This window comes from Mycolicibacterium lutetiense, assembly GCF_017876775.1.
Lineage (GTDB): Bacteria > Actinomycetota > Actinomycetes > Mycobacteriales > Mycobacteriaceae > Mycobacterium > Mycobacterium lutetiense.
The window spans coordinates 2452305-2567647 of sequence record NZ_JAGIOP010000002.1; the positions used below are offsets into that span (position 1 = coordinate 2452305).

Annotated in this window: 113 protein-coding genes, 1 pseudogene and 1 riboswitch (2 of these 115 cut by a window edge); of the genes and pseudogenes, 56 read left to right on the top strand and 58 right to left on the bottom strand. The window is 67.1% G+C overall.

What is annotated here, in order from left to right:
- On the bottom strand, positions 1-1128 hold the 5' portion of the coding sequence (locus JOF57_RS21100; protein WP_407666590.1) for an ROK family protein. Its footprint begins 195 nt before the window's first position; 1128 of the gene's 1323 nt are visible here — the first part of the coding sequence; it begins with the start codon at positions 1126-1128; its stop codon lies beyond the left edge, outside the window.
- 190 nt (positions 1129-1318) lie between these two features.
- Between JOF57_RS21100 and JOF57_RS21105 the strand changes: the two genes are divergently transcribed.
- Positions 1319-2065, top strand: a complete 747-nt coding sequence (locus JOF57_RS21105; protein WP_209919678.1) for an SDR family NAD(P)-dependent oxidoreductase — start codon at positions 1319-1321, stop codon at positions 2063-2065.
- Positions 2066-2137: 72 nt separating this feature from the next.
- On the opposite strand, the gene JOF57_RS21110 is transcribed toward JOF57_RS21105, so the two are convergent.
- On the bottom strand, positions 2138-3469 hold the full coding sequence (locus JOF57_RS21110) for a L,D-transpeptidase (RefSeq protein ID WP_209919680.1): 1332 nt from the start codon (positions 3467-3469) through the stop codon (positions 2138-2140).
- Between the two features lie 6 nt (positions 3470-3475).
- Positions 3476-4567: a UDP-N-acetylmuramate dehydrogenase gene (locus JOF57_RS21115; RefSeq protein WP_209919682.1), complete on the bottom strand. Its 1092-nt coding sequence runs from the start codon at positions 4565-4567 to the stop codon at positions 3476-3478.
- A gap of 26 nt (positions 4568-4593) precedes the next feature.
- On the opposite strand from JOF57_RS21115, the gene JOF57_RS21120 reads away from it, so the two are divergent.
- From JOF57_RS21120 to JOF57_RS21140, 5 genes are read left to right on the top strand one after another with little or no spacing between them, the layout of a single operon-like run.
- Positions 4594-5100 carry a DUF2505 domain-containing protein gene (locus JOF57_RS21120; protein ID WP_209919684.1) on the top strand — a complete coding sequence of 169 codons (507 nt, stop codon included), beginning with the start codon at positions 4594-4596 and terminating at the stop codon, positions 5098-5100.
- Positions 5101-5123: 23 nt separating this feature from the next.
- Positions 5124-5645, top strand: a complete 522-nt coding sequence (locus JOF57_RS21125) for a DUF2505 domain-containing protein (protein WP_209919686.1) — start codon at positions 5124-5126, stop codon at positions 5643-5645.
- A complete protein-coding gene (locus JOF57_RS21130; protein ID WP_209923566.1) occupies positions 5620-6429 on the top strand; it encodes a class I SAM-dependent methyltransferase in 810 nt (269 codons plus the stop codon). Before JOF57_RS21125 ends, JOF57_RS21130 begins: the two co-directional genes overlap by 26 nt.
- 28 nt (positions 6430-6457) lie before the next feature.
- Positions 6458-7273: a carbon-nitrogen hydrolase family protein gene (locus tag JOF57_RS21135; protein WP_209919688.1), complete on the top strand. Its 816-nt coding sequence runs from the start codon at positions 6458-6460 to the stop codon at positions 7271-7273.
- Positions 7270-8157, top strand: a complete 888-nt coding sequence (locus JOF57_RS21140; RefSeq protein ID WP_209919690.1) for an LmeA family phospholipid-binding protein — start codon at positions 7270-7272, stop codon at positions 8155-8157. Before JOF57_RS21135 ends, JOF57_RS21140 begins: the two co-directional genes overlap by 4 nt.
- Before the next feature lies 1 nt (position 8158).
- Here the strand turns inward: JOF57_RS21140 and deoC are convergent, their stop codons facing one another.
- The 6 genes from deoC to JOF57_RS21170 all read right to left on the bottom strand — a co-directional run bounded on the left by deoC (position 8159) and on the right by JOF57_RS21170 (position 12161).
- Positions 8159-8848, bottom strand: a complete 690-nt coding sequence (deoC, locus tag JOF57_RS21145) for a deoxyribose-phosphate aldolase (protein WP_209923567.1) — start codon at positions 8846-8848, stop codon at positions 8159-8161.
- Entirely contained in the window at positions 8845-9264 is a 420-nt protein-coding gene (locus tag JOF57_RS21150; RefSeq protein WP_209919691.1) for a DUF2599 domain-containing protein, read from the bottom strand. The genes deoC and JOF57_RS21150 overlap by 4 nt, the downstream gene beginning before the upstream one ends.
- A gap of 4 nt (positions 9265-9268) precedes the next feature.
- The gene (locus JOF57_RS21155; protein WP_209919694.1) at positions 9269-9553 is read right to left on the bottom strand and encodes a DUF2516 family protein; all 285 of its coding nucleotides are present in this window, start codon (positions 9551-9553) and stop codon (positions 9269-9271) included.
- 79 nt (positions 9554-9632) lie between these two features.
- Positions 9633-10271, bottom strand: a complete 639-nt coding sequence (locus tag JOF57_RS21160; protein WP_209919695.1) for a heparin-binding hemagglutinin — start codon at positions 10269-10271, stop codon at positions 9633-9635.
- A gap of 61 nt (positions 10272-10332) precedes the next feature.
- Positions 10333-10737: a helix-turn-helix domain-containing protein gene (locus JOF57_RS21165; RefSeq protein ID WP_209919697.1), complete on the bottom strand. Its 405-nt coding sequence runs from the start codon at positions 10735-10737 to the stop codon at positions 10333-10335.
- An 89-nt stretch (positions 10738-10826) separates the two neighbouring features.
- Positions 10827-12161 carry a DUF445 domain-containing protein gene (locus JOF57_RS21170; protein ID WP_209919699.1) on the bottom strand — a complete coding sequence of 445 codons (1335 nt, stop codon included), beginning with the start codon at positions 12159-12161 and terminating at the stop codon, positions 10827-10829.
- A 106-nt stretch (positions 12162-12267) separates the two neighbouring features.
- Between JOF57_RS21170 and JOF57_RS21175 the strand changes: the two genes are divergently transcribed.
- Positions 12268-12972, top strand: coding sequence for a TetR/AcrR family transcriptional regulator (locus JOF57_RS21175; protein ID WP_209919701.1), 705 nt, complete (start codon positions 12268-12270; stop codon positions 12970-12972).
- A 4-nt stretch (positions 12973-12976) separates the two neighbouring features.
- Positions 12977-13843 (top strand): polyphosphate kinase 2 family protein, encoded by an 867-nt coding sequence (locus JOF57_RS21180; protein ID WP_209919704.1) that lies wholly within the window; start codon positions 12977-12979, stop codon positions 13841-13843.
- 57 nt (positions 13844-13900) lie between these two features.
- Here the strand turns inward: JOF57_RS21180 and JOF57_RS21185 are convergent, their stop codons facing one another.
- The 4 genes from JOF57_RS21185 to JOF57_RS21200 all read right to left on the bottom strand — a co-directional run bounded on the left by JOF57_RS21185 (position 13901) and on the right by JOF57_RS21200 (position 18251).
- The gene (locus JOF57_RS21185) at positions 13901-14776 is read right to left on the bottom strand and encodes a cyclopropane mycolic acid synthase family methyltransferase (RefSeq protein WP_209919705.1); all 876 of its coding nucleotides are present in this window, start codon (positions 14774-14776) and stop codon (positions 13901-13903) included.
- 151 nt (positions 14777-14927) lie between these two features.
- A complete protein-coding gene (locus JOF57_RS21190) occupies positions 14928-15788 on the bottom strand; it encodes a 3-hydroxybutyryl-CoA dehydrogenase (protein ID WP_209919707.1) in 861 nt (286 codons plus the stop codon).
- A gap of 91 nt (positions 15789-15879) precedes the next feature.
- Positions 15880-17166, bottom strand: a complete 1287-nt coding sequence (gene aceA, locus JOF57_RS21195; RefSeq protein ID WP_209919709.1) for an isocitrate lyase — start codon at positions 17164-17166, stop codon at positions 15880-15882.
- Between the two features lie 263 nt (positions 17167-17429).
- Positions 17430-18251, bottom strand: coding sequence for an acyl-[acyl-carrier-protein] thioesterase (locus JOF57_RS21200; RefSeq protein ID WP_209923569.1), 822 nt, complete (start codon positions 18249-18251; stop codon positions 17430-17432).
- 118 nt (positions 18252-18369) lie between these two features.
- Here JOF57_RS21200 and ramB point away from each other — a divergent pair, with 118 nt between their 5' ends.
- Both ramB and JOF57_RS21210 read left to right on the top strand, forming a co-directional pair.
- On the top strand, positions 18370-19785 hold the full coding sequence (ramB, locus tag JOF57_RS21205; protein WP_209919711.1) for an acetate metabolism transcriptional regulator RamB: 1416 nt from the start codon (positions 18370-18372) through the stop codon (positions 19783-19785).
- 52 nt (positions 19786-19837) lie between these two features.
- Positions 19838-20389: a carboxymuconolactone decarboxylase family protein gene (locus tag JOF57_RS21210; protein ID WP_209919713.1), complete on the top strand. Its 552-nt coding sequence runs from the start codon at positions 19838-19840 to the stop codon at positions 20387-20389.
- A gap of 59 nt (positions 20390-20448) precedes the next feature.
- Here JOF57_RS21210 and JOF57_RS21215 read toward each other — a convergent pair whose 3' ends face one another.
- The 4 genes from JOF57_RS21215 to JOF57_RS21230 are packed head-to-tail and all read right to left on the bottom strand — an operon-like array spanning position 20449 to position 22914.
- Entirely contained in the window at positions 20449-20718 is a 270-nt protein-coding gene (locus tag JOF57_RS21215; RefSeq protein ID WP_209919714.1) for a hypothetical protein, read from the bottom strand.
- Entirely contained in the window at positions 20715-22109 is a 1395-nt protein-coding gene (gene lpdA / locus JOF57_RS21220; RefSeq protein WP_209919716.1) for a dihydrolipoyl dehydrogenase, read from the bottom strand. Before lpdA ends, JOF57_RS21215 begins: the two co-directional genes overlap by 4 nt.
- Before the next feature lie 30 nt (positions 22110-22139).
- Positions 22140-22643, bottom strand: coding sequence for a hypothetical protein (locus JOF57_RS21225; protein WP_234938204.1), 504 nt, complete (start codon positions 22641-22643; stop codon positions 22140-22142).
- On the bottom strand, positions 22636-22914 hold the full coding sequence (locus JOF57_RS21230; RefSeq protein WP_209919718.1) for a putative holin: 279 nt from the start codon (positions 22912-22914) through the stop codon (positions 22636-22638). The genes JOF57_RS21225 and JOF57_RS21230 overlap by 8 nt, the downstream gene beginning before the upstream one ends.
- Before the next feature lie 165 nt (positions 22915-23079).
- Between JOF57_RS21230 and JOF57_RS21235 the strand changes: the two genes are divergently transcribed.
- Positions 23080-23943 (top strand): cyclopropane mycolic acid synthase family methyltransferase, encoded by an 864-nt coding sequence (locus JOF57_RS21235; protein WP_209919720.1) that lies wholly within the window; start codon positions 23080-23082, stop codon positions 23941-23943.
- Here JOF57_RS21235 and JOF57_RS21240 read toward each other — a convergent pair.
- Entirely contained in the window at positions 23927-24427 is a 501-nt protein-coding gene (locus JOF57_RS21240; RefSeq protein WP_209919722.1) for a DUF779 domain-containing protein, read from the bottom strand. The genes JOF57_RS21235 and JOF57_RS21240 overlap by 17 nt on opposite strands.
- Positions 24428-24449: 22 nt before the next feature.
- On the opposite strand from JOF57_RS21240, the gene JOF57_RS21245 reads away from it, so the two are divergent.
- The gene (locus JOF57_RS21245; RefSeq protein WP_307870066.1) at positions 24450-26495 is read left to right on the top strand and encodes a prolyl oligopeptidase family serine peptidase; all 2046 of its coding nucleotides are present in this window, start codon (positions 24450-24452) and stop codon (positions 26493-26495) included.
- Here JOF57_RS21245 and JOF57_RS21250 read toward each other — a convergent pair.
- Positions 26492-27541 carry an NAD(P)H-dependent amine dehydrogenase family protein gene (locus JOF57_RS21250; protein WP_209919726.1) on the bottom strand — a complete coding sequence of 350 codons (1050 nt, stop codon included), beginning with the start codon at positions 27539-27541 and terminating at the stop codon, positions 26492-26494. The two genes, JOF57_RS21245 and JOF57_RS21250, sit on opposite strands and share 4 nt — an antisense overlap.
- A 313-nt stretch (positions 27542-27854) precedes the next feature.
- Here JOF57_RS21250 and JOF57_RS21255 point away from each other — a divergent pair, with 313 nt between their 5' ends.
- The gene (locus JOF57_RS21255; protein ID WP_209919729.1) at positions 27855-29738 is read left to right on the top strand and encodes an amidohydrolase family protein; all 1884 of its coding nucleotides are present in this window, start codon (positions 27855-27857) and stop codon (positions 29736-29738) included.
- A gap of 11 nt (positions 29739-29749) precedes the next feature.
- Here JOF57_RS21255 and JOF57_RS21260 read toward each other — a convergent pair whose 3' ends face one another.
- The 6 genes from JOF57_RS21260 to JOF57_RS21285 all read right to left on the bottom strand — a co-directional run bounded on the left by JOF57_RS21260 (position 29750) and on the right by JOF57_RS21285 (position 35848).
- Positions 29750-30598: a hypothetical protein gene (locus JOF57_RS21260; RefSeq protein ID WP_209919730.1), complete on the bottom strand. Its 849-nt coding sequence runs from the start codon at positions 30596-30598 to the stop codon at positions 29750-29752.
- A gap of 26 nt (positions 30599-30624) precedes the next feature.
- Positions 30625-31482, bottom strand: a complete 858-nt coding sequence (ppk2, locus tag JOF57_RS21265; RefSeq protein WP_209919733.1) for a polyphosphate kinase 2 — start codon at positions 31480-31482, stop codon at positions 30625-30627.
- Positions 31483-31545: 63 nt separating this feature from the next.
- Positions 31546-33075, bottom strand: a complete 1530-nt coding sequence (locus JOF57_RS21270) for an aldehyde dehydrogenase family protein (RefSeq protein WP_209919735.1) — start codon at positions 33073-33075, stop codon at positions 31546-31548.
- A 151-nt stretch (positions 33076-33226) separates the two neighbouring features.
- Positions 33227-34354 (bottom strand): hypothetical protein, encoded by a 1128-nt coding sequence (locus JOF57_RS21275; protein ID WP_209919736.1) that lies wholly within the window; start codon positions 34352-34354, stop codon positions 33227-33229.
- A 394-nt stretch (positions 34355-34748) separates the two neighbouring features.
- Positions 34749-35321: a phosphatase PAP2 family protein gene (locus tag JOF57_RS21280; protein ID WP_307870067.1), complete on the bottom strand. Its 573-nt coding sequence runs from the start codon at positions 35319-35321 to the stop codon at positions 34749-34751.
- On the bottom strand, positions 35318-35848 hold the full coding sequence (locus JOF57_RS21285) for a mycothiol transferase (protein ID WP_209919738.1): 531 nt from the start codon (positions 35846-35848) through the stop codon (positions 35318-35320). The genes JOF57_RS21280 and JOF57_RS21285 overlap by 4 nt, the downstream gene beginning before the upstream one ends.
- 54 nt (positions 35849-35902) lie before the next feature.
- Between JOF57_RS21285 and JOF57_RS21290 the strand changes: the two genes are divergently transcribed.
- Together JOF57_RS21290 and JOF57_RS21295 are read left to right on the top strand one after the other, a co-directional pair.
- On the top strand, positions 35903-37423 hold the full coding sequence (locus JOF57_RS21290) for a serine/threonine-protein kinase (RefSeq protein WP_209919740.1): 1521 nt from the start codon (positions 35903-35905) through the stop codon (positions 37421-37423).
- Positions 37423-37911: a nuclear transport factor 2 family protein gene (locus JOF57_RS21295; RefSeq protein WP_209919742.1), complete on the top strand. Its 489-nt coding sequence runs from the start codon at positions 37423-37425 to the stop codon at positions 37909-37911. Before JOF57_RS21290 ends, JOF57_RS21295 begins: the two co-directional genes overlap by 1 nt.
- 3 nt (positions 37912-37914) lie before the next feature.
- On the opposite strand, the gene JOF57_RS21300 is transcribed toward JOF57_RS21295, so the two are convergent.
- Positions 37915-38301 carry a VOC family protein gene (locus tag JOF57_RS21300; RefSeq protein ID WP_209919745.1) on the bottom strand — a complete coding sequence of 129 codons (387 nt, stop codon included), beginning with the start codon at positions 38299-38301 and terminating at the stop codon, positions 37915-37917.
- A 75-nt stretch (positions 38302-38376) separates the two neighbouring features.
- On the opposite strand from JOF57_RS21300, the gene JOF57_RS21305 reads away from it, so the two are divergent.
- Complete coding sequence (locus tag JOF57_RS21305) at positions 38377-40122, top strand: N-acyl-D-amino-acid deacylase family protein (RefSeq protein ID WP_209919747.1); 1746 nt, start codon at positions 38377-38379, stop codon at positions 40120-40122.
- A 3-nt stretch (positions 40123-40125) separates the two neighbouring features.
- On the opposite strand, the gene JOF57_RS21310 is transcribed toward JOF57_RS21305, so the two are convergent.
- From JOF57_RS21310 to JOF57_RS21325, 4 genes are read right to left on the bottom strand one after another with little or no spacing between them, the layout of a single operon-like run.
- Complete coding sequence (locus JOF57_RS21310; protein ID WP_209919749.1) at positions 40126-41487, bottom strand: bifunctional adenosylcobinamide kinase/adenosylcobinamide-phosphate guanylyltransferase; 1362 nt, start codon at positions 41485-41487, stop codon at positions 40126-40128.
- Complete coding sequence (locus tag JOF57_RS21315; protein WP_209919750.1) at positions 41487-42278, bottom strand: ABC transporter ATP-binding protein; 792 nt, start codon at positions 42276-42278, stop codon at positions 41487-41489. Before JOF57_RS21315 ends, JOF57_RS21310 begins: the two co-directional genes overlap by 1 nt.
- Complete coding sequence (locus tag JOF57_RS21320) at positions 42275-43303, bottom strand: FecCD family ABC transporter permease (protein ID WP_209919752.1); 1029 nt, start codon at positions 43301-43303, stop codon at positions 42275-42277. The genes JOF57_RS21315 and JOF57_RS21320 overlap by 4 nt, the downstream gene beginning before the upstream one ends.
- Positions 43290-44162 carry a helical backbone metal receptor gene (locus JOF57_RS21325; protein ID WP_209919754.1) on the bottom strand — a complete coding sequence of 291 codons (873 nt, stop codon included), beginning with the start codon at positions 44160-44162 and terminating at the stop codon, positions 43290-43292. The genes JOF57_RS21320 and JOF57_RS21325 overlap by 14 nt, the downstream gene beginning before the upstream one ends.
- A gap of 118 nt (positions 44163-44280) precedes the next feature.
- Here JOF57_RS21325 and JOF57_RS21330 point away from each other — a divergent pair, with 118 nt between their 5' ends.
- Positions 44281-44661 (top strand): pyridoxamine 5'-phosphate oxidase family protein, encoded by a 381-nt coding sequence (locus JOF57_RS21330; protein WP_209919756.1) that lies wholly within the window; start codon positions 44281-44283, stop codon positions 44659-44661.
- A 90-nt stretch (positions 44662-44751) separates the two neighbouring features.
- On the opposite strand, the gene JOF57_RS21335 is transcribed toward JOF57_RS21330, so the two are convergent.
- From JOF57_RS21335 to JOF57_RS21375, 9 genes are all read right to left on the bottom strand, one after another.
- The gene (locus JOF57_RS21335; protein ID WP_209923575.1) at positions 44752-45744 is read right to left on the bottom strand and encodes a hypothetical protein; all 993 of its coding nucleotides are present in this window, start codon (positions 45742-45744) and stop codon (positions 44752-44754) included.
- On the bottom strand, positions 45744-46799 hold the full coding sequence (locus JOF57_RS21340; protein WP_209919758.1) for a vWA domain-containing protein: 1056 nt from the start codon (positions 46797-46799) through the stop codon (positions 45744-45746). The genes JOF57_RS21335 and JOF57_RS21340 overlap by 1 nt, the downstream gene beginning before the upstream one ends.
- Positions 46796-47890: a BatA domain-containing protein gene (locus JOF57_RS21345; protein WP_209919760.1), complete on the bottom strand. Its 1095-nt coding sequence runs from the start codon at positions 47888-47890 to the stop codon at positions 46796-46798. The genes JOF57_RS21340 and JOF57_RS21345 overlap by 4 nt, the downstream gene beginning before the upstream one ends.
- Entirely contained in the window at positions 47881-48354 is a 474-nt protein-coding gene (locus JOF57_RS21350; RefSeq protein WP_209919762.1) for a hypothetical protein, read from the bottom strand. The genes JOF57_RS21345 and JOF57_RS21350 overlap by 10 nt, the downstream gene beginning before the upstream one ends.
- Entirely contained in the window at positions 48344-49243 is a 900-nt protein-coding gene (locus tag JOF57_RS21355) for a DUF58 domain-containing protein (protein WP_209919764.1), read from the bottom strand. The genes JOF57_RS21350 and JOF57_RS21355 overlap by 11 nt, the downstream gene beginning before the upstream one ends.
- Positions 49244-49248: 5 nt before the next feature.
- Entirely contained in the window at positions 49249-50250 is a 1002-nt protein-coding gene (locus JOF57_RS21360) for an AAA family ATPase (protein ID WP_209919766.1), read from the bottom strand.
- A complete protein-coding gene (locus JOF57_RS21365) occupies positions 50247-51527 on the bottom strand; it encodes an Rv0361 family membrane protein (RefSeq protein WP_209919768.1) in 1281 nt (426 codons plus the stop codon). Before JOF57_RS21365 ends, JOF57_RS21360 begins: the two co-directional genes overlap by 4 nt.
- Positions 51528-51767: 240 nt before the next feature.
- Complete coding sequence (gene groL, locus JOF57_RS21370; RefSeq protein WP_209919770.1) at positions 51768-53393, bottom strand: chaperonin GroEL; 1626 nt, start codon at positions 53391-53393, stop codon at positions 51768-51770.
- A 244-nt stretch (positions 53394-53637) separates the two neighbouring features.
- Positions 53638-54438, bottom strand: coding sequence for a polysaccharide deacetylase family protein (locus tag JOF57_RS21375; RefSeq protein ID WP_209919772.1), 801 nt, complete (start codon positions 54436-54438; stop codon positions 53638-53640).
- 729 nt (positions 54439-55167) lie between these two features.
- Here JOF57_RS21375 and JOF57_RS31260 point away from each other — a divergent pair.
- Entirely contained in the window at positions 55168-61554 is a 6387-nt protein-coding gene (locus JOF57_RS31260; protein ID WP_209919774.1) for a beta strand repeat-containing protein, read from the top strand.
- A gap of 62 nt (positions 61555-61616) precedes the next feature.
- On the opposite strand, the gene JOF57_RS21385 is transcribed toward JOF57_RS31260, so the two are convergent.
- Positions 61617-62426 (bottom strand): sulfotransferase family protein, encoded by an 810-nt coding sequence (locus JOF57_RS21385; protein WP_209919776.1) that lies wholly within the window; start codon positions 62424-62426, stop codon positions 61617-61619.
- 205 nt (positions 62427-62631) lie between these two features.
- Here JOF57_RS21385 and JOF57_RS21390 point away from each other — a divergent pair, with 205 nt between their 5' ends.
- The 4 genes from JOF57_RS21390 (at position 62632) to JOF57_RS21405 (ending at position 71502) form a co-directional block, all read left to right on the top strand.
- The gene (locus JOF57_RS21390) at positions 62632-63150 is read left to right on the top strand and encodes a cupin domain-containing protein (RefSeq protein ID WP_209919778.1); all 519 of its coding nucleotides are present in this window, start codon (positions 62632-62634) and stop codon (positions 63148-63150) included.
- An 84-nt stretch (positions 63151-63234) separates the two neighbouring features.
- A complete protein-coding gene (locus tag JOF57_RS21395; RefSeq protein WP_209919780.1) occupies positions 63235-64941 on the top strand; it encodes a DEAD/DEAH box helicase in 1707 nt (568 codons plus the stop codon).
- Between the two features lie 94 nt (positions 64942-65035).
- Complete coding sequence (locus JOF57_RS21400) at positions 65036-67231, top strand: DUF1214 domain-containing protein (RefSeq protein WP_209919782.1); 2196 nt, start codon at positions 65036-65038, stop codon at positions 67229-67231.
- 134 nt (positions 67232-67365) lie between these two features.
- Entirely contained in the window at positions 67366-71502 is a 4137-nt protein-coding gene (locus JOF57_RS21405) for a PGRS repeat-containing protein (protein ID WP_209919784.1), read from the top strand.
- A gap of 64 nt (positions 71503-71566) precedes the next feature.
- Here the strand turns inward: JOF57_RS21405 and JOF57_RS21410 are convergent, their stop codons facing one another.
- Genes JOF57_RS21410 through JOF57_RS21420 form a run of 3 tightly spaced genes read right to left on the bottom strand, consistent with a single transcriptional unit; the run spans position 71567 to position 74350 of the window.
- Positions 71567-72382, bottom strand: a complete 816-nt coding sequence (locus JOF57_RS21410; RefSeq protein WP_209919785.1) for an HAD-IIA family hydrolase — start codon at positions 72380-72382, stop codon at positions 71567-71569.
- A gap of 25 nt (positions 72383-72407) precedes the next feature.
- The gene (locus JOF57_RS21415; RefSeq protein ID WP_209919787.1) at positions 72408-73856 is read right to left on the bottom strand and encodes a PH domain-containing protein; all 1449 of its coding nucleotides are present in this window, start codon (positions 73854-73856) and stop codon (positions 72408-72410) included.
- A complete protein-coding gene (locus JOF57_RS21420) occupies positions 73853-74350 on the bottom strand; it encodes a PH domain-containing protein (RefSeq protein WP_209919790.1) in 498 nt (165 codons plus the stop codon). Before JOF57_RS21420 ends, JOF57_RS21415 begins: the two co-directional genes overlap by 4 nt.
- 62 nt (positions 74351-74412) lie before the next feature.
- Here JOF57_RS21420 and JOF57_RS21425 point away from each other — a divergent pair, with 62 nt between their 5' ends.
- Genes JOF57_RS21425 through JOF57_RS21445 form a run of 5 tightly spaced genes read left to right on the top strand, consistent with a single transcriptional unit; the run spans position 74413 to position 80365 of the window.
- Positions 74413-75336: an SDR family NAD(P)-dependent oxidoreductase gene (locus JOF57_RS21425; RefSeq protein ID WP_209919791.1), complete on the top strand. Its 924-nt coding sequence runs from the start codon at positions 74413-74415 to the stop codon at positions 75334-75336.
- Positions 75337-75338: 2 nt separating this feature from the next.
- Entirely contained in the window at positions 75339-76526 is a 1188-nt protein-coding gene (moeA, locus tag JOF57_RS21430) for a molybdopterin molybdotransferase MoeA (protein ID WP_209923576.1), read from the top strand.
- 35 nt (positions 76527-76561) lie between these two features.
- Positions 76562-77263, top strand: a complete 702-nt coding sequence (locus tag JOF57_RS21435; protein ID WP_209919793.1) for a phosphatidylserine decarboxylase — start codon at positions 76562-76564, stop codon at positions 77261-77263.
- A 29-nt stretch (positions 77264-77292) separates the two neighbouring features.
- Entirely contained in the window at positions 77293-78141 is an 849-nt protein-coding gene (gene pssA / locus JOF57_RS21440) for a CDP-diacylglycerol--serine O-phosphatidyltransferase (protein WP_209923578.1), read from the top strand.
- Position 78142: 1 nt separating this feature from the next.
- A complete protein-coding gene (locus tag JOF57_RS21445) occupies positions 78143-80365 on the top strand; it encodes an AAA family ATPase (RefSeq protein ID WP_307870068.1) in 2223 nt (740 codons plus the stop codon).
- Between the two features lie 16 nt (positions 80366-80381).
- On the opposite strand, the gene JOF57_RS31045 is transcribed toward JOF57_RS21445, so the two are convergent.
- Both JOF57_RS31045 and JOF57_RS31050 read right to left on the bottom strand, forming a co-directional pair.
- Positions 80382-80810, bottom strand: a complete 429-nt coding sequence (locus JOF57_RS31045) for an SRPBCC family protein (RefSeq protein WP_307870136.1) — start codon at positions 80808-80810, stop codon at positions 80382-80384.
- Between the two features lie 9 nt (positions 80811-80819).
- Positions 80820-81395: pseudogene (locus tag JOF57_RS31050) on the bottom strand (TetR/AcrR family transcriptional regulator); the annotation flags it as partial.
- A gap of 21 nt (positions 81396-81416) precedes the next feature.
- Here JOF57_RS31050 and JOF57_RS21455 point away from each other — a divergent pair.
- From JOF57_RS21455 to JOF57_RS21465, 3 genes are read left to right on the top strand one after another with little or no spacing between them, the layout of a single operon-like run.
- Entirely contained in the window at positions 81417-81806 is a 390-nt protein-coding gene (locus JOF57_RS21455; RefSeq protein ID WP_209919797.1) for a hypothetical protein, read from the top strand.
- Positions 81803-82297, top strand: coding sequence for a hypothetical protein (locus JOF57_RS21460; RefSeq protein WP_209919799.1), 495 nt, complete (start codon positions 81803-81805; stop codon positions 82295-82297). The genes JOF57_RS21455 and JOF57_RS21460 overlap by 4 nt, the downstream gene beginning before the upstream one ends.
- A gap of 60 nt (positions 82298-82357) precedes the next feature.
- Positions 82358-82807 (top strand): DUF1707 domain-containing protein, encoded by a 450-nt coding sequence (locus JOF57_RS21465; RefSeq protein ID WP_209919801.1) that lies wholly within the window; start codon positions 82358-82360, stop codon positions 82805-82807.
- Here the strand turns inward: JOF57_RS21465 and JOF57_RS21470 are convergent.
- Both JOF57_RS21470 and JOF57_RS21475 read right to left on the bottom strand, forming a co-directional pair.
- Positions 82774-83421, bottom strand: coding sequence for a response regulator (locus JOF57_RS21470; RefSeq protein WP_209919803.1), 648 nt, complete (start codon positions 83419-83421; stop codon positions 82774-82776). The genes JOF57_RS21465 and JOF57_RS21470 overlap by 34 nt on opposite strands.
- Positions 83422-84402 carry a sensor histidine kinase gene (locus JOF57_RS21475; RefSeq protein ID WP_209919805.1) on the bottom strand — a complete coding sequence of 327 codons (981 nt, stop codon included), beginning with the start codon at positions 84400-84402 and terminating at the stop codon, positions 83422-83424.
- A 195-nt stretch (positions 84403-84597) separates the two neighbouring features.
- Between JOF57_RS21475 and JOF57_RS21480 the strand changes: the two genes are divergently transcribed.
- The 10 genes from JOF57_RS21480 (at position 84598) to JOF57_RS21525 (ending at position 94398) form a co-directional block, all read left to right on the top strand.
- Positions 84598-85086, top strand: coding sequence for a CBS domain-containing protein (locus JOF57_RS21480; RefSeq protein WP_234938206.1), 489 nt, complete (start codon positions 84598-84600; stop codon positions 85084-85086).
- 11 nt (positions 85087-85097) lie between these two features.
- Positions 85098-86414, top strand: coding sequence for an ArsB/NhaD family transporter (locus JOF57_RS21485; protein ID WP_209919807.1), 1317 nt, complete (start codon positions 85098-85100; stop codon positions 86412-86414).
- A 156-nt stretch (positions 86415-86570) separates the two neighbouring features.
- Complete coding sequence (locus JOF57_RS21490) at positions 86571-89453, top strand: Na+/H+ antiporter subunit A (protein ID WP_209919809.1); 2883 nt, start codon at positions 86571-86573, stop codon at positions 89451-89453.
- Entirely contained in the window at positions 89450-89926 is a 477-nt protein-coding gene (locus JOF57_RS21495) for a Na(+)/H(+) antiporter subunit C (RefSeq protein ID WP_209919811.1), read from the top strand. The genes JOF57_RS21490 and JOF57_RS21495 overlap by 4 nt, the downstream gene beginning before the upstream one ends.
- On the top strand, positions 89923-91524 hold the full coding sequence (locus JOF57_RS21500) for a Na+/H+ antiporter subunit D (protein WP_209919813.1): 1602 nt from the start codon (positions 89923-89925) through the stop codon (positions 91522-91524). Before JOF57_RS21495 ends, JOF57_RS21500 begins: the two co-directional genes overlap by 4 nt.
- Before the next feature lie 26 nt (positions 91525-91550).
- Positions 91551-92093, top strand: coding sequence for a Na+/H+ antiporter subunit E (locus tag JOF57_RS21505; protein ID WP_209923585.1), 543 nt, complete (start codon positions 91551-91553; stop codon positions 92091-92093).
- A complete protein-coding gene (locus JOF57_RS21510) occupies positions 92090-92383 on the top strand; it encodes a monovalent cation/H+ antiporter complex subunit F (RefSeq protein ID WP_209919824.1) in 294 nt (97 codons plus the stop codon). The genes JOF57_RS21505 and JOF57_RS21510 overlap by 4 nt, the downstream gene beginning before the upstream one ends.
- Entirely contained in the window at positions 92380-92733 is a 354-nt protein-coding gene (gene mnhG / locus JOF57_RS21515) for a monovalent cation/H(+) antiporter subunit G (protein WP_209919826.1), read from the top strand. Before JOF57_RS21510 ends, mnhG begins: the two co-directional genes overlap by 4 nt.
- Positions 92720-93634 carry an SAM-dependent methyltransferase gene (locus JOF57_RS21520; protein WP_209919828.1) on the top strand — a complete coding sequence of 305 codons (915 nt, stop codon included), beginning with the start codon at positions 92720-92722 and terminating at the stop codon, positions 93632-93634. The genes mnhG and JOF57_RS21520 overlap by 14 nt, the downstream gene beginning before the upstream one ends.
- Complete coding sequence (locus JOF57_RS21525) at positions 93631-94398, top strand: hypothetical protein (protein WP_209919830.1); 768 nt, start codon at positions 93631-93633, stop codon at positions 94396-94398. The genes JOF57_RS21520 and JOF57_RS21525 overlap by 4 nt, the downstream gene beginning before the upstream one ends.
- Before the next feature lie 41 nt (positions 94399-94439).
- Here the strand turns inward: JOF57_RS21525 and JOF57_RS21530 are convergent, their stop codons facing one another.
- Positions 94440-95066, bottom strand: a complete 627-nt coding sequence (locus JOF57_RS21530; RefSeq protein ID WP_209919832.1) for an LON peptidase substrate-binding domain-containing protein — start codon at positions 95064-95066, stop codon at positions 94440-94442.
- Between the two features lie 61 nt (positions 95067-95127).
- Between JOF57_RS21530 and JOF57_RS21535 the strand changes: the two genes are divergently transcribed.
- Positions 95128-96129: an Lrp/AsnC family transcriptional regulator gene (locus tag JOF57_RS21535; RefSeq protein ID WP_209919834.1), complete on the top strand. Its 1002-nt coding sequence runs from the start codon at positions 95128-95130 to the stop codon at positions 96127-96129.
- On the opposite strand, the gene JOF57_RS21540 is transcribed toward JOF57_RS21535, so the two are convergent.
- The gene (locus JOF57_RS21540; protein WP_209919836.1) at positions 96107-96274 is read right to left on the bottom strand and encodes a hypothetical protein; all 168 of its coding nucleotides are present in this window, start codon (positions 96272-96274) and stop codon (positions 96107-96109) included. The two genes, JOF57_RS21535 and JOF57_RS21540, sit on opposite strands and share 23 nt — an antisense overlap.
- Between JOF57_RS21540 and JOF57_RS21545 the strand changes: the two genes are divergently transcribed.
- From JOF57_RS21545 to JOF57_RS21555, 3 genes are all read left to right on the top strand, one after another.
- Positions 96249-96431: a hypothetical protein gene (locus JOF57_RS21545; protein ID WP_209919838.1), complete on the top strand. Its 183-nt coding sequence runs from the start codon at positions 96249-96251 to the stop codon at positions 96429-96431. The genes JOF57_RS21540 and JOF57_RS21545 overlap by 26 nt on opposite strands.
- Before the next feature lie 64 nt (positions 96432-96495).
- Positions 96496-96819: a transposase gene (locus tag JOF57_RS21550; protein WP_209915717.1), complete on the top strand. Its 324-nt coding sequence runs from the start codon at positions 96496-96498 to the stop codon at positions 96817-96819.
- Positions 96816-97706 (top strand): IS3 family transposase, encoded by an 891-nt coding sequence (locus JOF57_RS21555; protein WP_209913100.1) that lies wholly within the window; start codon positions 96816-96818, stop codon positions 97704-97706. Before JOF57_RS21550 ends, JOF57_RS21555 begins: the two co-directional genes overlap by 4 nt.
- Positions 97707-97852: 146 nt before the next feature.
- Here JOF57_RS21555 and JOF57_RS21560 read toward each other — a convergent pair whose 3' ends face one another.
- The 4 genes from JOF57_RS21560 to JOF57_RS21575 are packed head-to-tail and all read right to left on the bottom strand — an operon-like array spanning position 97853 to position 100515.
- A complete protein-coding gene (locus tag JOF57_RS21560) occupies positions 97853-98983 on the bottom strand; it encodes a glutamate--cysteine ligase (RefSeq protein ID WP_209923587.1) in 1131 nt (376 codons plus the stop codon).
- A complete protein-coding gene (sodC, locus tag JOF57_RS21565; protein WP_209919840.1) occupies positions 98964-99674 on the bottom strand; it encodes a superoxide dismutase[Cu-Zn] in 711 nt (236 codons plus the stop codon). The genes JOF57_RS21560 and sodC overlap by 20 nt, the downstream gene beginning before the upstream one ends.
- Positions 99675-99684: 10 nt before the next feature.
- Positions 99685-100155: a LytR C-terminal domain-containing protein gene (locus JOF57_RS21570; protein WP_209919842.1), complete on the bottom strand. Its 471-nt coding sequence runs from the start codon at positions 100153-100155 to the stop codon at positions 99685-99687.
- Between the two features lie 48 nt (positions 100156-100203).
- Complete coding sequence (locus tag JOF57_RS21575; RefSeq protein ID WP_163664965.1) at positions 100204-100515, bottom strand: nucleoid-associated protein NapA; 312 nt, start codon at positions 100513-100515, stop codon at positions 100204-100206.
- A 138-nt stretch (positions 100516-100653) separates the two neighbouring features.
- Here JOF57_RS21575 and JOF57_RS21580 point away from each other — a divergent pair, with 138 nt between their 5' ends.
- Genes JOF57_RS21580 through JOF57_RS21590 form a run of 3 tightly spaced genes read left to right on the top strand, consistent with a single transcriptional unit; the run spans position 100654 to position 103054 of the window.
- The gene (locus tag JOF57_RS21580; protein WP_209919844.1) at positions 100654-101247 is read left to right on the top strand and encodes a peptide deformylase; all 594 of its coding nucleotides are present in this window, start codon (positions 100654-100656) and stop codon (positions 101245-101247) included.
- 12 nt (positions 101248-101259) lie between these two features.
- The gene (locus JOF57_RS21585; RefSeq protein WP_209919846.1) at positions 101260-102222 is read left to right on the top strand and encodes an N-acetylglutamate synthase, CG3035 family; all 963 of its coding nucleotides are present in this window, start codon (positions 101260-101262) and stop codon (positions 102220-102222) included.
- A 19-nt stretch (positions 102223-102241) separates the two neighbouring features.
- Positions 102242-103054, top strand: coding sequence for an exodeoxyribonuclease III (locus tag JOF57_RS21590; RefSeq protein WP_209919848.1), 813 nt, complete (start codon positions 102242-102244; stop codon positions 103052-103054).
- An 18-nt stretch (positions 103055-103072) separates the two neighbouring features.
- Here the strand turns inward: JOF57_RS21590 and JOF57_RS21595 are convergent, their stop codons facing one another.
- Genes JOF57_RS21595 through JOF57_RS21610 form a run of 4 tightly spaced genes read right to left on the bottom strand, consistent with a single transcriptional unit; the run spans position 103073 to position 107164 of the window.
- Positions 103073-103810, bottom strand: coding sequence for an LOG family protein (locus JOF57_RS21595; protein ID WP_209919850.1), 738 nt, complete (start codon positions 103808-103810; stop codon positions 103073-103075).
- Positions 103807-104445 carry a class I SAM-dependent methyltransferase gene (locus JOF57_RS21600; RefSeq protein ID WP_209919852.1) on the bottom strand — a complete coding sequence of 213 codons (639 nt, stop codon included), beginning with the start codon at positions 104443-104445 and terminating at the stop codon, positions 103807-103809. Before JOF57_RS21600 ends, JOF57_RS21595 begins: the two co-directional genes overlap by 4 nt.
- A 19-nt stretch (positions 104446-104464) precedes the next feature.
- Positions 104465-105352 (bottom strand): LppU/SCO3897 family protein, encoded by an 888-nt coding sequence (locus JOF57_RS21605; RefSeq protein WP_209919853.1) that lies wholly within the window; start codon positions 105350-105352, stop codon positions 104465-104467.
- A gap of 51 nt (positions 105353-105403) precedes the next feature.
- Positions 105404-107164: an MFS transporter gene (locus tag JOF57_RS21610; RefSeq protein ID WP_209919855.1), complete on the bottom strand. Its 1761-nt coding sequence runs from the start codon at positions 107162-107164 to the stop codon at positions 105404-105406.
- 172 nt (positions 107165-107336) lie between these two features.
- Positions 107337-107446, top strand: a riboswitch (TPP riboswitch).
- Between JOF57_RS21610 and thiC the strand changes: the two genes are divergently transcribed.
- The 9 genes from thiC to JOF57_RS21655 all read left to right on the top strand — a co-directional run bounded on the left by thiC (position 107435) and on the right by JOF57_RS21655 (position 115121).
- A complete protein-coding gene (gene thiC, locus JOF57_RS21615; protein ID WP_209919858.1) occupies positions 107435-109072 on the top strand; it encodes a phosphomethylpyrimidine synthase ThiC in 1638 nt (545 codons plus the stop codon). Its footprint overlaps the riboswitch before it by 12 nt.
- Positions 109073-109079: 7 nt before the next feature.
- Positions 109080-109913 carry a bifunctional hydroxymethylpyrimidine kinase/phosphomethylpyrimidine kinase gene (thiD, locus tag JOF57_RS21620; RefSeq protein WP_209919860.1) on the top strand — a complete coding sequence of 278 codons (834 nt, stop codon included), beginning with the start codon at positions 109080-109082 and terminating at the stop codon, positions 109911-109913.
- Positions 109910-110536: an alpha/beta hydrolase family protein gene (locus JOF57_RS21625; protein WP_209919862.1), complete on the top strand. Its 627-nt coding sequence runs from the start codon at positions 109910-109912 to the stop codon at positions 110534-110536. Before thiD ends, JOF57_RS21625 begins: the two co-directional genes overlap by 4 nt.
- The gene (locus JOF57_RS21630) at positions 110533-111087 is read left to right on the top strand and encodes a septum formation family protein (RefSeq protein ID WP_209919864.1); all 555 of its coding nucleotides are present in this window, start codon (positions 110533-110535) and stop codon (positions 111085-111087) included. The genes JOF57_RS21625 and JOF57_RS21630 overlap by 4 nt, the downstream gene beginning before the upstream one ends.
- A gap of 46 nt (positions 111088-111133) precedes the next feature.
- Entirely contained in the window at positions 111134-112513 is a 1380-nt protein-coding gene (locus tag JOF57_RS21635; protein WP_209919866.1) for a cytochrome P450, read from the top strand.
- Positions 112510-112779 carry a DUF3303 domain-containing protein gene (locus tag JOF57_RS21640; RefSeq protein WP_209919868.1) on the top strand — a complete coding sequence of 90 codons (270 nt, stop codon included), beginning with the start codon at positions 112510-112512 and terminating at the stop codon, positions 112777-112779. The genes JOF57_RS21635 and JOF57_RS21640 overlap by 4 nt, the downstream gene beginning before the upstream one ends.
- Before the next feature lie 215 nt (positions 112780-112994).
- Positions 112995-113291 (top strand): CDGP domain-containing protein, encoded by a 297-nt coding sequence (locus JOF57_RS21645; protein WP_209919870.1) that lies wholly within the window; start codon positions 112995-112997, stop codon positions 113289-113291.
- Between the two features lie 59 nt (positions 113292-113350).
- Positions 113351-114835, top strand: coding sequence for a flavin-containing monooxygenase (locus tag JOF57_RS21650; protein ID WP_209919872.1), 1485 nt, complete (start codon positions 113351-113353; stop codon positions 114833-114835).
- Positions 114836-114851: 16 nt separating this feature from the next.
- Positions 114852-115121, top strand: a complete 270-nt coding sequence (locus JOF57_RS21655; protein ID WP_209919874.1) for a DoxX-related protein — start codon at positions 114852-114854, stop codon at positions 115119-115121.
- On the opposite strand, the gene JOF57_RS21660 is transcribed toward JOF57_RS21655, so the two are convergent.
- Positions 115088-115343, bottom strand: the 3' portion of a protein-coding gene (locus JOF57_RS21660) for a TetR/AcrR family transcriptional regulator (protein WP_209919876.1). 992 nt of this gene lie beyond the right edge of the window; only the last 256 of its 1248 coding nucleotides appear in the window; its start codon lies off the right edge, out of view; its stop codon occupies positions 115088-115090. The two genes, JOF57_RS21655 and JOF57_RS21660, sit on opposite strands and share 34 nt — an antisense overlap.

A 115343-nucleotide genomic window follows, 5' to 3' on the forward strand; every position in this document is an offset into this window, starting at 1 on the left:
GGGCAGCCCTTCGGGATATTCGGTGAAGGCCTGGCCACCGAGCACCAGATCATCGGGGTTGAGCAGGTCACGCAGCAATGCGACGGCCTCGCCGAGCACCCGGGCCCGATCGGCCAGCAGCTCGCGGGCCTTCTCGTTCCCCTGCCTGGCCGCGCGCAGCACCGCCGGCAGCGTCGAGGACGGGCCTTCGGCGGGGATGATTCGCAGCGCGCGGGCCGCGTTGAGCACCGCCTCGTCGCTCACCGTGGACTCCAACTGCCCTGAGCCGCCCAATAATTCGGACTGAGCGGGCAGGCCGGCAATCGTGCCGGGACCGCTGGCCGGGGTATGGACACGGCCGTCGATCGACAGCGCGTAGCCGACGGTTTCGCGGGCGTAGACGTAGAGGCTGGTCCGCGCCGGAGCCCCGGCGGTATCGGGGACGGCACGGCGTCCCCCCAGCAGCAGTTCGGCACCGGCCATCGCGTCGACGTGCGAGGCAACCGACACCGGCAGCGCCAGCGCTTCGGCGAGCACCGGGCCCACCGGTGCATCGGACCAGCCCAGCCGCGGGTGATCGAGATACCCGGTGGCACTGTCGACGACGCCGCCGGCGGCCACCCCCACCCATAGCGGGCGACGACGGTGCCAGCGGCTCAGGTAGCGGCGCGCGCTGGAGGCCAACGTGGCCAACGCCGCGGATGCCGATCCCGACGGGGTGGGCGTCTCGACCACGTCGAGCGTGCGACCGAACAGGTCGGTGGCCACGATGCTGGTGGTGCGCGCACCGATGTGGATACCGAGCGTGAGGTAGGGCTCGTGGTTGACCTCGACGGGTACGCGGGGCCGGCCGATGGCCCCCGAAACTGTGAGATCGGCCCGCTCACGCAGGATTCCGGCGTCGAGCAGTGCGGTGACCTGACGGTTGACGGTCGCGATGCTCAACTGCGTGTGCTGTGCGACGGCATCCCTGGCGATCGGCCCGCGGGTGCGGACCGCACTGAAGACGGATGCCACGGCGGCGTCGGGCACCCTCAGCGACGGGGCGACGATGTGCAGCAGCCGCGACTGCGGGTAGCGCGAGGCGGCGGATATCGGCCGGACCGTACGGGCGGAGCTGCGGCGAGGTGCGGCAATGGCGGTAGTCACGAGAATGGTCCTTACTGGTTGTCGGCGAGGTGGGGTGGGACCACACCTGTCGACTCAGCAGGACGGGAAAACGGTGTCCGGGTCAGTCAGGCGCGGCGGGGTGCGCGACAACAACACGCACGCCGCACGGAGCGGGACTGGAGATTCCGGGACATACGGAGAACTTAGCACGCCATCTACTGTTGGTCAGATGACGACACCACAGTCAGAAAAACGCGTGGCAGTGGTTACCGGCGCCAGCGCCGGAATCGGTGCCGCGACAGCCAGATCCCTTGCCACCCTGGGCTTCCACGTCATCTGCGCGGCCCGCCGGGCCGATCGGGTCCAGTCGCTGGCCGAGGAGATCGGCGGCACCGCGATTGTGGCGGACGTCACCGACCAGGACTCGGTCGACGCCCTGGCGGCCCAGTTGGATCGGGCGGATGTGCTGGTGAACAACGCCGGCGGGGCCAGGGGGCTGGAATCCGTCCTGGACGCTGACCTGGAGCATTGGCAGTGGATGTGGGAAACCAACGTGCTCGGCACCCTGCGGGTCTCCCGGGCGCTACTGCCCAAGCTCATCGCCTCCGGCGACGGCCTGATCGTCACCGTCACCTCGATCGCGGCACTGGAAACCTATGACGGCGGCTCGGGATACACCGCGGCCAAACACGCCCAGGGCGCCCTGCACCGCACACTGCGCGGTGAACTACTCGGAAAACCGGTGCGGCTCACCGAGATTGCACCGGGCGCCGTCGAGACCGAGTTCTCGTTGGTGCGCTTCGACGGCGACCGGGAACGCGCCGACAACGTGTACCGGGGCATCACCCCGTTGGTGGCCGAGGACGTCGCCGAGGTGATCGGGTTCGTCGCGTCACGCCCGTCACACGTCAACCTCGATCAGATCGTGATCCGGCCGCGCGATCAGGCCCCACACGGAAGGTTCAACCGCACCTGATGACCCGAAAGTGACGCAGCTGTCGTTGGCGCGACGTCACAACGACCACCGCGTCGCTTTCGGCGCGAGGTTCTAACCGCCGGGGCCTGGGGCAGGCTTCGGCGGCGTCGTGGTCGTGGGAATGCCGGAAAGGGTCGGAGCGTCCGTCGGCGTCGCCGGGGCAGTCGCAGGCAGATTCGCCGGCGAATCCTGCGTCGACAGCGCGGACATGGACTTCCACTCGCTCCAGTCCACCGCCCAGTCCCAGAGATCGCCGTCGGCGTAGGACAGATCGATCCGGGTACCGGTCACCTCGACCGGGTCGCCGTACATCGCGCTGTTGAAGTACTGCTGAGAGTCCTCCAGGTTCAGGTTGATGCAGCCGTTGGTCACATTGGTGTTGCCCTGCGAACCGATGCTGTTGGGGTTGCAGTGGATGAACTCGCCGTTGTTGGAGATCCGCACCGCGAAACGTTCGTGCACATTGCTGTACCCGGCGGCGGGGTTGGTCATCCAGAAGTCCTCGTACTTCTCGGTGACCACGTGGATACCGCTGCGCGTGACGTTGCGGTCCAGGTCACCCTCGCCGTAGCTGCACGCGAAGTCCATGATCACCGCGCCTGCCCCGTCGAGCACCTGGATGCGGTGACTGGATGCCTCGGCCTTGACCACCTGGCGACGCCCGATCTCGATGTCGAGCGTCGAGTCGGCCGCACCGTAGGCGCCATCGCCGAAGCTGACGCCGTACAGCGGCGCCTTGACGCTGACCTTCGTTCCGGTCGGGTAGTACTCCCGGGTCCGCCAGTGCACGCGCGAGCCACCGGCCTCGTCGGGCAGCCAGGCCCAGCCGCCCTCGACGGACGGAGTGGTGGTGACCTGAAGGGCTTTTTCGACGGTCGCCCGGTACTTGTCGTCGATCGCGGCGTCGAACTGCAGGATGATCGGCGCGGCCACACCGACGACCTGTCCGTCGGCGAGCTGGAACTGACCGTTGACCTGTTTCTGCGGGGCAACGGTCGAGAACGTGCCCTGCAGCGATTCGGCCTTGCCGTCCGACCCCACCACCGAGCCCGCCCACGTGTAGGTGGATTCGTAGCCGAGTGGCTCGGTGACAGTGAACGCGGTGCGATCGCTGTTGAATTTGCCGGCAACCACCTTGCCGTTGGCGTTGGTCAGGCTGACGCGCTGAAACACGCCGTTCTCGACCTTCACTCCGGCCGGCGCCGTCGGCAGCACGTCCTCGGAATCGGCGGCAGGCTCGTACGTCACCGTCGGTGCGTTCTCCTTCACCTCAGGTGCGGAGACCGACGATTCACCCGAGCAGGCAGCCAACAGTCCGGCGCCCATTCCGACGGTCAACACCGTCAGGGCACGCCGCCGATTGAACAGCGGCGCGCCCGCCTCTATATCACCGGCAGGGCTCACGTGGATCTACGGTACTGATAGATCGCACCCAAACAGAATCGGTTCGGGCTGCAGCGTGATCCCGAAGCGGTCCCGAACACCCTTTTGCACCGCCCTGGCCAGGGCAATCACATCGGCGGTGTTCGCCTCGCCACGATTGGTCACAGCCAGCGCATGCTTGGTCGACAGCCGTGCCGGAGCACCGTCACCGGGGTACCCCTTACCGAACCCGGCGTGCTCGACGAGCCAGCCCGCCGCGAGCTTGACCCCGTCGGGTGCGGGGTAGTTCGGCACGGACGACTGCGCCGCCTCCGGGTCGTTCTGGAAACCGGCCTGCACCCGCTCGAAGTCGGCCTGCGACACCACCGGGTTGGTGAAGAACGACCCGACGCTCCAGGTGTCGTGGTCTTGCGCGTCGAGGACCATCCCTTTGCCAGCGCGCAACTGCAGCACGATCTGGCGAACCCGCATCGGGTCGGCACGCTCCCCCGGTTCGACACCCAGCGCGGTGGCCAGTTCGCGGTAACGCAGCGGTGCGCTCCGTCCAGCCTGATCAAGGGTGAACTCGACCTCGAGCACGATGACGGCATCGGAGTGTTTGAGGATGCTGGTGCGGTAGCCGAACTTGAGCTCTTCCGGTGCAGCCCAACGGACTTCACCTGTGCGCCGGTCGAGCAGCCGGACCCTGCTGATGGTGTCGGCGACCTCGGCCCCGTAGGCACCCACATTCTGCACCGGGGTGGCCCCGGCCGATCCCGGTATCCCGGAAAGGCATTCGAGCCCGCCCAACCCGTGCTGCAGCGCGGCGACGACGACGTCGTCGAACACGGCACCGGCCTCGGCGCGCAGCCGGTCACCCTCCACGGTGATCGCGGTGTTGGCCACGCGCACCACGGTGAGGTCCGGCATGGTGTCGGCCAGGTCATCGGCCAGCACCACGTTCGATCCGCCGGCGAGCACCAGGATCGGATCAGATACCGCGCGCAGCACATCGATGAGCTGATCGGTGCTCGTGCAGGTGAGCACCCTGCGCGCCACCGGTCCGACCCGCAGGGTGGTCAGCGGGGCCAGCGCAACCGACTCGGCGACTGCGACACCGGCAACATACGAACTGACCACGGGCCGTAACGGTAGCGTGACCAGCTATGCCGCGATCATTCGACATGGCCACCGACTACGAGGGCAGCGTCGAACAGGTCCACCGGGCATTCGGTGACGAACAGTATTGGCTGGCCCGGCTGGCCGATTCCGGGGCCGACGAGACCGCGCTGGATGCGTTGACCGTGACCGACGACGGCGAAATCACGGCGGTCACCACCCAGACCCTGCGCGCCAACCAGCTGCCCGGGCTGGTGTCGCAGTTTCACCGCGGCGATCTGAACATCCGGCGCGAGGAGCATTGGCAGCCGGTCCGTCACGGCACGTCACACGGCACGGTGCAGGGCTCCGTCGCCGGGGCACCGGTATCGCTGTCCGGAACCGCGACGCTTGCCCCGACCGACAGCGGGTCCCGGCTGTCGGTGCACATCACGGTCGAAGTCAAGGTGCCGCTGGTCGGCGGCAAGATCGAGAGTTTCATCGGCACGCAGTTGGTCGACCTTCTGACCGCCGAGCAACGCTTCACCTCGGGGTGGATCACCGATCACCGGTGAGCCCGGCGGTACCTTCGATAACCATGAGCCGATCCCGGCAGACGACGTTGCCGTTCGACGCACCCGTCGAAACCATTTACGCCGTATACGCGAACGCCACGTACTGGCAGGCACTGATGGACCGGTACGACGACCTCACACCCGGTAAATCCGACCTCACGGCCTTCAACGCCGACGAGAGCGGCATCGAGGTCGAGTTTCGGCAGGTTCTGCCGCGCGCGGAGATGCCCGCGCTCCTGCGGTCGGTGATCCCGGTCGACATGGCCATCACCCGCAAGCAGTATTTCGGCCCCATCGACCCGAACGGCGCGGACCGCACGAACGGCCACTACACCGCGTCGGTGTCACACGTCCCGGGCCGGCTCGACGGCCGCTATGTGCTCGCCGGGGTCTCGACAGGCAGCCAGCTGCAGGTCGACAGCACGTGCAAGGTGCCGATGCCCCTGGTCGGAGGCAAACTCGAAGACCTGGTCCTGCAGTCCGTCAACGACGTGTTCACCATCGAGGGGGCGTTCACCGCTGAGTGGATCGCCGAGCACGTCTAAACCCGTCGGCGCGGTCACCCGGGGCACCACCGGGTACAACCGGCTGCGCCGCAGTGACCGTTGGCTGGTGCATTCGCCGAGGGTGCGCAGCGTGCTGCGGGCCGCCGCCGATCCGCTGGTGGTCGACCTCGGGTACGGCGCGTTGCCGGTGACGACACTGGAATTGGCCGCCCGGCTGCGCATGATCCGCGCCGATACCCGAGTGGTGGGCCTGGAGATCCACCCCGAACGCGTGGCCACCGCACGCGCGTTGGCCGGCGGCAGCGACGTGCACTTCGCCCTCGGCGGGTTCGAGTTGGCCGGGCTGCGTCCGGTGCTGGTGCGGGCGTTCAACGTGTTACGTCAGTACCCGGTCGAGGCGGTGCCCGAGGCCTGGGCGGCGATGTCGCGCCGGCTCGCGCCCGGTGGGCTGATCATCGACGGAACCTGCGACGAGTTGGGCCGCAGATGCTGCTGGGTGTTGCTGGACGCGGACGGGCCGGTGAGCCTGACCCTGGCATGTGATCCGCTGCGCATCGAGCGTCCGTCGGATCTGGCCGAACGGCTGCCCAAGGTGTTGATCCACCACAACGTCGAAGGACAGCCCATCCACGCGTTGCTCGGTGCGGCCGACCGCGCCTGGGCCAGCGCAGCCGGGCACGGGGTGTTCGGACCGCGGGTGCGCTGGCGGGCCATGGTGGAGTTGTTGCGCGCCGAGGGGCTTCCCGTCGCCGCGCCGCGCCGCCGGTTGCGTGACGGGGTGCTCACAGTCCCGTGGGCAGCCGTGGCGCCGGCCACGCATTAGGCACCGTGGCGCCACTAAGCTGAACCGCATGCGAATCGCCCTGGCGCAGATCGCGGCCGGTACGGATCCGTCGTCGAATTTGGCGCTGGTCGATGAGTACACGCGGCGGGCCGCCGCTGACGGTGCCCGGTTGGTGTTGTTCCCCGAGGCCACGATGTGCCGGTTCGGGGTGCCGCTGGGCCCCGTCGCCGAGGACCTCGACGGGCCGTGGGCGACGGCGGTGCGCGATATCGCCGCGCAGGCCGGGGTCGTCGTGGTGGCCGGGATGTTCACCCCCTGCCAGGACGGGCGGGTCACCAACACTCTGATCGCCACCGGCCCCGGAGTGGACGCGCATTACCACAAGATCCATCTCTACGACGCCTTCGGTTTTACCGAATCGCGCACTGTGGCACCGGGTTTCGAGCCGGTGACGATCACCGTCGACGGCGTCACCGTCGGCCTGAGCACCTGCTACGACATCCGGTTCCCGGAGCTGTACGTGGAGCTGGCCCGCCGCGGCGCCCGGCTGATCACCGTGCACGCCTCCTGGGGATCGGGACCCGGCAAGCTGGAGCAGTGGACCCTGCTGGCCCGGGCCCGCGCGCTGGACACCACCGGATTCATCGCCGCGGTGGGCCAGGCCTATCCGGGCGATGACATCGCCAAGGTCGGACCGACGGGTGTCGGCGGCAGTCTGGTGACCTCCCCCACCGGCGAGGTTCTCGCCGCGGCCGACGCCGAGGAGCAGTTACTGGTCTACGACGTCGACCTCGATGCCGCCAACCAGGTCCGCGACACCATCGCAGTGCTGCAGAACCGCTCACAGTTCGCTCAGTCCGGTAGGGCACAATCGCTGGGGTGACCGATCCCTGGGCTCGCCCAACCGACCAGTCCTCGCCGGCCCCTTCGGGGGACCTGCCGCCGCAGCCACCATCGCCGGACCAGCCCGAGCAGCCGGCGCCCGACGCTCAGCGGCCGCAGGACACGTCGGCACTGGCGAAGGTCAGGAAGCTGCTGTCGGATCCGTTGTCGGTGGTACTGGTCTTCGTGATCGTGCTGGCACTGGTCGCTGCCGGTGTGCTCGGCGGTGAGCTGTATGCCCGCAACCGTGCCGACAAGATCGTCGCCTCGATCGTGGAATGCGTCGTCGGGGACGGCGCGAAGGCCACATTCGATCCGCTGCCGCCGTTCCTCATGCAGCACGTGACGGGTCACTACACCAACATCAACGTCGAGACCGCGGGCAACCAGATCCGTGAGGCCAAGGGCATGAAGGTCAAGCTGGACATCCGGGACGTGCGGGTGAAGGAGACCGCCGACGCCAGCGGCACCGTGGGCTCGCTGGTCGCCAACATCGACTGGAGCACCGACGGCCTCCGCCAGACCGTCGGCGACCTGGTCCAGCTGCCGTTCATCGGCTCGGCGATCTCGGATGTGCGGACCAACCCGGCCAAGGGCACCATCGAACTCAAAGGCCTGCTCGGCACGATCACGGCCAAGCCCACAGTGGTCAACAAGGGCATCTCGCTGCAGATCGTCGACCTGAGCGCGATCGGCCTGTCCTGGCCGCGGGAGACCCTGCAGCCGATCCTGGACAAGTTCACCGCCCAGCTGACCGAGGACTATCCGATGGGGATCCACGCCGACAGCGTGCAGGTCACCGACAGCGGCGTGCAGGCGAAGTTCTCCGCGACGAACGCGTCGATGCCCAAGCCCACCGACGACCCCTGCTTCGGCAAGCTCTAGCTCAGCCCTGACCGGCGAGGCCGTCGAGCACCGTGCGGGTGCCCGACAGGCCGAGCCGGGTGGCCCCGGCGTCGAGCATCGCCACCGCCACCGCGGCGGTGCGGATGCCGCCGCTGGCCTTGACCCCGATGCCGCCACCCACCGCGCGCGCCATCAGTTCGACGGCGCGGGTGGAGGCACCCCCGCTGGGGTGGAAGCCGGTGGAGGTCTTGACGAAGTCGGCCCCGGCCCCGACAGCGGCCCGGCACACGTCCTGCAACAACGCCTCGCCGGCGAACTCCAGCAACGCGGCGGACTCGACGATCACCTTGAGCGTGGCGCCGGGCACTGCCGCGCGCACCGCGGCAACCTCGGCGGCGGTCGCGTCCAGGTCGCCGCTCAGCGCGGCCCCCACGTCGATCACCATGTCGATCTCGACGGCGCCCGCGGCCACGGCCAGTTGCGATTCGCGGGCCTTGATCTCGGCCAGGTGTTTACCGGACGGAAAGCCGGACACTGCGGCCACCGCCAGGCCGGACGGGGCGACCGCGGCCGCGGCAGCCACCAGCGTCGGCGACACGCATACCGAGAACACCCCGAGGTCGGCGCCCTCGGCCACCAGTTTCTCGACGTCGACCACGGTGGCTTCCGGCTTGAGCAGGGTGTGGTCGACCAGTGCGGCCACCTGAGCCCGGGTATAGCTGCCCATCAGAACGGTTCCTCGCTGCCGCCGGGATTGCATCCGCTGGCCAGCATCACCTCGGGAGCGACCTCGGGCCGCCACGGCTCCAGATTCCAGCTGGTCTTACCCGGTTCGGCCAGCTCGGCGAACGTCCAGTGACACAGGAACTGCTCACGCATCCCGGGAAGGTCGGCATCCGGAGACAGGGCCAGCACCTGGGCCCAGGCCTGATCGGCCTCCACGGCGTGACCCGGCTGACGGGCCAGCGCCCGCGCGGCGTCGCTGGGATAGACGCGCAGGCTGGACAGGTCGCCCCATTTCGCCCATTCGACGTGGTCCACATAGCTGTGCTCGAGGCCGGGGTCGGCGGCTGCGGAGGGCACGAAGGTCAGTGTCGCGCCCAGCGCGAAGCACGCCGCGCCGAGTGCGGCCAGTGGCGAACGCATCGGGTCAGCGCGACTTTCCCTGGATTTCGAGCAGTTTGGGCCGCACATCGACGAGATAGACACCGGTGGCGCAGGCCGCGATGACAGGGATGAACACCCCACCCACCAGCAGCGTCAGCACCGCGCTCACACCCAGGATGGCCAGCCATACCGGCTTGGTGAGCTTGCCGATGGCGGTATAGGCGTCGGGCCGCTGCATGGCCGCATGCACGAAGGCGTACACGGCCACGAGAACGACCAGATAACCGAGCACCAAAATAATGAGGCCCGCAAGGTTGGCGAGTTGCACCTCACCAGCCTATGCGGGCCTCATCGTCAGCGTCGACCGCCCGGGGCTCAAGTCCCCGTAAATACGGTCGACACCGGCATTACTTCTGGGTGACCTTCTTGGCCGGAGCCGCGGTCTTCTTGGCGGCCGGGGTGGCAGCCTTCTTGGCGGCCGGGGTGGCGGCCTTCTTGGCCGGCGCGGCCTTCTTGGCCGGAGCGGCCGGAGTGGCCGGGGCAGCCTTCTCGGCCTTCTTCGGCAGCTCGACGCCGACCAGCTTGGCGGCACGCTCGCCCACCGCGCGGGTCTGGGTCGCCACGGTGCCCAGGGCCTCCTGGGTCAGCTCGACGGCCTGGTCGGTGTAGCCCTCGACCCGGTTGGCGGCTTCCTCGATGGCCGGCTGGCTGCGCAGGCGCTCCAGCGCCGCCTCGCCACGCTCGACCAGCTTGTTGTAGGTCGCGGTGGCCTGATCGGCGTAGCCCTCGGCGGCCTTGCGCAGCTCGTCGGAGTTCAGCTTCTCGCGCAGCTCGCCGAACTGGGCCGGCAGCTCTTCCTGCAGCTTGTTCAGGCGGGCACGGCTCTCCTCGACGCGAGTCTCGGCGTCGGTGCGGGCATCCTCGGCACGCTCACGCAGGCTGGCGACGATCTCGTTGACCGTGGCCAGGGCCAGATCGGCAGCGCCGACGGCGGCCAGCAGCGGGGCCTTGAGGTCTTCGATGGTGGGCTGAGTCTTCTCGGTCATGCGAATTTCCTTTCCCAGGATGGACTTTCGTGCGATTGGTTATCGGTTAGCTGATGAGGTGTCAGTCAGTCGGTTCAGATGTCTGCTCCTCATCTGCTTCGGCTTCGTTCTGCTGCCGGAACGATGTGTAGATATCGAGCAGTACCTGCTTCTGCCGCTCGGTGATCGCCACGTCGTTCACGATGGCGTCGCGGACCTCACTGGGCTCGCTGGGCTCCAAGATCCCGGCACGCACATAGAGGACCTCGGCGGACACCCGAAGCGCCTTCGCGATCTGGTTGAGCACGTCGGCGGAAGGTTTCCGCAACCCTCGTTCGATCTGGCTCAGGTAGGGGTTGCTGACGCCGGCCTTCTCGGCCAACTGCCGAACCGATACCTGTGCCGCCTCACGCTGGGCCCGGATGAAGCTTCCGATGTCCTGCGCAGCGCTGGAGACAACCGCCGCGAGATTTTCGTCTTGCGCCATGTCATTCCCCTCGTAGGCCGTGTATCCGTTAACGACGAAATTCACGCTACGACGGGGTGCTAACTTTTGCAAGCACTAGTTAGCGCAGGTCAGAAGAGTAGTTGGGCTACCGAATAGATGATCAGGCCCGCCAACGCCCCCACCACCGTGCCGTTGATCCGGATAAATTGCAGGTCACGGCCCACATGAAGCTCGATCCGGCGGCTCGCCTCGTCCGCATCCCAGCGTTCGATGGTCTCGGTGATGATTGCTGTGATCTCGGTCCCATACTCTGCGACCAGGTGTTTCGCCCCTCTGATGATCCAGCTGTCGACCTTGTCGCGTAGCTCGACGTCGTCCCGCAGCGACTCCCCGATGCGCATCACCGAGTCCGCGATCCGGGTGCGCAGCGCCGAGGACGGGTCGTCCACCGACTCCAGGATGATCCGCTTGGCCGCCGCCCACGCCGTCTCGGCTGCCCGCGCCACCTCGTCGCGGCCCATGATCTGTTCCTTGACGTTCTCGGCGCGCTGAATCGTCGCCTCGTCGTTCTGCAGGTCGTCGGCGAACTCGAACAGGAACCGGGTGGCCGAGCGGCGCAGCTCGTGGTCGGGGTTGCGGCGCACCTTGTCGGTGAAGTCCATCAGCTCCCGATGGATCCGCTCGCCCACCAGGTGGTCCACCCAGCGCGGCGACCATGTCGGCGAATCCCTCTCGATCACGCGCTCGATCACCTCACCGGAGTTCAGCGACCACTGGAACGCCCGATCACACAACAGCTGGATCAGTGCTTCCTGACGACCCTCCTGCAGCAGGGTGGACAGCACTCGGCCGATCGGCGGACCCCATTTCGGGTCGGCGATGCGCTTGACGATCATCCGGTCCAGCACGTGCTGGACATCCTCGTCGCGCAGCATCTCGACCCCGACCCGCAGCACGGTCGACGCCTCGGCGGCCACCCGCTCGGCATGCGGACGGTCGCACAGCCACTTGCCCAACCGGCCCGCCACCTCGGCGTCGTGCAGTTTGGTCGCGATCACCTCAGGAGACATGAAGTTCTCCCGGACGAACGCGCCCAACCCCTCGCCCAGCTGGTCCTTCTTGCGCTTGATGATGGCCGTATGCGGGATCGGTATACCGAGTGGATGCTTGAACAACGCCGTCACCGCGAACCAGTCGGCGAGCGCGCCGACCATGCCGGCTTCGGCGGCCGCGCGAACATACCCGATCCATGGCGCCGGACCCGCTCCCCGCGACTGCGCCCACGTGCACAAAAGGAAGATCACGGTAGCCCCGACCAGGAAGCTCAGCGCAACCAGCTTCATGGTCCGCAAACCCCGTAGACGTTCGGCGTCGGCAGCGCTGTCCGCACCGGCCAGCGTCTCGGCAAAACTCTGCCGTGGGCCCGTATTCACGCGGACTCCCGTGTCGTTTCGATGTGCCACGTTTCCATCTTGCGCTATCGCCGCGCCTGACGGCCTGACCCTCAGGCCGGTATCCGCAGATTCGCCGTAGTATCAAGTGGAACTAGGGAATGGGACTACTGCGACTGTGGCACAGCAGACTCCGCCGGCGACGGTGAAGACCGATGGACGCAAGCGTCGCTGGCACCAGCACAAGGTGGAGCGGCGCAACGAGTTGGTAGACGGCACCCTGGAAGCGATCCGGAGCCGAGGCAGCAACGTCAGCATGGACGAGATCGCCGCCGAGATCGGCGTGTCCAAGACCGTGCTGTACCGCTACTTCGTCGACAAGAACGACCTCACCACCGCCGTGATGATGAGGTTCGCCCAGACCACCCTGATCCCCAACATGGCTGCGGCCCTGTCCTCGAACCTCGACGGTTTCGACCTCACCCGCGAAATCATCAAGGTGTACGTGGAAACCGTTGCGGCCGAACCTGAGATCTATCCGTTCGTGATGGCCAACAACTCGGCCAGCAAGAGCAAAGCCGTCGCCGATTCCGAGCAGATCATCGCGCGCATGCTGGCCGTGATGCTGCGCCGCCGGATGGCCGGGGCCGGCATGGACACCCGCGGCGCCGAGGCGTGGGCGTTCCACACCGTCGGCGGGGTACAGCTGGCCACCCACTCGTGGATGTCGAACCCACGGATGCCAGCCGACGACCTGATCGACTACCTCACCATGCTGTCCTGGAACGCGCTGCGCGGCATCGTCGAAGTCGGCGGCTCGCTGGAGAAGTTCAACTCACTGCCACACCCGTCACCGGTTTTGCCGCCACAACTGCTTGACTGAACGGGTGACCGACAAGGACCTGCCTGCGCAGTGGACCCACGAACCACACGATCAACTGGTTTTCCGTCCGGGCGACCAAGTTGCGCGCATCGAAGCCAACGGCACTCCCGGATTCCGCGGCAACAAGAACGATGCGCCCACCCTGCAGACCGAGCGCAATCTCAGGCTGGCCTCGCTGCAGGAAATGCTCTACGCCCGCTCCAAGAGCGGTGACGACAACCGCTCGATTCTGCTGATCCTGCAGGGCATGGACACCGCAGGCAAAGGCGGCATCGTCAAACATGTTGTGGGAGCCGCAAATCCGCAGGGCATACGGTACACCAGCTTCGGCAAACCGACGGAGGAGGAGCGGGCCCACCACTATCTGTGGCGGATTCGCAACGCCCTTCCGCCGGCCGGACACATCGGAGTGTTCGACCGTTCGCACTACGAGGACGTGCTGATCGTCCGCGTACACAACCTGGTGCCACCGGATGTCTGGGGCGCCCGGTACGACGAGATCAACGCCTTCGAACGCGAATTGGTCGATGCCGGAACCACCCTGGTGAAGGTGGCCATGTTCGTCTCACTCGCCGAGCAGAAGCAGCGGCTGGCCGAGCGGCTCGAACGGCCCGAAAAGTACTGGAAATACAACCCGGCCGACATCGACGAGCGCCTGCTGTGGCCCAAGTACCAGGACGCCTACCAGGCCATGCTGGAGAAGACGTCGACCGACTACGCACCCTGGCACATCGTGCCGTGCGACAGGAAGTGGTACAGCCGGCTCGCCATCACCGAACTGCTCATCGAGGCGCTCAAGGGCCTCAACATGTCGTGGCCGCCGCCGGACTTCGACGTCGAGGCGGAGAAGAAGCGGCTGGCTGAGGCCTAGCTTCTCGCACAAACAAAAGCGCCCCCGACCGTGTCGGGGGGCGCTTTTGGAAAGAAACTACTTGACCAGCGTGAACTGGCCGATGTTGGTGATGCCGCGATGGAAGAAGTCGGCGCAACCGGTCAGGTACTTCATGTACCGGTCGTAGACCTCCTGGCCCTGCATGGCAATGGCCTCATCCTTGGCCGCCTCGAGGTTGGCCGCCCACATGTCCAGCGTCCGCGCGTAGTGCGGGCGCAGCAGGTGGGTGCGCTCCAGCTTGAACCCCGAGCCGTCGGCGAGCTTCTCGATGTCCTCGACCGCGGGCAGCTGCCCGCCGGGGAAGATCTCCTCGCCGATGAACTTCATGAACTTCAGATCGCTGATCGTCAGCTTGATGTTGTTCTCGCGGAAGAACTGCTGGGTGTGCGCCAGGATCGTGTGCAGCAGCATCCGGCCGCCGTCCTCCGGCAGGATGCTGTAGGCCCGCTCGAAGAACACCGGGTAACGCTCCTGCTTGAACGCCTCGAACGCGCCGATGGACACGATGCGGTCGACGGGCTCGTTGAACTCTTCCCAGCCCTGCATCCGGATCTCGACGCTGCGGTTGGTGTCGATCTTGGCCAGCCGCGCCCGGGCATTCTCCGACTGTTCCTTGCTCAACGTGATGCCGATGACATTGACGTCGAACTCGGTGAGCGCGCGCTCCAGCGCACCGCCCCAGCCGCAGCCGATGTCGAGCAGGGTCATGCCCGGCTTGAGGTCGAGCTTGCCCAGAGCCAGGTCAAACTTGGCGTTCTGCGACTCCTCGAGGTTCATGTCCTCGCGCTCGTAGTAACCACAGGTGTAACCCATGGTCGGTCCGAGCCAGAGGGCGAAGAAGTCATTCGAGATGTCGTAGATCGACTGCGACTCCTCGTAGTACGGAGCAAGATCGGACTCGGCGTTAGACATACGAAAAATTACCTCTTTGCGTTTCTGCTGCTGACGACCATAGGTTTGGGGTCGACACATGTATTTACATGCAGACTCTATCGAGCGAGCCAGCACGCTCTACTGTGGGTAGACTAGCTAAGCCTTGGGCATAGTGCCAGCTAGGCCATTCTCAGTACTTGTAGAAGCCCTGGCCCGATTTTTTGCCCAGCTGCCCCGCCTCGACCATGCGCAGTAGCAGCGGCGGCGCGGCGTAAAGCGGCTCTTTGAACTCGTCAAACATCTTGTCGGCGATGAGCTTGAGGGTGTCCAGCCCGACCAGATCGGACAGCCGCAGCGGCCCCATCGGGTGCGACAACCCGGCCACCACTGCTTTGTCGACATCGTCAATTGTGGCAAAGCCACCCTCGACCATCCGGACCGCCGCCAAGAGGTAGGGAACCAGCAACGCGTTGACCACGAAACCGGACCGGTCAGAACAACGCACAACCTGTTTGCCGAGAACCGTGCCGGCGAATTCCTCGACACGCGCGGCGGCGGCCTCGTCGGTGGTCAGGGCGGTGATCAATTCAACTAGCGGCAACACCGGAACCGGGTTGAAAAAGTGCAGGCCCAGCACCCTGGCAGGATTCTGGGTAGCCGCTGCGAGTTTCATGATCGGGATGCTCGAGGTGTTGGACGCGAGCACCGCATCGGGGTCGGTGATCACGCGATCCAGTTCGGCGAAGATCTTCGTCTTGACGTTCTCGTCTTCGATCACGGCCTCGATGACCAGTTGCCGGTCGGCCAGATCGGCCAGGTCGGTGGTGAACTTCAGCCGCGACAAGGCGGCGTCCTTCTCCCCCGCGGTGATCTTGCCCGCACTGACTCCGCGCTCCAACGATTTGGTGATCCGGTTGCGTCCGGCGGTCACGAAGGCGTCGGCGGTGTCGAACACCAGCACGTCGACGCCGGCACGCGCGGACACCTCGGCGATCCCGCCGCCCATCTGGCCGGCACCGATCACACCTACACGCTCAATTTGATTAGTCACTGCTTCACTTTCTCAATACTCGAACAACGCAACAGGCCCCGCCCAAGAATTCTGAGCGGGGCCTGCGCTGTCAACCTTTAGCGGTCGAAGGTCAGTGGAACTGACCCTCTTCGGTGGAACCGGCCAGCGCAGTGGTCGAGCTGGTCGGGTCAACCGTGGTGGCGATCCGGTCGAAGTAGCCGGCGCCGACCTCACGCTGGTGCTTGGTGGCGGTGTAACCGCGCTCCTCGGCGGCGAACTCGCGCTCCTGCAGCTCGACGTAGGCCTTCATCTGCTCGCGGGCGTAACCGTGGGCCAGATCGAACATCGAGTAGTTGAGGGCGTGGAAGCCGGCCAGCGTGATGAACTGGAACTTGAAGCCCATCGCGCCCAGCTCGCGCTGGAACTTGGCGATGGTGTCGTCGTCCAGGTGCTGCTTCCAGTTGAACGAAGGCGAGCAGTTGTAGGACAGCATCTGGTCCGGGAACTCGGCCTTGACGCCCTCGGCGAACTTCTTCGCGAGCTCGAGGTCCGGGGTGCCCGTCTCCATCCAGATGAGATCCGAGTACGGCGCGTAGGCCTTCGCGCGGGCGATGCACGGCTCGAGGCCGTTCTGCACGCGGTAGAAGCCTTCCTTGGTGCGCTCACCGGTGATGAACGGGCGGTCGCGCTCGTCCACATCGGAGGTGATCAGGGTGGCGGCCTCAGCATCGGTACGGGCGATGACCAGGGTCGGCACGTCGGCGACGTCGGCAGCCAGGCGGGCCGAGGTCAAGGTGCGGATGTGCTGCTGGGTGGGGATCAGCACCTTGCCACCGAGGTGGCCGCACTTCTTCTCCGAAGCCAGCTGGTCTTCCCAGTGCGAACCGGCGACACCAGCGGCGATCATGGCCTTCTGGAGCTCGTAGACGTTGAGCGCACCACCGAAGCCGGCCTCACCGTCGGCGACGATCGGGGCGAGCCAGTTCTCGACCGAGGTGTCGCCCTCGACCTTGGCGATCTGGTCGGCGCGCAGCAGCGCGTTGTTGATGCGGCGGACGACCTGCGGCACCGAGTTGGCCGGGTAGAGGCTCTGGTCGGGGTAGGTGTGGCCGGACAGGTTGGCGTCACCGGCGACCTGCCACCCGGACAGGTAGATGGCCTTCAGGCCGGCGCGGACCTGCTGCACGGCCTGGTTGCCGGTCAGCGCGCCCAGCGCGTTGACGAAGTCCATGTCGTGGAGCTGCTCCCACAGCACCTCGGAGCCGCGGCGGGCGAGGGTGTTCTCCTCGACGACGGAGCCCTGCAGGGCAACCACGTCGGCCGGGGTGTAGGTACGGGTGATGCCCTTCCAGCGGGGGTTGTGATCCCAGTCGTGCTGGATCTGCTCCGGTGACTTGGGGGTGCCCACGGTCGACATAGGACTGCTCCTTCGGTTTGGTTCGACCGCCGCGTCGCGCCTCATTAATTGCTAACGCCGCAGCAGCTTCACTGGTGTGCTAATCCGAAGATGTCACAACCCATATCCGCAGGTCCACCCGTTTCAGTTGCCAAGTTTCGCCAAAGCGCTTAGTTAACTTGCAAAGGTTGCGAAGAAATATGATGGCTGTACCGGTTCAGAAGCTACCGACGGGTAGCTCAAAGCCGCAGGTCAGTACGCTCGTACTGTTAAACCCGGCAGGGTTAGAGCGAGAACAGTGATGCGATCGCTTTTGTCTCGTCGCCGACGGCATATGTGAGCGTTCTAACAGTGCGGTCGGAGAGGTCTTCGCCGAATTTGTCGGTCGACCCGGCCGGGTGAACGTGCGACAGGATCTCGAGCTTCTCGCCGAGGGCCACCGCGGCATCATGCTCGATGGTGACCCGCAGCGGCTTCTCCAGCAGCTCGGGGTGGGAGTACAGATAGTCCTCGATCACCGTCCAGTAGACCGAGTTGTTCATGTGGTCGAACAGGTCGATGTCGGACACCCGCACCGGGTACTCACGGATCTCGGCGGCCTCCTCACGACTGCCGGCCTTGAGATAGGACTTCCACCGCAGCCGCGATTCGTCGGTGGTGCGGCGCAGGCCCGACAGGAAGTCGTCGGAGATGCGGGAGGGCCCCTGCGTCTCCCGGTTGATGTGGATCCAGAAAGCCTCGGACTCCATCAGCCCGCCCTTGCGCCCGTCGATGCGCACCCGCATCTCGCACCATCGGTTGGACGTTCCCGAACACCACCGCCGCATCCGCAGTATGTCGCTGCCCTCGATGGGCTGGATCAGATCGATCATCGTGCGCCGCACGATCCACGCGGGGTGGACGTCTTCGTAGCCCATCTCCCGCAGTTGGTCCTGGCCGACGTCCTGAATGTGCCGGCAGGCACCGTCGAAGCGCAGCCGCCCGCTGCGGTCGACATCGGCCATCCGCAGCGGCCATTCCCGGTCGAAGACGTCTGGATGAGGATCGGGCACCGGCATCATCACCTTGTTCAGCCCGGTGGTCGAATTCTGCGCGGTTCCCGCCATGGTCATCTCCAGTCGCTGTCGCCTGAGCCGATCATGCCAGGCAGCCCGATACTGCCAGTAGCGACTGAACTGCCAAGAATGCAAAGGCCGTCTTCACACTCTTGTTAGGCTTGTTGACGTGGCAAAAACGTTCGTCGGGTCGCGGGTGCGGCAACTACGGAGCGAGCGTGGACTCAGCCAGGCGGCGCTGGCCCAGATGCTGGAAATCTCCCCCAGTTACCTCAATCAGATCGAGCACGACGTACGGCCGCTCACCGTCGCGGTGCTGCTGCGCATCACCGAGGTATTCGGGGTGGACGCGACGTTCTTCGCCCCGCACGACGACACCCGACTGGTCGCCGAGATGCGCGAGGTGGCGATGGACCGCGACCTCGGCGCCGACATGGATGTCGCCGAAGTCGCCGACCTGGTGGCAGCCCACCCGAATTTCGCCCGCGCGATGGTCAACCTGCACCGTCGATACCGTCTGACCACCACGCAGTTGGCGGCCGCCACCGAAGACCGCTACTCCGACGGCAGCGGCAGCGGTTCGATCACCATGCCGCACGAGGAAGTGCGCGACTACTTCTACCAACGGCAGAACTACCTGCATGAGCTCGATACCGCCGCCGAAGAGCTGACCGCCAAGATCCGGATGCACCGCGGTGATCTGGCCGGCGAGCTGGCCAACCGGCTGACCGCCGAGCACGGGGTGCGGATCGTACGACGCATCGATCTGGGCGACACCGTGCTGCACCACTACGACCCGGCCACCAAGACCCTGGAGATGGGCAATCACCTGTCCCGAGGCCAGCAGGTGTTCAAGATGGCGGCCGAACTGGCCTTCCTGGAGTTGGGCGACCTCATCGACAAGATGGTCGACGAAGGCATGTTCACCAGCGACGAATCCCGCACCCTGGCCCGGCTCGGCCTGGCCAACTACTTCGCTGCGGCGACGGTGCTCCCCTACCGCCAGTTCCACGATGTCGCCGAGAATTTCCGGTATGACATCGAGCGGCTGTCGGCGTTCTACTCGGTGAGCTACGAGACCATCGCACACCGGCTCTCCACCCTGCAGCGTCCGTCGATGCGCGGCGTGCCCTTCTCCTTCGTCCGCGTCGACCGCGCCGGCAACATGTCGAAACGCCAGTCCGCCACCGGCTTTCACTTCTCCTCCTCGGGCGGCACCTGCCCGTTGTGGAACGTCTACGAAACGTTCGGCAATCCCGGCAAGATCGGCGTACAGATCGCCCAGATGCCCGACGGGCGCAACTACATGTGGGTGGCCCGCACCGTGGAGCGCCGCGCGTCACGCTATGGCCAGCCCGGCAAGACCTTCGCCATCGGGCTGGGATGCGAACTGCGCCATGCCCATCGGCTGGTGTACTCCGAAGGACTGGACCTCTCCGGCGAGGTGGCCACACCCATCGGCTCGGGCTGCCGCGTGTGCGAACGCGACAACTGCCCGCAACGTGCCTTCCCCGCGCTCGGCAAGGCCCTGGACCTCAACGAGCACCGCTCGACAGTGTCGCCGTACCTGGTGCGCGAACCCTGACCCTGCGCACTTGCGCTCACCCGGCCACTCCACCTGTGACAGACTCGGCGGGGTGAGTGCACTCGAGCCGGCCCGCATCGCGCCGGGCGGATTCCGCGAGCTGGGCCCGGTCAACTGGGCCATCGCGAAGCTGGGGGCCCGGGCCATCCGGGCACCGAGGTTCACCTTGATGAACGTGCTGGGCCAGCACAAGCTGCTGTTCCTGGCGTGGCTGCCGTATTCCGGAATGTTGCTCGGCCCGCTGGGCAAGTTGCCGCGGCAGGACGCCGAGCTGGTCATCCTGAGGGTGGGCCATCTGCGGGATTGCGAATACGAGTTGCAGCAGCATCGCCGGCTGGCCCGTAGCCGCGGCGTGGACGCCGAGACCCAGGCCCGCATCTTCGAGGGCCCCGACGCCGAGGGCCTGACCGACCGTCAGCGGGTGTTGATCACCGCCACCGACGAGTTCGTCGTCACCCGGTCGGTCTCACCGGAAACCTGGGCCGCGCTCTCGGCGATCCTCACCAAGCATCAGCTCATCGAATTCTGCATGCTGGCAGGTCAATACGATGGCCTGGCCGCCATGATGACGACGCTGCGGATCCCGCTGGACTTCCCGGACTGAGTGATTTCGGCGCATTCAGCGGCGGTGAGCGCCGCCGAATGCACCCAAATCGCAAAGCACTAGAGGTACGTGACGCCCAACAGGACCAGCGAGAACACCACCGGAGACACCGGCAGCGCCCACAGGAACGCCGCCCAGGCCCGTGACTTCTGCCGGAACTTCTGTCGGCCGAAGTACCAGCCTGCGGCACCGCCGATGAAGGACAGGGCCGCGACCAGCAGGACCCAAATATTGACCCGCGAGCCCTCGCTCGCCAATGTGATGGCAGCCAGCCACAGAATGTGGCCGGCCACCAATCCGGCTATGCCGGCGACGATTTCGTTTCTCAAAAGTTGATCATGTGGCCGGTCAACCCGTGGAAGCACTCCTGCAGCGCCTCCGACAGGGTCGGGTGGGTGTGCACGTTGCGGGCCAACTCGTTGGCGGTCAGATCCCACTTCTGTGCCAGGGTCAGCTCCGGCAGCAGCTCGGAGACGTCCGGCCCGATCAGGTGCCCGCCGATCAGCTCGAGGTGCTTCTTGTCGGCGATCAGCTTCACGAAGCCGGTCGGGTCCGCCAGGCCGTGTGCCTTGCCGTTGGCGGTGAACGGGAACTTGGCGACGACCACGTCGTACCCCTCGGCCTTGGCCTGCTCTTCGGTGAGCCCGAAGCTGGCCACCTGCGGCTGGCAGAACGTGGCGCGCGGCATCATCCGGTAATCGCCCAGCGTCAGAGTCTCTGCGCCGCCGATGGTTTCGGCCGCAACGACGCCCTGCGCCTCGGCCACGTGGGCCAGCTGGAGCTTGCCGGTGACATCGCCGATGGAGTAGATGCCGGGCACGTTGGTGCGCATGTAATCGTCGATCGCGATGGCGCCGCGGTCGGTCAGCGCGACACCGGCCGCCTCCAGGCCGAAGCCCTCGACGTTGGGCCCGAAACCGATGGCCTGCAACACCTTGTCGGCCTTGAGTTCCTCGGTCTTGCCGTCCTTGCTGACGGTGACGGTCACAGTCGTGCCGTCGTCGGCAATTCCTTCGACCTTGGTGCCGGTGAGGATCTTGACGCCCAGCTTCTTGTACTGCTTCTCGATCTCCTTGGAGACCTCGGCGTCCTCGTTGGGCAGGGCGCGCGGCAGGAACTCGACGATGGTGACGTCGACGCCGTAGTTCTTCAGTACGTAGGCGAACTCCATGCCGATCGCACCGGCGCCGGCGATGATGATCGAGCCGGGCAGGTCGCGCGAGAGGATCTGGGTTTCGTAGGTGACGACGTTGTCGGACAACGAGGTACCCGGCACCAGGCGGGTGGACGACCCGGTGGCGATGATCGCGTTGTCGAACGTGAGTTCCTCCGAACCTCCCTCGTTGAGCTTGACCGACATCGACTTGGGCCCGGTGAAGGTGCCGTAGCCGTGAACCTCGGTGATCTTGTTCTTCTTCATCAGGAAGTGCACACCGGCCACCCGGCCGTCGGCGACCTTGCGGCTGCGGTCGAAGGCGGCACCGTAATCGAAGGTGGCCTCACCGCTGATGCCGAAGGTCTTGGCTTCCTTGGTGAAGATGTGTGCGAGTTCCGCATTGCGCAGCAACGCCTTGGACGGGATACACCCGACATTGAGGCACACGCCACCCCAGTATTTGGGTTCGACAATTGCGGTGTTCAGCCCCAGTTGGGCGGCACGGATGGCCGCGACGTATCCACCGGGACCAGCTCCGAGAACGACGACGTCAAAGTGGGTCACGACCCCACCCTAGTGGGCGGCGCAATGGTCCTACCGGGCGATCCAGCCGAACACGTAGGCACCGTAGAAAACCGCCGCGGCGGCCATCGCCGCCAGGGGCGCCGACATCAGTGCGATGGCCAGGGCCGATACCAGGGGTTTGCGTTGGGCCGTCGACGCGATCAGCGCACCGACCGCGATGACGACGACGTAGGCGAGTGCGACGAACACCGGCCAGGTCTTGTCGGCCGACTGGTACCAGTAGTAGTACAGGCCCGCCCCTGCCGCCGCGGAGACGAACCACACCGCGGCCAGGATGCCCACGAACGTCCACCATTTGACCGACAGGTAGGTGCCTTCCACCACGAGAGACGGGGCCGGGGCAGGCAACGGTACCGACGGCGCGTCGTCGGAGTCCGGCTGGTCCGGGGTCATGTCCTCCGCGCACGTCGTTTCGAGCAATGCCTCGTCGGCTTCAGCTCTGACGGCCTCGTTCTCCCCGGTATCGAACAGCGGGGAGAAGTCCCTGGTGGAGGTGTCGACGTCCTCAGCCATGGGATGCCACCTGGATGATCGCCAGGGCGCCGAACCAGCCGGGCGCGATGGCCAGGACGCACGCGCCGACAGTGGTGACCCACCGCCGACCCGCAACCAGGACCACCAGGATCCCGAGCGCACCGGGAACCCCGAGGACCAGCGCAATCACCACATCTGGCCGGACGGTGACCGTCACCAGCAGGGTCGACGCGATCCCGGCCAGCAGCCCGACCGCTACGCCGACCAACATGGCGCTGGTCAGCAGCCACGCCCGTGGCAGCGGAATCACTCTTCGACGATAACGCCGCGACCCCCGAGGCCAGCGGCACCGGCGCGGCGCGCCCCGGCCGATTTCGATTCGTAGCCATCCATGGCCGGATCGGCTCCGAATGGTCTAAGAGGGTCGCGGCTGCGATGTGCGCCTCGACCGACGAACCAGCAGAAAGGCGCGTCTGTGCCGAAAACTCTGACTCCTCACTTCGCCGACGTCCAAGCTCACTACGACCTCTCTGACGACTTCTTCCGGCTGTTTCTCGATCCGACGCAGACCTACAGCTGTGCGTACTTCGAGCGTGACGGCATGACATTGGAGGAAGCCCAGATCGCCAAGATCGACCTGGCCCTCGGCAAGTTGGGGCTCGAGCCGGGAATGACCTTGCTCGACGTCGGATGCGGCTGGGGTGCCACCATGCGACGCGCCGTCGAACACTACGACGTCGACGTCGTAGGGCTGACGTTGTCGAAGAACCAGGCCGCCCACGTCGGTGAGATGTTCGACGCCATGGACACCGACCGCAGCAGGCGGGTTCTCCTGCAGGGCTGGGAACAGTTCGACGAGCCGGTCGACCGGATCGTCTCGATTGGCGCGTTCGAGCACTTCGGTCATGACCGCTACCCCGCATTCTTCGACGCGGCGTATCAGGCTCTGCCGTCCGATGGAGTGATGTTGCTGCACACCATCTGCGGGATTGATCCTCGCAAGGCACATGAGATGGGAGTGCCGGTCACCTTCGAGCTGGCCAGGTTCGTCAAGTTCATCCTGACCGAGATCTTTCCGGGCGGGCAATTGCCGTCGATTCCGATGGTCGACGAGCACGCGGTCGCGGCCGAATTCACGGTCACTCGTCAGCAATCACTACAGCCGCACTACGCGCAGACCCTCGACATGTGGGCGGCCAACCTGGAGGCCAACCAGGAGGCAGCCGTCGCGACGCAGTCCGAAGAGGTCTACGAGCGCTACATGAAGTATCTGACCGGCTGCGCGAAGCTGTTCCGGCGGCGGCAGACCGACGTCGTCCAGTTCACTTTGGAGAAGTAGGCAGGGTCCGCGCCGGCACCGGGCACGCGTCCTCCGCTGCTGCGACGATGTGGCTGCCGGTATCGGGCGGTCGGGCGCCGGCGCTGTACTGCGCCCCGGTCACCGCAGGCTGCTCGGCCAACGCGTCGTTCTCGGCGTCGGTGAAAGCCCGGCCGCGGGACAGGAACCGCATGCCTTCGGGTGCTTCCAGGCTGAAGCCACCGCCACGACCGGGGACGACGTCGATCACCAGCTGGGTGTGTTTCCAGGCTTCGAACTGCGGGCCGGAGATCCACACCGGCACTCCGGTGCCGACGTCGAGAATCGCGAGCAGGATGTCGCGGTCGCCGACGATGAACTCCCCGTCGGGGTAACACATCGGGGACGACCCGTCACAGCATCCGCCGGACTGGTGGAACATCAGCGAACCGTGACGCTCCTGGAGCCGCGCCAACAAATCGGCTGCGGCGGCGGTGATCAGGGCCCGTGAAGGTGGATGGCCCATCGCAACCTCGCTTCCGACGGCCGTGGCGTTGTTCAGCTCACATTACGCGCGCGGTAACAATGGGTGGGTGGAGAAGGACCCTTACCTGTGGCTTGAGGACATCACCGGCGACGACGCATTGGCGTGGGTGCGGGCGCACAACGAGCCGACGATCGCGCAGTTGAGCGGCGAGCGTTTCGAGGCGATGCGCTCCGAGGTGCTCGAGATCCTCGACACCGATGCGCGGATCCCCTATCCGGGCCGGCGCGGCGAGTACCTGTACAACTTCTGGCGCGACGAGGCGAACCCGCGCGGCCTGTGGCGGCGCACCACCTTGGAGAGCTACCGCACCGACGATCCGGACTGGGACGTGATCCTGGATCTGGACGAGCTGGCGCGCGCCGAGGACGAGAACTGGGTGTGGGCCGGGCCCGAGGTGATCGAGCCGGAACACACCCTGGCCATGATCAGCCTGTCCCGAGGCGGCGCCGACGCCACCGTGGTGCGCGAGTTCGACATGCGGACACGGGAATTCGTGTCCGGCGGATTCGAGCTGGCCGAAGCCAAGTCCTCGGTGTCCTGGCAGGACGAGGACACCCTGCTGGTGTGCACCGATTTCGGTGAGGGGTCGATGACCGAGTCCGGTTATCCGCGGATCGCCAAGCGCTGGCGCCGCGGCGAGCCGTTGGCCGACGCCGAGACGGTGTACGAGGCGGAGCCGGCCGATGTCCGGGTGATCGCCTCGATCGACCGAACCCCGGGGTTCGAGCACACCCGGTTGGGCCGCTACACCGACTTCTACCACCGCATCCGTTACGAAGTACGCGACGGCGAGCTCATCGAACTCAAGGTCCCGACCGACTCGTCGCTGTCGCTGCACCGCGAGTGGTTGCTGATCGCACTGCGGACCGACTGGCAGGTGGGTGGGGTCACCTACCCGGCGGGTGCGTTACTGGGCGCCAACTTCGATGATTTCCTTTCCGACACAGCCGATCTCGCGATGATCTATGAGCCCGACGAGCACAGCAGCCTGTCCAGCGTGCAGTGGACCAAGGAGAAGCTGATCCTCATCACGCTGCGTGATGTCGCGAGCCACGTCGAGGTCGTGACACCCGGGACGTGGGAGCGCAGGGACGCACCGGACATTCCGCCGGCGACGGACACCATCGTCGTCGACATCGACCATCTCGGTGACGAGGTCTTCTACAACTCAAGCGGATTCACCACCCCGTCGCGTCTGCTGCACGGCACCGCAGGCGGCCCGCTGGTCGAAATCAAGTCCGCACCGGCGTTCTACGACGCCACCGGCATCGACGTCGAGCAGTTCTTCGCGACGTCCAAGGACGGCACGAAGGTCCCGTATTTCGTGGTCGGCCGTCGCGACGAGCCGAGCCCGACGTACCTCTACGGCTACGGCGGGTTCCAGAATTCGTTGACGCCGGGGTACATCGGCGGGATCGGCCGGGGCTGGCTGGAGCGGGGCGGCACCTACGTGCAGGCCAACATCCGTGGCGGCGGCGAGTACGGCCCGGGCTGGCACACGCAGGCGATGCGGGAGAACCGCCACCTGGTGTACGAGGATTTCGCTGCGATCGCCGCCGATCTGGTGGACCGCGGCATCACCACGGTTGAGCAGCTCGGAGCGTCCGGCGGCAGCAACGGCGGCCTGCTGATGGGTGTGATGCTGACGCAGTACCCGGAGCTGTTCGGGGCACTGGTGTGCAGTGTGCCGCTGCTGGACATGAAGCGGTTCCACCTGCTGCTCGCGGGGGCGTCCTGGGTGGCCGAGTACGGCAACCCCGACGATCCGGCAGACTGGGAGTTCATGGCGAAATATTCGCCCTACCAGAATGTTTCGGAGTCAGCGCCATATCCGCCGATCCTGATCACCACGTCGACCCGCGATGACCGGGTGCATCCCGGGCACGCCAGGAAGATGACGGCGGCTCTGGAGGCAGCCGGGCACCGGGTGCTGTACTACGAGAACATCGAAGGTGGCCACGGCGGCGCGGCCGACAACAAGCAGTCCGCGTTCAAGGCGGCGCTGACGTACGAGTTCCTCTGGCAGACCCTCGGGGATCGCACCTAGCCCAGCACTCCCCGACCGGCGATCATCGGCAGGTCCAGGAAGGTCCGGATTCCGGGGGCGGCCGCGCACACCGGCGCGATGGCGTGCACCGCGTGCATCGCGGTGCCGAGACAGCCCTGCTCGGTCTCGTCCTCGCCGTAGGTGGCGATACAGGATCTGAGCTCCATCGACGGATTCCCTTCGACGGTGACGTGCCAACCGCGCCCGGCCGGCCAGTCGGGCGCCTGATCGTCGCCGAGCCGGGTGATGTGTTCGATGGTCAGCGCGGGCCGGCCGTTGACGACGGCGGTGTAGGAAAACCGTTGCGCTGACACTGTTCCCGCTTCGATGCGGCCGGACTTGATATCGAACGCCTCGGCAGCGACGGCCACCTGGCGGTCGAAGACGAAGTCGTCGATGGTGGCGCCGAGCCCGTCGGCCAGCAGCATCAGCGGTGCCTTGAAGGTGAGCCCGGCCAGGGCTGGATCGGCCATCGGCACCGCTTCGTCGGGCCGCTTGCCGAAGCCCATGATGTCGAACATCATCTCGGGGCTGTCGTAGGTGCTGTAGTCCATCAGTTCCTGCACCAGCAGCGTGTCGATCCGCTGGAACAGCCCCGACATGGTCAACGGCAGAACCTCTGCGGCCCAGCCTGGTTCGATTCCGGTGGCATGGAATGAGGAGCTGCCCTGCGCGCAGGCCGCTTCCAGTTTGTCCACCACCCGCTGCCCCATGCTCAGCGGGTAGATCAGCCCGGTGACCGCGGTAGACACCACGTTCTTGCCCGAGGCCAGCAGTCGGCAGATGTCGTCGACCGCGCCCATCGGGTTCATCTCGCCCTGCGGCATGTACAGCACGCAGTCGGCGTCGAGCGCCACGATCTCATCCCGATCCGCGGTGGCGGCGACACCGATGTCGCCGATACCGCAGATGTCGCCGACGTCGCGGCCGGCCTTTGCGTCGCTGTAGACCAGCGCACCGACCAGCTCGAGATCGCGGTGAGCATGTACCGCGGCCACCGCATGTTTACCCACGGATCCGGTGGCCCATTGAATGACGCGCAGCATGCCGTGGAGATTACGGTAAATACGACAGTTGGTCAGCGGATCGCGCCGTAATTAACGGATCGGTCACAGAATGCTGACGATGGATCTCGTTGGGTGTCACCGACCACGTCACCGTAGGTAACCTCCCGACCGGGCGAAGGGTTTCCCCCCGAGACAACGGCTTTCGGCCTCAACCGCAGTGTGCTGCATCCACCCGAAGGGAAGCTTGCGAAGAATGAGGCCGCCTGGTTTCCGCATGGTCAGACACTCGGGAATCGCAACCAGCAGAAGACTCAGATATCTGTCGGTACTCCTGACGATTGCGCTGACCGCGGTGAGCGCCGGACCCGCAATCAGCACGGCCACGGCCGACCCCACACAGACGCGCTATTCGCTGGCGAACGGCTGTTACACGATCAACGCTCCGACCGGGCCGCTGGCGCCGACCGCCGGACCGTACCGGATGCACGCGACAGCGCTCGGTGAATACCTGCTCTACGGCCGCAACGGTGATCTGCTCAACGCATCGTTGCAGTCGGTCAATACCGTGCGCACGCCGGCCCTGACATCGGTGTGGCGCGTGGACGGTTCCGGCGCAAGCGGATTCATCCTCACCAATACCGCCACCCGGGGTAGCACTCCTGTCACCTTCGTGCCGGCGGCCGGGTGCGCGGAGTACCCCGAGGCTGACGACGGGACCACCGGCATGCCGGTGCCGAGCGTCGCCCCGGACGGGTCGATCGTCGGAACGATCGATACGCATGTGCACGTCACCGCCTACGAGTTCATGGGCGGCAACTTCCACTGCGGACGGCCCTGGCATCCCCTCGGCGCGCCCTACGCGCTGCCCGATTGTTCCCAGTACCGCGGCGGCACCAACGGCCTGGTCGCCAGTTTCCTCGACTACGGCGAACCGTTCCACGCCACCGACACTCGCGGTTGGCCGACCTTCCGCGACTGGCCCAGGCCGTCCGTGCTCAGCACCGAGGGCACCTACTGGACCAGTATCGAGCGGACCTGGAAAGCCGGCCTGCGCATGATGACCGTCGACCTGGTCGACAACGAATCGCTGTGCATGCTGATGACCAGCCGTCGAAACCAATGCAACGACATGACTTCCGTGCGGACCCAGGCAGCGAGCCTGCGCGCACTGCAGGACTACATCGATGCCCAGGCCGGCGGGCCAGGGCAAGGGTTCTTCCGCATCGTCACCGATCCCGCCTCAGCGCGCCGGGTCGCCGCATCCGGCAAGCTCGCCGTGATGCTCGGTATGGAAGTGTCCGACGCGATGAATTGCGGTGTGGTGCTGGGCGTGCCGAAATGTGGGCCGGGCGATGTCGACCGCTGGCTCGCAGAACTCCGGAATCTCGGTGTCAGTAGCTTCTTCCCGATCCACAAGTTCGACAACGCGTTCGGCGGCACCAAGATGGACAGCGATGCCACCGGCCTCTTGGTGAACGCGGGCAACTTCATGCAGACCGGCACATTCTGGAATGTCCAGTCCTGCACCGGTCCCGAACACGACAACACTCAGCCCTCGGTGCCGCTGGCCGGCAACATCAATCAATTCCTGGCCAGGCTCGTCGGACCCCTGATCGGCGGTGCATCGCTGCCGCTCTATGCCCCCGGGCCCCACTGCAACGTCCGCCGTCTGACAGCGATGGGCAATTACCTGATCAACGCCATGATGGACCAGGGCTTTCTCATCGAGGTCGACCACCTGGACGAGGTCACCGCCGACGAGGTCATGAGCATCATCGAACGGCGGCAGTATCCCGGCGTGGTGTCCTCGCACAGCTGGGGCTCAGATCGCACCATCCAACGTGTCTACGCCGTAGGCGGTTTCGCCACCCCGTACGCCGGTCCAGCCGCAAGTGCCATCGGCGCCTGGCGCCAGTACCGGGCCATGCCGCGCCCGAGCTCGGACTTCGGTTTCGGCTTCGGTTCCGACATGAACGGCCTGGCACCCCAGGGCGGGCCACTCGGCGCCGGCGTCGTCACGTACCCGTTCACCTCACACGACGGTCAGGTGACCTTCGACCGGGAACGTTGGGGCGAGCGCACTTTCGATATCAACACCGATGGCACCGCCACCTACGGCAGCTACGCGGACTGGCTCGAAGCGATCCGCGTCCTCGGCGGGCCGCAGATCATGACCGACATGTTCAACGGCGCGGAGGTCTATCTGCGGCTGTGGGAACGGGTGCGAGGCGGATAGCTCACTGGCGCTCACGCAGGCCGACGCCGCAACCCACCCAAAAGCGCGACGACGATCCCGAACACCACGAGCGCACCGCCGGCGGCCAGGCTGAGGTTGAGCCAGTGGTGCAGGCTGTCGATCGCGTGGCCGGCCATGGCGTCGGCGATCTGGCGGATGTCGCCGCTGGTGTGGTTGAGCGCCTCGTTGAGGTAGCGCCGTCCTGCCTCCAACCCGGCCCACCCGGCGGCGCCCACCAGCAAGCCGGAAATGCCCAACGCAGCAAGGGTTTTACCGCGGGCGCGGGCGGCGGCCAGGGTCAGCAGGGCGAAGACGCCGGCCAGCACCGTCACGCCCACACTGGCCCATGGGCCCCACACCGCCAGCGGCCGCAAGATCCCGGGCCGCAAACTGTCCGGCGCCGATGACGCGATGGGGACCGTAAGTGTCTGTGGCACTTCGATACCGAATTCGGTCAGGGTTTTGCGGAACGAGGCATCCCTGAGCATCGGGGCCACATCGATCACCCAGCTGCCGTTCTCATCCCGCGACAGCCGGTCGGTGAACATCCAGGTGTGCGCGAGTTGGTTGGCCAGCGCGAACTGTCCGGGGAAGTCCGGTCCTGCGGTGTAGGCGCCGGCCACGGCACGGATCTGCCGTGCGTCCACGTCGGACCCGCTGCGCGCCGCCAGGGACTGGACCTGGGTCGTGAGTTCACCGGCGACGGCCTGCTGCAACTGCGGGTCGGCGGCCGCGCCTGCGGCAAACGACGAGTAGCCCTGCTGGTCGATGATGTTCTTCTGCACCCACGCCGACGGCACCGCGGCGGCCAGCAGGATCGTCGTCAGCATCCACAGGAACAGCGTCATGACGAATCGCACGCCGTCCTCCTACTCCCGGGCGGCGGTCAGTCCGACAGCGCGCGCCCAACGATCAGCGGATCGGCGTGGCCGACCACCTCAAAATCCTTGTTGTCGTAATCGAACTTACCGAGCACGTAGCGCATGGCGTTGATGCGGGCGCGTTTCTTGTCGTTGCTCTTGACCACGGTCCAGGGCGCCGTTTCGGTGTCGGTCCAGGCGAACATCTCTTCCTTGGCCGCGGTGTAGTCGTCCCATTTGTCCAGCGATGCGAGGTCGGTGGGTGAGAGTTTCCACTGCCGCACGGGGTCGACCTGGCGGATGGTGAACCGGGTGCGCTGCTCGGATTGTGTGACGGAGAACCACAGTTTGGTCAGGCTGATGCCGTCGTTGACCAGCATCTGCTCGAACAACGGGGTTTGACGGATGAACTCGGCGTGCTGCTTGGGCGAGCAGTAGCCCATCACCCGCTCCACACCGGCGCGGTTGTACCAGGAGCGATCGAACAGGACGATCTCACCGGCGGCGGGCAGATGCTGCACGTACCGCTGGAAGTACCACTGAGTGCGTTCTCTTTCGGTGGGTTTCTCCAGTGCGACGACGCGGGCTCCGCGGGGGTTGAGGTGCTCCATGAACCGCTTGATGGTGCCGCCCTTGCCGGCCGCGTCGCGTCCCTCGAACACGATGACGTGCCTCAGCCCGTTGCCCTGGCTCCACTTCTGCAGCTTCAGCAGTTCGATCTGCAGAAGCCGCTTCTGCTCCTCGTACTCGAGGCGGCTCATGCGCTCGTCGTACGGGTAGTTCTCACGCCAGGTGTCGACGACCTCGCCGCCGGGTTCCAGCAGCAGCACGGGGTCGTCATCGTCGTCGTCACGGATCGTGTAGCCGGTGATGTCGAGAGTCACCGGCCGACGGTATCCACCCCGGCAAACACCGAGGTGTCGCCGGGGTGAACGCCTGGTGGTGCGTTACTTGGCTTTACGGCGCGGGCGTGCCAACGACAGCTTGGTCATCAGCTTGTTCATCCGGGCCAGCGCCTTCTCCGAGTTGTTGTAGTAGCTGCCGCCGGCGCCGACGTTGGTGCGCGGCACCACCACGGTCTCCTGCTTGCAGAACTTGCGCACCCCGTCGACACCGCCGAAGCGGGCACCGATGCCCGAGGTCTTCCAGCCGCCCATCGGTGCGGTGGTGCACATCAGGTTGGAGATGACGTCGTTGACGTTGACCGCACCACAATCGAGCTGTAGCGCAATCGCTTTGGCTCGCTCGACGTCCTTGGAGAAGACCGAGGCGCTCAGGCCGTACGGGCTGTCGTTGGCCAGGCGGACGGCCTCCTCGACCGAGGACACCTTCATGATCGGCAGTGTCGGACCGAAGGTCTCCTCGCTCATGCAGGCCATCGAGTGGTCGACGTCGACAAGGACGGTCGGCTCGAAGAAGCTGCCGCCGCCCTCGGGACGCTTGCCTCCGGTCAGCGCCTTCGCGCCGGCGGCGACGGCCGCGTTGACGTGGCGTTCGGTGATCGCCACCTGGCTCTCGTCGATCTGCGATCCGAAGTGGTAGCCCTCGCCGGTGCCCATCTTGAGGTTCTCCACCGCACGCACGGTGGCCGCGACGAACTGGTCATAGACGGGCTCAAGCGCATACACGCGCTCGACGGACACACAGGTCTGGCCGGCGTTGAACATCGCGCCCCACACCGCGGCGTTGGCGGCCAGCTCGACGTCGGCGTCTTCCAGCACGATCATCGGGTCCTTGCCGCCGAGCTCCAGGCTCACCGGGGTCAGACGGCGGGCGGCACGCTCCATCACCTTGGTGCCCGTCGCGCTGGAACCGGTGAACTGGATGTAGTCGGAGTTGTCGATGACGGCCTCCGACACCGCACGCGCACCCTGCGCCAAAGCAAATACCTCGGGTGCACCGGAGTCCAGCCAGCCGCGCAGCAGTACCTCGGCGGTCAGCGGGGTGCGCTCGGACGGCTTGAGCAGCACCGCGCAGCCGGCGGCCAGGGCGCCGATGGCGTCCATCATGGCGTTGGCGACGGGGTAGTTCCACGGCGCGATAATCCCGATGACGGGACGCGGCCGGTAATGCACGGCGATCTTCTTGATGGACAGGAAGGGCAGCGGAGCCGGGCGGGAGTCAGGCGTCATCGCCTTCTCGACCACCTTGATGTAGTACGACAGGATCATGATCAGCAGCGGGACCTCCTGCGCGGCGTCCATGGCCGACTTACCGGTCTCGGCGATCAGGAGTTTCTCGATCTCGTCGCGGTGGTCCCCCAGCCACACCGCGTAGCGGGACAGCACCTTGGCGCGCCCCTTGGCGCCGCGGGCTTCCCACTCCTTTTGCGCTTCGCGCAGGCCGGCCGCGATACGTGGCACGTCGGCGGCATCGGTCCAGGTCACCTGGCCGGCGACGGCGCCGGTCGCGGGGTTGTGGATGGTTCCGGTACCGGTGAACTCTCCGGTCAGATCAACATCAGGCGTCGCTGTCATGGGGCCTATGTTAATCACCATTTGTGATGCACGTCGCTTCGGGGTTGACACCTGTCAAGTTGCGGGGCGGTTCGCCGCTGGCGCCGACCGTGCACTCAGATCGGCGAGAGCGCGGCGACCCCTCGTCGCCGCGCTCTGCGCCGGTCACAACTCAGTCGTCAGAATCCTTCTTCGAGCTGAGCTTCTTGGCAGTCTTGTCGGCCGCTTCCCGCACCTTCTTCACGACCTTGTCCACGTTCGCCTTGGCCCGCTCCGTGCGCTTCTCGGCCCTGCCCTTGGCGTTGCCGAGAGCGGCATTGAGGTTGGTGACGTGCGGCTTGAGGTTGGCCACGCTCGAGCCGGTGTCGGGCTTCTCGTCAGTGGTCGACAGCTGCCGGCTCGGGTTGAGATTGTTGGTGATCACGTTGCCGGTGCTGTCCACCTTGTCCCTGACGCCGAGGACGCCGGCGGCAGCGACCCGCACGGAATCGCGCGCACCGATCAGTTGCTTGTTGCGGAACTGCATGACGGCGCCGTCACCGGTCGGGTCGGTCGGTTCGTGATTGGTGCCGCCACCGAGCGAATCCGGGAGCGCTTCGGCGAGCCCCTCGATCGCCGGATCCGCGGCCCACATCGGGGCGTCGATGTATTCCTTGACCGCCTTGTAGACCTGAAGGTTGTCGCCGGACGCCATAGCCTGCGCGACGGTCACCAGGCCGGCCGCCCCGAGCAGGACGCCGTTGACGCTCCGGACCGCCGACTCTTGCAGTCCCGCGGCGAGCGCCGCGACGTAGTTGTCGTTGGGCCACGGCTTGTCGACGTTGAGCACCTGTGCGACCTGAGTGTTGATGTCGTCCCGGAGGCCCAGGAGTTCGTTGTTGCGGAACTGCATGAAGGCGCCGTCACCGGCAGAGGTGCTGGTGACATGGTCGGAGCCGCCGCCGAACTCTTCCGGCAGGGTGATGGCAATCGCCTCGATGAGCGGATCGGCGACATAGGTCGGCGAATCGACGATCTGGCGAATCTGGGAGAACAGTCGCTCGTTGTCACCGCCTGCGAGCTGGGCCGCCAGGACGAAGGGGGTGAGCGGTGCCTGTACGAACTGGTCGACCAGGCGCTCGCCGGCGATGATCGTCAAGGCAATCTGATCCTTGCCCTCGAAGCTGGCCATCAGCGCGGCCTGGGCACTGACGACGCGCGGCGGCGTGGGTGTCGACGATGCGACCGGAGTGATCGCGATGACGCCGGCGGCGGCGACGGCGACGCAAGCGGTGAGACCGCTCGAGACACGACTGTTCATAGGTGAAATCCCCTCGATGACTTGCCATTTGGGCTTGGCCGATCCCTCGGCGCGCACCGAAATTTACCCTGCACTCAGGTTTTTCTCAGGTAGCTATCGGCACATACTTGCGTGCGCAAATACCTCACACCGCGACGCTGTTGCCGCAAAGCGGAAACGCAACCATCTACGCAGCTCGCGCCCGTCACCGATGTTTGCCGACAAGCAGCATGAGACTGAAAGCCTTGCATGACGCAATACCAAGAAACGATCGACCGATACGAACTATCAACTGGTACTTGATAGTTAATCGATCGCGAAAATGCCAGGAGACGATCGGCTGCCGTACCGCACCGGACGGCTCCACGACGTGCATTGCCGGAGCGCACCCGAACGGAGGCGGAAAGAGGGCGGCTCAGCGAACGTCGAGCGAGGCGCTACCCACCCCGTCATGGTGCTCATCGCGGGCGAAAATCGCGGCGATACCCACCACCGAGGTGCCCAGCAGCACCCCGCCCACGGTGTCGGTGAAGTAGTGAAAGGTCATCGACAGGCCGAACATGCCGAGCAGGACGACGCTGACCGCCGCGACCAGCGCCCACAGCCGCATCCCGGCCAGCAGCACGAGCAGGCTCGTCACCGCGACGAGGAAGGTGGTGTGGCCGCTGGGATAGGCCAGCGCGCCACCCTTCTCCCTGCCGAAGATCGGCTTGATCACGCGCACCACAGTGATCGCCACCAGCGGGCTCACCACCATGGCGAGCGCCAACCGTTTCCGGTGTCGCCGCAGCGCCACGACGATGCCGACCAGCAAGGCGGCCACCACCACCAACGGCGTGCTGAACACCAGAAAGACGTCCCGATACGAACCGAGCTCGTCCCCGACGTGCTGAAACCGGTCATCGATCGGCACCGGCCCGGTGCGTACCGCCCAGCCGAGCAGCACCATGGCGGTGAGGCCGACCAGCGGCCACCACCGGGCGATCACGGGATGATGCCGCGCAGATACGCCGCCTGGCCCAGATGCTGGGCGCAATCGTCGATGATGCTGACCAGCCGTGCGCTCGCCGTCACCGGGGGGTTCCACCGGGTATCGACGATGCGGCCGAGTTCGGAGGCCGTCACCCCGGCGATGTAGGCCAGCGTCGCCTTGTGCACGGCCAGGTAGTAGCCGGCCAGCAGGTCGGCCGGGGCATGCACCTTCGCCACGTCCTCGGGGCTGTGGCCGTACCCGATGTCGTCGCTCGGCAGGTCGAGCCCGAACCGGTCCTTCCAGCCGTCCCTGGTCCACACCTGCTCGATCCCGGCGATGTCGCACAACTGCAGGTCCTGGCAGCGGGCGCTGTGCCAGATCAGCCAGGCGATGCTGTTGGCCTGCGGGGTGGGCCGGTAACTCGACACCTCCTCGGTGAGATCGTCGGTGAGATCGTCGACATGCTCGATGAGCCGGGTGAATGCGTCGCGCAGTAATTCGCGGACGGCACCGGAATCAGCGTCGGAATCAGCGGCACTCATGGTCTCGACGCTACTCGCGAACCGGGTCGCCACTGGTCCGACTACGATCACTGGATGCCGTTGAATACCGGTGACGTGTTCGCCGGGTACACGATTCGACGTCTGCTCGGTTCAGGCGGCATGGGCGAGGTCTATCTGGCCCAGCATCCGCGACTCCCCCGCCAGGACGCGCTGAAGATCATGCCTGCCTCGTTGACCGGTGACGCGCAGTACCGCGACCGGTTCAATCGCGAAGCCGACATCGCCGCCTCGCTCTGGCATCCCCACATCGTCGGCCTGCATGATCGCGGCGAGTACGAGGGGCAGCTGTGGATCGCGATGGACTACGTCGACGGCACCGACGCCGCGCGACACGTGCGTGAGCGTCACCCCGGCGGGGTGCCCCTGCGCGACGCGGTCGAGATCGTCACCGCCATCGCCGAGGCGCTCGACTACGCCCACGAACGCAACCTGCTGCACCGCGACGTGAAGCCGGCCAACATCCTGCTGACCGGCCCGGAAGCGGCTCGTCGCCGAATCCTGTTGGCCGACTTCGGTGTTGCCCGTCGAATCGACGACATCAGCGGCATCACCTCCACGAACATGGCCGTCGGCTCCATGGCCTACTCCGCTCCCGAGCAGCTCCTCGGCCAGCCGGTGGATGGGCGCGCCGACCAGTACGCGTTGGCGGCCAGCACATTTCAGCTACTGTCCGGGCACTCGCCGTTCCATCACTCCAACCCGGCCGTGGTGATCAGCAGGCAACTCAACGAGCTTCCGCCGAGCCTGGGCACCGAACGCCCCGAACTGGCCTACCTGGACGAGGTGATGCTCAAGGGGATGGCCAAGGACCGGGCCGGCCGCTACCCGCGGTGCAGCGATTTCGCCAAGGCGCTGGCCAATGCCCGGCCGCCGGCCACGCAGGCAACCCCGATCATGCAGCGGCCCCCCACGCCGCAACCGCCGCAACCGGTCTCATCCGAGCCCCCGAGGGTCATCACAGCCCCGACGTTCACCGCAACCGCTCGCCCCCCGGTGGCCGGCACGCCGCACCCCTCCCCGTACTGGTCGGGGCCGAGCCCGATCCCACAGCCTCGGCGCCCCCAAAAGAGCGGTGCGGCAAGGGTTGTGGTGCCCAGCGTGCTGGCGGTGCTCCTGGTGTGCACCATCGGTTTCGCGATCAGCCAGTTCGTCCGCGATGCCCCGGTGGCGCAAACCACCCCGTCGTGGCAGCCGTACGTGGACGCCGCCCAGACCTTCGCGCTGCATTCCGTCACGGTGAGCGCAGACACCGTCGATACCGATCTCGCGATAATCATGGACGGCGCCACCGACGAGTTCCGCGCCGACCTGCAGAACCAGGCTTCTCAGATCAAACAGAAGACCAAGGACCTGGGCGTCATGACCGACGGAACCATCACCGGAGCCGGCATCGAATCGTTGTTCTCCGAGAAAGCCGTCGTACTCGTCACCGTCGACACCAAGGTGACCGTCACGACCAACCGGGTCGGTGTGGTTTCGATGCAACGGGCCAGGGTCACCGTTGAGCACGTCGACGGCAGCTACAAGGCCTCGAAGCTGGAGTTCGTGAACTGATGGGCACAGGCACGCGAGGCTGGATGCTGTCGGTCGTCGCCCTCGTCGTGGGGATCGTCATCACCGCCGGCCTGGGGTTCTGGCAATTGTCGGTCAAGAGCGCACCGGCGCCTGCGCCGATCGCCGACGACGGCCAGGTGCGCGAGCAGGTCACCGATTTCGTGGCGACCAATGTGGTCAAGGTGCTGAGCTTCACCCCGACGACCGGCCGGGGTGAGATCGATGCGGTCACCGAAGTGCTGACCGGTTCCGCCGTCGAGGACTACCGGAAGCGGATCCGCGCGAAGGCTGCCAACGTCACCCTGCACGTGACGGTCCGCAACACCGGAGTGGAATCGTTGACGGCCGACGACGCCAAGGTGGTGGCGTTCGTCGACCAGCGTTCCGAGACCGCCGGTGGTCCGTCGACCAATGACGCGTTGGCCTACCGGGTCAGCCTGACCCGCGTCGACGGCGACTGGCGGATCTCGGAGCTGGAACAGCTCTAGGGACTACTGCGGCGCCGCCCCGTGGAACACCGCCTCGACGTTGTTTCCGTCGGGATCGCGGACGAATGCGCCGAAGTAGCCCGGGTGGTATTCGGGCCACAGGCGTGGCGCGTGCAGCGACTCGGCACCCAAGCTCAGGGCCGCGTCGTAGAACGCCCGCACGGCCTCGGTGTCGGCCGCATGAAACGCCACGTGGATTTCCCGGTTGGGCCCGCCGGCGTCGCCGGCACTGGCATCGGCGATCCAGAAGTCGGGTTTGCCTTCACTGCCGTAGCCGATGGCAACCTGGTAGTCCAGTTGTCGGCTGTAGCCGAGTACGCCCAGCACGGAGTCGTAGAACTCCTTCGATTTGGCCCAGTCGGTGCAGTTGATTCCGAAGTGATCGATCACCGGTCGATCGTTGCATCCGGCACCGACATGTCGGCACCTGTTCCCCGAACGGCTGTGGCGTCGTACGTTAGTTAGGTGACCTACGACTTGTGTATCCGCGGCGGCACCATCGTCGACGGCCTGGGTGGTGAACCGTACGTGGGCGACGTCGCCGTGCGCGACGGCGTCATCGTCGAAGTAGGAACCGGCGCCGGGTCCATCGACACTCCAGCAGACCGCGAGATCGACGCCACCGGACTGTTGGTCACCCCCGGTTTCGTCGACCTGCACACGCACTACGACGGTCAGGCGATCTGGTCGCAACGGCTCAACCCCTCGTCGGCACACGGGGTCACCACGGCCGTGATGGGTAACTGCGGCGTCGGGTTCGCGCCCTGCCGCGCGGGAGATCACGACGTTCTCGTGGACGTGATGGCCGGCGTGGAGGACATCCCCGGGGTGGTCATGGTCGACGGTCTGCCGTGGACCTGGGAGACGTTCCCCGAGTTCCTCGACGCCCTTGGGGCCAGACAACTCGATATCGATGTGGCCGCGTTCCTGCCGCACTCGCCGCTGCGGGTGTACGTGATGGGGCAGCGCGGCATCGATCGGGAGCCCGCGAACACCGAGGATCTGGCGCTGATGCGCAAGCTGGCCGCCGAGGCCGTGCACAGCGGCGCACTGGGGTTCGCCTCGTCACGGCTGACCATCCACAAGACCGAGAGCGGGCGGCCCATCCCCAGCTATGACGCCGGCTACGCCGAGATCGAGGCGATCGCCCGGGGCGTCGACGACGCCGGAGGCGGCCTGATCCAGTTCGTGCCGGACCTGGTCGCCGGCGACTACGAACCGGCGCTGCAGACGGTGTTCGACGTGGCCGCCGACGTCGGGTTGCCGGTGACGTTCACGCTGGCGATCGGCAATGCCGGGCCGGCGTTCTTCGAGGACGCCCTGCGCATGGTCGAGAAGGCAAATCAGAATGCCGGTGCCGACGGTCCTCAGGTCACCGCCCAGATCTTCCCGCGCCCGATCGGGCTGGTGCTCGGCCTCGAACTGTCGGGCAACCCGTTCATCCTCTACCCGAGCTACCGCGAGATCGCCCACCTACCGCTCGCCGAGCGGGTGGTCGAGATGCGTAAACCTGAAGTCCGCCAACAGATCCTGGCCGATTCTTCAGCCAGTGACGGGCATCCGCTGATGTTCGCCGTGCAGGCCTGGGACTACATGTATCCGCTGGGCGAATCACCCGACTATGAGCCCGACCCGGCGAATTCCATCGGGGCGCGGGCCCGGGCTCGCGGCGTCGACCCCCTCGAGGAGGCCTATGACCGGCTGCTCGACGACGGCGGTCACGCCATGTTGCTGGTCACGCTCGCCAATTTCCGCGACAACTCACTCGACACCGTCGCCGAGCTGCTCAGGCGCGACGACGTGGTACTCGGCCTGGGTGACGGCGGCGCGCACTACGGCATGATCTGCGACGCCAGTTTCCCCACCTACCTGCTGACGCACTGGGTCCGCGACCGGGACCGGGGCACTCTGAGCGTCGCCGATGCCGTCCGCGAACTGACCTCGGTTCCGGCCAGAGTCTCCGGGCTGTCCGATCGCGGTCGAATTGCGTTGGGCTACAAGGCTGACCTCAACGTCATCGACCATGCGGGGCTGCGGTTGCACCGGCCGGTCGTCGCCTACGACCTGCCCGGGGGCGGACGCCGCCTCGACCAGACCGCGGACGGCTACGTCGCGACCGTCGTGTCCGGTGAGGTCATCGCCGAAAACGGCGTGCCGACCGACGCACGGCCGGGCCGGCTGGTGCGCGGACGCCAATCTGCACCTGCGTAAGGGTCACTCGCGCAGCGGGAGCGCGATGCCCGCCACCATGAGCACGACGTCGTCGCATTCCGCGGCGACGCGCGTGTTCACCACCCCCAGCAGATCGCGAAAGAGTCGCCCGGAGGCGGTATCCGGCACAACACCGCTGCCCACCTCGTTGCTCACCGCGACCACCGGGACAGCACACTGCCGCCAAGCCTGTATCAACTCGTCGATGTCGCCGTCCACGGCGCTCAGCGGTCCGCCGTCCCAGCAACCGTGACGATCCATCCGCGCCGCCAACCAGGTGCCCAGGCAGTCCACCAGGACCGGCAGCTCGGCACGGCGCAAATATGCTGCGATGTCAGATGTTTCGACCGTCTGCCATTCCGGCGGGCGGCGCGACCGGTGCCGCTGAACGCGTCGATCCCATTCCGGGTCGCCGTCCCGCAGGCCGCCGGCGGCCAGATACACGACCCGTTCCTGCCCAGCGAGCATCCGTTCGGCACGCACCGATTTCCCCGAGCGCACGCCGCCGAGGATCAGGGTGCGCGCAGACGTCGTCGGCGTCGACGCTCGGCGAGCACCCAGCCGCACCACCTCGCCGTCCCGACCGGCTCGCGCACCGTAATCGCCCAGCACCCGGGCCAGTTCGAGGCCCGGGGGGTTGAAATGGCTCAGGTGCACGGCGATGACATCGGTATGGTCTCCGACCGCACCGGATTCCCGCAGCCGGGCCAGCGTGCGCGCAAACGAGGGCAGGTCGTGGTGGTCGGTGCCGTGCTCGGTGTGGTTTCCGAACGTCTCCTCCAGGAACACCGCGTCGAACCCGGCGCCGGCAATGGCCGACTGCGTCTCGGCGGGTAGCGGTCCGGTGTCGGTGGCCCACAAAAGCCTTGTCCCCGAGCGGGATACGTCGTACAGGACCGCGTCGTCGACGAGCCCGTCGGAATGCGCGGCGGCCACCACGCGCACCGTGTAGTCGCCACCGGGTGCCGGCAGGGTCAGCTGATCCCCCGGATGTACGGTGCGAAATCGGATCGGGTCATCGGGCCCCACCCAGTCGCGACACTGGTCCAGCGCGCCGGGAGGACCCACGATGTCGAGCGGTTCGGTCCGCCCCGCCCAGTGCCGCATCACCAGCGCTGCGGGTCCGACGTGGTCGAAATGACCGTGGGTCAACAGGATGTGCCGCACGGCGGCCAGGCTCCGACCCCCGCGCAGCGCCGCCCGGGGCGCTTCGGGGCCACAGTCGATCAACACGGTGTCGTCGACGAGGGCAGCGGTCTGTCCGCGAATCTCTCCGGCCGCCAGCGCCCACCGACACGACCGGCATCCGCAGAACGGGCTGGGCCAGCCGTCGGCACTGCCGGTGCCCAACAACATCACGTCCATCAACGCGCCCTGTCCCGAACCGGCAGTACGGCGACTCCGCCGCCACGCTCGACCACCTCGACACGAGCCTGGTAGACCTCCGCGATCCGTTGTGCGGTAAGCACTTCGGCGGGAGTGCCGTCAGCGACAACCCGCCCGGCGGCCAACATCACCATCCGCTCGGCATACTGGCCGGCCAGCGTCAGGTCGTGCATCGCGGCGATCACGGTGATGCCGTCGGCCACCCGCAGAGCGTCGACCAGTTCGAGGACCTGTTGTTGATGACCGACATCCAGCGCGCTGGTGGGCTCGTCGAGCATCAGCACCGACGGTTGTTGCGCCAGGGCCCGGGCGAGCACCACCCGTTGCAGTTCACCGCCGGACAGCTCGGTGACCGGACGGGCCGCGATATCCCGCAGGTCCAGGCGCTCGATGACCCCGGCCACCACGCTGCGGTCGACGGCCGACGATGCACCGAACCGAGAAGTGTGCGGCGTGCGGCCGAGGTCGATCAGCTCGGTCACACTCACCCCTTCGGGCACGATCGGGCGCTGCGGCATCAACGCCACCGCCGCGGCAATCTGCCTGCGCCGCACCACCAACGGATCCAGGCCGGTGACCCGTACCGTCCCGGACACCTTCGCATCCGGCACGAGTCCGGCCAGAACGTGGAGCAGCGTGGTCTTGCCCGCCCCGTTGGGTCCGACCACACTGACCCATTCACCGGCGGAGACCGTCAGGTTCACCGCGTCGAGCACCGTCGCCTCCCGCCGAACGACGGTCAGGTCTGTGCACGTCACCGCACCGGTCACGTCAGCCTCCCACTGCGGCGCAGCACCACGAGGAAGAAGGGCGCACCGATAGCCGCCGTCACCACACCGATCGGCAACTCGGCCGGGGCCAGCGCCCAGCGCGCCAGGACATCGGCCAGCATTAGGAACGCGGCACCGAACAGCACCGACAACGGCAGCAGCAACCGGTGGCCGGGTCCGGCCAGCAGCCGGACCGCGTGCGGCACCACGATGCCGACGAACCCGATCAGCCCGCTGACGCTGACCACCGCGGCGGTGCCCAGGGTCGCGACGGCAACCAGCAGCAGGCGCACCCGTCCCGGATCGACTCCGAGGCTGGCGGCCTCGACGTCACCGACGGCCATCACATCGAGGATCCGGCCGAACAGCACGATCACGGCGATCGTCACCACCACGTAGGGCAGCACGACACCCACCTCGGTCCAGCCGTTCGTGCTCAACCGGCCGAACAGCCAGCTGTACACCTGGCGCATCGAGTCGTCGTAACGCTGCTGCAGGAAGGTCTGTCCGGCATTGGCGAAGGCGGCCACCGCAACCCCGGCCAGGATGATGACCACTTCGGTGCGGCCCCCGCCCACGCCGCGGCCCAGCAGGTAGGTGGCGGTGACGGCCAGGATGCCGCCGGCGAACGCAGCGATAGGGACCGCGAAAGCAGTTGCGGCCAGGCCGAATACGATCATCGCGGTCGCACCGAGCCCCGCACCGCTGGAGACGCCGAGCAGATAGGGATCGGCCAGTGGGTTGCGGAACACCCCCTGGTACGCGGCGCCGGCGATGGCCAGGGTGCCGCCGGCGAGGGCGCCGAGCACCACCCGCGGTAGCCGGATCTGCCAGAGCACCGCATGCTGGGATGCCGTCAGCCCGTGGTCGACGTCGATGCCCGGCAGTCCGTCGGCGAGTGCGAGCAGAATCCCGCGGGCCGGCAACCCGGCCGGTCCGACGAAGATCGCGAGCAACGCCGCGCCGAGCACACCGGCCACGGCGGCGGCCATCACCCAGGCACGACGGCGGTCACCGAGGGACATGGCTCGCCTGCGCCTCGGAGACCGCAGCAGCGATCCTCGCCACCATGTCGACGGTGCGCGGGCCCCACCGGCTGGCCACGTCGGCATCCAGCTCGTAGATGTGGCCGTTTCGCACGGCCGGTACCTCCGCCCACCCCGCGCGGTCCGCGACGGACGCCGCGCTGACCCCACAGCACTGCGCATCTGCCAGGAAGATCAGGTCCGGTTCCGCGGTGACGACGAACTCCTCGGACAGTTCCGGATACGGCTCGCCGCCGCCGGTATCGGCGATATTGACCAGACCGAACAGGCTGTAGAGCCGGCCGACGAAGGACGTTCCGGCAGCACTGAAGAACGTCGGGTCCAGTTCGTGGTAGTAGCTCAGATGAGTTTGGGGGGTGCTCTCGACGGTCGTGCTGATCTGCCGGCGCATCTGCGAAACCGACTCGGCGGCGTCGGCGGCGTGACCGGTCGCCGCGCCGATCTGCTCGATCTGGGTATAGGCGCCGTCGAGCGTGCCGGGGGCGGGCAGCGCCAGTAACTCGATGCCCGCGGCCTGCAGGCCCGAGACGAGGTAGCCGGGAGCGTCCGCAGTGATGACCAGGTCGGGCTGGTACCGCACGATTGCCTCGATGTTCGGGGTGTACCCGGACAGATCGGCCTGCGTCGGCACCTCGTCTGGATGGTTCGATTGCCCGTCGACGGCGACCACTTGAGCCCCGGCGCCGATGGCCCACAGAATCTCGGTCGCCGAGGGACTGAGTGAGACGATGCGCTGCGGTGGGGTCTCGCGGCCGGTGTGGGGCGCCGGAGCGGGTCCGCACGCGGCGAGCACGAGCACCGCCGACAACCACGCCGACCGGCGGCGCCCAATTCTCACCAGAACCAGTCCTTCGTCCGGCGTCGTCACCGGTATCGGTGAGCCTAGTCGAGCGGCATGTGCACACCGGTCTCACAGGTCGGGCACCCGGCGTCCACAACCGGCCTATTCTCACGTCATGAGCGTGAAAGTGGATCTCAACCAGCTGGCCGACAAGCTGGCGGACTACACGTTCGCCTACCTCGTCACAGTCGACGACAACTACCACGCGCACACCGTCGCGGTAGAGCCACACCTGGTCGACGGCGTCATCCACGTCGGCGCCGTCGGCGGGCACACCCGGAGAAACCTCGCCTCACACGAGAGCGCCACCCTGGTCTGTCCGCCGAACAATCCCGGCGGGTATTCACTGATCGTCGACGGACGAGGCCAGGCCGGTGCGACCGAGGATGAGGCACACCAGATCGTGCCCAACCGCGCGGTACTGCATCGCCGGGCGGCCAAGCCCGGCCCGCCCGGTCAGTGCGACAGCGATTGCATCGTCTTGTCGGAGAACTGACACCGCGACTTTCTGTGCCGAGTGGCCAGTCATGTCACGCGTCTGGCCCTCAAGCGTGCGACAACTGGCCACTCGATGGGCAAAACCCCGTCACTCGTGGTCGGTACCACTCGCGTTGGAATCTTCCAACAGTCGCTTGAGAACATCGCCCGGGTCACCTTGTCCCGGATTCAACTCGTGCGTGGCCACACCGCCCGATTCGGTAGCGATGCGGTCCGCGCCGACGGTGTCCGGTGTTGGCTGGCCTTCGGCACCGCCCGAACCCTGACCGTTCTCGCCGGCACTGTCCTGGCCACCTTGACCTGGCTCGCCCTGGCCACTTTGTCCCTGCTGGCCTTGGCCTTGCTCACCCTGGCCGCCTTGGCCACTCTGGTCCTGACCGCCTTGGCCACTTTGGTCCTGGCCGCCCTGCCCACCTTGGCCACCTTGGCCACCGCCACCGCCACCGCCACCGCCACCGCCGCCGCCATCACCCTCCGACGGCGGCGGGTCCTTCAACTTGTCCTGGAGTCGCTGTTCGGTTTCGTTGAGGTGCTTGCGGCGTTCCTCATCGGGCTCGGTGGTCGTATCGAAGCAGCCGCCGGGCGCCTCCTGCGTGACCTTCAGTGCCTCGGTCCACAACGGCTTCGCCTCATCCCGGTGCTGGTCGGCGTTCTTGAGATCGCCGAGGGCCTCCAGTACCACTTCGAGGTTGATTCGCACCGGGCATGATCGCTCCTGGCTGACCAGCGACAGCGACGTCTTGAACTCCGACTCGGCGTCGGCCAGTTTCCCTTCCAGCACGTAGCGGTCGCCGTCGGCGAAATATGGCTTGTACGAGTCGATCACGTTCAGCGACTTGAGCTTCCGCACGTCGTCGGCCAGGCTGTAGGAGTCGTAGCCGAGGTAGTGGGATCGGGCCGAATTGCCGTAGACCACCATCGCCATCAGTTTGACGGCGATCGCCACCAGCACCACCGCAGGCACAACGGAGAACACAATCAGCCGTCGCCGCAGCACTTTCCGGCTCGGTCCCTGCGAGAAGAACGCGCCAACCGTCGTGATTACCCACCGGAATGCCGCGACGCCGCGGTCTCTCACCATCATGCGCCCCGCACCCCGGTCATCCGGGACACCCGGTATTCCCGTGCCATCGCGAACAGCTCATAGAACATCAACAGCATCGCGATAGCCGTGAAAATCCAATAGAACTCGGTGCGATCCCCCGGCATCGATACTTCCTGCTGTTCCGCCGTCGATGAATTCTCATCCAGCGGCGGGATGATCTTGGACGTCGAGTCACCGAGTCCGCGATGGAAGTACGGCACATGCAGTTGCTCGGCAACGGTCCGCAGCGAGGCTTCGTCGAGTGCCGAAAGGAACTCTCCCCCACCACCCGTCGGGTTGGGGAAGTAGGTGATCGCCCCGTTTTCGCCCAGCCGGCTGGCCACCCGACCACCCGCGGCCGTGCCGTATCCGAGTACTGCACCGCCGGCCACCAACTCGGCCGGAACGTCGAACGCCGTCGGCGCCCGCTTCGAGACCCCGGCGCCCTCCCCGAGATAGAAGACCAGGTTGTTCGACCCCGGGTACTGCTGGGCGGCGAGTTCCAGCTGACGCTTGAGTTGCTCATCGGCAGCGCCGACATCGACCTGATACACCGAGTCGAAATCCGATTCGTAGGCCGAGTAGTCCTTGAGCAGTGCCCGCAGACTCCAGACGTCATCGGAGAGCGGCCAGTCCGCTCTGGCCTTGGTGGCGAACGAGGTGATCGAGAAGCGTCCGGACGGGTATTGGTCGACGATCGACTGCATATCGGCTCGGACCCCGGCCATCCGGAACTGGTTGTTGCCGAAGTCTTCTGCCCGGGAGTTGAGTGATCGGTCGACCACGAAAAACACATTGACGTTGCTGTTGGCTGCATCCGCCGCGGCGGCCTGGCTCACCGCGTGGCTTTCTCCCTCGATCCCCGGCCGCACCGCCGCCGCGAACAAGCACACGATCACCAGCGTCAACAGGCTCCACCGGATGACGACCTTGCGCTGGCTGCCCTTCCCTACGACCATGAGCACCCGATACAGCGTGAACATCCGCAACACCAGGGTCAGCGCCACCAGCACGAGGAACACCCACCAGGGCAGGATCGGCTCGAACGTCATCGCCGCACCCCCGCGAGGCTGATCGAGAAGGCGATCACGATCACCAGTCCGATGGTGAGGATGAGATTGGGACGGTCGCGCACCTGCTCCACCACGATCGTCCCGTCCGAACGCGTCAGTGCCGGCGGATGTGTGCGGATGTCGTCGAGGTGGCTGCGCAGCGCCTGGTCCAACGGGGCCTGGGTGTCCTGGCTACTCTGGCCAGCCCCGCCCTTGCCGCCGTTGCCTCCGTCGGTATCTGCCGTCGCGACATAGCTGATGAATCGCCCGCCGCTGCCGGTGGCGATACCGCTGAGCCCGCCGCTTGCGTCGAGAGTCGTTGTGGTCAGCACGTTGACCTGGATTCCCGAAGACCGGGCCAGCGCGGCGAGAGCGTCATCGGAGAAGATCGGCGCCTCCGACCCGCCGGCCGGCCCCATGTAGATCACCGAACGCCGGTTGTCTGATGCTTTCCCCGCTGCGGGAAAACCCTTCATACACATGGCAAGTGCATCGTTGACCGTCAGCCGGTAGTCCGAGTAGCTGACCGCCCTGCCGAATTCGTGCTGGGCGCGTTGCAGGACGGCGGTGTCCTCGGGCGTGGGGTTCTGGGTGGACTTCAGCCGCTCCAGGCCGGCGTACCGGCCGAGTTCGCCCTGCAGGAACGGATAGTCGCGAGTCAGCGGGATCACCCGGTTGGTGCGGGAAGTGAGGCCCAGGCGTTGCGAGTCGAACGTGGCCGCCTGGCCGCCGAAGTAGGACAGCATCACCGACGCGTCGTGGGAGGCCGGGTCGTCCTGAAGACACAGCATCACATCCTCGGGATGCGCACGGTTGATCTCAGCGGTGGTGGCCTGCGAGCTGACCGGGCGGGCAGTCGCGACGATGGCGCACAGCAATACTGCGACCGTCGTGGCGGCGATGGTGGCCAGCAGGATTCGGTAGCGCCGGTACGCCCGCGCATATTCGGGCAGCTCGGTCAGACGACCCACCCAGGCCAGTGGACGCAACCGTCGTGGTTGCTGGCGCATCGGCCACAGGAATGCGGCCAGCACGATGACGACGAGCGCCGCCAGGCCGGCTATGACGACCCACCACCACCTCAGCTCCATGACAGGATCGTGCTCCGCACCTGGGCTGCCGTGGCAGCGACGTCTGGGCTGTCAGCGAGGTCGAATTGTCTTGCGTACAGGGCCGATACCGCGGGTGCCGCCGCCGCGGCCGGGCTGTCCGCCACCTCGTTCAGCGCCATGTACTGCGCGGCCACGCCGGTCTGGAGGTAGACGAAGTTCCGCAGTATCCGGCTCATCGCGGTGTAGGCCTGCCGGGATGTCAGCTCGCCGGCCTGGTAGCGGTCGCTGACCCCGCCGATCGCCGCACTGAACTTGCGCCGCAGCACCCGGGCGCTGATGTCGCGGATCACCGGGATGGTGCGCAGCCGCGTCACAGGAAGCGTCCACACCAGGACCCCGACGAACCACCCGATGACGCCGAGGACCAGCAGCACACCCAACACCAGCCATCCCACCGAATACGGCAGCGGTGCCACGATCCATTTCAGATAGTCATTTGCCACGGCTGGCCTTCTTCAGCATCAGGGTGACGGCCCCGAACAACTCACCGCTCGCCGACACCCGGGCACACGGGATCGCCGTGGTGTTGACGTAGTCCGCGAATGCGGCCTCCCGATGCGCCTCGGCCCGACGGTATGCCTCCAGCACCCGGTGGCCCAGGATCTCCTCGCGCAGTAGGGTTCTGCCGCTGTCGACGTCGTACCCCTCGCCGCCGAAGGCCGGTACGCCGATCAGCGGTGCGTCGCGCACCGTAATCCAATACACATCGTGACGCGCCGCCACTTTGCGGAACTGCTCGGTCAATCCCGCTGAGACATCGGGTTCGTCGGATACGACGAAGACGATGTGCCGACGACGGAAGTGCTGCTGCACGTACTCCAGTTGGGTGGAGAGGTCGCTGTGGCCGCTGTCGGCCACGTGGTGGCGGTTGACCCGCTCCAGGATGTGCTCGAGATGCGCCTCACCGCGGCGGTTGGGCATATGAGCCGACCCGGTGGCGTCGCCGTACACCAAACCCATTTCGTCGCCCTTGCTGATGGCGATCAATCCCACCAGGCCAACGGCATTGAGTACCACGCGCTGCTTGACCTCACCGCCCGCAGCCAGCGCGAGCATGTTCCGGCCGAGGTCGGCGACCATCAGGACACGCTGCTGCCGGTAGGAGACGAACCGCTTCACCAGCACGTCGGTTGAGCGCGCCGACGCCTTCCAGTCGATGTCGCGGACGTCATCTCCGGGGATGTAGGGGCGCAGATCGTCGAATTCCAGGCTGCGCCCGTGGAACATCGACCGATGCTCCCCTTCGAGAAGGCCACGGGACACCCCGTTGGGACCCGACAGCCGGTTACCGGCGAGGGTCTGGGCCTTCACCTCCTGCAGTAGCACTCCCATAGCGACTACGGAGTACGTACTACCTGAATAATGTTGTCTATCAACACTTCCGGAGTGACATTCTGCGCAACCGCCTCGAATCCGAGAATCAGTCGATGCCGCAAGATCCGGTGCGCGAGCGCTTTGATGTCATCGGGCAGCACGTGATTGCGCCCCGACAGTAATGCGAGCGCCCGTGCGGCCTTGCAGAAGGCGATGGTCGCGCGTGGGCTCGCCCCGTACTCGATGAGCCGGGCCAGGTTCGCCGGAAGGTATTGCTGCGGAGTACGTGTCACCGCGACGATCTGGGTGATGTAATTGACGATCGCGGGGTCCAGGTACACCCGCCGAGCCACGTCGCGGATGTAGAGGATGTCGTCCAGCGAGGCCACCGCCCCGTTCCGGTTGTTTGCATAGACGCCCGCATCGATCCGGAAGATCACCTCCGCCTCTTCACGGGGTGTCGGGTAGGTCAGGATCTCCTTGAACATGAACCGGTCCATCTGCGCCTCCGGCAGCGGATAGGTTCCCTCCTGGTCGACCGGGTTCTGGGTGGCGAGCACCAGGAACGGCTCGGGGATCTTGTAGATCTCGCCGGCGATGCTGGTCTGGCGTTCCTCCATCGCCTCCAGCATGGCGCTCTGGGTCTTCGCGCTGGATCGGTTGATCTCGTCGAGCAGCACGATGTTGGCGTGCACCGGCCCCAGCTGGATGTGGAACGTTCCCTTGGAGGCGTCGAAGATCTGGGTGCCGATGATGTCGCTGGGCAGTAGGTCAGGAGTGCACTGGATGCGCCGGAAATTGGCCCGTACCGCGTCGGCGACGGCGCGTGCAGCCGTTGTCTTCGCAAGTCCCGGAACACTTTCCAGCAGCACGTGACCGCCGGTGAACAGTCCGATCAGCAGACTCTGTTGCAACCCGGCCTGGCCCACCACCTTGGCGGCGAAGGCATTGGACAGCGCACCCACCACGGCGCGGGCCCGGTCGAGCTCATCCCGGGTCGGCTGGGCTGCCATGGTGACGGTCATCGACCCACCCACTTCACGGCCAGCGGATCCTGGGTCATGTCGATCTCTCCCATCAGCGGGATCAGCGGGGTGCCCTGCATGGGCGTGCCGTCGGTGCTATTGGCGGTGAGTTTCCACTTCGATGTCCCCATCACCCGGAGCTTCATGTCATAGGACATGAAGCTGTACTGCAGGCCGGCCAGATCGGGCGCTTCCCAGTGCGCGGTACCGTCCGCCAACGACGGGTTCGGGACGTTCTGCGGACATCCCGGGGGCGAGAGCGCAGTGGACTTCGCGCATTCGGCGACCGCGTCGGCAACGACCTTCTTGGCAGCTTCGGATCCGGCGTCGCTCAATTGCACCTGGACACCGGCCGGCATCGCAACGCCCTGGGCTATCAGGGCGTCCAGCAGCACCGGCCGCGCTGACGTCACCGAGAGGTACTTGTTCGACGAGCCCAGGTCCAGCCACCCCGGAAACACGTAGACCGCGGAGCCGCCCGAAATCGCTTTGCCGAACAGCGATATCGGCGGAGCCGGAAGGGGTTGACCGGTCGCCGGATTGGTGGTGAGGGTCGACGCGGCGAGGTTGAGCTTGGCGGTCGCGCCGGTCAACTTCCAGCGGCCGTCCTGCTTTTTCACCAGCAGGGTCTGATCGGAGGACTGCTCACCGAAGTTCGCCACCACATGCACCTGCGCCATGTCGCCGGTCTCGTTGGCGCTGAGGATCCGCACGTTGGTGATGGGCCACTTCGCGACCTGCTGCTTCAGAACGTCGTCGGTGAGGAAATCCTTCGACGCCGGCTGATCTGATCCGAATGCCAACGCAGCGTTGGCATCTCCCTTCGACAGCGCATCCAGGTAGCCCTTGACCGCCTCGCTGGCCGTGCTGGCGCCGCCGGCGCCACCACTCGCTCCGCCGCCCGAGAACGACACGACGGCCACCACGATGCCCACGAGCAGGAGCACCGCAGCGGTGGCACCGGCCGTGATGAGCAGCGCCTTCTTGTTGCGCCGCGGCTGCGGGGGCCCGGGCTGGAAATTCTGGAAGTCGTGTTGCAGTGGGCCTTGCCAGCCGGGCTGCGGCGGTGCCGGGTGCCCACCAGGTGCGGGGTGCCCACCAGGTGCGGGCGCGGCATAGTTGGGCGGCGCGGGCGCGGGCCGCGGTGCAGCGGCCGGCGCAGGTCCGCCCCACTGTGGAGGCGGCGGCGGAGGTGCCTGGCGGTGGCCGGAATTCTGCGGGGTAAATCCGTCGACGGGGTTGGGACCCCCGAACGGCGAATGCGGCGGCTGAGTCACGCAGCAAACCCGCTATGGCGACACGTCAACAAATCCGCTCTCCCCCCACGAGCCACGAAAGCTTTCGGCGCCGACCGTAACACGGGGTTAGCGCCCCTACCTGCGCCGGGTTTGCCGGCCGGGCCGCGCCGAGTGGCCAGTTATGTCACACATCTGGCGTGCAGGCGTGCGATAACTGGCCATTGGACACGAAAAGGCCCGGCCTCCGAAGAGAGCCGGGCCTTCCCGAAATGAGTTGGACTAGAAGTCCATACCGCCCATGCCACCGGTCGGATCGCCCGCGGGCGCCCCGGCCTTCTCCGGCTTGTCGGCGACGACGGCCTCGGTGGTGAGGAACAGCGCCGCGATGGACGCTGCGTTCTGCAGCGCCGAGCGGGTGACCTTCACCGGGTCGGCAACGCCGGCCTTGAGCAGGTCCTCGTACACGTTGGTCGCGGCGTTCAGGCCGTGACCCGAGGGCAGGTTCGACACCTTCTCGGCGACGACACCCGGCTCCAGACCACCGTTGAAGGCGATCTGCTTGAGCGGAGCCGACAGCGAGACGCGCACGATGTTGGCGCCGGTTGCCTCGTCACCCTCGAGCTTCAGCTCGTCCAGCGACGGGGCCGCCTGCAGCAGAGCCACGCCGCCACCGGCGACGATGCCCTCTTCGACGGCAGCCTTCGCGTTACGGACGGCGTCCTCGATGCGGTGCTTGCGCTCCTTGAGCTCCACCTCGGTGGCAGCTCCGGCCTTGATCACCGCAACACCGCCGGCCAGCTTGGCCAGGCGCTCCTGCAGCTTCTCGCGGTCGTAGTCGGAGTCGCTGTTCTCGATCTCGGCGCGGATCTGGGCGACACGGCCCTGGATCGCGTCGGCATCGCCGGCACCCTCGATGACGGTGGTCTCGTCCTTGGTGACCACGATCTTGCGGGCGGTGCCCAGCAGCGCGACATCGGCGGTCTCCAGCGAGAGGCCGACCTCTTCGCTGACGACCTGGCCACCGGTGAGGATGGCGATGTCCTGCAGCATGGCCTTGCGGCGGTCACCGAAGCCCGGAGCCTTGACGGCCACAGACTTGAAGGTGCCACGGATCTTGTTGACCACCAGGGTCGACAGGGCTTCGCCCTCGACGTCCTCGGCGATGATCAGCAGCGGCTTGCCGGACTGGATGACCTTCTCCAGCAGCGGCAGCAGGTCCTTGACGGTCGAGATCTTCGAGCTGACCAGCAGGATGTAGGGATCCTCCAGGACGGCTTCCTGACGCTCGGCGTCGGTCACGAAGTAGCCCGAGATGTAGCCCTTGTCGAAGCGCATGCCCTCGGTGAGCTCCAGCTGGAGCCCGAAGGTGTTGCTCTCCTCGACGGTGATGACACCCTCGTTGCCGACCTTGTCCATGGCCTCGGCGATCAGGTCGCCGATGGACTGGTCTCCGGCGGAGATACCGGCGGTGGCAGCGATCTGCTCCTTGGTCTCCACCTCCTTGGCGGACTTCAGGAGGGTCTCGGTGACCTTCTCGACAGCCTTCTCGATGCCGCGCTTCAGGCCGAGCGGGTTGGCGCCGGCAGCGACGTTGCGCAGGCCTTCGCGAACCAGGGCCTGGGCCAGAACGGTGGCGGTGGTGGTGCCATCGCCCGCGACGTCGTCGGTCTTCTTGGCGACCTCTTTGACCAGCTCAGCGCCGATCTTCTCGTACGGGTCCTCCAGCTCGATCTCCTTGGCGATGGACACACCATCGTTGGTGATCGTGGGGGCGCCCCACTTCTTCTCAAGGACGACGTTGCGACCCTTGGGGCCCAGCGTCACCTTTACCGCGTCAGCGAGGGCGTTCAGGCCCCGCTCGAGGCCGCGACGGGCCTCTTCGTCATACGCAATTGTCTTAGCCATTGCGAAGTGATTCCTCCGGATAGGGGATCGCACGTTGTGTGGTCAGGTTCAGTGCCCGCGACGGACGGCGTGGGTGTGCTCCCGCAGGTGCGGTCCCAGCCTCACCGGCCTGACCTAGCACTCACTGATCGAGAGTGCCAACTGCATTCTTAGCACTCGACCAGGGCGAGTGCAAGGTTGTTCGCTCGCCGCATACCCATCCGCGCCATACGTCGGTAGTAATCGGTGACGCCACGCCCCGGACCTACCGCACAGCCTGCCCGGTCGGCGTCACGAACTGCCAGCCCGCGGCCTGCATCGCGGGGATCGCCTCGGCGAAGCCGGCATGGGTGCCCGATTGCGGGTGGTTCATGTGGGCGATCACGATCGACCCCGGGGACGCATTCATCACGTTGGACCGCACGGCGGCGGCCGACGCCGTCGCACCGTTGTCCGCGTTGACGGTGAACCCCAACGGTTGCTCGCCGAGTTCGTGGACGATCTCGACTGCCACGTCGTCATAGTGCGCGGTACCGGGACGGAACCAGGTCGGGGCCCGGCCGGTCAGCGCAGTCAGCTTTTGATGGTTGCCCCACACCTCACTGACCACTTCATCGGCCGACCGGGTCCCGGCGATCCCGTAGGCAGACCGACCCGTCACCGACAACGGCACATGACGGGTGCCGTGGTTGCCGATCTCAAACAGTGGGTTGCCGGCCAATTGCCGCGCCCGGTCCGGATTCCGGTCGATCCACCGCGAGTTGAGCATGAGCACCGCGGGCACACCGTTGCGCTGCAGGGTGTCCAGGAGCGCGTCATCGCAGGCACCGTCACAGGCATCGAAGGTGAGGGCGATCTGGCGTCCGCCGGCGGCAAGCGAGGTGGCAATTCCGGGCAGCGCCATCCCCCACTGCATGGGAGTACGCCTCTTGTTGAGCACCGCGACCGAAGGCGGGTCGACGGTGTTCGGGTCGGCGTGGGCGCTCGGCACCCCGAACCGCCATGCGTAGCCGGCAGCAATCGAGCCGACGACCGTCGCCGACAGGAATGAACGCCGGGTGATCACCCACCGGACGGTAGGCGCACATGTTGAATGCCAGCCCACCAATCCGCTGTGGGTTGGCTGCGCAAATTTGCATACAAAGGCGATTCTGGCAACCGGCCCGCGCGGACCTCTGCACCCTGCGCGGCGGCCCTCGATCGCCTGGGCCGGCGATACGGGATCGACGCTGTCGTCGTCGACGAAGGTGGCAATACCGAACTTTGCCTGGCCGACACCACCCCCGGAAGGCGGGGACCCGGGCAGCGCCGAGCGAACGCGGAGCTCATGCGTATTCGGCACGAGATGCCGAGCTGACGCCCAACCGGCTAAATGATTTTGCACGCGAGATGAAAAATCTGGCAAACGTCCGAACCCCGACTGATCTGCGCGATTCACCCCTGCACACCCCTTGCATCATGCACAACTACCGCCCGATTGCTTGCATATGCAACAACTGCCAAAAATGGCCTGAGAAAAAGCTGAGATCTTGGTTACGGGTGCGTTAACTTCTCCGCCAGCTAAGGGAAATGTTCGTCGGTAGTGATTCGTGTCAACACAGTCAGATTTATTGACGTGAGCGTCATTTTGCACTGGGAGAGCTAGGGAGAACTCGTGGGGAAGCACAGCGTTGCGCAAAGTCGTGGTCGGCGGGCCGCGGTCGGTCCGATTGCCACTGCAGGTCTGGCGAGTGTGGCGTTGGCTGGTGCCGGCGTCATGCTTCTGTTGGGGCCGGACTCACCGACGATGAGGTCGGTGACCGCAGATGTGGCACTCGTCAACACCGAGGGCTCGAGCAGCGATGGCAACTCCAACGCGGGTAACCCTTCGGGCAACACCGGCTCTCCCAGCTCCACCGGGAGCACTGGCTCCACCGGGTCCAACTCCAAAGCCAAGAAACCGCGTCGCCCCGACGTCAATCAGGTTCAGGAACGCCTGCGCGAGCGCGCCAACGAGGCCACCAAGGCCTTCAATGACCGTGCCGCCGAAGCCAGAGAAGCCTTCAACCACCGGGCCGCCGACGCCAAGAAAACCGTCGACGACATCACCGAAGGCATCGGGATCAAGCGCGGCAACGCCACCACCGACGACCCGGAAACCCAGGGCCCGCTGCCGCGACCGAAGTCGCCGGCGACCTCGAAGGCCGACTCCAACGACGGCGTGGACCCCACCACGGTCAACGAGCCCAAGCAGCGGTGGAAGGCCCCCACCGCAAATGTGGTGGCCGACAACCCGATCACCGAGCGCGTCAGCGATCTGACCGAGCGGGTGAAGACCGCATTGCCGGCTCCCAGCCTCCGCAACGACGAGCCCGACTCCGGCGCCGCACTGTTCGGTGGGCAATCCAATGATCCGGCCCCCGCCACGCGCCAGGCGTTCATCGCCCCGCCACCGGCCCCGGCACCCGCACCGATCAGCCCGATCACCGGCCTGCTGTCCGCGGTCACTCTGGGCACGATCCTGGCCCCCAACGCACCGACCGCACCGGCCGATATGCCCGGGGTGTGGGCCGTGATGGCCTGGACACGGCGCCAGTCCGCGTACACCACCACGACCAACACCGCCGCCAACCGCAACACACTGGTGGCCCCCACCCTCAACTCCGCGGTGCTCGACCCCACCGAGATCGTCAACCGGTGGATCTACCAGCCGGTGCACTACGGGGTGCAGCTGTGGATCACCAGCCCGCTCGGGTCAGCCCTGGGCAACACGATGAACCAGATATCGGGGCAGCACCTGATCGGCAACGGCGCTGATGGCACCGAAGCCAACCCCGACGGCGGCGACGGCGGCCTGTGGATCGGCGACGGCGGTGACGGCTTCGACGGTGTCTCCACCGGCCAGGAAGGCGGCGACGGCGGTGACGCCGGCTGGTTCGGCGACGGCGGCGAAGGTGGCTCGGGCTGGGCCGGCATGAACGGCGGCGACGGCGGCCGTGGCGGCAGCTTCATGGGCCTCGGCGGTGACGGCGGTGACGGCGGCGCTTCTGCCAATGGCCAGGCCGCGGGCAACGGCGGCCACGGTGGCGACGCCAACGGCTGGCTGTTCGGTCTCGCCGGCGACGGCGGACGCGGCGGTGTCGGCCTCACCGGCACCGGCGGCGCCGACGGCGACTGGAACATCGACTACGGCAACGGCTACGGCAACGGCCAAGACGGCGGTGTCGGCGGAGGCAACGGCGGTAACGGCGGCGACGGCGGTAACGCCACCGGCTGGATCTTCGCCAGCGGCGGTGACGGCGGCCAAGGCGGCAGCGCAGGCACCGGCGGGACCGGTGGACGCGGCGCCGAGGGCGACGCCGCCCACCTGAGCGGCGGCACCGGCGGAACCGGCGGTGATGGCGGCGGAACCGGCGGCCTCGGCGGCGCAGCCGGAATCGGCGGCGGACTCTTCGGCCTCATGGGCCACAGTGGAACCGCGGGCGGCACCGGTAACGGCGGCGCGGGCGGTGACGGAGGCGCCGGCGGCGACGGCTTCGCCCTCATTTCGGGCAGCGCCTCCGGGACCGCGACCGGCGGGACCGGCGGCGCCGGCGGGTTCGGCCAAGCGTCCACCACGGCCGGCACCGGACACGGTGGCGGCGGCGGCGGGGGCGGCGGCGGCGCGCTCCTGAGCGGCACCAACGGCGGAACAGTCACCAACGGCACCGCGACCGGCGGCAACGGCGGACGCGGAGGCAACGGCTCAACAACTGCGGCCGGCGGAACTGGCGGCACCGGCGGTATCGGTCAGATCACCGCCGACGGCACAGACAGCAAGGCGACCGGCGCCGCACAGGGCGGCAAGGGCGGCGATTCGATCGGCACGGGCATCGGCGGCAACGGCGGCCTGGGCACTGTCAAAGCCACGTCCGGCGGCACGGCTGATAGCACGGGCACCGGCGCTACGGGCGGTGCCGGCGGCAACGGCAGCAATGGCGGTATCGGCGGCGCCGGCGGCATCGGCGGGGTGGTTGCCCAGCGCGCCGACAGCACCGCCACGGGTACCGCTACCGGTGGCGCCGGCGGGACGGCCGACGGTGCCGGCAGCACCGGCGGCGGCGGCGGTGACGGCTGGATTCAGACCGGCTATGCCGCCGCCAATCTCGGCACCGGCAGCGACGCCAGCGGAACCGCCCGCGGCGGCAAGGGCGGCGATGCCACCACCGGCGGCCACGGCGCAGTCGGCGGGATCGGCACCATCATCGCCTCCGGCAACGACTCGACGGCCAGCGGCAACGCGGTAGGCGGTGCCGGCGGTGCCGGCTCCAACGGTGGAACCGGCGGCAAGGGAGCGCGGGCGCAGATCACGGCATACGGCAACGACTCGACGGCTGACGGCACCGTCGACGCGGGCGACGGTGGCAGCGGCACCGGCCTCGGCGTCACAGGTGGTGACGGTGGTCAAGCCGTCATCGGTTCGGGTCAGAGCTCGGGCTTCGGCAACGCCGTCGTCAAGAATGGCAAGGCAACCGGCGGAAACGGCGGCAACGGCACGGCGGCGACAGGCAACGGAGGGATCGGCGGCGGCGCCAGCATCACCGCCAGACGAACCGCCGACTCCATCACCGACAGCACCGCTACCGGCGGCAACGGCGGGACCAGCGGGGCCACCGGCGGCAGCGCCACCATCAACACGGCCGGTGCCACCGACCCCAGCGTCATCAAGAATTCGTCGGCTACCGGCGGTAACGCCGGTGCGGGCGACGCCAACGGCGGCATCGGCGGCAACGGCGGGATTGCCTCGGTCAACGCCGCCGGCGGCGGCGACGTCGACAACGGCGTCGCCAAGGGCGCCGATGGTGGAAAGGGCACCAACGGCGGTAAGGGCGGCGCGGGCGGCGCAGGCACCATCGATGCCTCCGCCGCGGGCAGTACCGCCACCGGAACGGCCACCGGCGGCGTCGGCGGCACCGGCGACGGCGCGGGCAGCATCGGCGGCAACGGGGCGGAGGGCGCCATCAAAGCCATGGCCACCAATGCCAAGGCCAGCGGTACGGGCACCGGCGGCGCGGGCGGCAACGCCACCGACGGCGGCAAGGGCGGCGCCGGCGCGCAGGGCGGGGTTTTCGCCATGTATCCCGGCAGCGAAGCAACAGGCACCGGCACCGGTGGTTCCGGCGGGGCAGCCGACGGAGCCGGCAGCATCGGCGGCAACGGAGGCAGCAGCTCGGTGCAAGCCGGGTGGTCCTACTACGGCCGCGGCAACAACAGCAAGGCCTCCGGCACCGCCATCGGTGGTAACGGTGGCAAGGCAACTGGCGGCGGGCACGGTGGACAAGGCGGAATGGCCAGCCTGCTCACCGCCGGCACCAGCGCCACGGTTTCGGGTAGCGCCTACGGCGGCGCGGGCGGCGCCGGTTACGCCGGCGGCACCGGCGGCACCGGCGGAATGGGCCAGATCGCGGCCGTGGGCAATGACACCCACGACAGCGGCAAAGCCACCGGCGGTGCCGGTGGCAGTGGCACCGGTACCGGCATCTCGGGCGGCGCGGGCGGTCGAGGCCTGGTCTACTCGGGGACCTCGGGCGGCGGTGGTATCAACTCCACCGCGGATGGCACCGCGACGGGCGGAAACGGCGGCGCCGGTCAGAACAGCGTCAATGGCGGCAAGGGCGGAGACGCCGGCATTGTCACCAAGGGCGACAACAACTCCAACACCAACGGCACCGCCACCGGTGGACACGGCACCACCGGCGCTGCGGGTGGCCAAGGCGAGCTCAGGACGACCGGCACCGGAAGCACGATCAAAGATTCGTCGGCTAGCGGTGCCGGTGGGAGCACTGGTGGTTCGGGCAGCGCCGGCAACGTGCTCGCCAGCAACGGCGGTTCAATCACAAACAGCTCCGCCAATGCCGGGGTCGGGTCCGACACCGCTGTTGGTGGCTCGGCGACCGTGACTGCCACCGGTGCCGGCAGCGCCGTCACCAACACCAAAGCCACCGGTGGTAACGCCGGGTTCGGTGACGCCAACGGCGGCATCGGCGGCAATGGCGGGGCGGCCTCGGTCACGGCCACCGGCGGTGCTGCCATCACCGACGGTGTCGCCAAGGGCACCGATGGTGGCAAGGGCACCAACAGCGGCAAGGGCGGCGCCGGCGGCGGGGGCTATATCGAGGCCCTGGGCGCGGGCAGTACCGCGACCGGAACGGCCACCGGCGGCATCGCCGGCACCGGTGATGGCGCGGGCAGCGTCGGCGGCAACGGAGGCGACGGCTGGATCAGCGCCAGTGCTGCCGGAGCCGATGCGAGCGGCGTGGGCACCGGCGGCGCCGGCGGCAACGCCACCAGCGGCGGCAAGGGCGGCGCCGGCGCGCAAGGCGGAATCTTCGCTCAGCGGGTCAACAGCGAGGCCACGGGCACCGGTATCGGTGGTGCAGGTGGCACCGCCGACGGTCTGGGCAGCACCGGCGGAAATGGTGCCGGCGGCTGGATTCAGACCGGTTACTACGCCACCGGCGCCAACAGCAAGGCCGAGGGCACAGCGACCGGTGGTGCCGGCGGCGACGCGACCACCGGCGGTCACGGCGGGGTCGGCGGAATGTCGGTAGTGCTCGCCACCGGAGACAACTCCACCGCCACGGGCACCACGGTCGGTGGCAAGGGCGGCGCAGGCTCCAACGGCGGAACCGGCGGCAAGGGTTCCCTCGGGCAGGTAGTCGCCCTGAGCATCGGCTCGCACGCCGAAGGCACCGGCATCGGCGGTGCCGGTGGCAGCGGCGACGGCGTCGTGGGCGTCAACAGTGTCCTCGGCGGCAACGGCGGTCAAGGTGTCGTCTCCGCGGCGGGTGACTACAGCACTGCGGAGGGCGATGCGACCGGCGGGAACGGCGGCGCGGGCCAAGGCGGTGTCAACGGCGGCAACGGCGGTGCGGGCAATATCACGGCGAAGGGTGACGGCACCTCCAGCGCCGATGCCGACTCCATCACCGGCGGCACGGCCTCCGGTGGCAGCGGCTCCACCGGGGCCTCCGGCGGTATCGGTCAGCTCAGCACCAACGGCGGCACGATCAAGGACACCCAGGCTATCGGTGGCAACGCCGGTGCGGGCGACGCCAACGGCGGCCTCGGCGGTAATGGCGGAACGGCTTCCGTGTCAGCCACCGGCGGCAGCGAGGTCGCCAACGGTCTGGCCAAGGCGGGCAACGGTGGCGCCGGGGTGACCGGCGGCAAGGGCGGCGCCGGCGGGAACAGCACCATCGCAGCCACCTCGGTGACGGGCGACCTCACCGGTACCACCACCGGTGGTGTCGGCGGGACCGGCACCGGGATCGGAGCCACCGGCGGTGCCGGCGGCGCGGGCACCAACGGTGGTGTCGGAGGTGGTGGCGGTAACGCTGCAATTACTACCGACCTCACCGGAACCGCCAGCGGCACCGCGAAGGGTGGGTCCGGCGGAACCGCCACCGGTACCGGCAGCATCGGTGGAAACGGCGGCTGGGCGGAGATCCAAGCCGGGTACGGCAACCTCACCGGCGGCACGGCCGGCGGCACCACCACCGGCGGCAAGGGCGGCAACGCCACGAACGGCGGCCACGGCGGTAACGGTGGCGGTTCGCTGATCATGGCCGCAGGCACCGGCGTTGCCACCGGCAACACCGCCAAGGGTGGTGACGGCGGTGCAGCCAACACCGCAGGCGCCACGGGCGGTGCCGGCGGGTTCACCAACATCGCAGCCCAGAACGGAAGCATCACCGGCAGCACCGCAACCTCCGGAAACGGTGGCATCGGCAACGGCGGGAACGGCGGTGACGGCGGTATGGGCTGGATTCAGGCCTACGACCCGTCGGCCCCAGCCAGCACCGCCATCACCAACGGCAAATCGACCGGCGGCAACGGCGGCAACGGCGGCCTCAACGGCACCGGCGGAGCCGTCGGCGGCAACGGTGGCAACGGCGGCAACAGCACCTTCTGGAAGGGCAACGGCCAGACCTCGACCAACCAGGTCAATGCCGGCGGCAAGGGCGGCAACGGCGGCGACGGCGGCAACGCCGTGGGCGACGGTGCGGGCGGTGCGGGCGGCAACGGCGGCATCGGTGGCAGCTTCGATTTCACCACCAACACGGGCACGACCGGTACTGGCGGCAACGGCGGCAACGGCGGCACCGGCCAGCCCGGCGGGGTGACCGGCACCACCGGCTCCACCGGTGCCAGCAATCCCTGATCGCCGACACTAAAAAGAGAGAGGCCCGCTACGGCGGGCCTCTCTTTTTTTGTCGCGTCAGCTCACACCACGCGCAGGCCGTCGGGGACCTTGCTCGGATCACGCCAGAACGCGTCATTGACGAAGCGTCCGAACAGATCTGGCGGCAGGATGGTCTCGCGCGGCTCGGCCTTCACCGAACCGCGCACGGTGTGCAGCCCCGGCGTCCCGGCGCGTTCGTCGAACTCGGTGACGTCGTAGTCGACGTGGCCGAAGTCGTGCTCGAATACCGGTTCACCGATGAACTCGTAGATGGCGTTCATCACCTTGGCCGGTTCGACGGTCAGGGTTTCGTACTGCACCAACAACAGGTGGTCCCGTTGGGCGCCGTAACAGGCCTGCTTGAGGGCATCGTAGGGCCCGCCGACCATTCCCTCCTGTGCGGCAACGTCATTGGCTCTGGTGTAGACGGTGCCGCCGGGGTTGTAGTTGAAGATCGACGACGGGCTGAACACGTTGCGTTGCACCAACCGCTCGATGCTGTCGATCACCCACGGCAGATCACGCACGCACGCAATGACTTTCGCGTCCGGGAACAGCTGTGCGATCGCCGGCATCCGGGCACACCAGCCCCGGTTGGTGTCGAAGATGACCTGGGCGATGCTGTCGGAGTAATAGCTGTCGAACAGCCCGCGCAGGATCCGTTCGCGCTTGCTGTCGTCGAGGAACACCGAGAACTCGTTGCGGGCGCTCATCTGGGCCAGCAGGGCGTCGAACAGCCCGGCCAACGGGCCTGACATCCCGGCCTGAAAGCGCGGATTCTGTCGCAGCAGCGCCGCCAAAAGCGTCGACCCTGATCGCGGTAGACCCGAGATGAAATGAAGCGTTGTCACCGTTGCCCTTTCGCCCGTAATCCGTCGAACACCACCGCGGTGACCCGCTCGGCCACGTCTGCGTTGTAAGTCTGCATCGTCTGGCAGGACTTGCGCGCCCGAATTCGGTCCGCCGCTTTCGACAGCAGGGCTGGTTCACCACGCCGCGAACAACCCTGGTGTCGATCTCGGCGTCAACACCGTCACCGCGTCTAAGCTGACGCTCGTGTCGCTGTGGAACCCCAGAGATGTGCCGCCGTATCCCCCGGCTCGCTACACCGAGGACGAGCCCGAGGTCAGCGCCTGGGTCCGGCGCGCGCCCGAAAATGGCGGGGCGCCACCCGACTACGACTCCTTCGGTTTGGTCAAGTACCACTACCTGGCCAACCAGCAACAGACCAATGGCGATTACGGCCTGTATCGGGTCGACATCAGCCCACAGGCCGGCGGCCCGGCCCCGCATTTTCACCGGACCATGTCCGAGGCGTTCTTCGTGTTGTCGGGCACCGTCAAGCTGTATGACGGCACCGACTGGCGCGACGGTAACCAGGGCGATTTCCTCTACGTCCCGCCGGGCGGAATCCACGGTTTCCGCAACGAGGCCGACGCGCCGACGTCGTTGCTGATGTTGTTTGCTCCCGGCGCGCCACGGGAGGCCTATTTCGAAGGATTGGCCCAGCTGGCCGACCTCAACGACGACGAACGCGCCGAGTGGTTCGCCAAGAACGACAACCACTTCATCTGAGCGACACGCCCGGCGTGCTCCTGCGGATATGCGCCGACGTAACGCCCTGTCATAGACTGCTTTCCGACTGAGAGGAGTCCTCGGGTGCGGGCTGATGCAGCGCCCAGCACCCAGGCACTTCGGGGCTGGCAGCGTAAGGCGCTGGTGCGGTATTTGACTGCCAAACCGCGGGACTACCTGGCGGTCGCCACGCCCGGCGCAGGTAAGACGACGTTTGCGCTGCGGATCGCGGCCGAGCTGCTCAACGACCGTACGGTCGACGCGATCACCGTGGTGGTGCCCACCGAGCATCTCAAGATCCAGTGGGCCCAGTCAGCCGCCCGGAACGGTATCGCGCTCGATCCGAAGTTCAGCAACTCCAATTCGCAGACCTCGGCGGAGTACCACGGCGTCGTCGTCACCTATGCCCAGGTGGCCAGCCATCCCACCCGGCACCGGGTGCGCACCGAGAACCGCAAGACACTGGTCATCTTCGATGAGATCCACCACGGTGGCGATGCGAAGACCTGGGGCGACGCGATGCGCGAAGCGTTTGACGACGCCACCCGGCGCCTCTCCCTGACCGGTACCCCGTTCCGCAGCGACGACAGCCCGATCCCGTTCGTCAACTACGAGACGGACGGCGCCGGTTTCCAGCAATCCGTGGCCGACCATGTGTACGGCTATTCCGATGCACTGGCCGACGGCGTGGTCCGGCCGGTGGTGTTCCTGGCGTACTCCGGTGAGGCCCGCTGGCGCGACAGTGCCGGCGAAGAACACGCGGCGCGCCTGGGTGAGCCACTGACCGCCGAGCACACCGCCCGGGCCTGGCGCACCGCACTGAACCCGACCGGCGAATGGATGCCGGCGGTCATCGCCGCGGCCGACAAACGTTTGCAGCAGAAGCGTCAGCACGTGCCCGATGCAGGCGGCATGATCATCGCCACCAACCAGACCACCGCGCGCGCCTATGCCGATCTGCTCATCAAGATCACCGGTGAGGCGCCCACCGTGGTGCTCTCGGATGATCCGGGCGCCTCCGACCGCATCACCCAGTTCTCGGAAAGCACCAGCCGGTGGCTGGTCGCGGTGCGCATGGTGTCCGAAGGCGTCGACGTGCCACGGCTGTCGGTCGGCGTGTACGCCACGAGTGCCTCGACTCCGTTGTTCTTCGCCCAGGCCATCGGCCGGTTCGTGCGATCGCGCCGCGCCGGCGAGACGGCCAGCATCTTCCTGCCGTCGGTGCCCAATCTGTTGCTGCTGGCCAGTGAGATGGAGGCGCAGCGCAACCACGTGCTGGGCAAGCCGCACCGGGAATCCGACGGTCTGGATGACGAGGCGCTCGAAGCCGCCGAGAAGCGCAAGGACGAGAAGGACGATCTGGAGAACGGCTTCGAGTCGCTCGGCGCGGACGCCGAGTTGGACCAGGTCATCTTCGACGGCGCCTCCTTCGGCACCGCAACGCCGGCCGGCAGCGACGAGGAGGCCGATTATCTCGGCATTCCCGGCCTGCTCGATGCCGAGCAGATGCGAGACCTGTTGCGGCGCAGGCAGGATGAGCAACTCACCAAACGCACGGCCGAGGCTGCGGTATCGGGTGGTCCGCCGCCGGCACGCACCACGCACGGCCAGTTGCGGGAGTTGCGTCGTGAGCTCAACACGTTGGTGACCATCACCCACCACCGCACCGGCAAGCCGCACGGTTGGATCCACAACGAGCTGCGTCGCATCTGCGGCGGGCCGCCGGTGGCCGCCGCGACCACCGATCAATTGAAGGCGCGGATCGAAGCCATCCGGGACCTGAAGGCCTGACAGCAGTCCGCCGAAACTCCCCCGAGACCCAACTGGAACTTGTTACAGTCGGCGAATTCCGTTCTGTAGCAGCCAAAACAGCTGGGGAGACGCAATGACGCCGACGTCCGCTAACGCTGGAGGTGCCCGATTCATCGGGCGGGTCGGCACACTCGCCGTCGCGTTGGGAATCGGTGTGGCAGTAGCCAACGGCACCGCGATCGCCTCCGCCGAGACCGGTGGCCCGGGTTCGTCGGGAACGCATTCAAAGGCGACCGACACGACGAAGACGGACAGCTCGACCCCCAAGAAAGGCCCCCGGAAACCGTCGTTCTCCGACCCTCAGAAGCTGGCAAAACGAGTCAGCGACGTGGCCGCCAAGGTGGAGTCCGCAGTCGGCAGCACGAAGATCGGCGAACGCCGATCGTCGGCCGCATCGACCGACCGGAAATCGGACGGCCGAGAATCCGTCGACGAGGTGCGGCAGTCGGTATCGCGGGCACTCACCACGGCCACCGACGCGCCCCGCCATCGGCGGGCCACGCTGGACAACCGTCCGTCGGCCGAGGCCGACACCGCCGCACCCCTGGAAACGCTGACGGTCGTCACCAAGACTGTGACGAAAGACGTTGCCGAACAGGTGGTTCCGAAGTCGACACTCCGCACCCAGGCTCCGGCGGCGCAGCCCATACCGGAGATGGTGGCGGCCGTGACGGAGCGGCTCACACCGCACCTTCCGGATTCGCCGGTGAGCCCCATCCACGATCTCGGCATGGCCGCGCTGCTGAGCTGGTCACGCCGTGACGGCCGGCCGGGGCTCGTGCCGATCGGACGCGTCAACACACCGGAAGCGACCTCGCAGGTGACAAGCGAGGTGACCTCCCAGGTGACCACCCAGACAACGAGCACGCTGGCCACCGAGGAACAGCTCGCGGCCGAGCGGCAGGTCAGCCAGATCGTCAACACGCCCTTCGTTCAGCTGGCCAAGGTGGTCCTGATGGCGGCCTGGTACGTCGAGGCGGCGAAGAACTTCGCCACTGTCGGCGGCCCCGACTTCACGAACCTGTCACACCTGAACCGGGCCGCCACCGAGTTCGCCAACCAGGCGGCCACCGAGTTCCTGCTGCTGAACTCCAACGACCCGAAGCTGCTGCTGCAGGTCAACCCGCCGCACAGTTGGAACGGGCAAAACGCGGGCGGCACCCGGATCTGGTACGACAACCCCGACACCGTCTACCGGTTCACCGGCATCAACGGCGCCTCGACGTACAAGATCGAGGGCACCGTCCCGGGCTACGACCCGACCGACCCGAACACCCACCCCACCTCTGCCAACACCAATTTCAGTGTGCTGACCGGAATCAACGGCGTCACGGCCGCGAATCTCAACGGCGAGGAACTGAGTATCAGGGACGACGGGACGTTCACGATCGTGGTGAGTCCCGACGCGGCACCGGCCAACCCCGAGAAGGGCATGAACTACCTTCATGCCCCGCCCGAATCGACCATCCTGGCCACCCGAAACACCTTGGGGGACTGGAATACCGAGTCGCCGATCGCGTTGACCATCGAGAAGACCGCCGGACCGCCGAGCAGCTTGTTCAGCCAGATCGGCGGGTTCGCCATCCCGGTCATCGGCAAGACGGTGATCGAGAATCCGATTCTGATGAGCCTGGTGTCGATCGTCCCGGCGTTCGACAGGGCGCCGCTGCTGTTGTCGTCCGCCGAGACCGCCATCCTGATGCTGGTCACCGGAATCACCGGAGAGAACACCTACATGTCCGTGGCGACCGCCACCGGCGCGCCCAACACGCTGTCGGCGCCCCAGCACAACGCGCAGTTCCTGTCCACGCAGCTGCAGAGCGCCGGCTATTTCCAGCTCAAGGACGACGAGGCGATGATCATCACCGTCGATCCCGGTGACGCGGAGTACTTCATCGTGCCGGTGACCAACGACTGGACCATCACCGACGACACGCGCAACCAGCAAACCAGTTTGAACAACAGCCAGGCCATCAAGAACGCGGATGGCACGTACACGATCGTGGTGTCCAAAAGCGATCCGGGCGTGGCCAACTGGGTGTCCACCGGCGGCTTGAATCAGGGCACCATCTCCATGCGGTTCCAGGGTGTAGACCCGGATGCCACGAACATGCCGACGGTGAGGACGCAGGTGGTGAAGGCCTCGGAGGTCGAGGGCATCGTGAACGACCCGAACAATCCCAACTACAACCCCGAGCAGCTCAACTACGACCGCGCGCAGCAGATCGCCGAGCGCCAAGCGGGATACGACCGCCGCTACACAGTGTAGGCCTTCAGCGATCCCTTCTGGTTGCCCGCTAAGTGCCTGTACACACTTTTCCAAAGGTGTTCACACGAGTGTTAATCTCGCCATGTTTGTTAGCTGGAGTGTGACATCTCACACCCGGACGAGCGAGGAGGATCGTGGCTAAGCACAGAGCAGTGGGTACCGACAACTGGTGGAGTGCCGCCGGGCCGCTAATGACCGCGGGATTGACGAGCGCGGCGTTCGCCAGCGCGGGTGTGATGCTGCTGCTGGGGCCCGATTCGCCGACGATGCAGTCGGTGACTGCCGATATCAGGCTCGTCAACACCGAGGGCTCGACCGGCGACGGCGGCCCCAGCTCGGCCGGTTCGGGTGCCTCTCAGACCGGCAATCCCAAAGCCAATCCCAAAGCCAATGCCAAAGCCAAGATCACCAGCAAGCTCAAGCCGCCGACCAAGCTCGGGACCGGTCGGAAGCCGACCTCCGACGCCACATCCGAATCACCGCGAACCGCGGGTCAGCAAGCACAGGACCGGATCCGCCAGCGCGCAGAAGCCGCCACAAAGGCCCTGACCGAAGCTTTGGACACCGCGGCGCCGGACCCGACCACGGCTGCGGACATCGCCAAGGACACCACCACCGGCGATACCCGGGAAACCCGCCGCCCGCGGGGCGTGCGGTCAACGCCCGGCCAGCGGTCCCGCGCAGTTCATCGGGCGAATCCCGCCACGGCCGACGACGCCAAACACAACGCCAGTGTGGTTGGAGCCAAACCGATTACCGGTGTCAGCGCCGGCGAACCGGGCACCCCGGCGGCCGGCGAGGTGCCGAACACCACCATCGACCAGGTTCCGAGCGGCCGGCGAGTCCCGTCCACGTTGGCGGCCCCGGAAATTGTTCCGGTCATGACCGCCGCGCCCGCCACGGCGAAAACCGGAATGAACACCGCGATCCGCCCGATCACGGGCTTGCTGTCCGCGGTCAGCCTGGGCACCATGGTGGCTCCCGACGCACCGACCACGCCCGACCAGATGCCCGGCGCCTGGGCCGTGATGGCCTGGGTACGCCGCCAAACCGAGCAGGTCGCCGCCGAGCAGGTCGCCAAGCAGATGCAACGGACTGCCCCGGCCTCCTCCGTGGTTGCCACCTCGTCCCTGCCCTCACCCCCCCTGGTCCCGCGTCTGGCCCCACGCCTGTCCCCCATCAACCCGGTCCAGCAGGTCAATCTCTGGATCTATGAGACGGCGCACGGCGGCGTCCAAGCGTGGATCACCAGCCCGATCGGCATCGTTGTCGACGGCGTTATCAACCTCGCGGCCGGCCAGTACCTGATCGGCAACGGTGCCGACAGCTATCTGCCCGGTATCGCCGGCGGCGACGGCGGACTGTTGCTGGGCGACGGCGGCGACGGCTACAACTCCCTGATCTCCGGAGTGGACGGCACTGACGGTGGCAACGCCGGCTGGTTCGGCAACGGCGGCAAGGGTGGCCACGGCGGCGCCAGCATCCTGACCGGTGTCGACGGCGGCAACGCCGGTAATGGCGGTGCCGGCGGCAAGATCATGGGCATCGGCGGCGCGGGCGGCGATGGTGGCGCCGGCTACTACAACATCGTCGTCGGCCAACCCGGCACCCACGCAGGCAACGGCGGCGACGGCGGCGTCGGCCGCGGGTGGCTGATCGCCAACGGCGGCAACGGCGGCAACGGCGGCGTCGGCGGCAACGGCTTCGACGGACTCGCTGCCCTGGGTGAAAACGGCACCAACGCAGGCAATGGCGGCAACGGCGGCAACGGCGGCGCGAGCAAGAACTGGATCGGCGATGCCGGCCGCGGTGGCGCCGGCGGAGCAGGTGGCACCGGTGGCTCAGGCGGCTCCGGCGTGCTGGGCGGTGGTGCGCTCGGCGGCGGAGGCCACGGCGGCTCCGGCGGAATCGGCGGCAGCGGCGGCAAGGGTGGCGCCGCCATCCTCGGCCTAGCGGGTACCGGTGGCGCCGGTGGCGCTTCCGGTGACGGTGGCGCCGGCGGCGCCGGCTCCAACGGCAGCTCGTCGCTGATCGCCGATGGCGGCACCGGCGGTGCAGGCGGCAACGCCGGCGAGGCCGGTATCGGCGGCGTCAACGGTGCCGGTATCTTCAGCATCTTCTTCGGCGGCACAGGCCAGGCAGCCAACGGCGCAAACGGCAACGGCGGCAACGGCGGCAAGGGCGGCAACGGCTTCAACACCATCACCGCAATCGGCACCGCAGGCAACGGCGGCGCCGGCGGTCGTGGTGGCAACGGCGGCGTTGACGGCAATGGCGGCACCGGTGGCGCCGGCGGCAAGGGCGGTAACGGCGCCGACGGTCTGGCCGCGCTCGGCGAGAACGGCCCCAACGGCGGCACCGGCGGAGCCGGTGGCGCTGGCGGTGACGGCGGCACCCGCTCCGGCAACGGCGGCACCGGCGGTATCGGCGGCGACGCCGGTAACGGTGGCTCCGGCGGCTCAGGTGTTCTCGGCGGCGGAGCTATCGGTGAAGGCGGCAACGGCGGCAAGGGTGGCACCGGCGGCCAAGGTGGCCAGGGTGGCACAGCTGCTCTCGGCACCGTCGGCGCCGGTGGTCACGGCGGCGCGGCCGGTAACGGTGGTAACGGCGGTGCCGGCTCCAACGGCATCTCGTCGGTCCAGGCCGACGGCGGCAAGGGCGGCGACGGCGGCGCAGCAGGCGTGGTCGGCCTCGGCGGCTTCAACGGAGCCGGCTTCAACCAGGCGGCCAACGGCACCAACGGCAGCGGTGGCAATGGCGGTAAAGGCGGCGACGGCTTCGACACCCTGACCGGTGTCGGTACCTCGGGCAACGGCGGCGCAGGTGGTGCCGGCGGAACCGGCGGCGTCGACGGCAACGGCGGCAAGGGTGGCGACGGTGGTGCCGGCGGAACCGGTGCAGCCGGAGGTGCGGCCCTGGGCACCAGCGGCGCGTCCGGCGCCAACGGTGGTGCCGGCGGTGCTGGCGGAACCGGCGGAACCCACTCCGGAAACGGCGGTAACGGTGGCTCCGGCGGCGTCGGCGGGACCGGTGGCACCGGCGGCACGGGTGTCGTAGGCGGCAACACCGGCGGTACCGGCGGCAACGGCGGGAGCGGTGGTGCCGGCGGCAAGGGCGGCGCAGCCACCAACGGCGCCGTCGGCACCGGCGGTAAAGGTGGCGCCGCAGGTAACGGTGGTACCGGCGGTGCCGGCTCCAACGGCATCTCGTCGGTCCAGCGCAACGGCGGCAAGGGCGGTAGCGGTGGCACCGCAGGTTCAGGCGGCGCTGGCGGCTTTAACGGAGCCGGCCTCAACCAGGCAGCCAACGGCGCAGGCGGTACCGGCGGCGCCGGCGGTACCGGCGGCGACGGCTTCGATGCCCTCACCATCCTGGACACCGCGGGCCGCGGTGGTGACGGTGGTGCCGGCGGCTCGGGCGGCGTGACCGGCAACGGCGGTGCGGGCGGAGCCGGCGGGACCGGCGGCAAGGGCGGCAACGGGACCATCGGGGCCTCGCTGGGTGCTACCGGCTTGGCGGGAACCAACGCGGGCGCCGGCGGCAACGGCGGCGCGGGTGGTGCCGGCGGTACTACGTCGGGCAACGGCGGCAAGGGCGGAACCGGCGGCGCCGGCGGTACCGGCGGGTCGGGTGGCACCGGTGGCCTTCCGGCGTTCGGCTCCAACAACGCGGCCGGCGTCAGTGGTGGTGGCGGCTTCGGTGGCACCGCGGGCGGCGGCGGCACCGGCGGTAACGGCGGCGCCGGCGGCATCGCACCGCACGGCCTCGACGGTGCCGGCGGCACCGGCGGCACCGGCGGCAACGGTGGTACGGGCGGGTCGGGCCAGACCGGCGCGAACGGCACCGCGTTCATCAACGGCAACGCCGGTTCCACCGGTGGCGTGGGTGGACACGGCGGCGCCGCGGGTGCCGGCGGCAACGGCGGCACCTCCGGCAACAACGTCGGTGGCGCAGGCGGAACCGGCGGTGTCGGTGGCGCGGGCGGCTCCGGCGGAAAGGGCGGCAAGGGCTACAACGACAACGTGACCCAGTGGGGTAACGGCGGCAACGGTGGTGCCGGCGGAACCGGCGGCGCAAGCGGTAACGGCGGTAACGGCGGAACCGGTGCGACAACCGGCGCCGGCGGCACCGGTCCGACGGGCGGTCCGGGAGGCGCCGGCGGTTCCGGCGGTGCCAATGGCGGCCACGGCACCCACGACGGCACCAGCGGCACCAGCGGTAGCGACGGCGCCGGCGGCAACCCGGGCAGCAGCACCGGAAGCCAGGTATAGCCGATGCGGTGTGGCGCCGCCAATCGACGCCACACCGCATTCGCCTGCCCTCAACGAGGCCAGATCAGAGTCCCAACAACTCCGGCAAGTCGGCCACGGAGTCGATCACGTGGTTGGATTGCATCGCGAATTCGTCTGTAGCCCAACGGTCCAACGTGGATTGGCGGAATTTCCCGGTGCGAACCAGCACCCCGGTCATCCCCACCACCTGGGCGGCCAGCACGTCGTTGTTGAGGTCGTCGCCCACCATGTACATCTCCTCGGGGTCGACGCCGAGGCGGTTGGCGGCGGCCAGAAACCCTTCCGGGGCAGGCTTGCCCACGGCCGTGGCCTTGCGACCCGAGGTCGCCTCCATCCCGGCCAGGTACATACCGGTATCGACGCGCAGTCCGTCGGTGGTGTTCCACGCGGTGCTGCGGTGCATGGCCACCACCGGCACCCCTTGGGCCATCCAGTCGTAGACCCAGCTGAGTGTGAGGTGGTTGTACTCCGGACCGGCCCCGCCGAGCAGCACCACGTCGGGGGTTTCCGGCGCGGCAGGCCCGGTGAATTCACTCGAATACACCACGTCGACGCCGGGCATGTCCTCATCGATCCGCCCACTGTTGACCAGGAAACATCGGGCGCCCGGATAGCGGTCGCGCACGTATTCGGCGGTCAGGGCGGCCGCGGTGATCACCTCGTCGGCCGCGACATCCATGCCGGCCGCGGTCAGCAGGTCGGCGATCTGTGCGCGGGTACGGGTGGTGGTGTTCGTCAGATAGGACCGGGCGATCTGCTGATCGGCCAATATCCGCAGTGTCTGTGCCGCGCCGTCGATCGGCTGCCAGGAGGTCACCAGCACCCCATCGATGTCGAACAGCACTCCACCGATAGCCATGCAGCGACAGTAAACGTCCGCGGGTTCAGCGCAACCCGGGGCCTGCCGGGCCGGCCGCCCACCCGTTGTCGGCCACCCACGGCGAGGCGGCCGCCGCCACCGACCACGCCTGTGTCGCCGGGATGTCGAGCACGGCGTAGCGCTTCTCACCGGCGGCGGTCGCCGCGATCAGGGTGGCCACGCCGGCGCGGCGCTGAAAGAACGTCTGCCGCACCGTCCATCCGATGATCCCGGCGGCGTCCAGATGATCTCGCCTCCGCTCCAGGCTGCCTGCGCGGGTGATCAGCCAGCCGTCGCGCACCAGATGCCCGAGTGATCTGGCCCGGTCCGCGGCCAGCAGGCCTGCGCCTGCGACGGCCAGTGCCCACAGCACCCAGGCCCAGACCGGTGCGGCCGCCACCAGCAGCGCCACGCCGACCACCGCGGGCAGTACCAGGGCACGGGTCCAGCGTCGCCGCACCGCCGCCGGCCCGTGAGTCACCAGTTGCGCGTCCACGGCACCGGGATTGCCGATCAACTCGGCCAGCACGCCCCTGGCGGTACCGGCCGGGCACGGCGGCAGCAGCAGGGACGCCTCCCCCTGGCCGCCGACGCCCGTCATCACCGCGTCCAGGCGGGCGCCGCCGAAGGCCCGTACCAGCAGTGGCTCACGCAGAGTTCCGCCGCGCAGCCGCCTCATGTCGTACGTGTGCTGGCGCAGGCGCAACAGACCGTGTTCCAGATGGAGTACGTCGGAATCTCTTCGCAGCACCAGATTTCCGTAGGTCAGCAACGACCTCAGCACCGACAACACCACCGAGGCCACCAGGATCACCAGCACCCCCACCACCACGGTGACCAGGACGCCGAGGCGTTCTGCCACCGCGATTCCATAGTGCGCTAGTGGCGCCTGCAGTGTGGCACCGACACCGGCTTGGTAGATCACCCCGGCCGCGGCCGCGATCATGGCCAGGCCGGTGAAACTCAGTGGGCTGTAGCGCAGCCAGGAGGGCTGCCAGCGGGCCAGCTCGGGTCCGGCCGACGCCTCGGCGGCCGGTACGGCGTCGACGAGCAGGATCGCGCGCAGCCGCGGCACCTGCTGCGCCTCGACCGCATCCAGGGCAAATTCGCTGTCGCCCTTGGCTTCCTGGCCAGTACTGATCCGCAGCACCGTCAGACCGAGCAGTCGGTGCAACAGCCGCGCATCGGTCGATACCGATCGAATCCGGTTGCGCGGCACCGACAGCACCTTGCGCTGCAGCAGCCCGGTGCGCAGTTGCACCTCGTCCGGTTCGATGCGGTAGCCGGTGGTGAACCACCGCGCCAGGCCCACGCCGACGGTGAGCACGATCGCCGCAATCGTCCAGCCCTGGTTCCCGGTCGCCGAGCCCAGCACCACCGCCCCGATCAGCAGTGGAATCTGTTGCAGCACTTCATGTACCGGGTGGACCAGCAGCATGCGCGGGCTCAGCCGCTGCCAGGAGGCGTCTGTCATGTGGCGTCCTGCTCGCCGATCGCCGCGATGTCGGTCAACTGCGCCACCACCTGCTCGGCCACGTCGTCGTCGAGTGCCACGATCCGCACGGCGCCGGCCGAGGACGCCGTCGTCACCGTCACATTGGCCAGGCCGAACAGCCGGTCCAGCGGGCCCCGGTAGGTGTCCACGGTCTGCACCCGCGAGATCGGGGCGATCCGCCGCTCCTGCACCAACCACCCGGTGCGGGTGTAGACGGCGGGGGTCCCGGAGCCGACGTTGATGTCCCACCGGTGGACCCGGTAGCGCCACATCGGGACCACGACGACGAAGAGCACCACGCCGAGCACCGTGACGGCCGCAGCCGCGCCGTGCAGCCACGCCATCTGCTGGTCGATCGCGAACCAGATCAATTGCGCCAGTATCAGAAACGCCCATGGGATGGCCGCGCCCAACGCCCACACCAGCGGTGCCTTGCGGCTGGGCGGCCTCGCGGGATCAATCAGAGTGCGCATGGTTCCCAGACTGCTATGGCGCCGGGGTGCCGTCCAGCACCCGCATTCCGTATGTTCGACCCATGAGCGCCAATTCCAAGTGGACCGAGGCCGACGTCCCCGATCAGTCCGGCCGGATCGCGATCGTCACCGGCTCCAACACCGGCCTGGGCTATGAGACCGCCCGTGCGCTCGCCGCCAAGGGCGCGCATGTCGTCGTCGCGGTGCGCAACCTGGACAAGGGCCGCGAGGCCGTCGACCGGATCACCGCAGCCGTGCCGAAGGCCGACGTCACGCTGCAGCAGCTGGATGTCGGCTCGCTGGAATCGGTCCGCGCTGCGGCCGACGAACTCAAGGCCGCCTACCCGCGGATCGATCTGCTGATCAACAACGCCGGGGTGATGTACCCGCCCAAGCAGACCACCGTCGACGGCTTCGAGTTGCAGTTCGGCACCAACCACCTCGGCGCGTTCGCGTTGACCGGGCTGCTGCTCGATCACCTGCTGCCGGTCGAGGGGTCGCGTGTCGTCGCGGTCGCCAGCGTCGCGCACCGCATCCAGGCCGCCATCCACTTCGACGACCTGCAGTGGGAACGCAGCTACAACCGCGTCGCCGCCTACGGGCAGTCCAAGCTGGCGAACCTGCTGTTCACCTACGAGTTGCAGCGGCGTCTGGCCGCGAAGAACGAGCCGACCATCGCGGTGGCCGCCCACCCCGGTCTGTCCAACACCGAACTCATGCGCCACATCCCGGGTACCGGGCTGCCGGGCTACAACCAGCTCGCCGGCCTGTTCACCAACAGCCCGGCCACGGGCGCGCTCGCCACGCTGCGGGCGGCCACCGATCCCGGTGTTCGCGGCGGCCAGTACTACGGCCCATCCGGTTTCCGCGAGATGGTCGGCAATCCGAAGCTCGTGACCTCCAGCAAGCAGTCCCACGACGAGGACCTACAACGCCGATTGTGGACCGTGTCCGAGGAGCTCACCGGCGTCAGCTTCCCGGTGTGACGATGCGGACCGTCGAAGAACACCAGCTGGTGGTCGCCGGGCTGATCAAAGCCCGTGCACCACAGGATCTTCCGCTGAACGACACCCTCGGCCTGGTGCTGGCCGCCGATGTCGTCGCCCCGCTGTCACTGCCGGGCTTCGACAACTCCGCGATGGACGGCTACGCCGTCGTCGCCGAGGATGTGGCCTCAGCCACCGAGGACAACCCCGTGCAACTGCCGGTCGCCGAGGACATCCCGGCCGGACGCACCGACCCGCTGACGCTGCAGCCCGGCACGGCGCACCGCATCATGACCGGGGCGCCCCTGCCGTCCGGTGCGACGGCGGTGGTTCCGGTCGAGGCGACCGACGGCGCGACGGACACCGTGACGATCCGCGCGGCCTCCCGGAGTGGGCAGCACATCCGGCGCGCCGGTGAGGACGTCACAGCGGGCACCACCGTGCTGCGCGCCGGTCAGGTGATCACCCCGGCTGCGCTCGGGCTGGCCGCGGCACTCGGGCTGGCCACGCTGCCGGTGGTGCCGCGGCAGCGCGTCACGGTGATGTCCACCGGCACCGAGCTGGTGGCGCCCGGCACCGAACTGCTGCCCGGACAGATCTATGAGTCGAATGCGGTGATGCTGGCCGCGGCGGTCCGCGATGCCGGCGCCGAGGCGACCATCGCCCCGATGTCCACCGACGACGTCGATACCTTCCGTACCGCGCTGGCCGCGCATGCCGGCGATGCGGATCTGATCATCACTACCGGCGGCGTCAGCGCCGGCGCGTACGAGGTGGTCAAGGATTCGCTGTCGGATCAGGTGGATTTCGTCAAGGTCGCGATGCAGCCCGGCATGCCGCAGGGCGCGGGCACGGTCGACGGGGTTCCGATCATCACGCTGCCCGGCAACCCGGTCAGCGCGCTGGTGTCTTTCGAGGTGTTCGTCCACTCGCCGCTGCGTGCCGCGATGGGCCACGCCGAACCGGATCGGCCGCGGCGCACGGCGCAGTTGACCGAGGACCTGACCTCGCCGCGCGGAAAACGGCAGTTCCGGCGCGGTGTGCTGACCGGCGATTCCGTCACTAGCTACGGTCCCCCGGCCTCACATCACCTGCGCTGGCTCGCTTCGGCGAACTGTCTGTTGGAGATCGCAGAGGACGTCACCGAACTCTCGGCCGGGTCGACGGTTCCCGTGTGGGACCTGAGCTAGCAATTCCGTCACCGAGCGCACGTAGAATCCTCCCGATGGCCAGACGCCCCGATCTCCAGCAGTCCGGACCAGAACGCCTCGTGGCGCTGGTGCGATCCAGTGTTCCGCCGATGCATTCAGCGGGGTTGCCGTTCGTCGGCGCCAGCCTCGCTGTCGCGGCCGTCGGCCGCAAGCATCGTTGGGTACGCCGCGCCGGCCTGCTCGCCGCCGGCGCCAACGCCGCGTTCTTCCGCCATCCGGCCCGGGTGGCTCCCACCCGCCCCGGTGTGGTGGTCGCCCCCGCCGACGGCCTGGTGTGCCTGATCGAGGACGCTGTCCCGCCGGCCGAGTTGGGGTTGCCCGACACCCCGCTGCCGCGGGTCAGCATCTTCTTGTCGGTGCTCGATGCGCACGTGCAGCGGGCGCCGATCGGCGGTGACGTGGTGGCCGTGCAGCACCGCCCCGGCCGTTTCCACTCGGCCGAGCTCGAGGCCGCCAGCGAGGACAACGAACGCAACAGCGTCGTCATCCGTACCCCCGAGGGCACCGAGGTGATCGCCGTGCAGATCGCCGGGCTGATCGCCCGGCGCATCGTGTGCAACGCGCACGTCGGCGACAAGCTCGCCATCGGCGAGACCTACGGCCTGATCCGGTTCGGGTCCCGGCTGGACACCTATCTCCCGGCCGGTTCTAAGCTGCTCGTCACCCCGGGGCAGCGGACGCTGGCCGGAGAAACCGTCCTGGCGGAGTTGCCGTGATCAAGCCCCGGATGAGGCCCCCGTCGTTGATGAAGGGCCGCATGAAACCACCGCCGTTCTCGGTGCGGATGCTGCCGAGCGCGATGACGGTGGCCGCCATCTGTCTGGGCTTGTCGGCGGTCAAGATGGCGCTCGACAACCGGCCCACCGAGGCGATGGCGTTTCTGGCGGTCGCGGCGATCCTCGATGGGCTGGACGGCCGGGTGGCCCGGATGCTCAACGCCACCTCCAAGATGGGCGAGGAGATCGACTCGCTGGCCGATGCGGTGAATTTCGGTGTGGCACCGGCATTGATCGTTTACGGCACCATGCTGTCGCATTCCCGTATCGGCTGGATCGTGGTGCTGCTGTACGCGGTGTGCATCGTGTTGCGGCTTGCGCGGTTCAATGCGCTGCTCGACGTGGACCAGCCCGCGTACGAGAAGGAGTACTTCGTCGGCATGCCCGCCCCGGCGGGTGCCATCGGCGCGATCGGTCTGTTGGCCGCCAAGATGCAGTTCGGCGAGGGCTGGTGGACCAGCGAGTGGGCGGTGTCAATCTGGATGATCGGCGTCTCGCTCCTGGTGGTCAGCCGGATCCCGATGCGCAAGATTCACACGTTCTCGGTGCCGCCGAACATGGTGGCGCCCTTGCTGGCACTGGTCGCCATCGGTGTGGCGGCATCGGTGTTCTACGGCTACATCGTCATCATGGTGATCATCGTGGCCTACGTGATCCAGATTCCGTTCGCGATACGCACCAAGAAGTGGGTAGCCAGCCACCCGGAGTCCTGGGACGACAAGCCGCAGCAGCGCCGTGCCGCCCGCCGCGCGACGCGGCGGGCCCAGCCGCACCGGCGTTCGATGGCACGCCTGGGGTTACGGAAGCCGGGCCGCTGACGTGTCGCAGATCGAGGTGGACGACGAACCAGCACTCGGACATCTGCGCCTGACTGCGCGGCTGAACACCTCGGCGCTCGACTCACGTCGCGGGGTGGTCCGGCTGCATCCCGAGGCGATCGCCGCCCTCGGAATCCGCGAGTGGGATGCCGTGTCACTTACCGGATCCCGCACTACTGCCGCCGTCGTCGGCGTTGCCCCCCGCGGCACCCCGACCGGGACCGCCCTGCTCGACGACGTGACGCTGTCCAACGCCGGGGTGCGGGAGAACACCACGGTGATCGTGGCGCCGGTGACGGTGTACGGCGCCCGCGCGGTCACGGTGACCGGGTCCAAGCTGGCGACCGAATCGATCTCATCGGCGACGCTGCGCCAGGCGCTGCTGGGCAAGGTGATGACGGTCGGCGACACGGTGTCGCTGCTGCCCCGCGATCTAGGTCCGGGCACCTCGACGTCGGCGGCCACTGCGGCGCTGGGCTCTTCGGTGGGCATCACCTGGACCTCGGAACTGCTGACGGTGACCGGTGTCGATCCGGCCGGACCGGTGAGCATTCAACCGAATTCGGTGGTGTCGTGGGGGTCGGGCCTCGAGGGCGACTTGCCCGGGCCGTCGGATTCAACCGGCGCACACACGGTCAGCCCTGCCCGGGCCGAGCCTGCTGTCAGCTTCGACGATCTGAAGGGTTCCCACACCCAGGCCGGCAAGCTCACCGAATGGCTCAAGCTGTCACTCGATGAACCCCAGCTCCTCGAAACCCTGGGTGCGGCACCGAATCTCGGCGTCCTGGTGACCGGTCCGGCCGGTGTCGGCAAGGCCACCATGGTGCGGACGGTGTGTGCCGAGCGGCGGCTGGTGGAGCTCGATGGCCCGGAAGTGGGGGCGCTGGCCGCCGACGACCGGCTGAGTCGCGTGTCCGCTGCGGTCGCTACCGTGCGCGACGACGGCGGCGTCCTGCTGATCTCCGATGTCGACGCACTGTTGCCGGCCGCCCCCGCCGACCGGACTCCCGAACCGGTCGCCGCCCTGATCATCGGTGAGCTGCGTGAGGCCGTCGCCACCCGCGGCGTGGCGTTCGTCGCGACGTCGGCGGTGCCCGTCGGGGTGGATCCCCGGCTGCGGGCGCCGGATCTGTGCGACCGCGAGCTCGCCCTGACGCTGCCCGATGGCGCCACCCGCAAGGCCCTGCTGGAGGTGCTGCTGCGGGGAGTTCCGTCCGCTGAGCTGAATCTCGGCGAGATTGCCGACCGCACACCGGGCTTCGTGGTTGCCGACCTGGCCGCCGTGGTTCGTGAGGGCGCTCTGCGGGCTGCTTCGCGGGCCAGCGCCGACGGCAACGAGCCGGTGCTGTGGCAGGAGGATCTGACCGGGGCGTTGACGGTGATCCGCCCGCTGTCGAGGTCGGCGTCCCGGGAGGTGTCGGTCGGCTCGGTGACGCTCGACGACGTCGGCGACATGGTCGAGACCAAACAGGCACTCACCGAGGCGGTGTTGTGGCCGCTGCAGCATCCGGATACGTTCCAGCGCCTCGGTGTGGAACCCCCACGCGGTGTGCTGTTGTACGGTCCGCCCGGTTGCGGCAAGACCTTCGTGGTGCGGGCCCTGGCCAGCTCGGGGAAGCTCTCCGTGCACGCGGTCAAAGGTGCTGAGCTGATGGACAAATGGGTCGGCTCGTCGGAGAAGGCCGTGCGTGAGCTGTTCGCCCGGGCCAGGGATTCGGCACCGTCGCTGGTGTTTCTCGATGAGATCGATGCGCTGGCTCCGCGACGTGGGCAGAGTTTCGATTCCGGGGTGACCGACCGCGTGGTGGCTGCCCTGCTGACCGAACTCGACGGTATCGAACCGATGCGCGACGTGGTGGTGTTGGGCGCGACCAACCGTCCCGACCTCATCGACCCCGCGCTGCTGCGGCCGGGCCGGCTGGAGCGGCTGGTGTTCGTCGAACCGCCCGATGCCGAAGCGCGTCGCGAGATTCTGCGTACCGCAGGAAAATCCATCCCGCTGGCCCCTGACGTCGATCTCGATGCCCTGGCTTCCGAGTTGGACGGCTACAGTGCGGCCGACTGTGTGGCGCTGCTGCGGGAGGCGGCCTTGACGGCGATGCGCCGCTCGATCGATGCGGCCGACGTCACCGCGGCCGATGTCGCCAAAGCGCGCGAGACCGTGCGGCCATCATTGGATGCGGAGCAGGTGGCATCGTTGCGGGAGTTCGCCGCCGGGCGGTGAAATTATCGGCCGACCGCTAGGTCTCGGCGAGTGCGGCCAATCGGTCGATCGACGCCTGCAGCTTGTCCGCGGTGGTGGCGCGGGCCCGGACGAGGCGCTTCTGGTCGGTCAGCTGTGACCAGTCGTAGGTGTGGGTGACCAGAGTTCGGTTGTCGCCCAACGGTTCCAGCTCCCAGCGCCACAGGTGACCGGGCGGCTCTTTACCGACCTCCGACGGCCGCCAGGCGATACGCCGGCTTTCCTCGAACTCGACGATGCGGTTCTCGCGGTCGCCACCTTGCTTGATCGTCATGGTGAAGATGTCTCCGACCGCGCGGACCCGCTGTCCGGTCGGAGCCTCGGCCAGATTCTCATTGCCGTCCCAGCGGGGCTGCTGGGCTGGGTCGGCAATCAACTCGAAGATGACCTCCGCCGGCGCGTCGACCTCCCGGCTGGCTGCAACGATCGTGTTCACGCTCAACAGCTTACGGATGGAATCAGCCAGGTCTTCTTCCATCCATACCGGCAGCTCGGCGTCGTTGGCGTGCCGCCGCACCATCGCATAGGGCAGGTCGACGACGGCTCGCGACATGGCATCCATAGTGCGGGCGTCGTCGTTGCCGTAGATACCGCGGGCCAGTTCGCGTAGCCGCTCGATCAGTGGCGCGTTCATCGTCGCCAGCGTCGCGGTGAATTCTGCGTCGGGTGCGCCGTCGAGCAGGTCGCTGGGCCGGATGGTCAGCAGAAACCGGGCGTCCTCGGGCACCTCACGGGCGAAGCCCACCGCAGCGACACCCATCGCCACCGCCGCCTCCACCACGCCGTCCCCGGTCGCCGCCATCGCGCGGGATTGAAACCGCTCCAGCGCCCGCAGCCAGGCCGCCGTCAGGACCCCATTGCGATTGCCGAACCGGTGATACAGCGTGCCCGCCGGAGCCCCACTGACCTTGGCAATTGCTGCAACGCTTGCGGCCCTTGGCCCTTCGGCGAGCACCAGCTCCCGCGTCGCATCCAAAATCGCGTCGGTTTCATGCTTCCGCGGAGGCGCCATGATCTAGTACAGTCCTTCTATATGGAACGCTTACCCTATATCGACGAGCATGCCATAACCGTCGACGCCGACGCCGCCACGACATGGGCCGCCGTCCTGCGCACGTTGTGCGGCGACCCGGCCGAACCGCGCGCCCCGTTCGGGTTCGCCATCGGCGAGCGCACGCCGCGCCAACGCCTGGTCCTCAAGGGCCGCCACCCCTTCTCGATCTACGAGTGGATCTTCGAACTGGACGAGCTCGGCCCGCATCGCACCCGGGTGCGGTCACAAACCTGGGCGGCCTTCCCAGGCATCCACGGAAAGATCTACCGCGCACTGGTGATCGGTTCGGGCGGCCACGCGATCGCGGTCCGTCAGACACTCAAACGCATTGCCGGACACTTGCGTCCACGGCCAAGCGTGACGGCGTGATCCTGAACTGGGGCGCGACCGCCGACGAACGCGCCGCGCCGCTGGCCTGCGACACACTGACCCCAAACGCCGCGATATCAGCAGACCGCGCGATCACCATCGACGCCCCGCCGGCGACCGTGTTCGGCTGGCTGTGCCAGCTGCGCATCGCCCCCTACAGCTACGACCTCCTCGACAATTTCGGCCGACGCAGTCCGCGCACCCGCGACCCGGAGCTGACCCAGCTCCACACCGGCCAACGTTTCATGCAGATCTTCACGCTGCACTCGTTCGCCAGAGACGAGCACATCACGCTGCAATCCGGGAACGTCGCCGTCACCTACGCCGTTCATGACCACGCCGAGAACACCCGATTGCACGTGCGAGTCCGCTTCGGCGGCCCGCGCATCATCAGCTGGGCCCTGGCACTGGGCGACCTGGTGATGATGCGCAAACAGCTGCTCACCCTGCGTGAGTTGGCCGAACAAGAGACCACCACATCAATATCTTGACGGTGACAAGTTCCGGTGGCATAGTTCAACTTGTCATTGACTAGATTCACGGGAGTTGAGATGGCCGACACTGCCCTACACACCGTTGAAACCGCCCGCGCCGGCGACCGGGAACGCGCACGAACCGCGAATGACCTCGGCCAGGCACTCACCCAGGGCTACCTGACGATGCCCGAGTACGAGGATCGTCTGCAGTCGACATTCCAGGCGCAGACCGCCGACGAGCTGCGCCGACTGGTTGCCGACCTTCCCGTCAGCCGACTACGGCGTCACGATCCCCGCCGGCACGCCGCCCAGCAGCGGGCCGCCCGGCTGAGCGTCAAGATCCACCTGGCGGCCTATGTCGCAGGCTCACTCCTGATGCTCGGCATCTGGCTGGCCGTCGGGTTCGGCGGTGGTGGCTGGTACTTCTGGCCGGTCTGGCCCATCATGGGCTGGGGCATCGGCGTTGCGTCCCATGCCATTCCGATCTTGACTCACGGTTCGATGAGCCCGGCACGGATCGCATAGCGCGTCAGCGCCAGCCGGTCCCGCAGGCCGAGTTTGGCCAGGATGTTGGTCCGGTGCCGGTCAACGGTCTTGGCGCTGATCGTCAGCGTCGCCGCGATCTCCCGGGTCGAGTAGCCCTCGGCGATCAGCTTGAGCACCTCCTCCTCGCGCGGCGTGAGGATGGTGTCCGGCAACTCACCGCCCTGCCGTGACCGGTGCAGGTAATCGCGGATCAGGGCCGTCACCGCGCCCGCGTAGAGGAACGGCTCCCCCCGCATGGTCGCCCGGCATGCCTCGAGCAGATCGCGGTCGGCCACCGACTTCAGCACGTAGCCCGATGCCCCGGCCTTGAGCGCCTCGAAGAAGTACTGCTCGTTGTCGTACATCGACAGGATGAGGATCCGCACGTTCGGATGGGTTCGGTTGATCTCCCGCGCGGCCTGCAGACCCGTCATCCGTGGCATGGCGATATCGAGGATCGCCAGGTCCACCGGGGTCGTTTCCAGAGCGGTCAGCGCCTCGGACCCGTCGGCGGCCTCGGCCACCACCTGCAGATCGGATTCGGCATCGATGATCATCCGCAGCCCGCTGCGGACCAGCGCGTGATCGTCGGCGAGCAGGATGCGAGCCACCATTCAGGTGCCCCGTACCGGAATCACCAGCCGCACTTCGGTGCCGCCGTCCTGCGGTGAGCTGATGCTCAACGTGGCATTCACCAGCAGCGCCCGCTCACGCATTCCGTTGATGCCCGCCCCCTCCCGCATCGGTTCGGTGGCGATACCGCCGTGGCCGTCGTCGGCAACCCGCAGCGTGAGTTCACCTTCTCCGGTGTGCAGATCCACCCATACCTTTCGGGCGCCGGAGTGTCGCGCCACATTGGTCAGGCCCTCCTGGGCGATCCGATAGCACACCAGCTCGACGTCAGGCTTCAACCGGACCGATTGCGGTGCAATGTGTTTGACCACCGCGATACCGGATGCCTGGGCAAAGTCGTTGCACAGGGCGTTCAGCGCACTGTGCAAACCGAGGTCCTCCAGCGCATCCGGGCGCAGCCGTCGCGCGATGTCCCGTACCTCGTCGAGGCTGGCCCGCACGATCTCCTGGGCATCGGCGAGTTCGGCCTGAATGAATTCCGGGGACCGGTCGACGGCGCGCTTGAGCGTCAGCAGCGCGACGGTCAGGGTCTGTCCGATCTCATCGTGCAATTCCCGTGCGATGCGCTGACGTTCATTCTCCTGAGCGGCCAGCGCCGACGCGCTGGCGGTGGTGCGTTCGTTCTCCAGCCGATCGAGCATGGCGTTGAACGATTCGATCAGGTGCTGGAGATCGCCGCTGCCACGGTCGTCGACCCGGTCGCTGCGCTTGGGCGGATCGACTCGCCGCATTGACGCGGCGAGCCGATCCAATGGGGCAAGACTGGATCTCAGGAGTAGCGCGTTGGCTGTGAGGATAATCGCCAAACCTACGACCAAAACTGGGATTTCGGTGAGTCTTATCCGTGAGGACACCGAGGCCGGGGACAGCGCGAGGATCAGGGTGCCCAGCGTGAAGATCAACCCGTTGATCAGGAACACCCGACGGAACAACGCGGCCGCCGGGGAGCGCGCCGGTTTCACCCCACCAGCGTGACCTGCGACCAGTGCTGTTGTCCATACAGGCAACACCCCCCGCCGAATGGGTGTCAGCCCCGATGGTCACCGGCGCGCCAGTCACACACACTGGCAGCCACCACCGGAGCCGAGACGACATCGGACCGCCAGCTCGCACCGGCATTGCGCACAGCCGTCCCGATTGATCGGAGAACGAGGACGATGACACTAGCGACGCATTGGAACGAGCTCATGCAGGCACATGAAATCGCCGCCCACCTACCGACGGTACGGATCGATGACCCGGTCTCGAAAGCCGTCCAGCTGATGGTGGTCAACCGGCTTCCGGGCCTGGTGGTGGTCGACGATGACGACCGTCCGGTGGCGGTGCTGCCGGGGACTCAGGTGTTGCGTCTGGCGATTCCCGAGTCCTACCAGGATGACCCCGCATTGGTTCGCACTGTCGACGAGATTCACGCCGACCTGTTCTGGCACGGACCGGGCAAGCTCACGGTCGGTGACTGTCTCCCGGGGCCTGCAACCAAGCCGGCAACCGTGACGCCCGACGCGACATTGTTGGAGATCGCCACGGTGATGGCCAACAGGCGCAGCCCACTGATCGCCGTCGTCGACCGCAGCGGACGGCTCACCGGAGCAGTCACGCTCGAGCGGCTACTGACCAGCCTCGCGGTCTCCGGTCCCGGCGACTGATCGCTCGGGCCATGTTGGCTACTGGCCTGCTCCCCGTCGCTTCGCTCGCCCCCTTCCTGGCGCTGACGATCTTCGTCGTCGCCTTCTGGTTCATCGCCACCGAGAGAGCCGACAAGGTCAAGACCGTCCTGGTCGCCGCCGGCCTGATGGCCCTGCTCGGGTTGATCCCCGGCGCCGAGGTGTTCCACTCCGAACACCAGGGCATCGACTGGAACGTCATCTTCCTGCTGCTCGGGATGATGGTGATCGTCGGCGTCATCAAACAGACCGGGCTTTTCGACTTCCTCGCGATCTGGGCCGCCAAGCGTTCTCGCGGCAATCCGTTCCGGCTGATGGTCATGTTGATGGCCATCACGGCGTTCGCCTCGCCGGTGCTCGACAACGTGACCATCATCCTGCTGATCGCACCGGTGACCCTGGTGATCTGCGACCGGCTGCGCATCGCACCGCAGCCCTATCTGATCGCGGAGGTGCTGGCCTCCAACATCGGGGGCGCCGCCACCCTGATCGGGGATCCGCCGAACATCATCATCGGCAGCCGCGCGGGCCTGACATTCAACGACTTCCTGGTCCACATGGCGCCGATCGTCATCATCATCTTCGCCCTGTTCGTGCTGTTCACCCGGTTCCTGTTCCGCAAGGACCTGCGTGCCGACCAGATGCACGTCGATGAGGTGATGGCCCTGCAGGAACGCCGCGCCATCAAGGACAAACGCCTGCTGATCCGTTCGCTGCTGGTGCTCAACGTGGTGATCGTCGGGTTCGCACTCCATTCGGTGTTGCAGGTGGCGCCGTCCATCGTGGCGCTGCTGGGGGCCGGGGCGATGCTGCTGGTCACCGACATCGACGTGGCCGAGGTGCTGCCCGAGGTGGAGTGGCCCACGCTGGTCTTCTTCATGGGCCTGTTCGTGATGGTCGCCGGGTTGGTCCACACCGGGGTCATCGGTGCGCTCGGCTCAGTGGCCGAATCGGCATTCGGTGACAACTGGTTCGGCGCGGCCACGGCGCTGTTGTTCGGCTCATCGGTGGTCGGCGCCTTTGTCGACAACATTCCCTACACCGCGACGATGACGCCGGTGGTGGAGAACATGGTGGCGCAGGCCCCGGACGCACAGACCGGCCAGGCGCTGTGGTGGGCGTTCGCACTCGGCGCCTGCTTCAGCGGCAACGGCACCGCCATTGCGGCCAGTGCCAATGTGGTGGCCATCGGCATCGCCAAGCGGGCCGGGCATCCGATCAGCTTCTGGCGGTTCACCCGCTACGGCATCGTGGTCACTGCCCTCAGTACCGCCCTGGCCTGGGTGTATGTCTGGCTGCGGTACTTCTGAGTGCGCACCTCCATAGCGCGCCGAGCCTCTGCAGGCTGACGGTCGCCACAACGGCCCACGTAGAATGCGCGAAAAGCCATGACCACTCATGCCGATGCTCTTCGCGAAAGCGCTCATCGGTAACCGACACCCCGACCCCAACCCGATCGGAGTGCCATGCTTGCCGTTCTGCTCGCCCACGCGGTCGCCACCGCGCTGGCGCCGCTTCTGGTGGCCAAATGGGGACGGATGGCGTTCTATCCGCTGGCACTCGTCCCGTTGGGCTCGCTGGTCTGGGTCGCCCTGAACTGGCCCACCGATGAGCGGGTCCCCACCGTGAACATCCCGTGGGTCGACGGGTTGTCGATGGACATCACGCTGCGCTTCGACTCCCTCGCGGCGATCATGAGTGTGCTGGTCCTCGCGGTAGGTGCTGTCGTGATTTTCTATTGCGGCGAGTACTTCCACCACCACGACGGCCGGATCGAGAAACGGCTGCCCAGCTTCGCGGCCGAGCTGGTCGCTTTTTCCGGGTCCATGTTCGGCCTGGTGATCAGCGACAACATGCTGATTCTCTACATCTTCTGGGAAACCACGACGGTCCTGTCGTTCCTGCTCGTGGGCCACTACGCCGAGCGGGCCACCAGTCGCCGGGCCGCCACCCAGGCCCTGTTGGTCACCACGTTCGGCGGCCTGGCCATGCTGGTCGGCATCGTCGTGCTGGGAAACATGGCCGGCACCTACCTGCTGTCCGAGTTGATCGCCGCTCCCCCGACCGGGACGGCCGCCGCGGTCGGGGTGGCGCTGGTCCTCGTCGGCGCCCTGTCGAAATCGGCCATCGTGCCGCTCCACTTCTGGCTGCCGGGCGCCATGGCCGCGCCCACCCCGGTGAGCGCCTATCTGCACGCCGCAGCCATGGTGAAGGCCGGGGTCTACCTGGTGGCCCGAATGACGCCCGGGTTTGCCGACACCTCGTTCTGGCGTCCCATGGTGGTGGGCCTGGGCCTGACAACCATGATCCTGGCCGGTTGGCGTGCGGTACGCGAATACGACCTGAAACTGATCCTGGCGTTCGGCACGGTGAGCCAGTTGGGCCTGATCACCGTGATGGTCGGCGCGGGTGGCAGCGACATGATGCTGGCCGGGCTGGCCATGTTGTGCGCGCACGCGATGTTCAAGGCGGCGCTGTTCATGGTGGTCGGCGTGATCGACCACGCCACCGGCACCCGCGACATCCGCAGGCTGGCCGGGCTGGGCCGCCACCACCGGCCGTTGTTCGCCATCGCGGTCGGGGCCACCGCGAGCATGGCGGCCCTGCCCCCGTTCTTCGGGTTCATCGCCAAGGAGGCCGACCTGGAGACGGTGGCGCACAGCCCCGCTCTCGGTGCCGCCGCACCATATGTGTTGGCCTGCATCGTGATCGGCTCGGTGTTCACCACCATTTACAGCCTGCGGTTCCTGTGGGGCGCATTCGCCGCCAAGGGAGAGTCGCAACCCAGCACTCGAGTTGCCGAAATGCACCGTCCCTCAGCCACTTTCCTGGCCGCACCGGCCCTCCTAGCCATCGCCGGCCTGGCCTTCGGCTTGTGGCCCGCCGGAATAGACGCGGTGCTGGACGAATACGCCAACACCCTGCCCGGCGGGTCGGGCTACCACCTGGCACTGTGGCACGGGCCGGGTCTTCCGCTCCTGCTCTCGGCCGTCGTGCTGACGATCGGTACCGCCGTGTTCTTCGCGCGGAACCGGTTGCCCCGGGCCCGGTTCTCCTACCAGCCGCTGGGCAACGCCGACCGTATGTACGACGCCACCATCCGGGGCCTGGACGTACTTTCGCTGCGGCTGACCGGGTCGACGCAGCGAGGCTCGCTGCCGGCCACGCAATCGGTGATCCTGTGCACGCTCGTCGCGTTGCCGGTCGCGACGTTGGTCCTCGGCCCCCGCGACCGGCCGGGTTTCGCGCTGTGGGATTCGCCGCTGGTCGTGGTGGTCGGGTTGCTGATGCTGGCTGCCGCGATCGGCGCGACGATGATGCGCAACCGTCTGGCCGCGGTGCTGTTGGTCGGTGTGACCGGCTACGGATGCGGCGCGATCTTCGCCTTCCACGGCGCACCTGATCTGGCACTGACCCAATTCCTCGTCGAGACACTGGTTTTGGTGATCTTCGTGCTGGTGCTGCGGACGCTGCCGGCCGAGTCCGACGCCGCCAAGATCAACAGCCACCGCATTCCGCGGGCACTGCTGGCCCTGGCGGTCGGCGCCGCCGTCACCACCCTGACCGTCTACGCGATGGCTGCCCGCACCGGCGCGGGCATCGCCGAGCTGCTGCCGGATGCCGCCTACTACCGCGGGCACGGCGCCAACACTGTCAACGTGCTGTTGGTCGACATCCGGGCCTGGGACACCATGGGCGAGATCATGGTGCTGCTCGTCGCCGCGACCGGCGTGGCTTCACTGGTGTTCCGGCACCGCCGGTTCGGCGCTGCCCCCCGGATGAGCACGGCCGCCGGGCAGCCAGACATCGGACCGGTCGGCGCCTACAGCCCGGCGATCGGCGACGTCACCTGGCTGCGCGGCTCGGAAATGCGCGATCCGCGGTACCGGTCGCTGGTGCTGGAAGTCGCCACCCGCATGATCTTCCCGCTCATCATGGTGCTGTCGGCCTACTTCTTCTTCGCCGGGCACAACACGCCCGGCGGCGGATTCGCCGGCGGGCTCACCGCCGGCCTGGCGCTGGTGTTGCGTTATCTGGCCGGCGGGCGTTACGAGCTCGGCGAGACGCTGCCGCTGGATGCGGGCAAGATCCTGGGCACCGGGCTGGGACTGTCCGCGGGGACGGCCGTCGCCTCGATCCTGCTGGGTGCGCCCGCACTGTCCTCGGCGGTGCTGCAGTTCGACATTCCGGTGTTCGGCCACGTCAAGCTCGTGACCGCGCTGTTCTTCGACCTCGGTGTGTACCTCATCGTGGTCGGTCTGGTGCTCGACGTGCTGCGCAGCCTCGGTGCGCGGGTGGACGTGGAAACGGCCGGTGCTCCCGCAACCTCGAAGGTGGTGGCGCGATGACGGCCGTCCTGATTCCGCTGATCCTCATCGGCGGTCTGACCAGCGCCGGGGTGTACCTGCTGCTCGAGCGCAACCTGACCCGAATGCTGTTGGGCCTGTTGTTGGTCGGCAACGCGGTCAACCTGCTGATTCTGACCGTCGGCGGGGCAGGCGGCAATCCGCCGATCCGCGGGCGCACCAGCAATGGCGCCACCACCACGGCTGACCCGCTGGCACAGGGCATGATCTTGACGGCAATCGTCATCAGCATGGGCATCGCGGCGTTCGTCCTGGCGCTGGCGTACCGGTCCTACCGACTGACCACCGTCGAAGAGGTCAGCAACGACCCCGAGGACACCCGCGTCTCGCAGCAGCGCGACGCCGACGATCTCGAATCAGGCACTGGCGCCGAGATTCCCCAGGCCGACATCGGCCGCGACACCGACGCACCCGACGAACTCGATGCGCTGCCCGGATTCGAGGGTTCGAAATGACCGCCCAGGCGTTGATCCCGTTGCCGGTACTGATCCCGGCGCTGGCCGCGGCCCTCACACTCGTCGCCGGTCGTCGTCCGCAGTTGCAGCGGCTCATCACCCAGCTCGCGCTGGTCGCCGTCGTCGCGGTGTGTGCGGCGCTGGTCTATCTGGCCGACCGCGACGGCACCATGGTGTTGCATGTCGGCGGCTGGGGGCAGACCGTGCCGGGCATGGGGCCGCTGGGCATCACCCTCGTCGTCGACCGACTCTCGGCCCTGATGCTGCTGGTGTCGGCGATCGTGCTGTTGGCGGTGGTCGCCTACGCCATCGGGCAGGGCATCCGGGACGGCGACGAACGCCAACCCGTGTCGATCTTCATGCCCACCTACCTGGTGCTGTCGGCCGGTGTCTGCACGGCGTTCCTGGCCGGGGACCTCTTCAACCTGTTCGTCGGTTTCGAGGTGTTGCTGTCCGCGAGCTTCGTGCTGCTGACCATCGGTGCCAGTGAGGAACGGGTCCGGGCCGGCATCTCGTACGTGATGGTGTCGATGGTGTCGTCGCTGATCTTCCTGATCGGTATCGCCCTGGTGTACGCCGCCACCGGCACACTGAACCTGGCGGAGCTGGCCCTGCGCCTCGACGATGTGCCCGCCGGCACCCGCAATGCGCTGTTCTCGGTGCTGCTGGTGGCGTTCGGCATCAAGGCGGCGGTGTTCCCGCTGTCGACGTGGCTGCCCGACTCGTACCCGACGGCGCCGGCACCGGTGACTGCGGTGTTCGCCGGTTTGCTGACGAAAGTCGGCGTGTACGCGATCATCCGGGCCCACGCGTTGTTGTTCCCCGGTGGCAGCCTCGACGCGGTACTGCTGGTGGCCGGTCTGCTGACGATGGTCATCGGCATCCTGGGTGCCATCGCACAGAGTGACATCAAGCGGTTGCTGTCGTTCACGTTGGTCAGCCACATCGGCTACATGGTGTTCGGGGTCGCGCTGGGAAACCAGCTGGGAATGGCCGGTGCGATCTATTACGTCGCCCACCACATCATCGTGCAGACCACGCTGTTCCTGGTGGTCGGACTGATCGAACGTCAGGCCGGGGCGTCCACCTTGAACCGGCTCGGTGGGCTGGCCGCGGCCAGCCCGGTGCTGGCGTTCGTGTTCGTCGTCCCGGCACTCAATCTGGGTGGTATCCCGCCGTTCTCGGGCTTCATCGGCAAGGTGGCGCTGATGGAGGCCGGCGCCGAGAACGGGTCGGCGCTGGCGTGGACGCTGGTCGCCGGCGGCGTCGTCACCAGCCTCCTGACGCTGTACGTGGTGGCCCGGGTGTGGACGAAGGCGTTCTGGCGGGCCCGGGCCGACGCTCCCGAAGGACACCTGGCCGGGGCGGCGCCTGCGGTGCTGCTCGACGACATCGAGGACATCGAGTACGCCGACCGCGACAGTGTGGGACGGATGCCCGCGGGCATGTTGGTGCCGACGGCTGCGCTGATCGCCGTGGGATTGGCGCTGACCGTCGCCGCCGCACCGATCTTCGCCTACACCGAACGCTCGGCCGCCGAGGTGCTCGACCGGGGACAGTATGTCTCGGCGGTCCTGGGAGGCACCGGACACCGATGAGCGCTCGAGCGAAGAAGAGACCGCAGCTGAGACATCTCGCGCTGCGGACCTGGCTGTTGTTGTTCCTGATGTTGGTCTGGGTTCTGTTGTGGGGCCATGTCACGGTCGCCAACGTGGCCAGCGGGCTGATCGTCGCGGTGGTTATCACCGTGCTGTTGCCGTTACCCTCGGTGCCCGTCGAAGGCAGGCTCCATCCGCTGTCACTGCTGAAACTTGTTGTGCTGGTGGCCTATTACCTTCTGCTGTCTTCGTATCAGGTGGCCTGGATGGCGATCCGGCCGGGCCCGCCACCACTGGTGGCGGTCCTGCGCGCAAACGTGCCCGCGCTGAAATCGGATCTGGTTCTGGCCCTGGCCGTCAACATCTTCAACGTGATTCCGGGATCGATCGTGCTGGAGATCGACCAGGCCCGCCGGATTCTCTACATCCACGTCATTGATGTCGGATCGGAGCGCACGGTGCAGCGGTTCTACCGTCAGGTCGAGCAGGTCCAGCGGATGCTGGTGGCGGCCTTCGAGCGGGAGAGCGATTGGAAGCCGTCGGCCGAGCGGGAGGCGGGCCACACATGACCACTGTCTGGATCATTGCCGCAGTCATGCTGACTGCCGCGGCCACCATCACGATGTTTCGCGTGCTGGCCGGGCCCAGCACGCTGGACCGACTGGTCGCCCTGGACACCCTGATCGCCGTGACGATGTGCGGCATCGGCACCTGGGCGGCCTTCAGTCTCGACACCACGGTCACCTACAGCCTGACCGCGCTGGCATTGATCAGCTTCGTCGGATCGGTGAGCGTGGCCCGGTTCCGCGTGCCCGACCGCGACGACCCGCGGCCACGGCTACGGCGGGGGCAGCGATGAACGTCCTCGACATCGTGACCGCAGTGCTGATCCTCTCCGGGTCGTTTCTGTCGTTGACGGCAGCCATCGGAGTGGTCCGATTTCCCGACACCCTGTCCCGCATGCACGCGGCTACCAAACCGCAGGTACTCGGCCTGCTGCTGGTGCTGGCGGGTGCGGCGATCCGACTGCGCGGCAACGCCGATATCGGCATGGTGATCCTCACCGGGTTGTTCACCTTGATCACCGCACCGGTGATCGCCAATCGCGTCGGACAGTTGGCGTATCAGGAGCAGAACATTCGCGATGATCTGCTGACCCGCGATGAGATGGCCGAGTTCGGGGAGACTGACAGCGATGACCAGAACTGACGACGACAGCTGGGATATCACCGAGAGTGTGGGTGCCACCGCACTCGGGGTGGCAATGGCACGCGCCGAGGAAACCGCCTCGGAATCCCCGTTGTTCACCGACCCGTGTGCGCAGCTGTTTCTCGATGCCGCGGCGGCTCAGGGTTGGCGTCCGCCTGCGGGCGCGATGGCCCAGCGGATCCGCGCCATCGGTAATTACGCCGCTTCCCGAACCAAGTGGTTCGACGAGTTCTTCATCGCGGCAGGCGCGGCGGGTATCCGCCAGTCGGTGATCCTGGCGGCCGGGCTGGATGCCCGGGCCTGGCGGTTGCCCTGGCTCCACGACAGTGTGGTGTTCGAGATCGACCAGCCGCAGGTGCTGCAGTTCAAGGAGGAGGTCCTGGCCGCGCATCGGGTAGCGCCGAAGGCCAGGCATGTCGCGGTGCCGATCGATCTGCGTCAGGATTGGCCGCAAGCTTTGCAGGACGCGGGTTTCGATGCCACTGAGCCGACGGCATGGTCGGTCGAGGGCTTGCTGCCCTACCTGCCCGCCGAGGCGCAGGACCTGCTGTTCGAGCGCATCACCGAACTGTCGGCGCGGGACAGCCGGATCGCCGTCGAGGCCTTCGGTGACGGGTTCTTCTCCGAAGAGCACCTGGCACGCCGCCGTGAGCGCATCGAACAGATGCGGGCCCAGGCCGCCGAGGCGGGCGACGACATGCCGGACCCGGAACAATTGTGGTTCATCGAGGACCGCACCTACGTCCCCGACTGGCTCGCCGAACACCGCTGGGACGCGTCGGCGCTACCTGCCGATGACCTGATGGCGCGCTATCACCGGTCCTTGCCCGCCGACACCACCGAGGGCACCATGTCCACCGAGTTCGTCGAAGGGGTTCTGACCGAGACATATTCGCGGTGAACGAGATTCGGCAGCCGGAGAATTGGAAGAACCGGACTGCCCTGATCGTCATGGCTTTCGTGATGATCGGCGGGATGGGCGTGTACTGCGTCGCCATCACGCTCAGCGCACTGGAGGGCGACGACGATGTCTACGCCTTGATCGCCGCCGGTTTCGCCGTCACCGTCTGGGGCACGCTGCTGGGCAGCGCGCTCGGCTTCGTGGGGACGACCAGGTTGCGCGGGGTATCGACGGAGGCCGGCACCACGCTTGAGACCAGCCCCGCGGGGCGGTGGTGCATGGGGATCACCGCGATCAGTTTCTTGCTCACCTCGGTGCTCTACCTCGTCTGCGCGCGGGAGCGAGACGACCTGCCTTTCATGAATCCCGAGAGCCCGGGAGATGCCATCACGATCATGGCGGTGCTCCTGATCATCACGGTGATCGGCATCGGGTGGTTCCTCGTGAAGGGCCGAGCGGCAAGTCTGTGTGTCGGCCCGGACAGCATCACCTATGTCGATGGCTCACGCTCACATCGTGAGTTCTGGGACGACATCGTCGATATCACCGATGTCCCACCGCATCGCAACTCGCGGCGGCCCATCTGCCTCATCCGGAAGGACCATCGGCCGGTCGTCGTCGAGAACGCGAACATCTACGCTCCCGGCGGCGCTGCCCTGTATTGGATGGTGCGCCATTATTGGCTGCATCCGGAGCGCCGAATGGAACTCACCGACGGCCGCGCGCTGGAGCGGCTCGAAAGCGTCGACTTCGTTCCCGAATAGCACGTCGGCCCCGACGCCCGCATCACACCGCCGGATCGCGGTTACTCCGAGAGCTGGAACTCCACCATCGCGGTGACGGTGTCGACGGCCTCGCTGAGCACCTCGACACGGGCCGCCTCTGACGGCGCGGCCAGCAGTGAATAGCGGTCGGCCTGTCCCATGGGCAGCCGAGCGGCCAAGGCGTACAAGCGGTTCTCCGGGTCGATGCCGGCGGACTCCACGATCTCGCGGCTGCGGATCGGCGTGCCGCGGGCCTCCCCGATCAGGTCGAGCAATGCCACCATCCGGTCTTCGACGTCGCTGATGCGGGCGGTGTCTGCCGGCTCACCCGCTTCATCGGGCCAGAGTTCGATCTGGGCGCGCGGGTATGGGTCGTCGTCGAGCCAGCGCTGCACCCGAATTCGCTCACCCATCACGCACAACAGCCGGTACTTGCCGATCCCCAACTCCTGGCAGTCCACGATCTTGGCCAAGGCCCCGACGTCGCACCGGCGGTCACCGCCGCCCACCTCGCGACCGGCCGAGATCAACACCGCCCCGAATGACGGCTCCGGGGTGGCCATGCAGTCGCCCACCATCGCGACATAGCGCGGTTCGAAGATCCGCAGCGGCAGCTCCTGACCGGGCAGCATCGCCACTTCGAGAGGAAACATCGGTGAGACCGTCATGGGGCCAGAATCGTCCTCGCCTGCGGTTTGGTCAATGCGCACCAGCCGGTAACCTCGGATGATGCCACCGTCAGCGGAGCTTGCGAGCGCCCGCACGCTGCTGTCCGATCCGGGCTACACCGACCTCGACGAGGTCGACCGCCAGTTGATCGAACTACTTCAGGCCGACGGCCGCATTCCCTACGCCGAGCTGGGTCGCCGGGCAGACATCACCGAAAAGACTGCGCGGCGCCGTGTTTCGCGATTGTTGAGCGAGGGGTACATGACGGTCGCCGCCGTCACCGATCCGGCCGTCCTCGGTTTCAACGCGCTGGGCGTGGCACTGCTGACCATCGACGGATCGCGCACCCCGCTCGAGCTCGCCGCCGCGATCGCCGAGTTGCCCGAAGCGGATTACGTGACAGCCACGACGGGACCGTACGGGGTGGTGGCGGAGTTGGTCTGCACCGACGCCCGGGAACTTCATGATGTGGCCTTCGGCCGTATCGCCACACTGCCGGGGGTGCGCTCGGTGGAACTGCTCCCCTACCTGCGGCTGCACTATCAGCAGGCCCGGCTGTCCGGTGAGCTCCTTGACGGCGCGGTGCGGCCGCGTCCGCTCGATGACGTCGACCGGGCGATCCTCGCCCGGCTCGCCGTCGACGGCCGGGCCGCTTTCCGCGACTTCGCTTCCGCACTGGGCTTGTCCGAGACCACCATCCGTTCGCGCTACAGCCGGATGGTGGACACGGGCGCGGCCCGGGTGATGTGCATCGCCCACCCGCTGCGCCTCGGTTACCGCCACAGCAGCTGGGTGGCGATCCGCACCGACGGCCGGGCCGGCGCCCAGCGGGTCGCCGAGGCCCTGACCCGCCTGGAGCCGGTGTCGTATGTGGCGCTGACCGCGGGTCGGTGGGATGTCCTGGCCGAGGTGGTGACCGCCTGTGACGAGCATCTGCTCACCGTGCTCGATGACAACATCCGCGGCCTCGAAGGGGTCACTGCGATGCAGGCCTGGCCTTATATCGCGGTGTACTACAAGGCAATTCACCCCAGGGAAATCAGCCCGGAACCTTCTTGTTGATCGCCTCGACCACGGTCGCATCCCGATCGCCCAGTACGCACATGGCTCCGATGAATGACGTCCACAGGAACGGATTCTTCTTCATCCCCGCGTAGCCGTTCGCCGCCAGCAGTTCGACCATGCCGAGCTGGGTCGCCTCGTCCATCGACGCGTACTCCTGGCACGTCGTCGACATGCCGTTGGGCGGTGGGGTGCTCGCCCCGCCCCTGGCCCCGGGGCGCGGGATGACCGGGGATGAGGGCGCCGCCGTGTTGGTGGGCCGCTTGGTGGTGGGCCGCTTCGTGGTCGTCGTGGTGGAGTGAGGTTCCCCAGAAGTAGTGGACATCTGAGATAGCGGGACGGTGGTCCCCTTGGAAGGATGTTCGTATGTCTGGTCGTCGGCGTTCGTTTACCCCGGAGTACCGGGTGGAGGCCGCGCATCGGGTGATCGATTCGAATCGGCCGGTGGCTGAGGTTGCCCTGGAGCTGAATCTGCATGAGAACCTGCTGCATAAGTGGGTGAGCCAGGAGCGGCGACGGATGGCCGCCGCCGAAGGCGGCGGGGTTGCCGATCCTGGTGATGGGCAATCGCTTTCACCGGATGAACGTGCTGAGTTGGTACGGCTGCGGGTGAAGGTCACCGAGCAGGCAAAGGACATCGCGTTCCTGGAAAAAGCCTCGGCGTACTTTGCGGGCAAGCATCTAAAGTGAGCCGGTTTGAGCTCATGGCCGCAGAGTGCGCCTCCCACGACGTGACCCGCATGGCCCAGCTGCTGGGGGTGTCCACCTCGGGCTACTACAAGCATCGGTACCGGCTGTCGGCCAGTGAGCCGACGCCACGGGTCCAACGACGCCGGGATCTGGAAGTCAAGATCTTGACCCACCACAAGGACTCCGGCGGCACCTACGGCTCGCCGCGGATCACCGCTGATCTGCACGACGCCGGAGAACGGGTATCGGTCAACACCGTCGCAACGATCATGGCCGACCTGGGCATCGAGGGCATCAGCCCACGCACCTTCAAAACGACCACGGTCGTCGATCCTTGTGCGTCGTTCCCGCCTGATCTGGTCGGCCGCCGGTTTGACCAGGGTCGTATAGATGCGGTGTGGTCCTCCGACATCACCTACCTGAGCTGCGGGGAAGGCGACATGTACCTGTGCGCGATCCGCGATGAGCATTCGCGCCGCGTCTTGGGCTGGGCGGTCGATGACCACATGCGCACCGGGTTGGTGACCACCGCGGTGGATCGGGCGGTGTTCACCCGCGGCGGCCACGTCAAGGGCGTCATACTGCAATCGGACCGCGGCACCCAGTACACCTCCCACGATATGGCTGCCGCAGCCAGCGCCCACGGGCTGCGGCGCTCTATGGGTGCCACCGGCATCTGCTGGGATAACGCCGGCGCGGAGGCGCTGTGGTCGACGTTCAAACATGAGTACTACTACCGGCACACTTTCGCCACAATGGCTGAATTGATTGCAGCAGTTGACAATTGGATGCGATTCTACAATCATCAACGTCGGCATTCAGCGATCGGAATGCGCTCACCCATCACCTACGAGCGCAGCCTGAATGTCACCCTGGAAGCAAGCTAACCGCGTCCACTTTTCCTGGGGAACCCCAGAGATGCCGGTCTGGTCGGGATCACCCATCGGTGTTCCGGCGGTGATGGTGCTGCAACCAGAAAGAGTGAAGCCGGCCACGACGATCCCGGCCACGATCCGTCGCATAGCTTTCATCCTCACAGTTGGAGTTCGCCGACCAGGGCGTCGACGACCTCGCGCAGGTCGCCGTCGTTCTCCTCGGCCACGCGACGCTGCCGTTGATAGGAACCGCCGCGGCGGTAGATGTCGGTCACCGAGGCCAACTCGTCGGTGCATCCCAATGACTTGGCTACCGGCTCAAGGCGATTCAGGAGTTCGTCGAGATCCTCGGTGACCAGCCGTTCGTTGCTGTCCGAGTCGAGGATGATCACGGCGTCCAGCCCGTAGCGGGCGGCGCGCCACTTGTTCTCCTGCACATGCCACGGCGGCATGGTCGGCAACTGCTCACCCGCGTCGAGCCGGCGATCCAGGTCGACGATGAGGCAGTGGGTCAACGCGACCAGCGCACCGAGTTCACGCACATTCGACACTCCGTCGAAGATCCGCACCTCGATGGTGCCCAGGTGCGGTGACGGCCGGATGTCCCAACGAATCTCGTTGAGGTGGTCGATGATGCCGGTCTTCTTCTGATCGTGGACGAATCCCTCGAACTCGGACCAGGCCTGGAATTGGAACGGCAGGCCGGCGGTGGGCAACTGCTGAAACATCATCGACCGGTTGCTCGCATATCCGGTGTCCTCGCCCTCCCAGAACGGTGAGGACGCCGAGAGTGCCAGCAGATGCGGGTACTGGTTGAGCAGTGAGGAGATGATCGGCATCACCTTGTGGGCCGAGGAGATCCCGACGTGCACATGCACGCCCCAGATCAGCATCTGCCGCCCCCACCACTGGGTGCGCTTGATCAGCTCGGCATACCGCGGCGCATCGGTCAGCTGTTGCGCCGACCATTTCGCGAACGGATGGGTGCCCGCGCAGAACAGCTCCATGCCGCGGTCGTGCACGATCTTGCGGACGGGGCCGAGGGTGCTGCGCAGGTCATCCATCGCCTCACCGGTGTTCTCACAGATTCCGGTGACGATCTCGATGGTGTTGCGCAGCAACTCCTTGTGCACGTGCGGGGTCTCGCCGACCTCGGCGATCACCTCGGCGGCGCCATTGCTCAGATCACGGGTGTCGGCGTCGACGAGAGCGAACTCCCACTCGACGCCGACGGTGGGCCGGGGTGACCCGGCGAAATCGATGCGGCTGTCAGCCTGCGCCGATAACACCGCACGCCACCCGGCTTCCGGCATCGCCGGTGGCCATGGTCGCCTGATCGGGGCCGGGGGCTCCGCCGATGACCTGCTGGTACTTCTCCGGCGGGATGTTGGCGAAGTTGTCCGACTTCTCGTGGATCATGATCGCGGTCTTGGTGCCGGCCAACAGGTCCTCGGCGGTGAACGCGTCGGTGGTGGTCACCAACTTGCCCGAGCCGTCGGCACGGATCTGCAGCGAGCTCAGGTCACCGCTGGCGGGATGCCCGGTGTGTCCGGGCACCTGGAAATGGCCTCCGGCGGAGTTGAAGTCGCCGGGTGCGCCGCCGGTCGGGGACACCGAGTTGGCCTCACACTTGCCGACCGAGTGCAGGTGCAGACCGTGGAATCCGGGAGACAGCTTGCCCGGGGTGGTGGTCTCGACCGTCACGGTCGCGAAGCCGTCGGCGAACTGGAAGTCGGCGGTTGCCACGGCCGTGCCGTCGACGGTCTTGAGCTCTGCGGTCAGGGTCTCGCCACCGGTGGGGCCCGGCGCACCGGGCCCGTTGCCGTGCGCACCGGGAGCGGCCGACGGCGAGGGCGATCCGGTCCAGATCGCCGGAGTGGTACCGGGCGTGTCGGAGGGCACCTGGCCGGGAGGGCTGCAGGCGCTCAACGCGACAACAGGGGCAGCGAACAGGACGGCAACACTGACGGGCTTCAGCATGGCCCAAAGCCTAGCCGGTGACGACCACGATCACGCCCGGTGGTTGCTCGAGAAGTTCGGGGCGTCGGGGTTCGACGGGTGCCTGGATCGCCTTGCCCACAGCTTCGGCGGCTTCCTTCTCGCCCGGAGTCTCACCGAAGAACACCGTGGTGCCGGCGACGCCTTCGAGCGTCAGGTTGCCGGTGTCGGTGACATTCCAGTGCGCCTCGCGCAGACGGTTGGCCGTGGTCTCGGCCGCACCTGCGACCTCGGAGATGTTGTACACCCGCACGTCGGCCTTGACCTCGGGGGCGGGTGCGGCCTTTGCCGATGTCTTCGTGGTGGCCGTCGCGGACGTGGTGGACACGGACGACGACTGATCCGCTGAGTCGTCGTCGGAGCCGAGCGCCTGTAAACCGACCAGCAGGAATACGACCCCGAGGAACAACAGCACCATCACCATGGCCCGCACGGGCAACCCGGAGGAGTCTCGCTGATTCATCGGCACCACTGTATCGAGCGAACCGCCCGATCCCTCACCCCGTGACCTTTAGGTGGTGATATCGAAGCCGAGCCGCCGCGCAGCACGCGCCTTCTGACGGCTTGCCCGCAGCCGACGCAGCCGCTTCACCAGCATCGGGTCGGCGGCCAGCGCCTCGGGGCGGTCCACCAACGCATTGAGCACCTGGTAGTACCGCGTGGCTGACATCGAGAAGAGCTCTTTGATCGCGTCTTCCTTGCTGCCGGCGTACTTCCACCACTGGCGTTCGAAGCCCAAAATATCGTGCTCGCGCCGGGTGAGCCCGTCACCCAGGTCAGAGTCGTCCCCGGATTGCTCAGTCCGCGCCATGGCGCCGTCCATATTGCTCCTTGGACCCTTCCGACACGTGAGAAATAACATCGCTGTGGTTCGGCGATTATTCAACCACGGCTTGCTGGGTTGAGCTGACACATAAACCCGCGAGTCGGGTGTGAAGGATTGCCACCTTAAACTTCCCGCATGGCCGTTGTACCGATTTGCATCGTCGGGGATCCCGTTCTGCACACACCGACCGAGCCGGTGCCCGTCGGCCCGGACGGCTCGCTGCCCGCGGATCTGCCCGAACTCATCCAGACCATGTTCGAGACCATGGACGCCGCGAACGGGGTTGGCTTGGCCGCCAACCAGATCGGTGTATCCAAGCGGTTGTTCGTCTACGACTGCGCCCCGACACGCGGCCAGGTGACGCGGCGTCGCGGAGTCGTCATCAACCCGGTGCTGGAGACCTCCGAGATCCCCGAGACGATGCCGGACCCCGATGACGACGAGGAAGGCTGCCTGTCCGTGCCGGGCGAGAATTTCCCGACCGGCCGGGCCGACTGGGCACGGGTCACGGGCCTCGATGCCGACGGTTCCCCGGTCACTCTCGAGGGCACCGACTTGTTTGCCCGGATGCTGCAGCACGAAACCGGGCACCTCGACGGATTCCTCTACATCGACCGCCTCGTGGGCCGGCACGCTCGGGCCGCGAAGAAGACCGTCAAGCGCAACGGTTGGGGTGTTCCAGGCCTGTCCTGGATGCCCGGCGAGGATCCCGACCCGTTCGGCCACTGATGCCGCGCACCGATGCCTGAGTTACCCGCACTCGGGTCCCGGGTCAGCCTGCGTTATCAGCTGCCACCCGGATCGGCCAAGCCGCTCACCGACGTCATCGGGCACCTCGAACAACGGGAGCCGACGGTGCTGATCCGCACCAAGGACGGTGAACTCGTCGACGTCGCGCCGACCGACATCGTGAGCGTGCGCGAACTGTCGCACGCCCCGGTACGGGCCTCGGAGATCCGTGCGCTCGAGCATGCGGCGGCACTGGCGTGGCCGGGCGTCGAGCAGCACTGGCTGGGCGGCTGGCTGCTGCGCGCCGGGCACGGCATCACCAGCCGCGCGAACTCCGCTATCCCGTTGGACATGTCGGCGCAGATCGCCGATCTGTCCGCGGTCCGCGACTGGTACCGGGACCGTGACCTGCCGGCCTGGCTGGCGCTGCCCGAGCGGCTGCTGCCGATTCGCACCCCGGGGATCAAGCCGGCCCGGGTGATGGTGCGACCCCTCGCGCTCCCGGCCACCCCGCCCCCGGCCATCCCGCCGCCGGCCACCCCGCCCAATGTCACGCCAGCGCAACCCTCGCCGTCGAGTGTCACGCTGGCGCAGCAACCGGACACCCAGTGGCGCCGGATCTACGAACGCGACGTCCCGCTCGACGTGCTGACCGCCGTCGTCGACGGGCAGCTGACCTTCGCGACGCTGCCCGATCGCGCGGTCGGCCGCGGCGCCGTGACAAGCGCACCGGACGGCACGGCCTGGCTGGGCATCTCCTCGGTCCGCGTCGCCCCCGCCTACCGCCGCAGAGGCCACGCCCGGGCGGTGTGCGAGGCGCTTCTGTCCTGGGGCGCCGAGGCGGGTGCCCAGCAGGCCTACGTCCAGGTGGAGGTCGACAACCCTGCGGCCATCACGCTGTACACCTCGCTGGGTTTCCGGCTGCACCACCAAACCCGTTATGTCACTGCCGACGATGTCCTCGGTCCACCCTGACCCGATAGGGTCTACCCCCATGCGCCTGGCCACCTGGAACGTCAACTCGATCCGAACCCGAGTGGACCGCGTGGTCGACTGGCTGGAGCGCGCCGACGTCGACGTGCTGGCCATGCAGGAAACCAAGTGCACCGACGCGCAGTTCCCGATGATGCCGTTCGAGGCGCTGGGTTACGAGGTGGCGCACGTCGGGCTCAATCAGTGGAACGGCGTGGCGATCGCCTCCCGCGTCGGCCTGGACGACGTCGAGATCGGGTTCGCGGGTCAACCGACCTGGAGCAGCAAGCCTGAGGAAGAGGCCATCGCCGAGGCGCGCGCACTGGGGGCCACCTGCGGCGGGGTGCGGGTGTGGAGCCTGTATGTACCCAACGGCCGCTCGCTGACCGACCCGCATTACGCCTACAAGCTGGATTGGCTTGCCGCCCTGAGGGATACCGCCGCCGGCTGGCTCAAGGAAGACCCGGAGCGGCCCATCGCACTGGTGGGTGACTGGAACATCGCGCCGCAGGACGAGGATGTCTGGGACATGGCCGCGTTCGACGGCAAGACGCATGTCTCCGAGCCCGAGCGGGCCGCCTTCCAGGCCATGCACGATGCCCAATTCACCGATGTGGTGCGGTCTTTCACGCCCGGGCCGGGGATCTACACGTACTGGGATTACACCCAGCTGGCATTCCAGAAGCGCCGCGGCATGCGCATCGACTTCATCCTCGGCTCCCCCGGCCTGGCCGCTCGGGTCACGCACGCCGAGATCGCGAAGGACGAGCGTCGCCCCAAGAAGGGCACCACCGCGCCCAGCGATCACACCCCGGTCGTCGTCGACCTCAGCTGAGCCGTCACCCGCCGTCGGCTATCGCGCCGACTCGGTGATGAGCTCCACCGCTTCGGCCACGCTGTCGGTGCAATGGAGCAGGGCCAGGTCGGATTCGGAGATCTTTCCGCCGGCCAGCACCGTGTTACGGATCCAGTCGATCAGGCCCGACCAGTAGTCGACGCCCATCAGGATGATCGGAAACTGGGTGACCTTGCGGGTCTGCACCAGGGTCAGCGCCTCGAACAGTTCGTCGAGGGTGCCGAATCCTCCCGGCAGGCACACGAATGCCTGCGCATATTTGATGAACATGGTTTTGCGGACGAAGAAGTAGCGGAAGTTGATGCCGAGATCGACCCAGTGGTTGAGGTGCTGTTCGAAGGGCAACTCGATACCGAGTCCGACGGAGTAGCCGCCGGACTCGCTGGCCCCGCGATTGACCGCCTCCATAGAGCCCGGGCCGCCCCCGGTGATCACCGCATAGCCCGCCCGGACCAACGCGACGCCCAGTTCCTCGCCCAACCGATACTCGGGCGAATGCGGTGCCGTCCGCGCCGATCCAAAAACCGTGACTGCCCTGGGCATTTCAGCGAGGGCATCGAAGCCGTCGACGAACTCGCCCTGAATGCGCATCACCCGCCACGGATCGGTGTGCGCCCAGTCGGTGGGGCCGCGCCGGTCCAGCAGCCGCAGATCGGCGGTGGTGGTGGCACATCGATCGCGGCGCAGTTGCACCGAACCGTGGATCTGAGGCTGGTTGTCGTCGTCCTCGGTCACGGCTTCACTCCCACGGTGATGACGTCGGAGATCGGCGTCCACACCGGCCGGCGTACCCGATGCTGTTCGGCGACAGTGAATCCGGCCGCCTCGAACAGCGCGCGCATCTCCTTCTCGGTGGGGCTGTGCGCGGGTGCCCCCAGGTCGGCCGACAGTGCGTGCAGCGGCAGGAAGGTACGACGAGGGCTCATCGTCGTCACCGCCACCATGCCGCCCGGCGCCAGCACCCGGTAGAACTCCGCAAGCGCGGCGGGCTGGTCGAAGAAATGAAACGCCGAGGTCGTCACCACCGCGTCGAGGAAGCCGTCCTCGAAGGGCAGTTCCTCGGCCGGGGCTGACTTCCACCGCACCTGATCGGACCGCTTACCGGCCTGGGCGAGCATGCCGTCGGACATGTCCAGGCCGTAAACCTCGTCAGGGCGCAGTTCGCGTTGGATGCGGTCGGCCAGGATGCCGGTACCGCAGGCGATATCGGCGATCTGACGGGCACCGCGCTGCTGCAGTTGGGCAATCACCTCGTCCTGGGCGGGCCGGTACACCCACCGCTGGAGGCAGCCCTGGTCGTAGGCCGGTGCGGCGAAACTCCAGAAGCGCGTGATGGCGTCGTTGAATCCGCGGCGCTGTGTGATGGTCACGAGCCCGAGTGTAGGTCGGCTACGACGGCTTCCCCGCGCAGTAGAGCCGCGCCGGCTCGGGGAAGGCCACCGCGCGTGAGAGGGAATCACACACGGCGGGGTCGGTTGAACCGTCAACCCGCTTGACGATCTTGATGACAGCGTTCGGGTCGGAGCATTCCACCGGGGTGATCAGCTTGTCTTCGATGTTGAAGCACTCGCCTTCCTCGATGTCGAGGATGAAGCAGTAGGTGCGGGTCTTGTCCATGAGCACGGAGTAGTCAGAGTCGGCCCGTTTGCCGTCCGGACATGTCGCGGATCCGCCACCTTTGGACGCCAACTCGTAAATGGCCTCCGGGTTGCCGCAGCCGGCCGGGGTGAGGTCCATGCCCGCCGAGGCGTACTGATCGCTGGTGATGCACTCCCCCACCGCCAAGTCACCAGATGCCCCGGACTTCGAGGACCCGGAAGCTGAGCTCGTGCTCGGCGCCGAGCTCGAACTCGACGCGGAACTGGAATTCGACTCCGACGCGAGTGACGCCATCCGCCCCGCCAATCCCAACAGGCCGAGCACCAGCAGAACCGCACCGATCACGATCATCGCCGTGCCCGACTTCCTGGGTGGTGCGCCGTAGGCCTGCGGGTAGCCGGGCTGCTGCGGGTAACCCTGCTGTGGATAACCCTGCGGATACCCCGGCTGCGGGTAGCCCTGTTGCGGATAACCCTGGGGATACCCGGGTTGTGGGTAGCCCGGCGGGTACACCGGCTGGCCGCTCGGCTTTGCCCCAGACGACGAACGCCGAACCAGGCCGAGGATGAGCAGCAGCAGCCCCAACCCGGGAATGAGCAGCGTGCCAATGACCGTGCCAATGGCGTAGCCCGCGGATTCTGCGGCGCTTCCGGCGGCGGCCAGTGTCTGAGCGACCATGGCGGCGAGTATCGCATGAGGCGACCAGAAATCGGTTTGCTGACCGGCCGCTCAGGCCTCGTTGTCGGCGCCGGCCTCCGTCCCATAGCGGCCCGCACTGAACATCGACGCCACCGCGCCGATCACCATCATCACGGCCGCGGCGGTGAACACCACCGTCAGGCCGGAATGGAAGGGTTCGGTGATCAGCTGCGGGAAGAACGTCTGCCCGGTGATGACGTCCGCGTTCACGCCCGGCTGGTGCAGCGCGTCGTAGGGCGCGAGCAGCTCGGCCATCGGGTTGTAGCCCAGGAAGGCTGCGAACAGGCTGCCGACCGGGGGCAGGTTCGCCACGTCGTGGGCCACCGACGTCGAAACACCTTGCTGCGTCAGGCCGGTGGTCAACGCCGCGGGCAACGTGTTGGCCAGTCCGACGATCATCAGTGAGAAGAAGATGCCGATCGACAGCGAGCTCCCGGCGTTGAAGAAGGTGGACCGCACACCGGAGGCCGCGCCACGTTGGTCGGCCGGCACGCTCGACATGATGGCCGCCGTGTTGGGGGCGGTGAAGATGCCGCCGCCGAGGCCGTTGAGGAACACCAGGATGGCGAACACCCAGTAGTCGAAGTTGACGGGGATGAGCAGGAGTGCGACGAAGGTGGCGGCCATCAGCAGCATGCCGCCGACAGTCAGTGGCCGCGCGCCGATGCGGTCGGAGAGCGACCCGGCGATCGGTGCGGCGACCAGGAACCCGACGGTGACCGGCAGCAGGTAGATGCCGGCCCACAGCGGGGTGGATTCGAAGCTGTAGCCGTGCAGTGGCAACCAGATGCCCTGCAGCCAGATGATGAGCATGAACTGCAGGCCGCCGCGGCCCACCGAGGACATCAGCCCGGCCAGGTTGCCCATCCCGAACGCCGCGGATTTGAACAGCCGGATGTCGACCATGGGTGACGGCACGTTCAGCTCGACGATGCAGAACGCCACCAGCATCAGCAGGCCGATGATGATGGAGCCCAGTACCCACGGATTGGTCCAGCCGGTGGTCGAGTCACCGTAGGGCTGGATGCCGTAGGTGATGCCGATCAGCAGCACCGTCAGGCCCAGCCCGAAGGTCAGCGTGCCGGCCCAGTCGAGCCGTCCGGCGGTGCGGACACCGAGTTCCTTGAGTGAGCGGTAGCTCCAGATGGTGCCGATGACGCCGATCGGCACACCCACCCAGAAGATGGCCTTCCAGTGCCATTCGGACAGGAATCCGCCGATCAGCAACCCGAGGAACGAGCCGGCAACGGCGGCCACCATGTTGGTGCCCAACGCCATTCCGCGCTGGTTGGCGGGGAAGGCGTCGGTGAGGATCGCCGACGACGAGGCCATCAGCATGGCGCCGCCGACGCCCTGGATCACCCGCCAGCCGATCAGCCAGACCGCGCCGCCTCCGAGTTGGAACGGGTCGAAGGACAGCGCGATCGCGGCCAGGGTGAAGACGACGAAGCCGAGGTTGTAGATGCGGACCCGGCCGTACATGTCGCCCAGGCGCCCGAACGGCACGACGAGCACCGCGGTCACCACCAGGTAGCCCATCAGCATCCACAGCAGGTAGCTCACGTTGCCGGGGGCGAGCGGGTTCAGCCCGATGCCGCGGAAGATCGCCGGCAGCGAGATCAACACGATCGACGCATTGACCGACGCCAGCAGGATGCCCAGCGTGGTGTTGGACAGCACCACCCACTTGTAGAACGGATGGTGCTGGTCGATCTGTTTGCGGCGGTCGGCGGTCTCGGCCCGGGCGGCGTCGCCCCCTGTCGGGGTGCCGAGTTCAGCTTCAGTCGTCATTCGGTGTTCGCATCTCAGATCGCTTCAGGGGCCGTATTCAGGGCCATCGGCGGCCCGAAACGTGCAAAACACATATGTTAGCTATGCAAATCAACGCGGAGCAACTCCCCGGGCGTCGAAATCGGAGACATCCGGTTCCCCCGGCCGCCGCGTCTGCGCTAGGTTGGGGCTGCAAACCACACGCGGGAGTGCGCACGAGCGCACTGAGAGGACGGGTAGGCCCGTCGACCGTACGAACCTGACCGGGTAATGCCGGCGTAGGGAGATGAAATGAGTAATCGCGTTCCTGTCAAGGGCACAGTCGACCCGTCGATCACGATGGGTCCGATCACCGGAAGCACCAAGGTCTATCGCGAGATCAGCCAGGACGGCACGACCTTGCGCGTGCCGTTCCGCCGGGTGAACCTCACCAACGGTGAGCACCTGGACCTGTACGACACCTCGGGCCCGTACACCGACGACGGCGCGGTGATCGATCTGAACGCCGGCCTGCCGCCACGGCCCGGGGTACACAAAGACCGCGGCACCCAGCTGCAGCGGGCTCGCGCCGGGGAGATCACCGCCGAGATGGCGTACATCGCTGAGCGCGAGGGCGTTTCGGCTGAGTTGGTGCGCGACGAGGTCGCCCGCGGCCGCGCCGTGATCCCGGCGAACCACAACCACCCTGAAGCCGAGCCGATGATCATCGGCAAGGCGTTCGGCGTGAAAGTCAATGCCAATATCGGCAATTCGGCCGTCACCTCCTCGATCGGCGAGGAAGTCGACAAGATGGTGTGGGCCACCCGCTGGGGTGCCGACACCATCATGGACCTGTCGACCGGCAAGGACATCCACCAGACCCGCGAGTGGATCCTCCGCAACTCCCCGGTTCCGGTCGGTACCGTGCCGATCTACCAGGCACTGGAGAAGGTCAACGGCGACCCGACCTTGCTGACGTGGGAGATGTACCGCGACACCGTGATCGAGCAGTGCGAGCAGGGCGTCGACTATATGACGGTGCACGCCGGGGTGCTGTTGCGTTACATCCCGCTGACGGTCAAGCGCGTCACCGGCATCGTGTCCCGCGGCGGGTCGATCATGGCGGCCTGGTGCCTTGCGCATCACACCGAATCGTTCCTGTACACCCGCTTCGAGGAACTCTGCGAGATCCTGGCCCGCTACGACGTGACGTTCTCTCTCGGTGACGGGCTGCGACCCGGGTCGATCGCCGACGCCAACGACGAGGCCCAGTTCGCCGAGCTGCGCACCTTGGGTGAGCTGACCACGATCGCTAAATCCCATGGCGTGCAGGTGATGATCGAAGGTCCGGGCCACGTTCCGATGCACAAGATCGTGGAGAACGTGCGCCTGGAGGAGGAATGGTGCGAGGAGGCACCGTTCTACACGCTCGGCCCGCTGACCACCGATATCGCGCCGGCCTATGACCACATCACCTCGGCGATCGGCGCGGCCATCATCGCCCAGGCCGGTACCGCGATGCTCTGTTACGTCACCCCCAAGGAACACCTGGGGTTGCCCGACCGCAAGGACGTCAAGGACGGGGTGATCGCCTACAAGATCGCCGCGCATGCCGGTGACCTCGCCAAGGGGCACCCGCGCGCCCAGCAGCGTGATGACGCGCTCTCCAAGGCGCGCTTCGAGTTCCGTTGGCACGACCAGTTCGCGTTGTCGCTGGATCCCGATACCGCCCGCGAGTTCCACGATGAGACGCTGCCCGCCGAACCGGCCAAGACGGCGCACTTCTGCTCGATGTGTGGCCCCAAGTTCTGCTCGATGCGCATCACGCAGGACATCCGGGACGCCTATCCGGACGGGGTGGCCCCGGAGGATATCGAGCGCGGCATGGCCGAGAAATCCCAGGAGTTCGCCGACCACGGAAACCGTGTCTATCTACCCTTGACCACGTGAGGCCGATGTGAACTTTCTGCCCTTGACCCCCGCGGGTGACACCCCGCTGCGGGTGATGACCATCGCCGGGTCCGATTCGGGCGGTGGCGCCGGGATCCAGGCCGACATGCGGACCTTCGCCATGCTCGGCCTGCACGGTTGCGTCGCGGTGACCGCGGTGACTGTGCAGAACTCGGTCGGCGTCAAGGGTTTTCACGAAATCCCCCTCGATGTCATCGCGGGTCAGATCTCGGCGGTCACCTCCGATATCGGGATCCAGACCGCCAAGACCGGCATGTTGGCCTCCTCGGAGATCATCACCACGATCGCCGAGACCTGGCGGGCCGAAGGACTGGGAGCAGTGCCACTGGTCGTCGATCCAGTGTGCGCCTCGATGCACGGCGATCCGCTGCTGCACCACAGCGCCCTGGACGCGCTGCGCACCGAGCTGTTCCCGCTGGCCACACTGGTCACCCCGAACCTCGACGAGGTGCGGCTGCTGGTGGATGTCGAGGTCGTCGACGAGGCCTCCCAGCGGGATGCGGCGCGCGCGCTGCATGCGCTGGGTCCGCAGTGGGCACTGGTCAAGGGTGGGCACCTGCGCTCGTCGTCGGCCAGTCCGGATCTGCTGTTCGACGGCTCGGAGTTCCACGAGTTCGCCGCGCCGCGGATCGACACCGGCAACGACCACGGGGCCGGCGATACTCTGGCCGCGGCGACGGCTTCTGCACTGGCACACGGCTATTCGGTTCCCGAGGCAGTGGAGTTCGGCAAGGCGTGGGTGACCGAATGCATCCGGGCCGCCTATCCACTGGGCCACGGCCACGGCCCGGTGAACGCCCTGTTCCGGCTGCAGCCATGAACCTCGACGCGATCGCCGGCGTCGCCCACGAACCCCAAGGGCCGGCGCAGGGAGTCGTCGTCCTCACCCACGGAGCGGGCGGCAATCGGGACTCGGCGATGCTGGTCAAGATCTGCGACGAATGGGCCTCACGCGGTTGGCTGGCCATCCGGTATGACCTCCCCTACCGCCGCCGCAGGCCCAAGGGACCACCGTCGGGATCGGCAGCAGGTGACCAGGACGGCATCGCCGAGGCGATCGCACTGGCCCGAAACCTCACCGACGGCCCCGTGATCGCGGGTGGGCATTCCTACGGCGGGCGGATGACCTCGATGGTCGCGGCGACCGGGGCGGGCCCGGACGTGCTGACCCTCTTCTCCTATCCGCTGCACCCTCCGGGCAAACCGGAACGCGCCCGCACCGAACATCTGCCCGGCATCACGGTGCCCACGGTTTTTACCCATGGCACTTCCGACCCGTTCGGCACCATCGAGGAGCTCAGGGCGGCCGCCGCGTTGGTGGCCGGTCACACCGAACTCGTCGTCATCGACGGTGCCCGTCACGACCTCGGGTCCAAGACCCTGGATGTGCCGGCCCTCGCGGTGGACGCGGCACTGCGGGCAGTCGATATCGTCGAACCATGACCTATCCGCCCGGTCCCCCCGGCCCGCACGGCCCACCGCCTCATGGTTACCCGCCACCCCCGCCACAGCCGTATTCCACCGGCCCCGACCAGTTCTCGGCTCTACCTGAGAAATCCTCGGCGCTCAAGTGGGTGCTGCTCGCGGTCGTGGTGCTCGTCGCACTCGTGGTTGCGGCCGGCGCGGTGTTCTACCTGGCCCGGGACCGTGGCGCCACCGAGGCCAGCCAGGTCCGCTCGGGTGATTGCCTGACCGAGATACCCGACAGCAGCCGGGTGTTGTACGTCAAGGCGGTGGGGTGCGATCAGCCGCACAAGGGTGAGGTGTTCGCGGTGCTGCCGCTGCCCGACGGGGAATTCCCTGGCGATTCCGCGGTGGTGAAGTACGCCGACAGGTGCGCCCCGGCACTCACCGAATATGCGCCTGATGCCAACTCGGATTCCGGGATCCAGCTGTTCGTCCTGTATCCGACCGCGGACTCCTGGCAACGTGGGGACCGCACCGTAACGTGCATCGCCACCAGCAAAAACCCCCGCACGGGGAAACTCAGGTAACGCACTACTCTAGTCGCCGCTGAGTGCGCGGGCAGACACTCGGCACATGGTCGAGATTCAGCCGCGGACGGTGGCAGCCACCCTGCCGTTGGCCCCGCGCAACCCCCTGCGTTACCGACAGATGCTCAAGGCGCTGCGGTCGTTCACCGAGGGCCATCAGCAGCTCCGCGACGCCGGCGGTCCGGTCAGTCGTATGGTGCTGGGGCCGAGGTGGCTCGTCCCCCCGGCCCTGCTGATCACCTCGCCGCAGGGCGCGCGCGACGTCCTTGGTCGGCGCGATTCGGTCGCCGACCGAGGCGGCGCCCTCAACATGGTCGATCTGCGCAAGCTGATGGGCGGCAACCTGCTCAATCTGCCGCATGAACGTTGGCTGCCGCGAAGGCGCACGCTGCAGCCGATGTTCACCAAGCAGAACGTGCCGCGCTATGCGGGGCACATGGCCGCTGCCGCTCAATCGGTTGCCGACGACTGGGGCGACGGCGCCACGATCGACCTGGATTCCGCCTGCCGCGCGCTCACGTTGCGGGCTCTGGGTCGATCGGTGTTCGGGCTCGATCTCGACGAGCGGGCCGAAGACGTGGGCCCGGCGCTGCGGGCGTCCCTGTCGTGGATCTCCGATCGCTCGACCCAACCTGTCAAACTCCCGCAGTGGCTGCCTACCCCCGGGCAGCGCCGGGCCAGGGCGGGCAATGCGCGGCTGCATGCGCTGGCCGGCGAGATACTCACCGCGGTGCGCACCGATCCGGACCGGGACGCTCCATTGGTGCGGGCCCTGATCGAGGCCCGCGACCCGGATACCCGACGACAACTGACCGACGACGAAATCTGCCATGAGTTGGTGCTTTTCATGCTCGCCGGGCACGACACCACCTCGACCACCCTGTGTTATGCGCTGTGGGCATTGGGCCGCAATCCCGATATCGAGGAGCGGGTGTACGACGAGGTCGCGGCCCTGGGCACGCGGACGCTGACACCTGAAGATGTGCCGCGCCTTGGCTATACCGTTCAGGTTCTGCACGAAGCACTGCGGCTGTGCCCGCCCGGTGCCGGCACGCCACGGCTGCTCAATGAAGACATCACGGTCGACGGCTACCGCGCCGAGGCCGGCACGATCGCACTCGTCAACTTCTATGTCATGCACCGTGACCCGGACCTGTGGGACGACCCGCTGTCCTTCGATCCGGGCCGCTTCAGCCTCGAACGTTCAGCCGGCCGGAACCGTTGGCAGTACCTGCCTTTCGGTGGCGGTCCACGGTCCTGCGTCGGTGACCACTTCGCCATGCTGGAAGCCACCCTGGCGCTGGCGACCATCGTGCGTGAGGTCTCCGTGGCCTCCCTGCGCGACGACTTCCCGGTGGAGACCCCCTTCACCGTCATCGCCGCCGAGCCGATCCCGGCCCGCATCACGAGAAGGAGTACGCCATGAAATTCATCGTGCACTGGACTCAGTCGCAGGCGAACTACCGAGATGCGGTGGAGAAGTTCAAGCAGACCGGCGGCCAGGTTCCAGAGGGTGCGACGATGCTTCACCGTTGGTGGGGCATGAACGGCCAGGGATTCGCCATCGTCGAAACGGACGACGCCAAGGCCATGTTCGAGTCGGTGGCTGATTGGAGCGAGTTCCTCACCTTCGACATCACGCCCTGCGTGGAAGACGCCGAGGCCGGCGAGGTGATCGCAAAGCTGTTCTGAACCCGACACGGTGCCATCGTTCCGCCGCTAACCTCAGTGCCACGCAGCTAGGCTTTGCGTCACCAAGGTTAGAGATCTACGAGTCGTCGACGGCGGAAGGTGGCATCTGTCGCATGAACGCTCGTTCTGGCAACGCCCACCCATATCGAAACCGGTTGTTCGACATGGAATTCGATGCCGACGATCACCCACACGGATAGGACAGCAAGAACCTCATGAAGCTCTACATCGTCGGCGGCGTAGCTGCCGCAATGCTGGCCGGCGGGTTGATCGCCTCAGCGCCACCGGCCAGCGCCGGCTGCCAGTACGGGGGACCGGTGATCAGTAAGTGCGACGGGCCTGTGCAACCCGACGGAACCTGGCAGCGGTGCATGGGAACCTGGGGCTACGTGCCCAGCGGATTCAGTTCCCACCTGGTGCCGGTCAAGCGCTGCGATGTGATGGGCCCCGGCCACGAGATCGCTCCGGGGGATCTCCCGTTCGCCGACCCGCCGACGCGCATCGACGACTGAGGGCACCGCGCGACTGAGCCCTCGACAAAGTACCCGGTACCTGCGGTACTGTCTGCAGCATGAGCCCCGGGGAATACGAGGCAGTCATCGTCGGCGCGGGATTCGCCGGCATCGGCGCCGCGATCCAGCTCAAACGGCTGGGCATCGAGAACTTCGTGATCCTGGATCGCGAGGATGACCTGGGCGGCACCTGGTACGTCAACCACTACCCCGGCCTGGCCGTCGATGTGCCCACCACCACCTACTCGTACTTCTTCGAGCCGAATCCGAACTGGTCGAGGCTGTTTTCCACCGGCACCGAGATCAAGCAGTACGCCGACGGTGTCGCCGACAAGTACGACGTGCGCCGCCACATCCGGTTCAACACGACCGTAGACGGCGCCCACTGGGATGAAGAGGCCGCACTCTGGCGGGTAACCGTGGCCGGTGGCGAGACCTTGAGCGCACGCTTCCTGCTCACCGCCACCGGCTTCCTGTCCCAGCCCCACACGCCTGACATCCCCGGCATAGCCGACTTCACCGGCAAGGTCATCCACACCACCGACTGGGACGACAGCTACCGGCCCGACCGCCGCCGGATCGCGATCATCGGCACGGGCGCCACCGCGGTACAGCTCATTCCCGAGCTGGCCCGCAAGGCCGCGGACCTGACGGTCTACCAGCGCACCCCGATCTGGGTCGTGCCGAAGATCGACCTGAAGTTCCCGGCGCAGGTACGCCGCCTGTTCGCCCGGGTGCCGGCCACCCAACGGGTGATCCGCACCGTCACCGACGCCATCTACGCATTCATGGTCGACACCGCCGTGCTCAAGCACCGGTACTTCCGGCGGTTCAACATCGCCGCGGCCGATCTGGCCAAGCTGCACCGGTTCGCCTCGATCCGCGACCCGGAACTGCGCCGCAAGCTGACCCCGGACTACGACTTCGGTTGCAAGCGCCCGACATTCTCCAACGGCTACTACCGGACGTTCACCAAACCGCACGTGCACCTGCAGGCCGATGGCATCGAACGCATCGACGCGCACGGCATCGTCAACGCCGACGGCACCCGGACGGACATCGACACCCTGGTGCTGGCGACCGGGTTCGATCTGTGGGAGGCCAACTTCCCGGCCATCGAGGTGATCGGCCGCGACGGCCGCAACCTCGGAAAGTGGTGGCGGGAAACCCGGTTCCAGGCCTACCAGGGCGTCTCGATGCCGTACTTCCCGAACTACCTGAGCCTGGCCAGTCCCTACGCATTCCTGGGTCTGAACTTCTTCAACACCATGGAGTATCAGATGCGGCTGATGGTCCGCTTGTTCGGCGAGGTCAAGCGCCGGGAGGCGACTACGTTTGAGGTCTCCGAAGAGGCCAACACCCGTTATCTGGACCGGATGACCGAGGCGCTGGGGGAGTCGTTGTTCACCCTCGGAAACTGCGCATCAGCACGGTCGTACTATTTCAATCCGAGTGGCGAGGCAACGCTGCTCCGGCCGATGACGACCCGCCGGGCCGTCGCGGAAGCTTCACAATTCCCGTTGAGCGACTACACATTTGCCTGATCAGAGAGGATCACACATGGCAGAGGGCAAGAACTCCAAGCTGGCCAAACTCATCGGCCTCAGCGTGGCCGGCGCCGGCATCTCACATTTCGTGAAGCCGCAGCTGTTCGAGTCGATCACCAAGCCGGCGTTCCCCAAGGACACGCAGAAGCACATCTACACGAACGGCGGCATCGAGACCGCGATCGGCCTGGGCCTCCTGGTGCCCAAGACCCGCAAGCTGGCCACCGTCGGCACGCTCGGCTACGTGGCCTACCTGGCCGGCAACGCCGTCCGTAACCGGTAACGGCCCAGCAGGGTCAGGTCGAGCAGGACGGCGACGACGGCTCGGGCCTGCTCTGAATTCTGATAGTTCGTGAGCCGGCCCAAGTCGATCACCAATGCCATCGCCGCATGAACCGCGAAGCGCGCCTGCCCGGCACTCCACCGCGGGCGCACCGGCATCACGACCTCGACCCACGATTCCACGGCCGCACGTTGCAGGTCGCGCAGGATCTTCTGGTCGGCG

Coding starts and splice junctions, on each gene's coding strand:
- JOF57_RS21105 (WP_209919678.1), top strand. CDS start 1,319: ATGACGACACCACAGTCAGAAAAACGCGTGGCAGTGGTTACCGGCGCC.
- JOF57_RS21120 (WP_209919684.1), top strand. CDS start 4,594: ATGCCGCGATCATTCGACATGGCCACCGACTACGAGGGCAGCGTCGAA.
- JOF57_RS21125 (WP_209919686.1), top strand. CDS start 5,124: ATGAGCCGATCCCGGCAGACGACGTTGCCGTTCGACGCACCCGTCGAA.
- JOF57_RS21135 (WP_209919688.1), top strand. CDS start 6,458: ATGCGAATCGCCCTGGCGCAGATCGCGGCCGGTACGGATCCGTCGTCG.
- JOF57_RS21150 (WP_209919691.1), bottom strand. CDS start 9,264: ATGCGTTCGCCACTGGCCGCACTCGGCGCGGCGTGCTTCGCGCTGGGC.
- JOF57_RS21160 (WP_209919695.1), bottom strand. CDS start 10,271: ATGACCGAGAAGACTCAGCCCACCATCGAAGACCTCAAGGCCCCGCTG.
- JOF57_RS21165 (WP_209919697.1), bottom strand. CDS start 10,737: ATGGCGCAAGACGAAAATCTCGCGGCGGTTGTCTCCAGCGCTGCGCAG.
- JOF57_RS21185 (WP_209919705.1), bottom strand. CDS start 14,776: ATGTCTAACGCCGAGTCCGATCTTGCTCCGTACTACGAGGAGTCGCAG.
- aceA (WP_209919709.1), bottom strand. CDS start 17,166: ATGTCGACCGTGGGCACCCCCAAGTCACCGGAGCAGATCCAGCACGAC.
- JOF57_RS21200 (WP_209923569.1), bottom strand. CDS start 18,251: ATGGCGGGAACCGCGCAGAATTCGACCACCGGGCTGAACAAGGTGATG.
- JOF57_RS21225 (WP_234938204.1), bottom strand. CDS start 22,643: ATGGCTGAGGACGTCGACACCTCCACCAGGGACTTCTCCCCGCTGTTC.
- JOF57_RS21240 (WP_209919722.1), bottom strand. CDS start 24,427: ATGGGCCATCCACCTTCACGGGCCCTGATCACCGCCGCCGCAGCCGAT.
- JOF57_RS21250 (WP_209919726.1), bottom strand. CDS start 27,541: ATGCTGCGCGTCATTCAATGGGCCACCGGATCCGTGGGTAAACATGCG.
- JOF57_RS21270 (WP_209919735.1), bottom strand. CDS start 33,075: ATGACAGCGACGCCTGATGTTGATCTGACCGGAGAGTTCACCGGTACC.
- JOF57_RS21275 (WP_209919736.1), bottom strand. CDS start 34,354: ATGAACAGTCGTGTCTCGAGCGGTCTCACCGCTTGCGTCGCCGTCGCC.
- JOF57_RS21285 (WP_209919738.1), bottom strand. CDS start 35,848: ATGAGTGCCGCTGATTCCGACGCTGATTCCGGTGCCGTCCGCGAATTA.
- JOF57_RS21290 (WP_209919740.1), top strand. CDS start 35,903: ATGCCGTTGAATACCGGTGACGTGTTCGCCGGGTACACGATTCGACGT.
- JOF57_RS21295 (WP_209919742.1), top strand. CDS start 37,423: ATGGGCACAGGCACGCGAGGCTGGATGCTGTCGGTCGTCGCCCTCGTC.
- JOF57_RS21310 (WP_209919749.1), bottom strand. CDS start 41,487: ATGGACGTGATGTTGTTGGGCACCGGCAGTGCCGACGGCTGGCCCAGC.
- JOF57_RS21320 (WP_209919752.1), bottom strand. CDS start 43,303: ATGTCCCTCGGTGACCGCCGTCGTGCCTGGGTGATGGCCGCCGCCGTG.
- JOF57_RS21330 (WP_209919756.1), top strand. CDS start 44,281: ATGAGCGTGAAAGTGGATCTCAACCAGCTGGCCGACAAGCTGGCGGAC.
- JOF57_RS21335 (WP_209923575.1), bottom strand. CDS start 45,744: ATGGTGAGAGACCGCGGCGTCGCGGCATTCCGGTGGGTAATCACGACG.
- JOF57_RS21340 (WP_209919758.1), bottom strand. CDS start 46,799: ATGACGTTCGAGCCGATCCTGCCCTGGTGGGTGTTCCTCGTGCTGGTG.
- JOF57_RS21345 (WP_209919760.1), bottom strand. CDS start 47,890: ATGGAGCTGAGGTGGTGGTGGGTCGTCATAGCCGGCCTGGCGGCGCTC.
- JOF57_RS21355 (WP_209919764.1), bottom strand. CDS start 49,243: ATGGGAGTGCTACTGCAGGAGGTGAAGGCCCAGACCCTCGCCGGTAAC.
- JOF57_RS21360 (WP_209919766.1), bottom strand. CDS start 50,250: ATGACCGTCACCATGGCAGCCCAGCCGACCCGGGATGAGCTCGACCGG.
- groL (WP_209919770.1), bottom strand. CDS start 53,393: ATGGCTAAGACAATTGCGTATGACGAAGAGGCCCGTCGCGGCCTCGAG.
- JOF57_RS21400 (WP_209919782.1), top strand. CDS start 65,036: ATGACGCCGACGTCCGCTAACGCTGGAGGTGCCCGATTCATCGGGCGG.
- JOF57_RS21410 (WP_209919785.1), bottom strand. CDS start 72,382: ATGGCTATCGGTGGAGTGCTGTTCGACATCGATGGGGTGCTGGTGACC.
- JOF57_RS21415 (WP_209919787.1), bottom strand. CDS start 73,856: ATGACAGACGCCTCCTGGCAGCGGCTGAGCCCGCGCATGCTGCTGGTC.
- JOF57_RS21420 (WP_209919790.1), bottom strand. CDS start 74,350: ATGCGCACTCTGATTGATCCCGCGAGGCCGCCCAGCCGCAAGGCACCG.
- JOF57_RS21425 (WP_209919791.1), top strand. CDS start 74,413: ATGAGCGCCAATTCCAAGTGGACCGAGGCCGACGTCCCCGATCAGTCC.
- moeA (WP_209923576.1), top strand. CDS start 75,339: ATGCGGACCGTCGAAGAACACCAGCTGGTGGTCGCCGGGCTGATCAAA.
- JOF57_RS21435 (WP_209919793.1), top strand. CDS start 76,562: ATGGCCAGACGCCCCGATCTCCAGCAGTCCGGACCAGAACGCCTCGTG.
- pssA (WP_209923578.1), top strand. CDS start 77,293: ATGAAGGGCCGCATGAAACCACCGCCGTTCTCGGTGCGGATGCTGCCG.
- JOF57_RS21455 (WP_209919797.1), top strand. CDS start 81,417: ATGGAACGCTTACCCTATATCGACGAGCATGCCATAACCGTCGACGCC.
- JOF57_RS21465 (WP_209919801.1), top strand. CDS start 82,358: ATGGCCGACACTGCCCTACACACCGTTGAAACCGCCCGCGCCGGCGAC.
- JOF57_RS21470 (WP_209919803.1), bottom strand. CDS start 83,421: ATGGTGGCTCGCATCCTGCTCGCCGACGATCACGCGCTGGTCCGCAGC.
- JOF57_RS21480 (WP_234938206.1), top strand. CDS start 84,598: ATGACACTAGCGACGCATTGGAACGAGCTCATGCAGGCACATGAAATC.
- JOF57_RS21485 (WP_209919807.1), top strand. CDS start 85,098: ATGTTGGCTACTGGCCTGCTCCCCGTCGCTTCGCTCGCCCCCTTCCTG.
- JOF57_RS21490 (WP_209919809.1), top strand. CDS start 86,571: ATGCTTGCCGTTCTGCTCGCCCACGCGGTCGCCACCGCGCTGGCGCCG.
- JOF57_RS21495 (WP_209919811.1), top strand. CDS start 89,450: ATGACGGCCGTCCTGATTCCGCTGATCCTCATCGGCGGTCTGACCAGC.
- JOF57_RS21500 (WP_209919813.1), top strand. CDS start 89,923: ATGACCGCCCAGGCGTTGATCCCGTTGCCGGTACTGATCCCGGCGCTG.
- JOF57_RS21510 (WP_209919824.1), top strand. CDS start 92,090: ATGACCACTGTCTGGATCATTGCCGCAGTCATGCTGACTGCCGCGGCC.
- mnhG (WP_209919826.1), top strand. CDS start 92,380: ATGAACGTCCTCGACATCGTGACCGCAGTGCTGATCCTCTCCGGGTCG.
- JOF57_RS21520 (WP_209919828.1), top strand. CDS start 92,720: ATGACCAGAACTGACGACGACAGCTGGGATATCACCGAGAGTGTGGGT.
- JOF57_RS21530 (WP_209919832.1), bottom strand. CDS start 95,066: ATGACGGTCTCACCGATGTTTCCTCTCGAAGTGGCGATGCTGCCCGGT.
- JOF57_RS21535 (WP_209919834.1), top strand. CDS start 95,128: ATGCCACCGTCAGCGGAGCTTGCGAGCGCCCGCACGCTGCTGTCCGAT.
- JOF57_RS21545 (WP_209919838.1), top strand. CDS start 96,249: ATGCCGAGCTGGGTCGCCTCGTCCATCGACGCGTACTCCTGGCACGTC.
- JOF57_RS21540 (WP_209919836.1), bottom strand. CDS start 96,274: ATGGACGAGGCGACCCAGCTCGGCATGGTCGAACTGCTGGCGGCGAAC.
- JOF57_RS21550 (WP_209915717.1), top strand. CDS start 96,496: ATGTCTGGTCGTCGGCGTTCGTTTACCCCGGAGTACCGGGTGGAGGCC.
- sodC (WP_209919840.1), bottom strand. CDS start 99,674: ATGCTGAAGCCCGTCAGTGTTGCCGTCCTGTTCGCTGCCCCTGTTGTC.
- JOF57_RS21570 (WP_209919842.1), bottom strand. CDS start 100,155: ATGAATCAGCGAGACTCCTCCGGGTTGCCCGTGCGGGCCATGGTGATG.
- JOF57_RS21575 (WP_163664965.1), bottom strand. CDS start 100,515: ATGGACGGCGCCATGGCGCGGACTGAGCAATCCGGGGACGACTCTGAC.
- JOF57_RS21580 (WP_209919844.1), top strand. CDS start 100,654: ATGGCCGTTGTACCGATTTGCATCGTCGGGGATCCCGTTCTGCACACA.
- JOF57_RS21585 (WP_209919846.1), top strand. CDS start 101,260: ATGCCTGAGTTACCCGCACTCGGGTCCCGGGTCAGCCTGCGTTATCAG.
- JOF57_RS21590 (WP_209919848.1), top strand. CDS start 102,242: ATGCGCCTGGCCACCTGGAACGTCAACTCGATCCGAACCCGAGTGGAC.
- JOF57_RS21605 (WP_209919853.1), bottom strand. CDS start 105,352: ATGGTCGCTCAGACACTGGCCGCCGCCGGAAGCGCCGCAGAATCCGCG.
- JOF57_RS21610 (WP_209919855.1), bottom strand. CDS start 107,164: ATGACGACTGAAGCTGAACTCGGCACCCCGACAGGGGGCGACGCCGCC.
- thiC (WP_209919858.1), top strand. CDS start 107,435: ATGAGTAATCGCGTTCCTGTCAAGGGCACAGTCGACCCGTCGATCACG.
- JOF57_RS21625 (WP_209919862.1), top strand. CDS start 109,910: ATGAACCTCGACGCGATCGCCGGCGTCGCCCACGAACCCCAAGGGCCG.
- JOF57_RS21630 (WP_209919864.1), top strand. CDS start 110,533: ATGACCTATCCGCCCGGTCCCCCCGGCCCGCACGGCCCACCGCCTCAT.
- JOF57_RS21635 (WP_209919866.1), top strand. CDS start 111,134: ATGGTCGAGATTCAGCCGCGGACGGTGGCAGCCACCCTGCCGTTGGCC.
- JOF57_RS21640 (WP_209919868.1), top strand. CDS start 112,510: ATGAAATTCATCGTGCACTGGACTCAGTCGCAGGCGAACTACCGAGAT.
- JOF57_RS21645 (WP_209919870.1), top strand. CDS start 112,995: ATGAAGCTCTACATCGTCGGCGGCGTAGCTGCCGCAATGCTGGCCGGC.
- JOF57_RS21650 (WP_209919872.1), top strand. CDS start 113,351: ATGAGCCCCGGGGAATACGAGGCAGTCATCGTCGGCGCGGGATTCGCC.
- JOF57_RS21655 (WP_209919874.1), top strand. CDS start 114,852: ATGGCAGAGGGCAAGAACTCCAAGCTGGCCAAACTCATCGGCCTCAGC.